The organism is Pseudomonas sp. GM25, from assembly GCF_000282255.1.
Taxonomy (GTDB): domain Bacteria; phylum Pseudomonadota; class Gammaproteobacteria; order Pseudomonadales; family Pseudomonadaceae; genus Aquipseudomonas; species Aquipseudomonas aphyarum.
This window is the reverse complement of the sequence record NZ_AKJQ01000059.1, coordinates 1-91,082: the sequence shown is the minus strand read 5'-3', so window position 1 is coordinate 91,082 and position 91,082 is coordinate 1. Positions and strand designations below refer to the sequence as shown.

The window sequence follows — 91,082 nt, the reverse complement described above, 5'->3', positions numbered from 1 at the left end:
GCGATACCAGCACCGCCAACCTCGTCCTGCAGATCCACAACAACGACGATCCGGTGATCATCAACGGCCTCGACGTGAATGGCGGTGAGCTCACCGTCTATGAAAAAAACCTCGGCGACGGCAGCAGCCCCGATGCTCCAGCGCTGACCCAAAGCGGCACCTTTACCATCACCGCACTGGACGGCGTCACCACACTGACCATTGGCGGCATCGCTGTAGTCACAAATGGCGTGGCGGCAGGCTTCCCGCAATCAACCGTTACTCCGTTGGGCAGCACACTGACCATCACCGGTTTCAACGCTGCAACCGGCGTCGTCAGCTACAGCTACACCCTGGTCGACAACGAAGCGCACCCAACCGCCAACGGTGCCAACGTACTCAACGAGCAATTCGCCGTGACCGTGGTCGATGACAACGGCACCACCGCCAATGCCACGCTGGACGTGAACATCGTCGACGACCTGCCAAAAGGCGTGGACGACAGCAACGCCGGTACTGCTTCGGAAACCAATCTCACACTGAGCGGCAACGTCCTGACCAACGACGTGCAAGGCGCCGACCGTGTACCGACCGGCCCGAATGCCGGCCCGATCACGGCGGGCACTTTCACCGGGACTTACGGGACTTTGGTGCTGAACGCCAACGGCACTTACACCTACACGCTCAACACCAACGATGCAGACTTCAAAAACCTGCACGGCGGCGGCAACGGCACTGAAACCTTCACCTACACCATCACCGATGCCGACGGCGATACCAGCACCGCCAACCTGGTGCTGAACATCCACAACAACGACGACCAGGTGTACCTCAACGGCCTCGACGTCAACGGTGGCGAGCTGACCGTCTACGAGAAAAACCTCAGCGACGGCACCAGCCCCAACACCCCGGCACTGACCCAAAGCGGCACCTTCACGGTGACAGCGCTCGACGGTCTGCAAACCCTGACCGTGGGCGGCATTGCCGTGATCACCAACGGTGTCGCGGCAGGCTTCCCGCAATCGACCGTCACTCCGCTGGGCAGCACGCTGACCATTACCGGATACGACCCGGTCACCGGTGTGGTCAGCTACAGCTACACCCTGGTGGATAACGAAACCCATCCAACCGCCAACGGTGCCAACAGCATCACCGAGAACTTCAACGTGGTGGCGACCGACACCGATGGCAGCACCGCCACCGGGCAGATCAACGTCAACATCATCGACGACCTGCCGACCGCCAAACCCGACGCGACGTCGGTGCAGGAGGGCGGCACCGTCAGCGGCAACGTGCTGGACAACGACATCGGCGGTGCCGACGGCCCGGCTGCCAGTGGCGCGGTAGTGGGGGTGCGCGCCGGCTCCGACACCTCGACTTCGGCCATCGGCGGCCTCAACAGCAACATCAACGGCACTTACGGCTACCTGACCCTCGACGCCAACGGCAACGCGGTCTATCACAGCAACCCGAATGCTGTGAGCGGCCCGGGTGCGGTGGACGTGTTCGTGTACACCGTGCGTGATTCCGACGGTGACGAAAGCACCACCACCATCACCATCGACGTGTCCAACAGCAAACTGTGCGCGGTCAGCGACACCGACGTCACCGTGTACGAAAAAGCCCTCGACCTGACCAAGGACGGGCAAGACCTGGCCCCTGGCACGGTCACCGGCAGCGATCCGACCAGCACCGGGGAAACCGCGTCCGGCACTTTGGTCGGCTCGGTCACCGGCGCGGTCGGTGCGATCAGCTATGCGCTGGTCGGCAGCGCCACCGGCAACTACGGGCAGATCGTGCTCAACCCCAACGGCACGTACACCTACACCCTGACCTCACCGGCCAGTACCACCCCGCACGCCGATGACGGCGCCAACACCCTGACCGAAACCTTCACCTACCAGGCCACCGATTCGCTGGGCAACGTCGTCACCAGCACCATCGTGGTCAGCATCGTCGATGACGTGCCGAAGGCGATCAACGACAGCAACGCCAGCACCGCGTCGGAAACCCAGTTGACCCTCAACGGCAACGTGCTGACCAACGACGTGCAAGGCGCCGACGTGGTGGCGACCGGCCCGAATGCCGGCCCGATCACCCCCGGCACCTTCACCGGTACTTACGGCACCCTGGTGCTGAACGCCAACGGCACGTACACCTACACGCTGAACACCAACGATGCAGACTTCAAAAACCTGCACGGCGGTGGCAATGGCACCGAGACCTTCACCTACACCCTGACCGATGCCGACGGCGACACCAGCACCGCCAACCTGGTGCTGAACATCCACAACAACGATGATCCGGTGGTCCTCAACGGCCTCGACGTGAATGGCGGCGAACTCACCGTCTATGAGAAAAACCTCAGCGACGGCACCAGCCCCAACACTCCGGCGCTGACCCAGAGCGGCACTTTCACCGTCACCGCGCTCGACGGTCTACAAACCCTGACCGTGGGCGGCATTGCCGTGATGACCAACGGCGTGGCGGCCGGCTTCCCGCAATCGACCGTCACCCCGCTGGGCAGTACGCTGACCATCACCGGTTACAACCCGACCACCGGCGTGGTGAGTTACAGCTACACCCTGGTGGATAACGAAACCCACCCCAACGCCAACGGCGCCAACAGCATCACCGAGAACTTCAACGTGGTGGCGACGGACACCGATGGCAGCACGGCGACCGGGCAAATCAACGTCAACATCGTCGACGACCTGCCGACCGCCAAACCCGACACTGGCTCGGTGGCAGAGGGCGGCACGGTCAACATCAGCGTGCTGGGCAATGACATCAGCGGCGCGGATGGCGCGGCGATCGTGGTCGGCGTGCGCGCCGGCAGCAACACCGCGACCTCGGCCATCGGCGGTCTCAACAGCAACATCAACGGCAACTTTGGTTACCTGACCCTTGATGCGGCCGGCAACGCGGTCTATCACAGCAACCCGAACTCGGTGAGCCCGCCGGGCGCCACCGACACCTTCACCTACACCATCCGCGACAGTGACGGCGACGAAAGCACCACCACCATCACCGTCAACGTCGCCGACAGCAAACTCGTGGCCTCGACCGATCAGGACGTGACCGTCTACGAAAAAGCCCTCGACCTGGCCAAGGACGGGCAAGACCTGGCCCCCGGCACGGTCACCGGCAGCGACCCGAGCAACACCGGCGAAACCGCGAGCGGCACGCTGGTCGGTTCGGTCAGCGGCGGCAGCGGGGCGATCACCTACACCCTGGTCGGCAGCGCTACCGGCACTTACGGCCAGATCCAGCTCAACGCCGACGGCACCTACACCTACACCCTGACCTCGGCGCCGAAAACCACGCCGAACGCCAACGACGGGCCGAACACCCTGAGCGAAAGCTTCACCTACAAAGCCACCGATGCGCTGGGCAACAGCACCACCAGCACCATCGTGGTCAACATCGTCGACGACGTGCCAAAAGCGGTGGCGTCGGATCGTTCGGTGGCGGCGGTGGAGATCGACTCCAACATCCTCATCGTCCTCGACATCTCCGGCAGCATGGCCGACGCCTCCGGCGTACCGGGCCTGTCGCGGCTGGAACTGGCCAAGCAGGCGATCAGCGCCTTGCTCGACAAGTACGACGATCTGGGTGATGTGAAAGTGCAACTCGTCACCTTCAGCAGCAACGCCACTGACCGCACTTCGGTGTGGGTCGATGTCGCCACGGCCAAGACGATACTGGCCGGCCTCAGCGCGGGCGGCGGCACCAACTACGACGCGGCCGTGGCGACCATGTACAACGCGTTCAACACCTCGGGCAAACTCACCGGGGCGCAGAACGTCGGCTACTTCTTCTCCGACGGCAAACCCAACGAGGGTGACATCGGCACCGCCGACGAAGCGACACTCAAGGCGTTCCTCGATGCCAACAACATCAAGAACTACGCGATCGGCCTGGGCAGCGGCGTGAGCAACGCCAACCTCGATCCGCTGGCGTACGACGGCATCACGCACACCAACACCAACGCGGTGGTGGTCACTGATCTCAACCAGCTCAACTCGGTGCTGTCCGGCACTGTGCAGGGCGCGCCGGTCACCGGTTCGCTGCTGGGCGAGGGCGGCACGTTCGGCGCCGATGGCGGGTTCATCAAATCCATCGTGGTCGACGGCACCACCTACACCTATGACCCGAAAGCCAACGGTGGCCAGGGCTCATTGGTCGCCAGCGGCGGCGCCAACCACGGCACGTTCAACACGGTGAACAACACCCTGAGCATCGCCACCAACAACAGCGGCACCCTGGTGGTCAACCTCGACACCGGCGACTACAGCTACACCTCGCAGAAAACCACCGCCGTAGTGATCACCGAGAACATCGGCTTCACCCTCAGCGACAACGATGGCGATCTCGCCAGCTCGACGCTGACCGTGAAAGTGATCCCCAACGCGCCTCCGGTGGCGGTGGACGACCACATCATCACCAACGTGCTGTCGGGCAACATCGTGGTGCCGGGCGAGCTGTTGCTGGCCAACGACACCGACCCGAACGGCGATACGCTTAACGCCACGCCGACCTCGTTCAACACCGGCTGGATCTCCAAGTCGGCAGACTTCACCGGCACCGGCGCGATCAGCTTCACCGGCACCAACGCCAACACCGCCGCCAACCAGAACCTGGCCAACGTGCGTAACTCGTTCAGCGCCAACGCCGCGACCATGACCGCCGTGCTGGTGGTCAGCGGCTACCTCGGCGCGGTGACCAACACCAACGCCAACGATGAAGACCGCATCACCGTCAACCTGCGCCAGGGCGAAACCCTCAACCTGGACCACAACCTGGCGGCCGGTCACATCACCATGGAGTACTCGATCAACGGCGGCGCCTACATCGCCCTCGCGGACGGCCAGACCTTGACCGCGACGTCCGACGGCGTCTACCAGATCCACATCACCAACATCACCAATACCACGGGCAGCAACGCCAACGCGGCGGAGAACTACCAACTGACCATGACCCTCAACTACGCCGGGGCCCACGACATCACCCCGGACTACCACGGCACCTACACCGCCAACGACAACCATGGCGGCAGCGACACGGCGAACGTGACCATCAGCTATCAGGACGGCCACACCCTCACCGGCACCTCGGGCGATGACGTACTGGTGGCCGGCACCGGCGACAACATCATCAACGCCGGCGACGGCAACGATGTGCTCACCGCAGGCTCCGGCAACAACGAACTGCACGGTGGCGCCGGCAACGACTTGCTCTACAGCGGCCCGGGCAACGACCTGCTCGACGGTGGCACTGGCATCGACACCGCCAGCTACGCCCACGCGACCGCCGGGGTGACGGTCAACCTCGGCCTGCTCGGTGCGCAAAACACCATTGGCGCCGGGACAGACACCCTGACCGGCATCGAAAACCTCGTCGGTTCGAACTTCAACGACACCCTCACCGGCGACAACAATAACAACGTGATCAATGGCGGCCTGGGCAACGACATCCTCAACGGCGGTGGGGGTGATGACCTGCTGATCGGCGGGATGGGCAACAACACCCTGACCGGCGGGCCGGGCGCCGACACCTTCCAGTGGCTCAAGGGCAACAGCGGTCATGACCTCGTCACCGACTTCACCCCCGGCACCGACAAGCTCGACCTGTCGCAACTGCTGCAAGGTGAAAACGGCACGTCGGCGTCACTGGATGACTACCTGCACTTCACCGTCACCGGCAGCGGCGCCTCGGTCATGACCAGCATCGACGTCAGCGCCATGGCCGGCGCCACACCGAACCAGACCATCGACCTGGCCGGCGTCAACCTGGCCAGCCACTACGGTGTAACGCCGGGCGCGGGTGGGTTGATTGCCAGCGGGCACGACACGGCGACGATCATCAACGGCATGCTCAATGATCATTCGTTGAAGGTGGACACGGTCTGATCTGAACGCTGAAACGACAAAACCCGCCGCCCCGATCAAACGGGACGGCGGGTTTTTCTTTTCGCAGGCGACAGAGGCTCGATCGTTCCCACGCTCCGCGTGGGAATGCCTCAATGGACGCTCTGCGTCCGCTCTTTGGGACGCGGAGCGTCCCGGGCTGCATTCCCACGCAGAGCGTGGGAACGATCAGGCGATCAGGCTACAGCGGGCGCCTCAGCCTTCAACTCCAGATTATCCAGCACCCGATTCACCGCCAGCTCACCCAGCATGATCAACTGCGCAATCCCCAACAACACATGCCGATGCGACCCGTCCACTAGACCGGCGAAGTCATTGGCCATGGTCTTGGCCGAAGTCAGGGTTTCGCAGGCGTCGGCCAGCAGTTCTTCACTGTCGATACCGGGAGCGATGAGGTAGCGGGTGTTGGGTTTGAGCAGCGGTTTTCGGGGGAGGAGGGGATTGAGGTAGTGATCGAGGGCGCGCTCGGCGGCTTCGTGGAATGTCTTTGAATCGAGGGTTTCGTAGGGGGAAGTCGTATCGACTTCTGGCGGGTTTGGCGTGGGTTTGATCATGGATAAAGCCTCTAGAGTTGTGGAGGCGCCACGCTTCGCTGCTAAACGAAAGAGGTGGCGGCCGTACGCGGGTTAGCAGACCAGGACTCTAGAACCCGGCGCACCGAAGTGCCCCACGCAAAGCCGCCATAACGTGAACGGACAGGCGTGAGCCTGATCACGAACGAACGGCATTGTGCGTCTAGAGTTGATCCGGGCTGCTAAACCCGATCGCTGCTTTTCAGCGACCGCCAAACAATAGAACCCGCCCCCAAGGCGCACAAGCCGGCGGATTCTGGCGGATGCGTAGGCAAAGGCGCAAGGTTGCGTGGCTTTGAGGACACAAGCTTCAACGCTATTCAACAGCGGTTTTCGAAGGTGTGGAAACGACAAAACCCGCCGTCCCGGTTGAAGGGAAGGGCGGGTTTCGGGTATGGGACGGGTCAATGAATACGTCCGCTTTTAGTACTTTTTCGCATTGAACGGAAGCGGGCAATGCGTAAAGTTGTGCTTTCACCTAATCAGGCACCACGCACCGGCGAAGTCTGCATTTGGGTCCGCACAGTAAAGGCTGCGGTATTCGTGATGAAAAAAAGCTCTACTGTTGATGCCGCAAATTTGCTGGTCGCACAGCCAATAGTGTTTATAAATTGGCATCCATTGCCCGTACATCCAGATTATATTGTTGTACGCCGCGGCAGTAACTGGCGTTCCTCTTACCTGCGACATCCAATAGACTGCTGAATTGAAAGTCTGCGGGGTGTTATTGATAGCAAGCTGTGAAACATTTCTTACGCTAACGCTGTAAGCCACTACTTTTCCGGTTTTATCTTCCGCTTCGATGCGTGTGTCGCCGTCACTATTCCCGGTTACTTTTCCATCGGCATCGACAGACGCAATGTTAGAATTGAGGGACCTATATTTAATGGGGAGTTCACCACCTGTCGCGTTTCGCTTTTCGGTATTGCCGGGAGAGTCACGCAAGAGTGGGAATACATTGGTTTTCACGGTCAGACCAGTCAGCATCATCGTCTTTTGTTCTATTGCCAACTCCTCTGTAGTGTTGATCAGGTATTCACGTATTGGGAGAACGACTCTCGACGTCGGTTGACCATCATAATTTACGCTGACGATCATTTTCACAGTAGATTTATTCTGGAGTGTCTTGAACCATTCAAGCGGTGCATCGCGCTGAAGACCCGGCCCAGCGCCGAGTGGTTGATCTATCAAGTCTTGAAACACGACCGGTACACCATTTTTGTCGAATCCTTCATACTTCAACGATCCACTCTGATCGTCCTGTTGATGTGCCCACTCCTCCACCTGAGCCTTGGTACCTTGAGGTAGTTTCGGAATGTCCAGAGCACTCCCTGTTTCCATATTGATAGTCGGTACAGGCAACGCGGGGTCATAATCGGCAATTCTTTTCACCGAAGCATCCAATACTTGCGAGTCGTACAGCTTGCCATTGCGCCGCAATATATAACGTAACTTCAAATACTTACCCATGTTCGCCGCAAGACATGCGCTGTTCAACGGAAAGTTGGCCCGGCTGGCTGTATTCAACGGTTTGAAATCGAATACCGGCGAACCAGCCCCCAGCGCTCCTTCGACAATCAGTTTTACCTCGTCGCCCCCACGGAAACCGAGCACTTCCACCTGGCCGTTTGCACCTTTCAGGTTAGAAGGATTCAACGAGTCCAGAACCCCGGCCACTGACTTCTGAAGCCGTGGTCGCAGCAGATCCGGTCCCCCTTCACCCACCACACGTGCCATGGCCGCTACCGATTGGCCGATAGACGTGCCATTGCGCAGCACCGCATACACGCTCTTCACTGTGCTGCCGGCGATCACCTTGTCATTGTCTACCCACAGGATCACGACCTTTTTCTGTCCGAACTCGTCGGCTTCCACGACTCCCCTCAACGGCACCACGATATCGGGTTTACCTTCAGCGCTTGCCGTATAGGTTCCATCGATGACATCCCCCGCAAGCAGGCGCGGGTCGTTGGTCAGCACAATCACTTGCAGTTGGTTTTTTCCCAGCAGTTCCAGATCGATAATTTCAGACGGATCGTTCGGGTCGTTGGACCGCTCACGGTAGATCATCGCTGCAAAACGCTTGCCCGCCAGGTTCTCGTCGACGGTTTGCGAGGTTGACCACACGGCGTCGGGGTCGGGTGTATTGAGGTATTGATCAGTCGCTGTGTATGAAAAGTCCAGCGTGCCGCTCGGCCTGATGGCTTTGTCGAGGAATGCGCGATCCACGGTAAAGCACACGGTGGTCGGCGCCGCCGAGCCGGGATCCGGTGGTTGCGGTGCCTCATTGGCACCCACCTTGAAAGTGGCGATCTCCCCATTGCACTTGAGCGTGATCGTGTCGTAGGCCCGGCAATAGGGATAGGTGAAGCACACCTGTGCACTGACAAACCCTGGCCCGACGCCGTTCTTGATTTCGTCAGCCAGCGTCATACCGAGTTCGGAATGACCCACGATATCGGGTCGGACGTCTTTGAGGCCGGGTCGGATCATGTTGAAGAGCGCTTCCAGCATCGGTGTGGAAGATCCGACGTTTTGGCTGTTGCGGATAATGTCGTAGTACAGCTCGTTGACTCGGGCGTGGTTCAGTCGACCCACTGGAATACGCATTTCAATCGGGGCGTTCGGGTTGCCGACAAGCTTGCTGTCCAGAGGTGCCAACTCACCCTTGAGCATCAGCACGATGGTATCGGACGGATCTACCGTGCCTGCCTGTGGCGGATCGATTCGAACTCTCGCGCCCAGGCCGTCGGGGACCAGGTTGGAAATGGCAAGCGGGATACCGATATGCGCGCCGATAACTGGGATAGTGGCGCCCTGCACGAAAGGAGGTGCCAGCGCCAATGTGGTGTTTTGCGGTGAGTTAGGTGTAGCCATGTCGATGCTCCGGCGAGGTGGGGACGCAGGAGTTATCAAACACTGGCCAATTGGGAGTGTCACCTGTCAGATCTGACAGGTGAGCGAGGTTTCAAGACGAATGGTCAGGATTTACGCAACGTCTTCTGCCGCAAGATATAAATCGTCACCAGCACCGCACTGGTCAGCATGAACCCGCGCGCCCAAGGCAGCGGCACCAGGTAGCACGAGAACAGAATGCTCGCCCACATCAGCCCGATCGCATAGACCTTGCCCTTGAGCGGAATGCCGTTGCCGTCGAGGTAGTCGCGGATCCATGGCCCGAGCCGGGGATGCTCGACCAGCCATTGATAGAAACGCGGAGAGCTGCGGGCAAAGCACGCGGCTGCCAGCAGCAGGAAGGGGGTAGTGGGGAGAACAGGCAGGAAAATCCCGATCACCCCCAATGCCACGCTGAGCCAGCCGATGGCCAGCAGGATGTAGCGCAACATCAGGGGGCGGTTGCCTATGGGGTAGTCCATAGGCCGGATCTTAGTGGTGACGTGGCTTGAGGATCGCCGGTTTTTCGTCGGGCGCCTGGCACAGCAGGTACAGCGCGGTCAGGGCTTCCGGGATCTGCACGATCATGTCGTCCATCAGGTTGGCGTCCTTGGCGATGTCTTCGAACTCAGGCTGTTCGTCGAACAGGCCCGAACCAACCATGATCGGCAGGAGCATCTCGCTGACTTCTTCTTCGGCGGTTTCGAACCAGGCCGCTTCGCGCAGGAACACGCCTTCCATGAAGCCGATGCACCAGCCGCGCAGTTCGGAATCGTCCGGGTCGTCGCCCAGGTCCAGTTCGCATGGCAGCTCGAATTCTTCATCGGAGGCCAGTTGGCGGGCGATGTGGGCTTTCAGGCCGATCAGCGTGGCTTCGATCTCTTCGCGCTGGGCTTCGCTGCTGTAATGCGGCTCTTCGGCGAACAGGGCGTCGATCCACTCACGATCCGGCACCACGTCGGCGCAGATCGACAGCGCCGTCAGGTAGCCGTGAGCGGCCACGTAGTCCAGCGCCTCTTCATGCAGCTCGTCGGCGTCGAGGAAGACTTGCAGGCGGGTTAGTTGCTCGGCGAAGGACATTAAAGGGCTACCTTGGGGGAATAAACAATGCGGGAATTCTAGGCCTTCTTGAGCCCTCAAGCCAGCCGCACGGCAGATTTGCCCGCACAAGCTTCTTATCGGCGGTGCCCTTTGCCGGGGAGGGCTCGGGTATACTGCCGCGCTTTGCGATCCCTGCCGGTGTCGCGGCTGATTGTCCAGGGCGCGATGCAATGCGCGCTTACGTTTTGTTTAAAGCAGCCTCGGCTGTCTTGAACCAGCCTGTGCAGGGATGTTTCGGTGGATTTTTGGAGTTTTTATGCTCGAACAGGCTCAACGCGTCCTCAAGGACATCTTCGGCTACGACAGTTTCCGTGGCCGTCAGGGTGCAATCATTGAGCGCGTGGCCAGTGGCGGTGATGCCCTTGTCCTGATGCCGACCGGCGGTGGTAAATCCCTGTGTTTCCAGGTGCCGGCGCTGCTGCGCGACGGTCTGGCAGTGGTGGTATCGCCGCTGATTGCGCTGATGGACGATCAGGTCGCCACCCTCGAAGAGCTGGGCGTGGCTGCTGCCGCGTTGAACTCCACCCTGAGCGCCGAACAGCAGCGCGACCTCGCCAACCGGATCAAGCGCGGTGAAGTGAAAATGCTGTATCTGGCGCCGGAGCGTCTGGTGCAGCCGCGCATGCTTTCGTTCCTGCAAGGCTTGAACATCGCGCTGTTCGCCATCGACGAAGCGCACTGCGTATCGCAATGGGGTCACGACTTCCGTCCGGAATACCTGCAACTGGGGCAGTTGGCGGAAATGTTCCCCGACGTGCCGCGCATCGCCCTGACCGCCACCGCCGACAAGCGCACCCGCGAAGAAATCGTCACTCGCCTGCATTTGCAGAACGCCGAGCGCTTCCTCTCAAGCTTCGACCGGCCGAACATCTTCTACCGCATCGTGCCCAAGGAGCAGCCGCGCAAGCAGTTGCTGGCGTTCCTCGCCGAGCGGCGCAGCGATGCCGGCATCGTCTACTGCCTGTCGCGCAAGAAGGTGGAGGAGGTGGCCGCGTTTCTCACCGAGCAGGGCTTCCCGGCGCTGCCGTATCACGCCGGTCTGCCCAATGATCTGCGCGCCTATCACCAGAAACGCTTCCTCAACGAGGAAGGCCTGATCATGGTCGCCACCGTGGCGTTCGGCATGGGCATCGACAAACCCAACGTGCGTTTCGTCGCTCACCTCGACCTGCCGAAATCCCTTGAGGCGTATTACCAGGAAACCGGGCGCGGCGGCCGTGACGGTCTGCCGGCGGACGCGTGGATGGCCTACGGTCTGCAAGACGTGGTGATGCTCAAGCAGATGCTGCAGAACTCCGAAGGCGACGAACGCCACAAGCGTCTGGAGCAGCACAAGCTCGACGCCATGCTCTCGCTCTGCGAAGAAACCCGCTGCCGCCGTCAGGCGCTGCTGGCGTACTTTGACGAAGACATGCCCGAGCCGTGCGGCCACTGCGACAACTGCACTGACGGCGTGCAGACCTGGGACGCCACCGAGCCTGCGCGTCAGGCGCTGTCGGCAATCTATCGCACCGGCCAGCGTTACGGCGTCGGCCATCTGGTGGACGTATTGCTGGGCAAGGACAACGAAAAGGTTCGCAGCTTCGGTCATCAGCACCTGTCGGTGTACGGCGTCGGCAAGGCGCTGAGCGAGAGCGAATGGCGCTCGCTGTTCCGTCAGTTGGTTGCCCGTGGTCTGGCCGATGTCGATCACGAAGGTTATGGCGGGCTGCGCCTGAGCGACACCTGCCGGCCGCTGCTCAAGGGCGAAGTGAGCCTGGAGCTGCGCCGCGACCTCAAACCGCAAGTCAGCGCCAAGAGCGGCAGCAAGAGCCCGGCCAGTCAACTGGTGCGCGGCGAAGAGCGCGAACAATGGGAAGCATTGCGTGCCCTGCGGCGCAAACTGGCGGAAGAACACGGCGTGCCGCCGTATGTCATCTTCCCCGACTCGACCCTGCTGGAAATGCTCCGCAGCCAGCCGACCTCGCTGGCGGACATGGCCCGGGTCAGCGGCGTCGGCGCGCGCAAGCTGGAGCGTTACGGCGAGGCCTTCCTCGAAGTGCTCGGCGGCGAGGCCGAGGCGCCGAAAGTGGTGGCCGACGTGCGTCACGAACTGATCACCCTGGCCCGCGCCGGTATGACGCCGTTGCAGATCTCCGGCCAATTGCAGTGCTCGGAAAAGAACGTCTACACCATGCTCGCCGAAGCCATCGGCAAGCAGCAGCTTTCGCTCGAGCAAGCGCTGGATTTGCCGGAAGACCTGATGGGGGAAGTCCAGGATGCGTTCCTCGACGGCGAAGGCGAGTTGCCGTCGGTCGCCGAAGTGGCCGAGCTGTTTGCCGGTCGCGTACCGGAGGGCGTGCTTTACTGCGTGCGGGCTGCACTGCAATCCGAGTTTGAAATGTAAGAGGGCGTTTGTGCCAACCGTTATACGGTTGTAACGATTCAGTACAGGACGCCTCTTGCCTATAGGCAAATGTCATGCTTAGCTGACTAATAATTAGTTTTTCTCTATTTGTTCAGTCTAATCATGAGTGTTTTATGCCGTTAACCGATCAACACCGTTTTGGCATGCAATTGGCCCAGATGTCCCGTGGCTGGCGTGCCGAACTGGATCGCCGGCTGGCCGGTCTGGGGTTGTCCCAGGCACGCTGGCTGGTGCTGCTGCATCTGGCGCGTTTCGAAGAGGCGCCGACCCAGCGGGAGCTGGCCCAAAGCGTCGGCGTCGAAGGGCCGACCCTGGCCCGTCTGCTCGACAGCCTGGAAAGCCAAGGACTGGTGCAACGCCAGTCCGTGATGGAAGACCGCCGGGCGAAAAAAATCGTGCTGTGCTCACCGGCCCTGCCGCTGATCGAACAGATCGAAACCATCGCTACACAACTGCGCAAGGAATTGTTCGAAGGCGTCGATGAGGCGGATCTGAAGGTGTGCATGCGGGTTCACGGGCACATTCTGGCCAATCTGGAAAAGTCTTGAGGCACAACCGCGTGCCGTTTTTTTGAGAGATCGCGCTGGGCAGACTATAAGAACTACTGGGCAATATCGTGTTCGTACCGGATGTGCGAACGCATAGAAGTCGGTTTTGCTTATTTAAGGGATGCTCATGCTCGGAAGTCGGCACGTGGTACTGCGTTGCGCCAACTCGCTGTTGGTGGCCGGTGTTCTCACCTGGTCCACCGCGTCATTGGCGCTGGGGCTCGGTGACATCACCGTGCATTCAGCCCTCAATCAACCGCTCAAGGCTGACATCGCTCTGGTGGATGTCGGGGGCGTCGGCGAAAGCGAACTGGCGGTTCGTCTGGCCTCGGCGGACGAGTTTGGCCGCGCCGGCATCGAGCGCGTGTTCTTTCTCAATGACCTCAAGTTCACCCCGATCCTGCGCGGCAATCGCAACATGATCCGGGTGACGTCCAGCAAACCGGTCAACGAACCCTTTCTGAATTTCCTCGTGCAGCTCGATCAGCCCAATGGCCACCTGCTGCGCGAATACACCGTGCTGATCGATCCGCCGGGTACTCCGGGGATTGTCCCGGCTACCGATGAGCCAACTGCGCGTGCGCAATCGTCGGAATTCCCGACCCCCGAGGCGCCGTCCGCAACCACGCCGGCCAAACCTGCTGCGCCGGTGCAGCCGCCGGCTCCGGTCGCCGACGCCCAGCAACTGGCGGCGAGCCTTGTGCAGAATCAGCAACTGCAAAAAACCATCGATGAATTGAACGTGAAGCTTCAGGCCCAGGAAGTGCTGATCGCTGACGGCAAGAAACAGCTCGGTGATTTGCAGGCCCGACTGATTGAAGTGCAACAGGCGCCGCCGGCATCTGTTGCACCCGTGGCACCTGCGCCAGCGCCGGTCATTGCCCCGGTCGAGTCTCAGGAGGATTCACTCAACTGGCCGCTGCTCGGCGGACTGCTGCTGGTACTGGGGTTGCTGGTGGCGGGACTGTACGTGCGCCGGCAACGCCAGCAGGCGCAAGGGTCTGAGTCGCCGACACCGTTCCTGCCGGTACGAAACGACCCCCCGGTCGACGACGCCGAACCGATGCAGCCGAGTGCCGTTCACAGTGCTGTCGAACATCGCGAGGAACACGCCAACGGCGATGTGCTGGAAGCGGTTGGCATTTATCTGGCCTACGGACGCTTGGGCGAGGCCGCCGGTCTGTTGCGTGATGCGTTGCAGCGGGAGCCGGAGCGCATCGACCTCGGCGTGCAGTTGCTTGAAGTGCTGGGACGGCAGGGCGACACGCCGGCCTATGACGAGCAGGAAAGCCTTCTGCGCCAGCTCGGGGTCGAGGATCAGCGCTTGCAGGAGATTCGCGCCCGCTACCCGAAACTGGTCAGCGCCGCGCCTTTGGTGGCGGCGGCCCCGGTGATTGCCGCGCTGCCGATCGAACCCCCTGTGGAGCCGGAACCCGAAGACAATTTCGAACTGAATCTGGATCAACTCTCGATGGCCTCCAGTTGGGATCTTGAAGAAACTCGCCCGGCCACCACAGCACCTGAACAGCCGCCATCAACGCTCGGCTCAGATCTGCAGGTATTGCCACAGGATTTCGAGTTGCCGGAAACCCTGCCCCACGACGCCGAAACCGCCGAGCTGGAATGGATCGTCGAACCGGAAGCACAACCGCTGGATGAGGACTTTCTCAACGAGTTTGGCGATCCGGGTTCGTCGCTCTCACTGGAGCCACTGGAACTGCAAACCCTTGACCCAGAACCCACGGACGCCGCCAACGCCGGCAAGCTCGAACAGGCCCAGACCTGCATCGACGACGGCGATATCGACAGCGCCATTGCCTTGCTCAACGAACTGCTCAAGGAAGCCGACGAACCCCTCAGGCAAACGGCGCGCACGCTGTTGGCGGGGATTCGTTGAGCGCTGTCAGAAGGTCTGCCCGAGGTTCAGGTATACCGCCTGTTCATCCGCATCGTTCAGGCCATAGCTGAAATTCAGCGGGCCCAGCGGCGTATCGAAGCCGATGAACACGCTGGCCGCGTTGATGTAGCCACTGTCGAACTCATTGTCGTTGTTCCAGGCCCGGCCGCGTTCCAGCGAGGCGCCGGCGTACAGCGGGAAGTCCAGCGGCAGGTAAGAGCGCGGCGTGAGGCGGCGGTAATACACGGCGCGCATCAGGCTGACGTTCTGCCCGGAGATCGCGTCCTCGCGGAAACCGGACAATTGCCGGGCGCCGCCGAGCAGGAAACTGGAGGTCACCACATTGGCATCGTCCAGCGTGCGGCCGTAACGGCCACCCAGAATCAGCGTGTCCGGGCCACTGCTCATGGCCTTGTCCAGTTTGAATTCCCACTGCCGGTAGCGCGTGTCGGAACCCAGGCTCGGTTCGAACTGCACCAGCGTCAGGCCAATGTCTTCGCCTTCGTGGGGGTAGTAGACGTTGTCCAGCGAGTCGAAGGAATACTTCAGCGCATAGAACCCTTCGTTGAAGTTTTCGCTCGGCAGATCCTGATCGCCGATCCGCACATCGGCCTTGCCCCAGGCTTCGCCGACGCCGAAACGGACTTCGCCGCTGTTGCCGATCTGCCGGCCAAAATTGAGGCCGAAACCGTAGCGCTCGACGCGATACTGGGCGATCGGATCGTTGTCCAGAACCGAGTCGACGTTCTGCGCGGCAAATGACGCATAAGGCGCCACAAAGTAGCGAGAGCCGACGTCGAGCGGCTGATAGAACTCGCTGTAAAGCTCCTGTTTATCGCCGATCTGCGCGCGGGTCAGCCATTCCGCACCGAGGCGGTTGATGCCGTTCATGCGGTAACTGGCGCCGAGGTTGAAAGCGCTGTCGCCGCGCATGTCGTCCGACAGGTTCAGGCCGACCCGCAGGTAATCCGTGCCAGTACGTTTGCCGCGCGCGCTGATCACCAGCGTGTGATCCGCGCCCTTGTGTACCACGCGGTATTGCACCTGCTCGAAGTAGTCGAGGCCGTACAGGGTACCCATGTCGGTTTGCAGACGTCCCAGGTCCAGCGGTTCGCCGATGTGCTGGCGGATGTAATAGCGGATCACGTCATCGCCGACTTTCGAGTCGTTCTCGACCTTGATCGCGGTGATGATCGGCGTGCGCTGGCCCGGCGCGCGGGCGGCGTTGAGTTCGGCGTCCTGCGACTGCACGGGTTTGAGGCGAGCGAGGCGCACGTTCAGGGCCTGGGTCGCGCGGTAGCCGGCGTCGATCATCTCCTGGCCACGACCGAAGTCGGTAGCGCCAAAACTGGCCAGCGGCGGCTGGATCAGCACGTCATCGGAATGCAGGGTCGCCAGTTGCTCTTCGGAGTTGCGCCGGGTCATCAGGGTGATCGACTGGTTCAGTACGTCGACCACGGTCACCAGTTGCTTGCGGTTGCGCAGCGGGGTGCCGATGTCGACCACGATGGCCACGTCGACGCCCATTTCACGGGCTACGTCGAGGGGAATGTTGTCGGTCATGCCGCCATCCACCAGCAGTCTGCCGTCGAGTTCGACCGGGGCGAACACCGCCGGGATCGACATGCTGGCGCGGATCACCTGGGGCAGGTGGCCCTTGCGGAACACCACTTTTTCGCCGTTGGCGATGTCGGTGGTCACGGCGCGGAACGGGATCGGCAGCTTGTCGAAATCCCGGGTGTCGCTGGTATGGGCCAGCAGGCTTTCCAGCAGCAGCGCGAGGTTCTGGCCCTGAATCACGCCCAATGGCAGGCCGAGGCTGCCGTCATCGCGAAAGCTCAGCTTCTGTTTCACCAGAAAGTCGCGGTCGTCCTGCTTGCGCCGGAACGGTACGTCTTCACGGGGCGGGGCGTCGGACAGCGCTTGCTGCCAGTCGATGGTCAGGGCGAGTTTTTCCAGCTCGTCGATCTTGTAGCCCGAGGCGTACAGCCCGCCGACCACCGCGCCCATGCTGGTGCCGGCAATCGCATCGATCTTGATGCCTTGTTCTTCCAGGGCCTTGAGCACACCGATGTGCGCCAGGCCACGGGCCGCGCCGCCGGACAGCACCAGGCCGACTTTCGGGCGCGTTGCCTCACTGGCATGAACGAACAGCGGTAGGAAACCAAGCAACAGGCAGATCAGAAGACGACGCATCGTGAGTCTCGGGGCGAGCGATAAAGCCGGCTATTATAGCGGCGCCCTCTGGCTCAGGAGTTTTAGCGATCATGACCGTCACAAAACCGGAAATCGTCATCACTTATTGCACGCAATGCCAGTGGCTGTTGCGCGCCGCGTGGCTGGCGCAAGAGCTGCTCAGCACCTTCGGCGACGATCTGGGCAAAGTGTCACTGGTGCCGGGCACCGGCGGGGTGTTCCACATCAGCTGCAACGACGTGCAGATCTGGGAACGCAAGGCCGACGGCGGTTTCCCCGAAGCCAAGGTGCTCAAGCAGCGGGTGCGCGACCAGATCGATCCGGACCGCGACCTCGGCCACAACGACCGCAGTCAGTGAGAGGCGGCCTCGGCCGCGACGGTTTTCTTGTCGCTGCTGCCTGACATCCGGCTCGACACCACGATGGCGACGATGATCAGCGCGCCGCCGATCAACATGCGCAAGGTCGGATCTTCATCGAACAGCAGCCAGGCCACGGTAATCCCGTACACCGGCTCCATGGCGAACACCACCGCGGCGGTACGCGCCTTGATTACCGCGAGGCTGGCGACGAACAGGCTGTGGGCGACGCCGGTGCAGAACACCCCGAGCAGACCGATCCACAACCAGTCGATGGCGCGCACTTCGCTCAATTGCGGCGCCGCCACCGGCAGCAGACACAATGCCACCACCACGTTCTGACACAGCGCCGCCTGCACCGCCGGGATGCGCCCGGAGCTGGCGCGGTTGGTCAGTGACAACAGCGAAAACAGCAGGCCGGACAGGATCGCCCAGAGCAGGCCCGTGGTCGCGCCGCTGGCCAGATCGAACGCCGGGGTCACCAGCACCAGTCCGACACTGACCAGCACCACCAGCACGATTTCGTTGATGCGGATGCGTTCGCGGAAGATCAGCCCTTCGAGGATCACCGTGAAGGCCGGGAAACTGGCGAAGCCCAGGGTCGCAATGGCGACACCCGCGACCTTGACCGCAATAAAGAAGCTCACCCAGTGCCCGGCCAGCAGCACGCCGCTCAGGGCAAGTCGCCGCCAGTCGACGGCCTGCAATTTCTGCCAGCCGCCCTGTTGGGCAAAACGGGCGAAAAACGCCAGAGCCAGCACGGCGAACGCAGCGCGTCCGAACACGATGACGGCGGGCGTAGCGGCCGCAAGTTTGCCGAAAACGCCGGTCAGGCCGAACATCAGTGCGCCGATATGCAGGGCGCCGAGGGCGGTACGGGGAGTCATTGCAGTCCTTTTTCCAAACACCATTACAGGCACACATTGAAGCGTGTCACGACGCAAAAGTCTGTCGGCAGGCTATCGACTTTTGTCGTCAGCCTCGCGTCGCAATTGTGTAGGAGAGGTGCCGAACTCACGCAGGACGGCGGCCGAGAACGCGCTTTGCGAGTTGTAGCCGACACGGCTGGCCACTTCACCGACGGGCAGCGTGGTGTTGCGCAACAGCGCCACGGCTTTGTGCAGACGGCGACTGCGAATGTAGTCCATCGGCGTCTGCCCGCATTCGGCGACAAACCGCGCATGCAGCCGGGCGCTGGATAACCCGGCGACGCGCGCCAGATCCGCCACTTGCAGCGGATAGGCCGCGTACTGCTCGATGTGTGCATCGAGTGCCGCGTAGGGCAGGCGGCGCGCCACGATCTCGGCGGGTGGCACGTGGTTCAGGCTCGCCAGCAACAACACCGCGCCTTGTTGCGCAATCAGCGGGTCGTCCACCGGACTGTTCGCCAGCCAGTTGACCAATTGACCTTGCCCGGCATCCAGCGACAACCGCGCGGCGTTGTCCAGCAGACGGCGGCTGGCATCGGCGTGATCGCCCAACGAGCGCGTCAGCCATTGTTCGTCGGGCACATCCAGCACCAGACAGCGGCTGCCCTTGGGACTGCCGCACGCGTGATGCGCGCCGGCGGGAATCACCACGAAACTCTGCTGCAATACCTGGCTGCCACGCCCTTCGACTTCGAAATCCAGCGCGCCGGACAGGCCGAACACCAGTTGCGCGTGGTCGTGGCTGTGGGCGATCAGGTCGTGGCTGTAATGGCGCAGGGTCAGGATCGGTTGCATGGCGGTCTCCGGGCGAGCCGCCAGTCTACACCGGCGCAGGGGCGGCGCGTTTGTCACACGACTGACGCATACCTGTCATGGTCGATTAACCGGGCGCGCGCAGAGTGGCGAAAACATCGCAGAGGGTTGCCCATGACCAGCGCCGAGCTCGCCAGACCCAGCCGTAAACAACGGGTTCGCACCCTGTGGATCTCCGACGTGCACCTGGGCACGCGGGATTGCCAGGCCGAGCATCTGTCGCAATTTCTCAAGGGCTACCACGCCGACAAGATTTACCTGGTCGGCGACATCATCGACGGCTGGAAACTGCGCGGCGGCATGTACTGGCCGCAGGCGCACACCAACGTGATCCGCCGTTTGTTGACCATGAGCAAGCGCGGCACCGAGGTGATCTACGTCACCGGTAACCATGACGAATTCCTGCGCCGCTATTCAAAACTGATTCTGGGCAATATCCAGCTGGTCGACGAAGCGGTGCACGTCACCGCCGATGGCCGGCATCTGCTGGTGATTCACGGCGACCAGTTCGACGTAATCACCCGCTATCACCGCTGGCTCGCGTTCCTCGGCGATTCGGCCTACGAGTTCACCCTGACCCTCAACCGCTGGCTCAATCACTGGCGGGCGAAATACGGTTACGGCTACTGGTCGTTGTCGGCCTATCTCAAGCATAAGGTGAAGACGGCGGTCAGCTTCATTAGCGACTTCGAAGAAGCCATCGCCCACGAATGCGTGAAGCGCGAGCTGCACGGGGTGGTCTGTGGGCACATCCACCACGCCGAGATCCGTAAGGTCGGCGAGGTGGATTACCTCAACTGTGGCGATTGGGTGGAGTCGTGTACGGCGCTGATCGAGCACTGGGACGGCACGATCGAGCTGTATCGCCTGGCGGATGCGCAGGCGCGGGAAGCCGAACTGAAAGCGGCGAAGGTTGCCGAACTGGCCTGAGTTCTCAAAACAACTCAGGCCGGGCTGTGCTCTTCCATCGCCGCCTTGTATATCGAGTTTTTCGGCTGGGCAAACAGCCTTTCCATCATCGGCTCGAAGAAGCTCAGCGGCAGGGTGTCGTACTCGGGGTCGAATGCTGCCGCGTCATATTTGGCGCAGAACTCCGCGGTTTCCAGAAACTGCGGGTGGTCGCTGAATTGCTCGCGCAAGTGCCGATCCATGCCCAGGTGATGGAAGAAGTAGTAGCCCTGGAAGATCCCGTGCTTTTCCACCATCCACAGATTTTCGGCGCTGACGAACGGCTTGAGAATGGCGGCGGCGATGTCCGGGTGATTGTAGGAACCGAGGGTGTCGCCGATGTCGTGGAGCAGGGCGCAGACCACGTATTCCTCGTCGCGTCCGTCGCGAAAGGCGCGGGTGGCGGTTTGCAGCGAGTGGGTCAGGCGATCCACCGGGAAACCGCCGAAATCGCCTTCGAGCAGTTTCAGGTGGGCCATGATCCGGCCCGGCAACTGACGGGCGTAGGCGCTGAAATCCGCCGCAATGATCGCCCAGTCGTCCTGTGTGCCGTCCTTCATGTGGGTGAAACGGGCAGTGGCATTCATCGGCAGTCCTCTTGGTCGGAATTTCTAGAACGGCACGCGGCCCAGGATCATGTCGCGGTACATGACGAAGTCGCCGAGCAGGCTGTAGAACGGATGCTGGAAGGTGGCCGGGCGGTTTTTCTCGAAAAAGAAATGGCCGGCCCAGGCAAAGCTGTAGCCCGCCAGTGGCAACGCAAGTAAAAGCAGCCAGGCGCCCTTGGCGATGGTCAGGGCGAGAATGAAGATCACCAGCGTCGTGCCGATGAAATGCAGGCGACGGCAGGTGCTGTTGCTGTGTTCGCTGAGGTAATACGGATAGAACTCGGCGAAGCTGTTGAAATGCTTGATGGTTTCCACGACTGCGATCTCTGTGGTTATTGTTCTGATTGCAAGTTGTTCGGCGGGTAGCTTATTTGAGTCTAGAGTGATCAATGGCGTCGGCCAGTGACAATCGGCGCCACTTTACTATCCTTGGGAAATCGGCCGTAGTATGCGGCTCACCATGTCATCCAAGAAAAAACGCCATGAGCGAACGAACGACTTCTGCAAGCTGGGCGATGGGGATTGTCAAAGCACTGGAAATGGACGGCCTGGATTGCCGGGTTTTGTTCAGACAACTGGGGCTCGACTACGCGGCGCTGGAGGATCCGGACGCACGCTTCCCGCAGGATTCCATGACCCGACTCTGGCAACGGGCGGTCGAGCTGTCCGGCAATCCGGCGATCGGCCTGAACATGGGCAAGGTGGTGCGGCCGGCTTCGTTCCATGTCGCGGGTTATGCGCTGATGTCCAGCAATACGCTGGCGGAAGGTTTTCAGCGACTGGTGCGGTATCAGCGGATCATCGCCGAAAGTGCCGACCTGAGTTTTCGGCTGCTCGACGAGGGTTATGCGCTGATTCTGACGGTGCATGGCGATCACCTGCCGCCGACCCGGCAAAGTGCCGAAGCCTCGCTGGCCTGCGCACTCGCACTGTGTGGCTGGCTGACCGGGCGCACGCTGCACCCGCGCAAAGTGCTGGTGCAGGGCGACGAACCGGATGATCTCGAACCCTACAAACAAGCCTTCCATGCACCGCTGGTGTTCAACGCGCCGTACGATGCGCTGATCTTCGAACGGGCCGACATGGAAGCGCCACTGCCCACCGCCAACGAGGCGATGGCGCTGTTGCACGACCGGTTTGCCGGGGAATATCTGGCGCGGTTTTCCGAAAGCCGCGTGACCCACAAGGCGCGTCAGGTGTTGTGCCGCCTGCTGCCGCAGGGCGAGCCCAAGCGCGACACGGTGGCGCAGACGCTGCATCTGTCGCAGCGCACCTTGCAACGACGCTTGCAGGAGGAGGGCACCAGTTTTCAGCAGTTGCTCGACGACACCCGCCGCGAACTCGCCGAGCAATACCTGGCGCAGCCGAGCATGACCTTGCTGGAGATTGCCTATCTGTTGGGGTTTGCCGACCCGAGCAATTTCTTCCGCGCCTTTCGCCGCTGGTTCGACACCACGCCCGGCGATTACCGGGCGCGGTTGCTGGAAGCGCCGAACGCGATCAGTGACGCCAGAACGCCGGAATACACAGTACAAACACCGTAATGATCTCCAGTCGGCCGAGCAGCATGCCGAACGACAGAATCCACTTGGCCGCATCCGGAAGGCTGGCGAAGTTGCCGGCCGGGCCGATGGTCTCGCCCAGGCCTGGGCCAACGCCGGACACGGTGCTGGCGGCGCCGGTTAACGCCGTCATCCAGTCCACGCCCAGCAGCGACAGCAGCAGGGCGATCACGCAAATGGTGATCGCGAAGAAGAACGAGAACGTCAGAATCGACCGGACGATCTCTTCGTCGAGGCGATGACCGTTGTACTTCTGCTTGATCACCGCGCGAGGGTGAATCAGCTGGTTAAGGTTGGCCTTGAGCAGGATGTAGGCGACCTGGAAACGGAAGATCTTGATTCCGCCCGCCGTCGAACCGGAACAGCCACCGACGAAGCCCAGATAGAAGAACAGCATCAGCGAGAAGTTGCCCCACAGGCTGTAGTCGCCCAGCGCAAATCCGGTGGTGGTGACTACCGACGTCACGTTCAGCGCCACGTGGCGAAGGGCGTCCAGCCAATGCAGGTTGGTGGTCCACCAGTACCAGGTGCCGAGCACCAGCCAGGTCGCCAGCAACATCCCGAGCAAACCCTGCACTTGTTGATCCTTGATCAGCGCCCGGCGGTTGCCGCGCAGCGTCGCCACGTACAGGGTGAACGGCAGGCTGCCAAGAATCATCACCACCACCGCCACCCAGTGCACCGCCGGTTGCGTCCATTTGGCCAGGGACTGGTCGGAGGTCGAGAACCCGCCGGTGGAAATCGCCGACATCGCGTGGTTGATCGCATCGAACGGGCTCATCCCGGCCCACCAGAACGCCAGGCTGCCGAGAATCGTGATGCCGACGTAGGCCGCCACGATCAGCCGCGCCACCATGTGCGAGCGGGGCATGACCTTTTCCGAGCGGTCCGAGGATTCGGTCTGGAACAGCCGCATGCCACCGATGCGCAGCAGCGGCAGGATCGCCACCGCCATGCCGATGAAGCCGATACCACCGATCCAGTGCAGCAGCGAGCGCCACATCAGAATGCCGGGGGACATGTCGTCCAGATGGTTAAGCACAGTCGAGCCGGTGGCCGTGATGCCGGACATGCTTTCGAAGAACGAGTCGGTGTAACTGATGTGCTGTGTCAGCAGAAACGGCAGCGCGGCAAAGATGCACACCACCAGCCAGCTGCTGACGGTCAGCAGGTACATGTCCCGGGGGCGCAGGTGAATGTGTTCCGGACGCCCCGGAATCACCAGCGCGAGGCCGGCGACGAAGGTGATCATGCTCGCCCAGAGGAACGACGGCAGATCTCCGGTGCGCTCGAAAATCACCAGGGTGGCCATGGGCACGACCATGGCGATGGCCAGGGTGATCAGGAAGATGCCGATGATGAAACCAATGATCCGTAAGGTCGGCAACGCCATGAAGTCCGCTCGGGCTGATGTGGGAAGGGCGCCATTCTACCTGCGGTGCAAGGCATGTAAACCGACGCGTCTGGATCACTTGCAGCTAGAATAGCCGGACATTTTTTTCAGGAGGTGGCCGATGCAGGCTCTCGACGCTTTGCTCAACCGTGTTTCCGTTCCACGACTGATCGATCCGGCCCCCACCGCCGAACAGCGCGAAGTGCTGTTCGCCGCCGCGACCCGCGCACCGGATCACGGCCATTTGCAGCCGTATCGCTTCCTGACCGTCGAAGGCGCGGCGCGTGAGCAGATGGGCGAGTTGCTGGCGCAAGCGGCACAAATGCAGGAAGGCGAAGTCACCGAAGCGATGATCGACAAGGCGCGCAACGGCCCGCTGCGGGCGCCGCTGGTGGTCGTGGTCATCGCCAAGTTGCAGGATCACGTCAAATACCCGAAGGCTGAGCAATTGCTGGCGGCGGGCTGTGCGGCGCACGGGATTCTGCTGGCGGCTTATGCGCAGGGGATTGGCGCGGTGTGGCGTACGGGTGATCTGGCGTACTCGAAACATGTCGCCAAGGGTTTGGGCCTGACGGATGACGAAGAGGTGATTGCGTTCCTGTACCTCGGCACGCCGCAGAAAGAACCGCGGGTGGCCGAGAAAGTTGATCTGGCGGAGTTTGTCAGCGCCTGGCCGGGTAAAGCCTGACTCCATCAGGGCTGAACAACAGCCCCCGGCTCCAGCGGTAACTCAAGACTGGCCACAAACCCGCCCTGCGGGTGATTGGCCAGCAGCAGCGTCCCGCCATGCCGCTCCGCCGCCCGCCGGGCTATCGCCAGCCCCAGGCCATGGCCCGCAGCGGTCTGCCCCGGCGCTCGATAAAACGGTTCGCCCAACTGGCTCAGATGCTCGGCCTGCACCCCCGGCCCATGGTCACGCACGCTGACCACGATCCGCTCGCCCTGACGTGACGCCTGCATTTCAATCGACTGCCCGACCGGGTTGAAGCGCTGGGCATTGCGCAGCAGGTTGTCCACGGCGCGCTCGATCATGGTCGGCCAACCCGTCAGATTGAGCGCCGGCTCGGCCTCCAGACGCACGGTCTGCTCCGGCGAACCAAGTTGCGCGTCCTTTTGCAGGGTGGCGAGCAAGGCATTCAGATCCACGTCTTCGGCGCTGGCGTTGTCGGCATCGACCCGCGCCAGCACCAGAATTTCACTGATCAACGCTTCCAGCCGGTCGCACTCGCGGGTCAGGCGTGGCCAGAGTTTTTCCCGTTCTTCGGGGCTCGCCCGTTCGGCCAGTGCCAGCGCGATGCGCAGCCGTGCCAGCGGTGAGCGCAATTCGTGGGAGACGTCGCGCAGCAACTGACGCTGACTGCCGATCAGACTTTGCAGGCGTGCGCCCATGCGGTTGAAGTCGTTGGCCAGCACGCCGAATTCATCGCGGCGGTTGGCCAGTTGCGCCAGGCTGTTCTGCTGATAGGTGGTCTGGCCGAGGTCATGCACTGCACCGCGCAGGCGACTGAGCGGGCGGGTGATGGAAAACGTCACCAGCAGGCTGAACAGGGTCAGCACCACCAGCGCGATGCCCAGCGCACTCAGCGGCCAGAGCAGGCTTTCGCGGTGCCAGGCGTCGAGTTCCGGGTGTGGGATGCGGTAGATGAAGAGGTAGGTGTCGCCGCTTTTGTCGCTGGTGAATTCGTCGGTCAGACGGCGCCAGGGCAGGCGCCGGTCATCATTGTTCTGCCGCGCTTCGAAGGCGGCCGCGCGCCGGGGGAAGGTGCCGCGCACCACCGGGTCGCCGCTTTCATTCAGCACTTGCACGTCGATGTGGTACTGGCGTTTGCGCTGTTCGAGGATGTCCTGGGCGGCGTCTTCGCCCTGGGCTTCGTAGGTCTGCGTCCACTCCGCGGCCAGGGTGTTGAGGCCCGGATGGCGGCTGAGGATCCATGCGTCCTGGTTGAGCATGTGCCCCAGCAGAATGGAAAGCCCTGCAACCAGAGCGATGGCCAGCCAGAAGCTGGCGAGGATACGCCAGAACAATGAACGCACAGAAAATCCTCAAACAAGCGCAAAACCTGTGGGAGCGAGCCTGCTCGCGATAGCGGTGTACCAGACAGGACTGAGCTGTCTGACACTACGCTATCGCGAGCAGGCTCGCTCCCACATTGGGCCGGGTGAAAAAAGACCCGACGGCGTGAACCGTCGGGTCAGAACATTATTGCGCCTTTTGCGGCTGTTGCGCTTTCCAGGCTTTGAACTCGGCCCATTCGGCGCGACGCTCGGCCTGTTTCTTCTGGATCTCGTCGAATTTCTTCTGTTGATCCGGTTTCAACACGGCGCGGACATCGGATTCGGCTTTCTTGTGGTTGGCCGCCATCTCGTCCTTCATGGCTTTCTGGTCGGCTGGCGAGAGTTTCTCCAGGTATTTTTCGACCGTCTGCTTACGCTCGTGCATCTGCTCGCCCATGATCTTGCGGATCTGCTCGCGCTGTTCGCGGGACAGGTCCAACTGGCTGTACGGGCCTTTGCCGTGCATGCCGTGCATCTGACCGCCATGGCGCGGGCCGTCCAGCGGGCCACCCATCGGGCCGCCATCCTGTGGCATGGCCATGGCGACGGTCGGCAGGGCAGCGGCGAACATCAGAGCGATAAGAGTCTTGCGCATGGTGAATCTCCTTTGTCTCGTTCCCGGTACGTTCCGGATGAGTACAGATTACGGAGATCAAGGTCAGCGGCGGTCAGCGCTGTGTAAAGCTTGGGTAAACACGTTTTCGCGCCGACCTGACAAAACTTACAGGCGGTTAGAGGCTGTAGTAGTAGCCACGGCTGCGCAGGGCAACGATGCGCGGGCGACCGTCGGGGTGCGGGCCGATCTTTTTGCGCAGGTTGCTGACGTGCATGTCCAGGCTGCGGTCGTACAGCGTCAGCTTGCGGCCGAGGGCGATCTGCGCCAGTTCCTGTTTGTCCAGCGGCTCGCCCGGTTGCTTCAGCAGGGCTTCGAGCAGGCGGCTTTCGGAGACGGTGAGGGTGAATTCCTTTTCGTCGATGCTGACCACGCCGCGCACCGGGCTGAAGCTCAGGTCGCCCAGTTCGAGCTGGGTCGACACGGCGGCCGGATGACTGCGGCGCAGCACGGCGCGCAGGCGGGCGGTCAGTTCGCGCGGATCGCAGGGTTTGGCCAGGTAATCGTCGGCGCCCAGTTCCAGGCCGAGGATCCGGTCCAGCGGCTCGCCCCGGGCCGAGAGCATCAGCACCGGCAGGTCGGCGTGATCGCTGCGCAATTGCTTGAGCAGTTCCAGACCGCTGCCGTCGGGCAGCATCACGTCCAGCACCACGGCCGCCGGCGCGGTTTCGGCCAGCGCCTTGCGGGCACTCTGGCCATCGTGGCAGGCCCGGACCTGAAAGCCTTCCTGGCTCAGCCAGCTACTCAGGAGTTCACACAACTCCTGGTCATCATCAATCAGTAACAGCTCGCTCATGACTCACTCAATTTAGCCATTGCCGACGTTTTCGGCTTGCTCCACTGGCAAAGATACCGCAGAGCAGCGCCAATAGCGCTACCCCGGCCCCGGTGACGAACCATTGCTGCTGTTCGGTCAGCAGGCGCGGCAGCGGGCTGGCCTGGGCTTCCTTGAGTTGCAGCTTCAGACGCTGGTTCTCCTGGCGCAACCGGGCGAGCTGGGCGCTTTCGCGGGTGTTGTCGGCACTTTGCAGTTGTTTGCTCAGTTCTTCCCGTTGCTGCTCGCTGGCCTTCAGGCGCTGCTGCAACTCGGTGATCTGACTGCCGGCGCTCAACGAAAGCGGTGTGGAGCTGCCGCCTTCGGTGCTTTCTTCACCATGGGCGGGCGCCACGATCGACAACGTGACCAACATCAGACACAACGGACCCTTGCGCATCGCGACTCCTGTTTCCAAATGGATATTGGGCAGGTTGTCGGCCGGCAAACGAGAATAATGAGCGATTGAGAACGCGATGAACCGACAAGGTTCATCGCGTGGGGACATTGGCGGGGGCGGTTACGGCAGGACTTGCTTGAACGGCTTGACGATCACGTTGGCGTAGACGCCGGCGGCAATGTACGGGTCGGCATCGGCCCAGGCTTGCGCCGCGCTCAGGGAATCGAATTCGGCAACGATCAGGCTGCCGCTGAAACCTGCTGCGCCCGGATCATTGCTGTCGACCGCCGGGTGCGGGCCGGCCAGCACGATGCGGCCTTCGCCCTTGAGCACTTGCAGGCGGTCAAGGTGTGCCGGGCGCGCAGCGAGGCGGGCTTCCAGGGAGTTGGCGACGTCGGTGGCAATGATGGCGTAAAGCATGTCAGTCCTCGGTTTTTGGCGTTGTGGTATCGGCGTCGTGCAGGTGACGGGACAGGTAGATGCCTTGAGCGACCAGGAACAGCACGGTCAAGCCCAGGCTGCCGAACACCTTGAAGTCCACCCAGTAGTCCTGGAAGGTGAAGGCGACGAACAGGTTGGCGGCACCGCAGAACAGGAAGAAACCGATCCAGGCGATGTTCAGTCGGGTCCAGACCGGATCCGGCAGGGTCAGCGCGTGGCCCATGATGCGTTTGATCAGCAGGCGATCACCGATGAAGTGGCTGCCGATGAAGGCCAGGGCGAACAGCCAGTTGACCACCGGGGCTTTCCATTTCAGGAAGGTTTCGCTGTGAAAGGCCAGGGTCAGGCTGCCGAACACGAGGCAGGCGACCAGCGTCAGCCACTGGCTCTTCTCCAGCTTGCGCTGCTTGATGAAGATCGCGCCGTACACCACCAGGGAGCTGATGATCAGCACGGCGGTTGCACTGTAAATGCCGCCTACCGTCAGTTCATGGCCGGCAACGTCGACGGTGCGTGGATCGAGTTTGTAGACGATGAAGAACAGCAGAAGCGGGATGAAATCGATGAATTGTTTCACAGTGAGAGCCAGAAGCTGGATGTGGCGGCATAATAACAAACATATGGGCGCGCGATAGCGCCAGCTGATTTGAGGTTACACATCCCCGTGAATGTTGATTTGCACTGCCACAGCACGGCCTCCGATGGCGCCCTGGCGCCTGCGGCACTGGTTGCGCGTGCGTTCGAGAACGGCGTGCGAGTCCTGGCCCTGACCGATCACGACACCCTCGAAGGCCTCGCCGAAGCGCGCACGGCCGCCGAGGCGCTGGGCATACAACTGGTCAACGGCGTCGAGTTGTCCTGCACCTGGGGCGGGGCGACCATTCACGTGCTCGGCTACGGTTTCGACGTCAATGCCGCACCGTTGGTCGAGGCGATTGCGCAGTTGCACGACGGTCGCTGGCTGCGGTCTGAGGAGATAAGCCGCAAGCTCGCCCTCAAGGGCATGCCGAATGCGCTCGACGGCGCGCGGCAGATCCAGCAGGAACTGGGCGACAGCGGCAACGCGCCGGCCCGCCCGCATTTCGCCGACTGGATGGTGCGTGAAGGTTTTGTAAAGGATCGCGCCGAGGCGTTTCGCAAATGGCTCGGCGCCGGCAAGCTGGGGGACGTCAAGCAACACTGGCCGACCCTCGAAGACACCGTCGGCACGCTGCGCGCCGCCGGCGCCTGGGTCAGTCTGGCGCATCCGTGGCACTACGATTTCACCCGCAGCAAGCGCCGAAAGCTGATTGCCGACTATATTCAAGCGGGCGGGCACGCGATCGAAGTGGTCAACGGTCATCAGCCTGCGGAACAGGTGGGCAGCCTGGCAATCCTTGCCCGTGAGTTCGGTCTGCTGGTCAGCGCCGGCAGTGATTTCCATGGCCCTGGTGGCTGGTCAGAGATCGGCCAGTACCGGCCGGTGCCGGAGGACCTTCCACCCCTGTGGTGTCGGTTCAAACATGACACAGTTATTGCCGCCGTCTGAACAGGTAGAGAATGTGAGTCAATTTTTCCAGATTCATCCGGAAAACCCGCAAGCGCGCCTGATCAAACAGGCGGTCGAGATCATCCGCAAGGGCGGGGTGGTGGTCTATCCCACGGACTCTTCCTACGCAATCGGCTGCCAGATTGGCGACAAGAACGGCATCGAGCGCGTTCGACGCCTGCGTCAGCTCGACGAAAAGCACAACTTCGCGCTGATCTGCAGCGATCTGTCGCAACTGGGCAACTACGCCAAGATCGACACCGGGACCTTTCGAATCCTCAAAGCCCACTTGCCGGGACCGTACACCTTCATTCTCAACGCCACGCGTGAAGTACCGCGCCTGTTGCTCCATCCGAAGAAACGCACCATCGGACTGCGGGTGCCGAGCCACCCGATCGCGCTGGCGTTGCTGGCCGAACTGGGCGAGCCGCTGATGAGCGTGACCCTGATCATGCCGGGCGAAGAAGACCCGTTGAGCGATCCGTATGAAATGCGCCAGTTGCTGGAGCATCAGGTGGACCTGATCATCGATGGCGGCTTTGGCGGTATCAAGGCCTCCACCGTGATCGACCTCACGGGCGACGATCCGGAAGTGATCCGCGTCGGTTGCGGCGATCCTGCGCCATTCATGGTCGAGGCCTGAATGTCCGCAGTGGAAACCGTTGATCCCCAGGCCGGTGCCCAGCAGGAACTGCCGTTTGCCATGGTCTATGGCCAGGCGGTTACGGAAATGCCGCTGGACCTGTACATCCCGCCCGACGCGCTGGAAGTCTTCCTCGAAGCCTTCGAAGGCCCGCTCGACCTGCTGCTGTACCTGATCCGCAAACAGAACATCAACATCCTCGACATCCCGGTGGCGGAAATCACCCGTCAGTACATGGGCTATGTCGAGCTGATGCAGTCGGTGCGCCTGGAACTGGCCGCCGAATACCTGGTGATGGCCGCGATGCTGGCCGAGATCAAGTCGCGGATGCTGCTGCCCCGGGCCGAAACCGTCGAGGACGAAGAAGACGACCCGCGCGCCGAACTGATCCGCCGACTGCAGGAGTACGAACGGTTCAAGGCCGCCGCCGAAGGCATCGATGGCCTGAGCCGGGTCGGTCGCGACGTGATCGTGCCCAAGCTCGATGCCCCGGAAGCCCGCGCGCGCAAGCTGTTGCCCGATGTGGCGCTGGAAGAAATCCTGATGTCCATGGCCGAAGTGCTGCGCCGGGGCGACATGTTCGAAAGCCATCAGGTCAGCCGCGAGGCGCTGTCCACCCGCGAGCGCATGAGTGATGTGCTGGAGCGGCTCAAGGGCGGCGGGTTTGTGCCGTTCGTCGAGCTGTTCACCGCCGAGGAGGGCAAGCTCGGGGTGGTGGTGACCTTCATGGCGATCCTTGAACTGGTCAAGGAATCCCTGATCGAGCTGGTGCAGAATGAGCCGTTCGCCGCGATCCACGTGCGAGCCCGAGCCGAATAACGAGTCCCGATATGAACCTGACTGAACCCCGCGAGCTGGCGTCCCTGCTTGAAGCCTTTCTGTTGGCCTCGGGAAAGCCGCAATCCCTCGAGCGCCTCTATGAACTCTTCGAAGAAGGCGAACGCCCGGAACCGCCGGTCTTCAAGAAAGCCCTGACCCTGCTCGGCAAGTCCTGTGAGGGCCGGGCGTTTGAGCTCAAGGAAGTTGCGTCGGGCTATCGCCTGCAAATCCGCGAGAAGTTCGCGCCGTGGGTCGGTCGTTTGTGGGAAGAGCGCCCGCAGCGCTATTCCCGGGCGCTGCTGGAAACCATGGCACTGATCGCCTATCGCCAGCCGATCACCCGGGGCGAGATCGAGGACGTGCGGGGCGTGGCGGTCAACACCAACATCGTCAAGACGCTGATGGAGCGCGAGTGGATCCGCATCGTCGGTTACCGCGACGTGCCGGGCAAACCGGCGATGTTTGCCACCACCAAGGCGTTTCTCGATCACTTCAACCTGAAGAACCTCGACGACCTGCCGCCGCTGGCCGAATTGCGCGAGATCGAGGCAGATCCGGTGCTCGACTTCGACGATGCTCCCGTGCCGCCGGGCTTGCAGGAGCTGGCCGACGCCAGCGCCGAGCCGGAAGAACCGAAGGAAGAAACCAGTTTCCACACCCTGCTGCTGGAACTGGACAGCATGGAGGAGGGGATCAAGACCGACTTCGACGACTTGCTGCGTGATGGGCTGGGCGGCGAGTCGATGCCGACCGGGGTTGAGTCCGATCCGGTCGAGCCGTCGGTCGAGGGTGAGCCAGAATCTGAATTTGAGCCTGAATTCGAGCCTGAATTTGAGTCCGAGTCAGAGTTCGAGCCCGAGCAGGAAGACGATGTACTCGGCGTGGCCGAAGCCCGGGAAAAACTGCTGGCCGCCGTCGCCCGTCTCGAACAGCCCGCGCCAGAACCCGCCGCCGAGGAAGAACTGAGCGAAGAAGAAGCCGAAGCCCGCGCCCTGGCCGAAGCCATCGAAGCCGAACGCCGCGAGTTCGAGGATTGAGCATGAGCTCGACCAAGGATCCGTGCATCAGCGTCTGCAAGTTCAGCGACGACATCTGCCTCGGCTGCGGCCGCAGCAAGCGCGAGATCCGGGCCTGGAAGAAACTCGACAAGGACGACAAGCGCACCGTACTGGCCGAAGCTGCGCTGCGTCTGATCAAGCTCGGGGCCACCGGTCGGCGGAAAAAGAAATAACCTTGCCCTGATCGACTAGTCTCTGATGCGCGCGCGGCCACATCCGCGTATGATTCGCGACCCTTCGGCGATCCCTTCGCCCGAAAACCCAGATTTCAACGCTTCAGCGGCTCATTCAACGCCGCTGAACAGACCACACCGGGAGGTGCCCAGATGAGTGACATCAATCAGAAAGACGACCAGGAAATCGGCCCAGCAGGCGAAAAGCTGCAGAAAGTCCTCGCCCGTATCGGCGTCGGCTCGCGCCGTGACGTCGAATCCTGGATTGCTGCCGGCCGGATCAAGGTCAATGGCAAAGACGCCACTTTGGGCCTGCGTGTCGACATGCACGACGCCATCACCATTGATGGCAAGGTCATCAAGCGTGAAGAAGCCGCCGAGTCGGTTCGCCGCGTGATCATGTACAACAAGCCCGACGGCGAGATCTGCACCCGTGACGACCCGGAAGGCCGTCCTACCGTGTTCGACAAGCTGCCGCGTCCGAAAGAAGGCCGCTGGATCAACATCGGTCGTCTCGACATCAACACCACCGGTCTGCTGATGTTCACCACCGACGGTGAACTGGCCAACCGTCTGATGCACCCGTCCTACGAGATGGACCGCGAGTACGCGGTGCGTGTACGTGGCGAAGTCGATGACGAAATGATCGAGCGCCTGAAGGCCGGCGTTGTGCTGGAAGACGGCCCGGCGCGTTTCACCGACATTCAACAGGCACCGGGCGGCGAAGGCTTCAACCACTGGTATCACTGCGTGGTGATGGAAGGCCGTAACCGTGAAGTACGTCGCCTGTGGGAATCCCAGGGCCTGGTGGTCAGCCGTCTGAAGCGCGTGCGTTTCGGTCCGGTGTTCCTCAACTCCGACCTGCCGATGGGCCGCTGGCGCGAAATGAGCCAGTACGAAGTCGACGTGCTGAGCGCCGAAGTCGGCCTGACTCCGGTGGCCATGCCGCAACTGAATGCCAAGAGCAAAGACAAGCTCGACCGCATGCAGCGCAAGTCGTCGCGTCCGATGGCCCGCACCGAGCGCGTGCGCACCCTGCGTCCGGCCAACGGTGCACCGATTGGCGCCGGTCCGCGTCCGGTCCGCGAGCCGCAGATCGAAGGTGAGCGTCCAGGTCGCAAGCCGGCAGCGCGTCCGGATGGCGAGCGCGGTCCACGTACTCCGCGTCCGGCCAACGGCCGTACCGAGCGGGGCGAAGGTCGCGGTACGCCGGTGGCGGATCGTCCAGTCGACACCAAGCGTCCGTCCAAGCCATCGCCGAAGCGTCCAGGCATCAAGCTGGCTGATGATGACAAGCCGTCGGGCAAGCGCCGTGGCGCACCGGCCGGTTCCGGCCAGCGTCCGGGTTTCGGTCGCAAGAAGCCGGAATAACGCGGTTGTAAGCTGCGAGCGGCAAGCTTCAAGCTGAAAACAGAAACGCCAACCTCAGGGTTGGCGTTTTTTTTTGGACTTTTTATTTCTATTTTTTGGGCATGTTTTTCTTGTTTTAAAACAAAAAACTTAACGTCTTTCAAATAGTTAGCCAGCTAACGTCAATTACCGGACGCCGCTTCGATGGGTCTGGAGTGGAAACTTTACGTTACGCACTGTCAGTGAATATTTACGAAAAAGCCGTCGCAGTCCCGTGAATCGGGTGCCTTTGTCAGGCTGTAAGGAAAATCTGCCGGAGCCAGGCCCGCCGGGCCTTGCGCAGCGCTCTGGCGCGCTTGTTTCAGCGTCGTTTGGAAGGTGAGATGCGCTGCATGCCTGTCGTGCAGGTGCATAACAAGAAGGAGGCGCAATGAACGCCGTAATCCAATTTCACTTCTCCACGTGGGGCGGATTTTCCATCGTCCACGCCGATGGCCTGCAAAGGCCTGACTCAATTTTTGCAGCCGCCCGGGCCTCCCGGGGTGGACACATGCAATCCCGGCAACCGACACGCTGATCCGGCGAGGTCTGGCAGCAGGGGGTTAGCGGTGTACAATGCGCCGCGTTTTAACTGTGACCCTCTGCGTAATCGCGCAAACCTCAAGGTTTATCCGCCTTGTTCACTCCGCCGCGTCACAAGCGTGTCGGGTTCGATTTCGTCACAGATAAAAACAAACAGGTGACGCATGACCGTTGTAAAAAAGCTGAATTCCTGGTGCCTGCGCTGGGGTTTGATCAAGGTTGGCTGAAATCGCAACCTTGCAGCAACGTCTACTGAACATCATCAAACCTTGCGTGAGACCTTTTTCATGAGTGGACAAAACTCGCAATCAGGCGAGCTGAAACGCGGCCTGAAAAATCGCCATATTCAACTGATCGCCCTCGGTGGCGCGATCGGTACCGGATTGTTCCTCGGCTCGGCCGGGGTGCTGAAATCCGCCGGCCCGTCAATGATCCTCGGCTATGCCATCTGCGGCTTCATCGCCTTCATGATCATGCGCCAGCTCGGCGAAATGATCGTCGAAGAGCCGGTGGCCGGCTCCTTCAGCCACTTTGCGCACAAGTATTGGGGCGGTTTCGCCGGTTTCCTGTCGGGCTGGAACTGCTGGATCCTGTACATCCTGGTGGGCATGTCGGAGCTGACCGCGGTCGGCAAATACATCCACTACTGGGCGCCGGAGATCCCGAGCTGGGTGACCGCCGCTGCGTTCTTCGTGCTGATCAACGCGATCAACCTGGCCAACGTCAAAGTCTTCGGTGAGGCCGAATTCTGGTTCGCGATCATCAAGGTCGTGGCGATCGTCGGCATGATCGCCCTGGGCAGCTACCTGCTGGTCAGCGGCCATGGCGGCCCGCAGGCTTCGGTCAGCAACCTGTGGTCCCACGGCGGCTTCTTCCCGAACGGCGTCAGCGGTCTGGTGATGGCAATGGCGATCATCATGTTCTCCTTCGGCGGTCTGGAAATGCTCGGTTTCACCGCAGCCGAAGCCGACAAGCCGAAAACCGTGATCCCGAAAGCGATCAACCAGGTGATCTACCGGATCCTGATTTTCTACATCGGCGCACTGGTGATCCTGCTGTCGCTGACCCCGTGGGACAGCCTGCTGGAAACCCTCAACGCTTCGGGCGATTCCTACAGCGGCAGCCCGTTCGTGCAGGTGTTCTCGATGCTCGGCAGCAACACTGCTGCGCACATCCTCAACTTCGTGGTTCTGACCGCGGCATTGTCGGTGTACAACAGCGGCACCTACTGCAACAGCCGCATGCTGCTGGGCATGGCCGAGCAGGGTGATGCGCCGAAAGCGCTGGCGAAGATCGACAAGCGCGGCGTGCCGGTGCGTTCGATCCTGGCCTCGGCGGCGGTAACTCTGGTGGCCGTGCTGCTCAACTACCTGATCCCGCAACACGCGCTGGAACTGCTGATGTCGCTGGTGGTTGCAACACTGGTGATCAACTGGGCGATGATCAGCTTCTCGCACTTCAAGTTCCGCCAACACATGAACAAGACTAACCAGACGCCGCTGTTCAAGGCGCTGTGGTACCCGTACGGCAACTACATCTGCCTGGCGTTCGTCCTGTTCATTCTCGGCGTGATGCTGCTGATCCCGGGCATTCAGATCTCGGTGTACGCGATCCCGGTGTGGGTGGTGTTCATGTGGGTCTGCTACGTGATCAAGAACAAGCGCGGTGCACAACAGGCACTGCACGCGGCGAACGCTGCCAAGTAAGCGTCGCAGCAAAAACAACAAACCCGGCCACGTGCCGGGTTTTTTGTGCTTTCGCGGTATCCTGCGGGTTCTGAATACGGACGCTTTTCCATGCTGGTGATTTCCAACAACGTGCATCTGCCGGATGCCGAGATCGAACTGACGTACATCCGCGCCCAGGGCGCCGGAGGGCAGAACGTTAACAAGGTCTCCAGCGCCGTGCATTTGCGTTTCGACATTCCGGCCTCGTCCTTGCCCGAGTTCTACAAGGAGCGACTGCTGGCGTTGCGCGACAGCCGCATCACCAGCGACGGTGTGTTGATCATCAAGGCTCAGCAATATCGTACGCAGGAACAGAATCGCGCCGATGCGCTGGAGCGTTTGACCGAGCTGATCCTCAGCGCCACCAAGGTCGAGAAGAAGCGCCGGCCGACCAAGCCGACGCTGGGCTCAAAGAAACGTCGGCTGGAATCGAAAACCAAGCGCGGCAGCATCAAGGCCGGGCGCGGCAAGGTGGATTTCTAGTCTTCGCGGTACTTCGCCGTGTGGCGGTACAGATAGACGCTCAATGCCAGACCGCTCAGCGCCGCGAGGGCGGCGAACAGGAAGATCGAGGCAAAGCCGAAGCCCGCCGCAATCGCACCCGCCAGCGGCCCGGTGATGCCCAGCGACAAGTCGATGAACAGCGAATACGCCCCGACCGCCGCACCTCGACTGGAGGCTGGCACCAGGTTTACGGCTTCCACGCCCAGCGCCGGGAACACCAGCGAGAAACCGAAACCGCTCAATGCCGCACCGGCCAATGCCCAGTGCGCGTCCGGCGCGAGCCACAGCAACAGCAGGCCCAGGGTTTCCACCGACAGGCAGGCAATCGCCACACGAAAGCCGCCGAGGCGGTTGATCAAGTTGCCGAACAGCAGCCGCGCTCCGATGAAGCTGGCGCCGAACAGGCTCAGGCACAGCACCGCGTTATCCCAGTGCTGCGTGGCGTAATACAGAGTGATGAAGGTGGCGATAGTGCCGAAACCGATCGAGCCCAGCGCCAGTCCGCAGCCGTGCGGGAAGACGCGACCGAGAACATGCATGAACGGCAGACGCTCACCAGCCACAATCGGCGCGGCGGTTTTCGGCCAGGCCAGCAACAGCCCCAGCGTGGCCAGCAACAGAATGCTCACGCCCATGCTCCACAAGCCAAAACGGCTGACCAGCCACACCCCCAGCGGCGCACCGACCGCCAGCGCACCGTAACTGGCGATGCCGTTCCACGAGATGACCTTGGCGGTGTTGGCGGCGCCGACGCGGCCGATGCCCCAGCCGATCGAGCCTGAGCCGACCAGGCTTTCAGCGCTGCCCAACACCAGGCGACCGACGAACAGGCTGATCAGGCTCAGCAGCGGCAGATTGGGCGTCCACGCCGAAATCAACATGAACACACCGCTCAAGCCACAACCGGCCAGACCAATCATCACCGCACGTTTGCTGCCCTTGTTGTCGATGATCTTGCCGGCATACGGACGGCTGAGCAGGGTGGCGAGGTATTGCACGCTGATCACCAGCCCGGCGATGACCGCGCCGAAGCCCAGGTCGCTGTGCACATAACCTGGCAGCACCGCCAGCGGAATGCCGATGTTCAGGTAGCCGATGAAGGTGAACAGGACGATGGAAACGACTTGCAGCGTGACCGCCAGGGGACGCTGGGGTTCTGGCATAGAGGACGACATGAATTACGATCCACGGGAAGAGCAGAATAGATAGGCTGCTCATGATACCGATGCGGACGCGTCTGGGGCGGGGAAAAGTAAAACTATTTGGCCGGGGCGACCAATTGCGTGGTGACCAGTGCGGCCAGCGCGTTTTCTTCGCTGCCGAAACGGGCGAGCAGGGCGGCCTGTTTCTCGGGCGAGAGACGGCTCCAGATCTCGATCATCTTCTCGGTGGCACCGATCAGGATCTCGGCCTGTTGTTCATCGAATTCTTTGGACATGGCAGCTCAGGTTTCAGGCAGTGTGGAAAGCGCATGTTAGCGCTTTCCACACGGTCTGTACGGCGGGTGTTGCTTACTCTTCGCTGTCGGCCGGACGGCTCTCGGCGGCTTCTTTCGGCTCGGGCTGTTGGGCACCGGCTTGTTGCGTGGTCGTCTGCTCAGTTTCGTGCAGGCTTGGGAAGGGGAGATTCGGAATCTCGTGCATGGTTGCGCTCCTCGCTAAGTCTGTTGATAGATCTGGTAGATCCGCGCTTTCAGAAAGCCTGCGAAGGATACAGCAGGAAAAGTGACAAACAGATTTTTAAATCCATTTGTTTCGACGGGCGGGATTGTCTAGACAAGTGCGACAGGGTGACGCAGGGAAAATGCAGGGGCGAGCCTGCTCGCGATGAGTGCGCCTGATCGTTCCCACGCTCTGCGTGGGAATGCAGCCCGGGACGCTCTGCGTCCCTGCCGAAGCGGACGCGGAGCGTCCATTGAGGCATTCCCACGCGGAGCGTGGGAACGATCAGGGCAAGGGGGAGTTATTTGCAGACGCTGGCGATCGCTTCGGCCAGCAGATCCAGACGTGTCGCATCAATCCCGGCGACGTTGGCCCGGCCCGAGCTGACCATGTACACGCTGTGATGCTCGCGCAGGTTTTTCACCTGTTCCGGCGACAGGCCGGTGTAGGAGAACATCCCGCGTTGCACGCCGATGTGCGCAAAGCGCTCGCGCAGACCGTGCGGTTCCAGCGCTTCCACCAGCCCGCTGCGCAACTGGGCGATGCGCAGACGCATGGCTTCCACTTCGTCGGCCCAGCGGCTTTTCAGCTCCGGGTCGGCGAGGATCGTGGCAACGACGGCTGCGCCGTGATCCGGTGGCGTCGACCACAGGTTACGGGCGATGTGCGCCAGCTGGCTGCGGATATCGATGAGCTTGTCAGCGGTTTTCGCGCTCACAATCAACGCACCGGTGCGATCGCGGTACAGGCCGAAGTTCTTCGAGCAGGAGCTGGTGATCAGCAGCTCGGGCAACGCGGCTGCGAACAGCCGGGTCGACCACGCATCCTGCTCCAGACCGTCGCCGAAGCCCTGGTAGGCAAAGTCGATCAGCGGCAGCAGATCGCGGCGACGGACCACGTCCAGCACTCGCTGCCAGTCGTCGTGACTCAGGTCGAAACCGGTCGGGTTGTGGCAGCACGCGTGCAGCAGCACCACATCGCCTTTCGGCACTTCATTGAGCACGGCGAGCATCGCATCGACGTCGAGGCGGTTGTCGCTACCGACGTACGGGTAATGGCTGATCTTGACCCCGGCGGCCGCGAAAATCGTTTCGTGGATCGGCCAGGTCGGATTGCTCAGCCACACGCCTTTGCCCGGCAGGCATTGCGCGATGAAATCCGCCGCCAGACGCAGTGCGCCAGTGCCGCCCGGGGTCTGGGTGGCGCCGGCGCGTTGCCCGGCGATCAGCGCCGAATCGGCACCAAGCACCAGCTCGTTGATGACCTTGCCGAACAGCGGATTGCCGTGGCCACCGATGTAGGTCTTGGTGTCCTGGCTCTCGACCAGACGCGCCTCGGCGATTTTCACCGCTTCGGGGATCGGCGTCAGGCCCTGGGCATCCTTGTAGACGCCCACGCCGAGGTCGAACTTGCGCGGGTTGGAGTCCTGCGCGTAGGCCTCCATCAGGCCGAGGATCGGGTCGCCGGGCACCCGGCCGATGGCGTCGAAGTGCATTACTTGCGTCCTTCTGCGGTCTTGGCCACTTCGTCAGTGCGCGCGGCCATGATGAAGTCGTTGCGGTGCAGGCCTTTGATCGAGTGGCTCCACCAGGTCACGGTGACTTTGCCCCACTCGGTCAGCAGGCCCGGGTGGTGACCTTCGGCCTCGGAGATCTCGCCGACGGCGTTGGTGAAGGCCAGCGCGTGCTTGAAATTCTTGAACAGGAAGACTTTTTCCAGCTGCATGATGCTGTCGCGTACTTCGATGTTCCAGTCAGGGATCTGCTTGATCAGGATCGGCAGTTCTTCATCGCTGACTTGTGGGGCATCGGCACGGCAGGCTTCGCAATGGGCTTGGTTCAAAGTGGACATGGTGGACTTCCTGAAATCTGAAGGTGTTTTTTATATTGGCGGTCAGTGTCGCCACGCTAAACCAAAGTGGCGACGACGGACAGACTCACTTGTAAGCAAAAGTCGCGGGTCACGCGGCTTTTGGTTTTGGCGGAAACTTCGGTGCGTGCAGACCCAGCTGCATGCCTTGCTTGACCATGCCCATGATGTCTTCGTGGGCCAGGTCGAACAGGCGCTTGAGGTTCGGCAGGACAAAATACAGCGGTTGCAGAATGTCGATGCGATACGGCGTGCGCATGGCTTCCAGCGGATCGAAGGCCTGATGCTCGGGCTCGTCCGACAGCGAATAAACAGTTTCTTTCGGCGAAGACAGGATGCCGCCACCGTAGATGCGTTTGCCTTGGGGGGTGTCGACCAGGCCGAACTCGATGGTCATCCAGTACAGACGCGCCAGATAAACGCGTTCTTCCTTGGTCGCTTGCAGGCCGAGCTTGCCGTAGGTGTGGGTGAATTCGGCGAACCACGGGTTGGTCAGCAGCGGGCAGTGGCCAAAGATCTCGTGGAAAATGTCCGGCTCTTGCAGGTAGTCCAGTTCTTCACGGGTACGAATGAACGTGGCCACCGGAAACTGCTTGCTGGCGAGCAATTCGAAAAATGTCTGGAAGGGGATCAGCGCCGGGACGCGGGCAACCTGCCAACCGGTGGTCTCGCCGAGCACCTTGTTGATTTCGCCCAGTTGCGGAATGCGGTCGTGGGGCAGACCGAGTTTTTCGATACCGTCCAGGTATTCCTGGCACGCACGACCCTCGATCACTTTCATCTGGCGGGTGATCAGCGTGTTCCACACCGCGTGTTCTTCGGCGGGGTAGTCGATAAAACCTTGCGCATCGGGCTCGCGGGCCACGTATTGCGTCTGCTTCATACTGCTCTCCTGCGAGGGGAATTTCGTTCTTGTTATGTCCTGCGATGGACTGAGAAATACCCCGGAACGTTCGTTGTTGCAGCAGGTTGAAGACCGGTCGAGTAGGAAAAGTCTCTTTAATTCGTAAAATTTTCGTTACGCTTCGTGCGATAAGTCGTGTTTGCGGTGACTGTCGGGTTTGAAAAGGCCGATGGCTGTCACATAATCTTGACGACTATCTTGCGCGACGCGCAGAAAATTCCGGCGTCAGATCGCCTCTTCACCTGTTTCGGGCCTTTATATGCGTATCAAAGTCCACTGCCAGAACCGCATCGGCATCCTGCGCGACATTCTCAATCTGCTGGTGGAGTACGGGATCAACGTCGCCCGTGGCGAGGTGGGCGGTGAGCATGGCAACGCGATCTACCTGCATTGCCCGAACCTGATCAACATTCAGTTCCAGGCGTTGCGACCGAAGTTCGAGGCGATTGCCGGGGTGTTTGGCGTCAAGCGGGTCGGGCTGATGCCCAGCGAGCGGCGGCACATGGAGTTGAATGCGCTGCTCGGTGCGCTGGAGTTTCCGGTGCTGTCGATCGACATGGGCGGCTCCATCGTGGCGGCCAACCGTGCGGCGGCGCAGTTGCTCGGGGTGCGGGTGGACGAGGTGCCGGGGATTCCGTTGTCGCGTTACGCCGAAGATTTTGACCTGCCGGAACTGGTGCGCGCCAACAAATCGCGAATCAACGGCATGCGGGTCAAGGTCAAGGGCGACATTTTTCTGGCCGACATCGCGCCGCTGCAATCGGAACACGACGACAGCGAGGCCATGGCCGGTGCCGTGCTCACCCTGCACCGCGCGGACCGGGTCGGCGAGCGCATCTATAACGTGCGCAAACAAGAGCTGCGTGGCTTCGACAGCATCTTCCAGAGCTCGAAAGTGATGGCGGCGGTGGTGCGCGAAGCACGACGCATGGCACCGCTGGATGCGCCGTTGTTGATTGAAGGTGAAACCGGCACCGGCAAGGAATTGCTGGCGCGGGCCTGCCATTTGGCGAGCCCGCGCGGACAGTCGCCGTTGATGGCGCTCAACTGCGCGGGGCTGCCGGAGTCGATGGCCGAGACCGAACTGTTCGGCTACGGCCCAGGTGCCTTTGAAGGCGCGCGGGCCGAAGGCAAGCTCGGGCTGCTGGAGCTGACGGCGGGCGGCACGCTGTTCCTCGATGGCGTCGGCGAAATGAGCCCGCGCTTGCAGGTGAAATTGTTGCGCTTCCTGCAGGACGGCTGCTTTCGGCGGGTGGGCAGTGATGAAGAGGTTTACCTGGACGTGCGGGTGATCTGCGCAACCCAGGTCGACCTATCGGAGTTGTGCGCGCGCGGCGAGTTTCGCCAGGACCTGTATCACCGCTTGAACGTGCTGTCGCTGCACATCCCGCCACTGCGCGAATGCCTCGATGGTTTGACGCCGCTGGTGGAACACTTCCTCGATCAGGCCAGCCGGCAGATCGGCTGCCCGTTGCCGAAACTGGCGCCGGCGGCGATGGACCGGCTCAGTCATTACCATTGGCCGGGCAATGTGCGGCAGTTGGAGAACGTGTTGTTCCAGGCGGTTTCGCTGTGCGAAGGCGGCACGGTCAAGGCCGAGCACATTCGCCTGCCGGATTACGGCGTGCGTCAGCCGCTTGGCGATTTCTCCCTCGAAGGCGGGCTGGACGAGATTGTCGGGCGCTTCGAGAAAGCGGTGCTTGAGCGACTGTATTCAGAGCATCCGAGCAGCCGGCAACTGGGCAAGCGGCTCGGGGTTTCGCACACCACGATTGCCAACAAGCTGCGTGAGTATGAAGTCGGCAAGGATGCGTCCGAGTGATCACGGCCGGATCGGGTGTTTGCCGCCAAGCGGCATGACACCGCCGGTTTTTCGACTTCGATACATTTCCCTCCTCCCCGCAAACTCCCTCAAGTCCTTTGTTTACCGGGCCCTCGGCCGCCAGAAAAAAGTTGGTCTGCAAATTGCTTATGGCTCAGCAGTACAGCGGTGGGCGGCAAACGTCCGGCATGCAGAGGAAAGAGTGTGGACAAGTACCTTTATGTGGCAATGACCGGCGCCAGCCAGAACGCACTGGCGCAAAAGGCTCATGCCAACAACCTGGCGAACATCTCCACCAACGGTTTTCAGCGCGACTTGGAACAGGCGCGTTCGATGCCGGTGTTCGGTGACAGCTTTCCGGCGCGTGCGTTTGCCATGAGCGAACGGCCCGCCACCGACTTCACGCCGGGCTCGCTGGTGCAGACCGGTCGTGACCTCGACGTGGCCGTGTCGGGCAACGGCTGGATCGCCGTGCAGAACCCTAATGGCGGTGAAAGCTACGTGCGCACCGGTAGCCTCAATATCGATGCCCTCGGCGTGTTGCGTGCCGGCAACGGCATGCCGGTCATGGGCAACGGCGGTCCGATCGCCGTGCCGCCGGAGCAGCAGGTGGAAGTCGGTGAAGACGGCACCATCAGCATCCGTGCGATGGGCGAGGGCCCGCGCGTCATGGCCGAAGTCGACCGCATCAAGCTGGTCAACCCGGACATCAAGAACATGAACAAGGGCCTGGACGGTTCGATCTACACCAAGGACGGCCAGCCTGCGCCGGCCGATGCCAATGTCAAACTGGTGTCGGGTTTCCTGGAGTCGAGCAACGTCAATGCCGTGGAAGAGATGACGTCGGTGCTGGCCCTGGCCAAGCAGTTCGAACTGCACGTCAAGATGATGAACACCGCCAAAGACGACGACCAGGCCATGGCTCGGGTCTTGCAGATCAGCTAATTATCAGAACGTCGCGCCGTAAAACAGGCGCACGAGGAGAATCGAATGCTTCCGGCTCTATGGGTTGCCAAAACCGGTCTGTCCGCCCAGGACACCAACCTGACCACCATTTCCAACAACCTGGCGAACGTGTCGACCACGGGTTTCAAACGTGACCGCGCCGAGTTCCAGGACTTGCTGTACCAGATCAAGCGTCAGCCAGGCGCCCAGTCGACCCAGGACAGCGAACTGCCGTCGGGTCTGCAAGTGGGTACCGGTGTGCGCATTGTCGGCACTCAGAAAAACTTCACCGCCGGCAGCCTGCAAACTACCGAGCAGCCGCTGGACATGGCCATCGACGGTCGCGGTTTCTTCCAGATCCTGCAGCCGGACGGCACCACGTCCTACACCCGTGACGGTACTTTCCACCTCGACTCCAACGGCCAGATCGTCAACGCCAGCGGTTTCGCCCTGGAGCCGGCCATCGTCATCCCGAACAACGCCCAGACCTTCACTGTTGGCCGTGACGGCACCGTGTCGATCACCGTGGCCGGCAACGCCGCTTCGCAAGTGATCGGCAACCTGCAAACCGCCGACTTCATCAACCCGGCCGGTCTGCAAGCGGTAGGCAACAACCTGTTCCTGGAAACCGCCGCTTCCGGTGCACCGCAAGTCGGTACTCCGGGCCTGAACGGTTTCGGCACCACCCTGCAGAACACCCTGGAAACCTCCAACGTCAGCACCGTGGAAGAGATGGTCAACATGATCACCACCCAGCGCGCGTACGAGATGAACTCCAAGGTGATCTCCACCGCCGACCAGATGCTCTCGTTCGTAACGCAGAATCTGTAATCAAGTCTATGAGGCGGCCATGAGGTCGCCTGCAACACCGTGAGGTAAGGGTCATGAAGCGCTTTGTATCTGTTGTGGCATTGAGTGGGGTCGTCTCGCTCGCGGGCTGCGTCGCTCCGACGCCCAAGCCCAATGATCCTTACTACGCCCCGGTGTTGCCGCGCACACCGTTGCCGTCGGCCTCCAACAACGGCTCGATCTATCAGGCCGGTTTCGAGCAGAACCTGTACAGCGACCGCAAGGCGTTCCGGGTCGGTGACATCATCACCATCACCCTGAACGAGAAGACCCAGGCCAGCAAGAACGCCAACTCGCAGGTGGCCAAGAACAGCAAGACCGGTATTGGTCTGACGTCGCTGTTCGGCAGCAGTGCGACCACCAACAACCCGATCGGCAGCAATGACCTGAGCCTGAGCGCCAGCTACGAAGGCGACCGTGCGACCAAAGGTGACAGCAAGGCCGCCCAGGGCAACACCCTGACCGGCTCGATCACCGTGACTGTTGCCGACGTGCTGCCCAACGGCATCATCGCCGTGCGCGGCGAGAAGTGGATGACCCTCAACACCGGCGACGAGCTGGTGCGGATCGCCGGTCTCGTGCGGGCCGATGACATCGCCACCGACAACACCGTGTCCTCGACCCGGGTCGCCGATGCGCGCATCACCTACTCGGGCACCGGTTCGTTCGCCGATGCGAGTCAGCCAGGCTGGTTCGACCGTTTCTTCCTCAGCCCGCTGTTCCCTTTCTAGGTGGCTACGTTGAATCTGAAAAGCTTTATGGTGGCTGCGCTGTTGCTGTCGGCGGCCTTCAATGCACAAGCCGAACGGTTGAAGGACATCGCCAGCATTTCCGGCGTGCGTTCCAACCAGTTGATCGGCTATGGCCTGGTGGTCGGTCTTAACGGCACCGGCGACCAGACCACGCAGACCCCGTTCACCCTGCAGACCTTCAACAACATGCTCTCGCAGTTCGGCATCAAGGTGCCGCCGGGATCGGGCAACGTGCAGCTGAAAAACGTTGCGGCGGTATCGGTGAGTGCCGATCTGCCGGCGTTCGCCAAACCGGGTCAGCAGGTCGACATCACCGTGTCGTCCATCGGTAACTCCAAGAGCCTGCGCGGCGGCACTCTGTTGCTGACCCCGCTCAAGGGTATCGACGGCAACGTTTACGCCATCGCTCAGGGCAACCTGGTGGTTGGCGGTTTCGACGCTGAAGGTCGTGACGGTTCGAAGATCACCGTCAACGTTCCGTCGGCCGGTCGCATCCCTGGTGGTGCGTCGGTGGAGCGTTCGGTGCCGAGCGGTTTCAACCAGGGCAACAGCCTGACACTGAACCTGAACCGTTCCGACTTCACCACTGCCAAGCGCATCGTCGACAAGATCAACGACATGCTCGGCCCTGGCGTCGCCCAGGCCATCGACGGCGGTTCGATCCGCGTGACCGCGCCGCTCGATCCGAGCCAGCGCGTCGACTACCTGTCGATCCTGGAAAACCTCGAAGTCGATCCGGGTCAGGCCGTGGCGAAAGTCATCATCAACTCGCGTACCGGCACCATCGTCATCGGCCAGAACGTGAAGGTATCACCGGCCGCCGTGACCCACGGCAGCCTGACCGTGACCATCACCGAAGACCCGATCGTCAGCCAGCCGGGTCCGCTGTCCAACGGCCAGACCGCCGTGGTGCCGCGCTCGCGGGTGAATGCCGAACAGGAAGCCAAGCCGATGTTCAAGTTCGGCCCGGGCACCACCCTCGACGAGATCGTCCGGGCGGTGAACCAGGTCGGCGCAGCGCCGGGTGACCTGATGGCCATTCTCGAAGCTCTGAAGCAGGCCGGCGCGTTGCAAGCCGACCTGATCGTGATCTGAGGACGGCGACCATGGATATGCGCAAAAGCGGTCTGGTCAGCAGCAGTGATTCGGGTTCGTACTCCGACCTCAATCGTCTGAATCAGCTGAAGGTCGGCGACAAGAACAGCGACGCAAACATGCGCAAGGTCGCGCAGGAATTCGAATCGCTGTTCCTCGGTGAAATGCTCAAGTCGATGCGTTCGGCCACCGAAGCGCTGGGCCAGGACAACCCGCTCAACACGCCGGCCGCCAAGCAGTATCAGGAAATGTACGACCAGCAACTGGCGGTCTCCATGTCCCGCGAGGGCGGGGGTATCGGCCTGGCCGACGTGCTGATGCGCCAGATGTCGAAGAACAAACCGATGGCGCCGGGCGAGGCTGCGGCCGCATCCGCCGCCAAGCAGGAAGAAGCCAAGGCCAAGGCCGCTGCCGTGGCCACGCCGATTGCCGCCGGCACCGTGGCCACCAATGGCCCGTTGTCGCGACTCAATGGCGAGCGTCCGTTGTGGGCGTCGCGCTCGGTGCATGCGCCGAACACCGAGCTGACCCATCGCAATGACATGGAAATGATCAACCAGCGTCGTCTGGCGTTGCCGCCGAAACTGGCGGATCGCTTGCTCGCAGGTCTGGTGCCGTCGGCCACGCCGGCCGCGGCCACTCAACTGCCGCAACGCGCCACGACCGCCGCTGTCACCGGTTCCGGCCCGCTGTACAACGGCGACTGGCTGGACCGCGCCGAGGCGGACAAGGCTTCCGGCGGACAGATGCAGATTTACGGCCGTGCCATGGCGCAGATTCCTCTGGCACCGGCCAAGCGCGCGTTCAGCAACGCCGACCAGTTCGTCAACACCATGTTGCCGATGGCCCAGGAAGCCGCCGCACGCATTGGCGTCGATCCGCGTTATCTGGTGGCTCAGGCGGCGCTGGAAACCGGCTGGGGCAAATCGGTCATGCGCGCCCAGGACGGCAGCAGCAGTCACAACCTGTTCGGCATCAAGGCCAGCAGCAACTGGAAGGGCGATTCGGCCCGGGCGATCACCAGCGAATTCCGCAACGGGCAGATGGTCAAGGAGACGGCCGAGTTCCGTTCCTACGCCTCGTACAAGGACAGCTTCCACGATCTGGTGACTTTGCTGCAGAGCAATAATCGCTATCAAGATGTGCTGAAGTCGGCCGATAACCCAGAACAGTTTGTACGCGAATTGCAGAAGGCCGGTTACGCGACCGACCCGAACTACGCGACGAAGATTTCGCAGATTGCCAAGCAGATGACGGTCAATCAGAACTACGCTGCGGCCGGCGTTTCAACAACGCCCTTATAAACACAAGGTAAGGTTTGAATCATGAGTTTGCTCAATATCGGGATGTCGGGGTTGGCCGCGAGTTCGTCCTCTCTGGCTGTGACAGGTAACAACATTGCCAACGTCGACACCGCCGGTTATTCACGCCAGCAAACCGTGCAGGGCACCAAGTCCTCGATTCAGTACGGTAACGTGTTCATCGGTACCGGTACGACCCTCGCCGACGTGCGCCGGGTGTACAACTCCTACCTCGAATCGCAGCTGCACACCGCCACCTCGCTGAGCAGCGAAGCCGCCGCCTATGGCGCACAGGCGACCGCACTGGACGGCTCGCTGTCCGACACCAACACCGGCCTGACCGGCGTGCTGCAGAAGTTTTTTACATCGATGCAAGGCGTATCGACCTCGGCCACCGACGACACTTCCCGTCAATCGGTGCTGACCGGTGCGCAAGCCCTGACCAGCCGCTTCAACGCACTGGCCAAGCAGCTCAACGACCAGAACACCACGCTCAACGGCAACCTCGGCGACATGGCGGCCCAGGTCAACAAACTGGCCACCTCGATTGCCAATCTCAACCAGAAGATCGGCGAGATTTCCACCAGCGGCGGCCAGCCGAACGATCTGCTCGACACCCGCAACGAAGCCGTGCGCCAGCTCTCCCAACTGGTCGGCGCGCAGGTCGTCGAGCGCGGCACCAGCTTCGACGTCTACGTCGGCAGCGGTCAGCCGCTGGTTGTCGGTAACACCACCAACACCCTGAGCACCGTGCCGAGCAAGGATGACCCGTCGCGCATGGGCATCCAGATGGATCGCGGTTCGAGCACCATCGACATCACTTCGGTGATCAGCGGTGGCGAAATCGGCGGTCTGCTGAGCTATCGCAAGGAAGTGCTCGACCCGTCGCTCAACGAGCTGGGCCGTGTAGCGCTGGTGATCGCTGACCAGGTCAACCGTCAGCAAGCTCAGGGCATCGACAAGAACGGTGACTTCGGCGCCGCGATTTTCAACAACATCAACAGTGCCGCGCTGATCAGTCAGCGCAGCATTGCCCAGGCGGGCAACAGTGCGGGTTCGGGCAACCTTGACGTCACCATCAAGGACACCGGCCAGCTGACCACCAACGATTACCAGGTCACCTTCACCAGCGCGACCAACTACACGGTCAAGCGCTCGGACGGCACCGACATGGGTTCGTTCAGCACCACGACCACGCCGCCTCCGGTGATCGACGGCTTCACCCTGGCCCTCAATGGCGGTGCCCTGAGCGCCGGTGACACCTTCAAGGTGACCCCGACCCGTGGCGCAGCCTCGAGCATCCAGACCGTGCTCACCGACCCGAAGAAAATCGCGGCGGCGGCACCGTTGACCGGCGTGGCCAGCACCAATAACTCCGGCACCTACACCCAGCCGACGCTGACCGACACCATCGACATCTACAACCCGACCTCCCAGGCCGAGTTGCAGAACGCGCTCAAGTATTCGACCCCGGTCAAACTGGTATTCGGCGCGGTCGCCAGCGGCAGCCAGTCGTACAACATGGTCGACGCCAAGGGCAACACCATCGGCAGCGGAACCATCGTGCCGGGGCAGGCCAACACCCTGAACCTGAAGATCGGCATGGTCGACTCCACCGGCGCTCCGGTGATGGACACCAGCGTTACGCCGAACGTGCAGAAAACCTTCACCGTGCAGACCACCGTGGGCGCGACGCCGAAAGCCGGCGAAACCTTCACCATGAGCCTGACCGGCGCGGCGTCTTCGGACAACCGCAACGCCCAGGCGCTGGTCGGCCTGCAGACCAAGCAGACAGTGGACACCGGCTCGGGCAGCAAGGGCATCAGCCTGACCGACGCCTACAACAAGCTGGTGACCAACGTCGGTACCAAGGCTGCTCAAAGCAAGTCCGACATTGAAGCCACCACGGCCATTCTGGATCAGGCGCAAGGCGCGCGTGATTCGCTGTCTCAGGTCAACCTGGACGAAGAGACCGGCAACCTGGTCAAGTATCAGCAGTACTACACAGCGTCTTCGCAGATCATCAAAGCTGCGCAGGAAACCTTCGCCACGCTGATCAACAGTCTTTAAGGAGTCGTAATTCATGCGCATTTCCACCGCTCAGTATTACGCGACGCAAGCTGCTCAATATCAGCGCAACTACAGCAAGGCTGTCGCGACCGCGAACGAAGCCAGCAGCCTGCAGCGCATCAACACCGCTGCCGACGATCCGATCGGTGCCGGTCGCTTGCTCAAGCTCGGCCAGCAGGCCGCGATGCTCGATCAGTACAAAGGCAACATCGATACCACCAAGAGCTCGCTGACTGTTCAGGAATCCACGCTGACGGCTATCACCGATGCCTTGCAGCGCGCCAAGGAAATCGGACTGGCGGCCAACAACGGCATCGCCACCGATAAGGACCGTCAGGCTTACGCCGCCGAACTGAGCCAGATTCAGCAACAAGTGCTGGGCCTGATGAACTCCAAGGATGCCAACGGCAATTACCTGTTCTCCGGCTCGAAGACCGATACCGCGCCGTACTCGCAGAACGCCGATGGCACTTACACCTACAACGGTGACCAGACCCAGATCAACCTGGGCATTGGCGACGGTATGTCGGTAGCCACCAACACCACCGGTTGGGATGCGTTCCAGCAGACCATCAACACCAGTCGTACCCAGACCACAATGACGGCTCCGCTCGTCGATGACGGTCGCGTGGTGCTGACCAACGGTACGGTCGGCACCGCCGCCACCTACAACGCCAAGTTTACGGCCGGTCAGCCTTACACCGTGGACTTCATCAGCAGCACTCAGCTGAAGATCACCGATGCCCTGGGCAACGACGTGACTTCCGAGGCCAGCCAGAACGGTCTGATCAGCAACAGCAACGGCGCGAACCAGACCGTCAGCTTCCGTGGCGTCGACATGAAGTTGAACATCAACCTCAAGACCGGCGACACCAACCCGGACGCAGTCATTGCCGGCCACAGCTTCCAGCTGTCGGCTTCGCCGGACTCGTTCACCACCGCGCGCAGCCCGGGCAACCCGTCGACCGCGGTCATCACCGGTTCCAGCGTGACCAACCAGGCGGCCTACACAGCGGCCTTCCCGTCGGGCGGCGGCGCGGTCCTGAAGTTCACCAGCGCCACCGCGTTCGACCTTTACGCTGCGCCTGTCACTGCCGACAGCAAGCCGATCTCGTCGGGTACCGTGGCTGGCGGCAACGCCACGGCAGCGGGTGTGACCTTCGCCCTCGGTGGCACACCGGCGGCCGGTGACCAGTTCTCGATCCAGTCCAACAACCACCAGACCCAGAACGTGCTCGACACCCTGGGCCAGATGGTCACGGCGCTGAACACCCCGATCGACGGTGATCCGGTGGCCAAGCAGAAATTCCAGGGTGCCATGGAAGCCGGTCTCGGCAACATCGACAGCGCCGCCAACCAGATCGGCAGCGCGGTGACCTCCATCGGTGCCCGCGGGCAGTCGCTGGACGACCAGAGCACCACCAACCAGAGCCTGCAGCTGGCAAACGCCACCACCCAGGGCACGATCCGTGATTCGGATCCGGCCGAAGTGATGACCCGCCTGACCTTGCAGCAGACCATGCTGCAGGCCTCGCAACTGGCGTTCAGCAAAATCTCCCAGCTGGGCCTGTTCAACAAGATCTGAAGCCTGAGCGGGCGCGCAAGCGCCCGCTTGCTCTGATCGCTCTGTATCATTTGTCTTTTTTTGCGGTTTCAAAGGGCTCGCTGTTCCGGGCGGGTTCCCGCCGCTTGCGAGTCCGCCGTGAATTCACTCCCCCTTGTCAGCCTCGTCATTCCTGCCTTCAATCCGCGCTTCTTCGAGCGGACATTGAACAGTGCTGTCAGCCAGACTTACAGCGCTCTGGAAATCATCGTCTGCGATGACAGTCGGGGTTCCGAGATCGAACGCATCGTCGCGTCGGTCATCGAGCAGTCCGGCGTCGAGGTGCGCTACGTGCGCAATCCGCGCACCCTGGGAATGATCGGCAACTTCAAGGCGTGCTTGAGTCAGGCGCAGGGCGAGTTCATCAAGTTCCTGTGCGACGACGATCACTTGTATGCCGACTGCATCCGGCAGCAGGCCCACGAGATGATGCGTGAAGAGGTCAGTCTGGTACTGGCCCAGCGACTGTTCTGGGATGCGCAGGACATCATCCTGCCCGCGCGCCTGGAAAACACCTCGTTGTCGCCGCACAGCGGTCTGTTCAAGGGCGACGATCTGCTGGGCATCTTCGAGAAGTTTCCGGTCAATGTCCTCGGTGGATTCACTAATGCATTGTTCCGGCGTGCCGACGTTGAAGAGCTGCTGCCGGCGCTGACTCAGGAAGGTCACTGCTTCGTCGCGTCGCTGGATTTTGCCCTGTATGTCTGCCTGCTGCGGCGCGGCAATCTGGCGGTGTCCAACAACGTGCTCAGCGCCGAGCGGCTCTACCCGGAACGCCTGAGTGCGCAACAGCCGATGAAAGACGCGCTTGAGGTCGAGCGTGAGTGGATGACGCAAATGCTCAAGGCGCGCAGCGGCGAGTCGGCGCCTGCACCGGGCTGGGTTCGTTACATTCCGCTGGCCAAGGCCGATGAGCTGCCTCGGGTCTGGGAGGAGTTGCCGCTGAGTCGCACCCTCGGCACCAAGCAGAGCCGCCAGGAGTGGAGTGTCGGCATCGACAGCTGGAGTTTTGCCGAACTCTACGCTCAGTGGCTCAATTGCCGGGTACTGACTGAAGGTCAGCGCACGTTGCTGCCGGAAACCCTGGCCGGCTGGTCGCATCAACCACGGATCGTGCCGATCGTCATCGACGGGCAGGGCAGTCGTGACAGTGTCGAACGCACACTGGCATCGCTTGCCGCTCAGGATTATCCGCCGGAGCTGATCCTTGTCCTGTCCGCCTCGTGTACCGAAACCGAGCTGGACGGGCGGGTGTTCCGCATGCCTTTGCAAGACGACGGCATGGAGCAGATCAATGCCTTGCTGCCGCAACTGGCGGGAGCCGACTGGTTCTACCTGCTGCAGGCGGGTGATCGGCTGGTGGCGCCGGCGTTGCTGGTCATGGCCGAGCGCATCGTGCATTCCCCGTCACTGAAATGTCTGTACAGCGACGAGGGCAGCTTGCGTAACGGGGAGTCGGCAGAACCTGCGTTCAAGCCGGATTTCAACCTCGACCTGATGCGCAGCTACCCTTATGTCGGCCGGGCACTGGCGTTCGAGCGTGAACGTTTTCTGGCGCTCGGTGGTTTTGCGCCTGACTTCGCTCAGCTCGCGCCGCACGATGTGTTGTGGCGTCTGGTCGAGAACGATGGCACGCAGGTTGTCGGCCACATTGCCGAGGTCATGCTGGAGTCGCCTTTCGACCTGTCCAGGTGGCTCGTGGCCCCGGGCGTCCTCGAACAGAATCCGCGCGTGCTCGAAGCGCATCTGCAGCGTCTGGGTCTGGCCCACGACATTCGCCGTGGCAGCTGCGAGCTGCTCAATCGTGTCGACTATCATCACGCACGGCGTGCGCTGGTGTCGGTCATCATCGTGACCCGGGACCAGACTGCTGCCTTGCAGCGCTGCGTCGAGACGCTGCTGGAAAAAACCGCCTACACCGAATACGAGCTGCTGCTGGTCGATAACGGCAGCACCAGTGCCGAAGCGCTGGCCTGGCTGGACGGCATGGCGCAACTGGGCAGCGACCGGGTTCGCGTACTGAACTTCGCGCAACAGGGCAATGCAGCGGCCACGCTCAACTTTGCGGTAGGGCAGGCCCGCGGCGAATACGTGTTGATGCTCAATTCCTTTGCGGTGATCACCCAGCCCGACTGGCTGGACGAACTGCTCAATCATGCGCAGCGCCCGGAAGTCGGGGTGGTCGGTGCCAAGGTCTACAACCCGGACGGTTGCGTACTGCATGCCGGCCTGATTCTGGGCATGCAAGGCGCCGTGGGATTGCCCTTCTATGGTCAGTCGCTGCAGGCGGACGGGTACATGTTCCGTTTGCAGGCGGTGCATGACCTGAGTGCGGTCGGCGGCGATTGCCTGATGATTCGCAAGGCTGTCTTTGAGGCTGTCGACGGGCTCGACGAACAGGATCTGGCGCAGGCCCTCAATGTGGCGGATCTTTGTCTGCGCGTGGGCCGCGAAGGTTATCTGGTGGTCTGGACGCCTTACGCCAAACTGGCGCTGGGTGCGCGGCCGACGACCGAGGCCACGGCAGAAGAAGAGCAACTGCAGATTCAGGAGCACGAGACCTTCTACAAGCGCTGGTTGTCACTCATCGCACGGGATCCTGCGTTCAACGTCAATCTGGCGGTACAGGGCGTCGGCGCGACCAGTTTCAGTCTGGAGCCAGGCCTGCGTACCGGCTGGAGTCCGTTTTCGCGCAGCCAGTTGCCGAATGTGCTGGCGGTGCCCATCAACGCATCCGCCATCGGTCACTACCGCATCAGCCAGCCGATGATCGAGCTCGAGGCGGCCAATCGCGTCGAAGGGCGGATCTGCTACGGCCTGCCTTCGATCATCGACATCGAGCGCCAGTCGCCCGACGTGATCGTGTTGCAAGGGCGCTACTCGGAAGGCGCCATCGATGAAATTCCACCGTTGAAAAACTTTTTCAACGCCCGGCGAATCTACGAGCTCGATGACTATGTCATTGATGTGCCTCATCGCAACGCGCATATCCGCAACATGCCGAACAAACAGGAAATGGAGCGGCTGGTGCGGCGGGCGATCGGTCTTTGCGATCGTGTGGTGGTGTCTACCCAGCCGCTGGCCAATGTCCTGTCGGACATGCATCACGACATCCGGGTCGTACCGAACATGTTGTCGCAGCATTTGTGGACCGACTTGCGCAGTCGGCGTCGCACCTCGAAAAAACCTCGGGTTGGCTGGGGCGGCGGCACCAGCCACCACGGTGATCTGGCGGTGATTGCCGATGTGGTCCGTGAACTGGCAAACGAAGTCGACTGGGTATTTTTCGGCATGTGCCCGGATGACTTGCGTCCGTACATGCATGAGTTCCACGGTGTGATCCCGCTGGATGTGTATCCGGCGAAACTGGCCAGCCTCAACCTCGACCTGGCCCTGGCACCGCTGGAGTTCCACATCTTCAACGACTGCAAGAGCAACCTGCGCCTGCTGGAGTACGGCGCGTGCGGCTACCCGGTGGTCTGCACCGATACCGAGGCCTATCAAGGCTACTTGCCGTGCACCCGGGTCAAGACCAACTCCACCGAGGAGTGGCTGCAAGCGATCCGCATGCACCTGGCCGACCCGGATGCGAGCTATCGCATGGGTGATCAGCTGCGTGAAGTCGTACTGCGCGATTACGTGCTGCGCGGCGACAACCTGCGGTACTGGGAAAACGGCTGGCTGGCGGACTGATCGGCACTGCTGAAAAAAAGGCGACTTTCGAGTCGCCTTTTTTGCGTCTTCAACATTCAGTTTGTATCAGTATCGATACTTTTTTCACCGCAGAGCCTCAAGAATCTGGATTTTCCTGTCGATACTTCTCTATTCGCTGACCTCGGACGGTTGCTGCTGGCGTGATCGGCTTGTGCCCGGGAGGCAGGTTTCCGGTTTCAACAACAACGCAAGGAAGACGCAAATGTCAGTAGTGAATGGAACGAGTGATGCGGATGGCCTGTGGGGTACCGATGGCAATGACGAACTCTATGGACTGGAGTCGGATGATCTGCTGTTCGCCACTGCGGGATCAGACGTGCTGGATGGCGGTGAGGGTTTTGATACGGCGAACTATTTCGCCATGGGGGCGGGAATCAGCGTCGAGTCTGGCGCTGGCGCGACAACGGTCACCGGGCCTGATGGCAAAGTCGATACGTTGCTGTCGGTGGAAAAGGTATTCGGTACTTATCACAACGACACATTCTCCGCTTCCGTGGCAGGTGTGACGCTGGAAGGCAGTGGTGGCGATGATGTGTACATCGTCGACGCCGAAGGTGTGACCATCATCGAAGAAAGCGGCCTCGGCTACGACGAACTGCGCACCAGCCTCAACACCATCAAGATGGATCCGTTCCTCGAGAAGCTGACTTTCACCGGCACCGGCGATTTCAAGGCTTACGGCAATGCGAGTGACAACGAAATCATCGGTGGTGCCGGCAACGACTGGCTGTGGGGCGGCGCGGGTGCCGACCACTTCGTGGGTGGCGACGGCTTCGATACCGTGAGCTACAGCGACAGTCTGGAAGGTGTGAAAGTTTCTGACTGGTCCAACGATGGAATGACCATTGCCTTGGGAGATACCTTCACCGGCATCGAGGCGATCCAGGGTTCGGCCTTCGATGACACGGTGTATCTGCTCGATAACACCATGATCGTGGATGGTGGCGACGGTTACGACACCGTGGGCTATCGCCAGTCCTGGGATGGCGTCAGCATCGACATCGGCCCGCGTGCCGGTGCGTCGGGTGTCACGCTGCTGAATGTCGAGCACGTCATCGGGTCATTCTTCGGCGATCATCTCACTGCCAACGTCAGTGGCGTGACGCTGCAAGGCGAGTGGGGAAATGATGTGTACACCATCAACAGCACCGGTGTGTCCATCAAAGAGGTCGAGGGTTACCAGGGCGGTACCGATCAGGTGAATACCAGTCTGTCGACGATGCATCTGGACTCTTTCGTTGAAAACCTGACCTATACCGGCAGTGCAGACTTCATCGGTTACGGTAACGACGAAGCCAACACCATCATCTCGGGGGCCGGCAATGACGTGCTGTACGGTGGCGCCGGTGGCGACCGCTTTGAAGGCGGTGCCGGGATCGACATCGTCAGTTACGACGACAGTCCTGAAGGCGTGAATGTTTCCCTCGACTGGGGTTCGCCGAGTGGTATCGCGGCCTCTGACACCTTTTTCGATATCGAAGGGCTGTACGGCAGCCGCTTCAACGATGCCCTGTATGGAAACTCGGGCGACAACATCCTGGTGGGTGGTGCCGGTAACGACGATATCTATGGGGGAGAGGGTAACGACCACCTTTACGGTGGGCTGGTATCCGGTCTGGATGAAAACGGCTTTAACACCGACAGTCTGTACGGCGGGGCTGGCGATGATGTCATCGTCAGTGACGCCAATGATGCGTTCAGTTATGCCAGGGGCGATGAGGGCAACGATACCATCACGATGGTTGGCGGTAATGCCTTCGGCGGCGAGGGTAACGATATTCTGACGGCTACCGGGAGCAACTTCAGATTGTATGGTGATGAGGGTAATGACCGATTGATCCTCAATCTCGCCGGCCAGTCGCATTCCGGTGGCAGTGCCTTCGGTGACCAGGGGGATGATACCTATGTGGTCAACACCAGCGGCCTGGTCACCATCAAGGATGAAGGGTTGGATCTCAACGACACCCTGATCCTCAACACCATCGCCAACGCCAGTCAGTTGAGCGTCACCCGCATTGGCAACGACGCCTACCTGCACAGTGCCAACGATGGCAGTGTCGGGGTGCCAGCCAGCGGCGTGAAACTGATGGACTGGTACGCAGGCTTCAACACCATCGAACACCTCCAGACCGCGGATGGTCAGACGTACGATCTGCCGACCTCCGGCGACGCGTTCGCGATGTTCGGCTGACCCTGAATCAAGCACCTGCAATCGCGCAACGCGGTTGCAGGTGTGTGTTTGACGCCTGAAAGGCGAGCGCTGTTATCAACCACGCAAGGAAGACGCAAATGGCAGTAGTGAATGGAACGAGTGATGCGGATGTCCTGTTAGGCACCGACGGTGATGACCAACTCTATGGACTGGAGTCGGATGATGTGTTGCTGGCAAGCGCCGGCAATGATCTGCTGGACGGCGGGGAAGGGTTCGATACGGCGACCTATTACGCCTTGTCCTCGGGCGTGAACGTCGAGTTCAACAGTGCTTCGACGACCGTCACTGCCGCTGACGGCAAGGTCGATACGCTGATCGGCGTGGAGAAGGTCTTCGGCACTTTTCAAAATGACACCTTCACCAGCAATGTGGCCGGCGTGACGCTGCAAGGCAGTGTCGGTGACGATGTGTATATCGTCGGCAGCGAGGGTGTGACGATCATCGAGGAAAACCATCTCGGCTACGACGAGCTGCGCACCAGTCTCAACACCATCAAGATGGACCCGTTCATCGAGAAGCTGACCTTTACCGGCACGGGCGACTTCAAGGGGTACGGCAATGCCAGCGACAACGAGATCATCGGTGGCACCGGCAATGACTGGCTGTGGGGCGGTGCTGGCGCTGATCACTTCGTGGGTGGCGAAGGCTTCGATACCGTCAGCTATTCCGACAGCCTCGAAGGTGTGAGAGTCCTGGACTTCGAGAACTTCGACGCATTGACCATCGCCTATGGCGACACCTTCACCGGCATCGAGGCGATTCAGGGATCGAATTTCGATGACGTGGTGTATCTGCTCGATAACGCCATGATCGTCGATGGAGCCGATGGCTACGACACCGTGAGCTACCGTCACTCCTGGGATGGCGTCAGTATCGGCATTGGTCAGCATGCAGGTCCGGATGTCACGTTGCTGAACGTCGAGAAAGTCATCGGTACGCCGTTCGCTGACCGATTCACCGCCAACGTCGCGGGCGTGACACTGGAAGGTGGAAGGGGCGACGATGTGTACATCATCAACAGCGCCGGTGTGAGCATCGTCGAGACGGACCTCTTTGGTGGTACCGACCACGTGTACACCAGCCTGTCGTCGATGCACATGGATCCGTTCATTGAAAACATGACCTACACCGGCACGGCGGACTTCACCGGCTACGGCAATGACGGTGACAACGTCATCGTTTCGGGCGCCGGCAATGACGTCCTGTTCGGCGGCGCGGGTGCCGATCGCTTCGAAGGCGGAGCCGGTGTCGACACCGTCAGCTACGAAGACAGCACTGAGGGTTTGAGCGTTTCCCTCGGCTGGGGCCCGCAGAGCGGTATCGCCCTCTACGACACGTACATCGACATCGAAAACCTGCGTGGCAGCCATTTCAATGATGTGCTGCAAGGTGATTGGGGCGACAACATTCTGGAAGGCGGTGCTGGCGACGATTTCATTCACGGTGGCGCAGGTGCGGACATTCTTTACGGTGGCCTGGCCTCCGGTCTGGATGGCGAGGCGCCGCAGAACGATACGCTGATTGGTGGCGATGGCGATGACACCTATGTGGTGAATGCCCCCGGCCTGGTATCCATTCAGGATATGGCCAGCAGCTACAACGACACCCTGATCATGAACACCGTTGCCAACCTCAGTCAGTTGAGCGTCACGCGTGTCGGCGACGATGCCTACCTGCACGGCGCCAATGACGGCAGCAGCGGTGTGCCGGCCAATGGCGTGAAACTGGTGGACTGGTATGTGGGTGGGTACAACAACATCGAGCATCTGCAGACCGCTGACGGCCAGGTCTATGACCTGCCGGCCACGATCGATGGGTTCGCGATGTTTGGCTGATCCGCCCGATTGATTGAAGTAGCTTGATGAAGGGATGAGTCCGGCAACGGATTCATCCCTTTTTTCATGCCTGCATTTCCTCGCCGACGCGGTGCTGGCGGAGCTGGCGCGTTTCCTGCAAGTCCCCCTCAAATCGCCATAAAACGAGCGCTCGCGGTCATTCACCTGCGCCCGGACTGGCAAAGGTTCAGCCGCAAAGGCCTGCAACAGCGAGGCCGAGCCCTGTGACGTAGAAGAGGGGAGACGATGAAGGCAGTTATTTTGGCGGGTGGCCTCGGCACGCGCATCAGTGAAGAGTCGCACCTCAAGCCCAAGCCGATGATCGAGATCGGCGGCAAGCCAATTCTCTGGCACATCATGAAGCAGTATTCCGCCCACGGAATACACGACTTCGTGATTTGCCTTGGCTACAAGGGCTACGCGATCAAGGACTTCTTCGCCAACTACTTCCTGCACACCTCCGACGTCACGTTCGACATGCGCAACAACCGCATGGACGTGCACCAGAACTACAGCGAGCCGTGGAGCGTCACCCTGATCGACACCGGCGAGGAAACCATGACCGGTGGCCGTCTGCTGCGTGCCGGCCGTTACCTCAAGGATGAAGAGGCGTTCTGCTTCACCTACGGCGACGGTGTCTCCGACATCAACATTGCGCAACTGGTCGACTACCACAAGGGCCACGGCCGTCTGGCGACCGTCACCGCCGTGCAGCCGCCGGGCCGCTACGGCGCCCTTGAGCGCCATGGCGATCAGGTCCTCGGCTTCACCGAAAAACCGCGCGGCGACGGCGGCTGGATCAATGGCGGCTTCTTCGTGCTGTCGCCAAAAGTGCTGTCGTACATCGCCGGTGACGAAACCACCTGGGAAGCGGAGCCCCTGGCTCGCCTGGCCCAGGACGAACAACTGAAAGCCTTCGAACACGAAGGTTTCTGGCATCCGATGGACACCCTGCGCGACAAGAACCATCTCGAAGCACTGTGGCAGAGCGGGGAGGCCCCATGGAAGCAATGGGCCTGAGTCCTGAGTTCTGGCGCGGCAAGCGGGTTCTGGTCACCGGTCACACCGGTTTCAAGGGCAGCTGGCTGACCCTGTGGCTGCAAAGCCTCGGCGCGCAAGTCAGCGGTTTTTCCCTCGATCCGTCGACCGAGCCGAGCCTGTTCGAACTGGCGCGCGTGAGCGAAGGCATCAACGATCAGCGCGGCGACCTGCGTGACCTCGGCGCCTTGCTCGAAATCATCGCTGACACCGAGCCCGAGATCGTTCTGCACCTGGCGGCCCAGCCGCTGGTGCGCGAAGGCTATCGCGATCCGCTCGGCACTTATTCGAGCAACGTCATGGGCACCCTTAACCTGCTCGAAGCGATTCGTCAGGTCGGTTGCGTGCGTTCCTGCGTGCTGGTGACCACCGACAAGGTCTACGCCAACAAGGAATGGCTGTGGCCGTATCGCGAGGACGAAGCCCTCGGTGGACACGACCCTTACAGCAGCAGCAAGGCCTGCTGTGAATTGCTGGCGCAGTCTTATGCCGCGTCGTTCTTCCCGGCCGACAAGTACGCCGAGCATGGTCTGGCCCTGGCCACTGCGCGCGCCGGCAACGTGTTGGGCGGCGGTGATTTCGCCCCTGAACGGCTGATTCCCGATGTCCTGAAAGCCTGGTCGGCCGACGAGCCGGTGACCCTGCGTTACCCGCAAGCCGTGCGCCCGTGGCAGCACGCGCTGGAGCCGCTGGCCGGCTACCTGCAACTGGCCGCCGGGCTCTATGAAGAAGGCCCGGAATACGCTGGTGCGTGGAACTTCGGCCCGGGTGAAGCGGACATGTGCAGCGTTGGTGAGGTGGTCGAACTGCTCGCCAACCGCTGGCCACAGGCCCGTGGTCTGCGCCTCGAAAAGAGTGACCTGCACGAAGCCGGTCTGCTGCGCCTGGACAGCAGCCGCGCCCGTCAGGTGCTGGGCTGGCAACCGCGCTGGACGTTGCAGCAATGCCTGACCCAGACCCTCGACTGGCACCTGGCGTGGCAGAACGGCGACGACATGCGCACCGTGACTCTCGGCCAACTGAACCTGTACCGGGGCGCGCTGTGAGCGAGTTTTCCTTGAAACCGTTGCCGCTGGCCGGGTTGTTCAGCGTCCAGCACAAACGCTTCGAAGATCAGCGCGGGCACTTCGCCCGGCTGTTCTGCGAGGGCAGTTTGAAGGCGTTCGGCAGTGAATTTCACATCCGCCAGATCAACCATTCCTGCACCCGCGAGAAGGGCAGTGTGCGCGGTCTGCATTACCAGAACGCCAATGCGCCGGAAGCCAAACTGATCACCTGCCTGCGCGGTGAAGTGTGGGACGTGGCGGTAGACCTGCGCCCGGATTCCGAAACCTTCCTGCACTGGCACGCCGAGCACTTGAAGGCCGGCGACGGTCGCAGCCTGCTGATTCCGGCCGGCTTCGCCCACGGTTTCCAGACCCTCACCGAGGATGCCGAGCTGCTTTACCTGCACAGCGCCGATTACGCGCCCGAGCACGAGGGCGGACTGTCGGTGAACGATCCACGGCTGGCGATCGCCTGGCCGTTGCCTGTCAATAATTTGTCAGCGCGTGATTCCAGCCATCCCGCGCTCGATCAACACTTTGCTGGAGTGCGTCTATGAACTGCCGTGGGTGCGCCGCACCGCTGAGCCTGCCGCTGATCGACCTCGGCACCTCGCCACCGTCCAACGCCTATGTGCATGCCGATCGGCTGGAGCAGGCCGAACAATGGGTGCCGCTGAAGGTCGCCGTGTGCCAGGAGTGCTGGCTGGTGCAGACCGAGGATTACACCTCTGCCGACAGCCTGTTCGATGCCGAATACGCCTACTTCAGTTCGTTCTCCAGCACCTGGCTGGCCCACGCCGAGCGTTATGTGGCCGAGATGGTCGAGCGCTTTGGCCTGACCGCCGACAGCCGCGTGGTGGAAGTCGCGGCCAACGACGGTTACCTGCTGCAATACGTGGCCGGTCGCGGCATCCAATGCCTGGGCGTCGAGCCGACCCGCAGCACCGCGCAGGCGGCACGGGAAAAAGGCCTGGAGATCCGTGAACTGTTCTTCGGTCGCGACACCGCCGCTCAGCTGAAAAGCGAAGGCTGGGCCGCCGACCTGATGGCCGCCAACAACGTGCTCGCTCACGTGCCGGACATCAACGATTTCCTTGGCGGTTTCGCCACGCTGCTCAAACCGACCGGCGTCGCCACCTTCGAATTCCCGCAACTGCTGACGCTGATGGCCGGCGCGCAGTTCGACACGCTGTATCACGAACATTATTCGTACCTGTCGTTGACCGCCGTACAAACGCTGTGCGAGCGCAACGGTCTGGAAGTGTTCGACGTCAGCCAGTTGACCACCCATGGCGGATCGCTGCGGGTGTTCGTCCAGCGCAAGGACGGCGAACGCCGCGTCGTGCAGCCGGCCGTGCAACAGCAGTTGCAGGCCGAGCTCGACGCCGGGGTGAAAACCACCGAGTACTACGCGACGCTGGCGCCGGCTGCCGAGCGCATCAAGCACGATCTGCTGCGTTTCCTGTTGCAGGCCAAGGCCGACGGCAAACGTGTGGTGGGCTACGGCGCCGCTGCCAAAGGCAACACCTTGCTCAACTACGCCGGGGTCAAACCCGATCTGTTGGCCTGGGTCGCCGATGCCAACCCGCACAAGCAGGGCAAGTATTTGCCGGGCAGCCGCATTCCGATTGTCGCGCCGGCGCAGATCGATATCGAGAAACCGGACTACGTACTGGTACTGCCATGGAACCTGTTGCACGAAGTCAGTCAGCAACTGGCCCAGGTGCGTCAGTGGGACGGTCGCTTCGTGATCGCCGTGCCTGAGTTGAGCGTGCTGTGAAGGTTCTGGTCACCGGGGCCACGGGCTTCGTCGGTCGGCATCTGGTCGCAGCGTTGCTGGCGCGTGGCTGCACGGTGCGGGCGGTTGCGCGCGACGCGCAGAAAGCCGCGGACATGCCGTGGATCAATGACGTCGAGTTCGTGAGCGCGGATATTCACGCGACGGATCTGAATGTCGCGGCGCTGACCAAGTGCGTCGATGCACTCGCGCACCTAGCCTGGCCGGGGTTGCCGAACTATCGGGCGCTGTTCCATTTCGAGCACAACCTGATGGCCGACTATCGCTTCATCAAAGGCGCGGTAGAGGCGGGCGTGAAGCAGGTGCTGGTGACCGGCACCTGCTTCGAATACGGCATGCAGAGCGGCCCGCTGAGCGAACAGAACGACGCGCAGCCAGCCAATCCTTACGGTCTGGCCAAACACACCCTGCACCTGTTTTTGCAGAATCTGCAGCAGGAGCATTCGTTCACCCTGCAATGGGCACGGCTGTTCTACCTGCACGGCGCCGGGCAGAACCCCAACAGTCTGTTGGCGGCGCTGGACCGGGCAATCGATGCCGGCGATGCGACGTTCAACATGTCCGCCGGTGAACAGCTGCGGGACTTCCTGGCGATTGAAACGGCCACCGAGTACCTCGCCGCGATCCTGCATAAACGCGATTTCGACGGCACGATCAACTGCGCCAGCGGCCAGCCGGTTTCGGTGCGGGCGCTGGTCGAACAGCGCGTGCGTGAGCGCGGCGCGACCATCGGCCTGAACCTCGGCCATTACCCGTATCCGACCCACGAACCGCTGGCGTTCTGGGCGGTGACCGAGCGCTTGCAACAGTTATTGGGAGAGCCGCAATGAGGCACGAGTTGTATCGGGTCACCGACCTGCCGGTGCTGCAGAACCGCACCTTTGCCGATCCCGAATCGGCGAAGGCATCGGCCAGCGCCGACATGTTGCTGGTGCAGGATGAGCGCAGCGGTCTGATCTTCAATGCGGCGTTCGACGCCGACAAGCTCAGCTACGACGCCGACTACCAGAACGAACAGGCGCATTCCGGCCAGTTCCAGAAGCACCTGAGCGATGTCGAAGGCATCATTGCGCGGCACTTCAAGGGGCAGGAACTGATCGAAGTCGGCTGCGGCAAAGGCTATTTCCTGGAGCTGCTCAAAGGCCTGGGCTACCAGATCACCGGCATCGACCCGGCCTACGAAGGCGAGAACGCCGACGTGATCAAGGCCCCGTTCACCCGAGGTCTGGGCCTTGAGGCGGACGCCATCGTGCTGCGTCATGTGCTGGAACATATTCAGGATCCGCTGAGCTTTCTGGCGGTGATCGCCGAAGCCAATCAGGGCGGCGGGCAGATCTACATCGAAGTGCCGTGCTTCGACTGGATCCTCGAGCACCGCGCCTGGTTCGACCTGTTCTACGAGCACGTCAATTACTTCCGCCTCGATGACCTGCGCCGGATGTTCGGCACCGTGCACGAGGCCGGTCACCTGTTCGGCGGCCAGTACCTGTACATCGTCGCTGACCTCGCCACGTTGCGCCTGACCCCGAAACAACCGGTGCCGCGTCTGGCCTTGCCGGACGATTTCACCGCCAGCCTCGAGCGCGCGGTGCAAATCATCCAGGGCGCGCCCGAGCAGGGTTCGGCGATCTGGGGCGCCTCGTCCAAAGGCGTGATCTATTCGCTGTTCCTGCAACGCGCCGGCGTGGCGGTGGATCGCGTGGTCGATATCAACCCGGCCAAGCAGGGGCGTTACCTGCCCCTGAGCGGCGCCCGGGTGTCCTCGCCGCAAGAGGCGATGGACGCCTTGCCCGAGGGCGCCAACCTGTTTGTGATGAATTCCAATTACCTCGAAGAGATCAAGCGGATGACCGGTGGACGTTACGTCTATCACGCCGTCGACAGCGCTTCGTTCCAGTGACCCTTGAGATTTTGAAAATGACCGACAACAGCATCAACAAAGCTTTCGAAGCCGAATGCCGCGAGCAGATCGCCCAGCAGGGTGACGACCAGAAACTCACCGGCCTGGCCCGCGATTTCTTCAACGAATCGGCTAAGCACAAATACAGCTACCACTTCTCGTGGATGGGCCGTCCGATCATCCAGCTGCCGCAAGACATGATGGCCATGCAGGAAATCATCTGGCAGGTGAAGCCGGATCTGGTCATCGAGTGCGGCATCGCCCACGGCGGTTCGATCATCTACTACGCCTCCCTGCTGGAGCTGCAAGGTCACGGCGAAGTGCTGGGCATCGATCTTGACATCCGTCCACACAACCGCGAAGCCATCGAAAGCCACCCGATGAGCAAGCGCATCAAGATGATCGAAGGTTCGAGCATCGACCCGGCCATCGCTGCCCAGGTCCGCGCGGCTGCCGAAGGCAAGAAAGTCATTCTGGTGCTCGATTCCAACCACACCCACGACCACGTGCTCGAAGAGCTGCGCCTCTACGCGCCACTGGTGTCGGTCGACAGCTACTGCGTGGTGATGGACACCGTGGTTGAAGACATGCCGGCCGATTTCTTCCCGGATCGTCCATGGGGCCCGGGCGACAACCCGAAGACCGCCGTGTGGAAATACCTGGAAGAGAACAAGGATTTCGAGATCGATGTTCAGCTGCAGAACAAGCTGCTGATCACCGTGGCGCCGGACGGCTATCTGCGCCGCGTTCGTTAATTCGCAACATCACCAAAGCGTTGTCTCGGCGAGTCGCCGGTTGTGGAGAGAAGTTATGCAAGGCAAGTACAGTTCTGAACTGACGCTACCGCTCAACGAGCTGTTGACCGTAGTGCTGATTACGCACAATCGTCCGGCGTTCCTGCGTCGGGCGGTGAAGTATTACAGCAGCCTGCCCTGCAGAATCATGGTGCTGGACTCCACGGCCGAGCGGCCGGAAGGCGACTTCTCCGCAGTCGATTACCACCACGTGCCGCAGTTCGCCTACTGGGGCATGCAGGCCAAGCTGGCCTATGGCGTTGAGCAACTGACCACGCCGTACATGGTGCTGGCAGCCGACGACGACTTCATCCTGCACGATTCGCTGGCCGAGTCGGTGGGCTTCCTGCAGGCGAATCCGGATTACGGCATGTGCCACGGTTACTGCATGATGTACCTGACGCTGGGCGGTGGCGTGAGCTACTACCGCCGCGACAAGAAAGTGCAGGAAGACTATGCGTCCGAACGGGCGCAGGACCGCGTCGTCGACTACATGAGTCAGTACATCCCGCCGTTCTACGCGGTCACCCGTACCGACCTGATGAAAACCTGGCACTCGGCATTGCCGCCGGGCACCAGTTTCCAGTGGCAGGAAATCGGCCATGTGTATTTCCTGCTGGCGAGTGCCAAGGCGCGAATCCTGCCGATCCCGTATGTGGTACGCGAGATCAACTATGGCAACTCCGAGCACAGCACAGAGGTCTACCACTCGCTGACCTATATCGATGCGAAATCCGTGGCCGAACGCGAAGCCTTTGCCGTGTTCCTGGCGGGTCTGCCGACCGGCATCAAGGACTTGAATGCAGAGCAGGGCAAGGCGTTTGCCCTGCAAAGTTTCGAGGCGATGGTCGACAGTCTGCAAAGCGGCCGCGCCCTGACGGCGGAGCTGATTATCCAGTCGACCTGGAACCAGGAACTCAAGCGGCCGGACCGCCGCTTCGGCCCCCTGCAGTACGTCGAAATGCCGTTCTACAACCAGGCATTCTTCGATCGTCTGGAGCAGTTCGAATTCATGCTGCACGCGATGCCGGCCGGGCGCATTCAACTGGAAAAACTCGAGGGTGTGTGGACGCGTCAGGCGCACCTGATCCAATCGCGCAACAACGACACCCCGGCCAGCGTGCTCGACCGCCTGTGGCAGGCCCATGACCTCAATGCGTTCAACCGCACCGTTGCCAAGCGCCTGGCCGAGCAACTGGAGCTGTCCGGCGAAGGTGAGGAAGCGCTGAAGATGCGCGACTGGATCGCACGTATGGAAACGCTGACCGTCGCCGATCACCATCAGGTGTTCGACCAGATGCAGTCCGGTCGTCTGCTCAAGTGGCTGGAGTCGCGTCAAGCCGATGCGGGGCAGATCGAATCGATTGCCGAGCATCTGGCCGTGAACGGTGGTGGCCCGCAGTTCGGCATCTTCCTGCTGGATATGGATGACGACATCGACAAGTTGCAGGTCAGCCTCGACAGCCTGCTCGAAGGTCAATGCAAGGCGTTCCGCATTGTCGTGTTCACCACCGGTGAAGCACCGGCGGCGACCACTGCGCAGAACACTCTGCACTTTGTCCGCGTGACCCCCGACAATCTCGTCGACAAGCTCAACCAGAGTGCTCGTCAGTCGCCTTGCGACTGGTTGCTTCTGGCTGAGGCGGGCGATGAGTTCACTGCCGGCGGCCTGTTGCGCGCCAGCCTGGAACTGATGAATGCCGGCGGTATCAGCGCCGTTTCCACGGACGAGATTCAGCGCCGGGAAAGCGGTGCGCTGATGGATGTGTTCCGTCCGGGCTTCAATCTCGACCTGTTGTTGAGCCTGCCGGGCCTGATGGCGCGGCACTGGTTGATCCGGCGTGAAGTGTTGCTGGAAGTTGACGGCTACCGCGCCGATTTCAGCAAGGCGCTGGAGTTCGATCTGCTGCTGCGCATCATTGAACAGGGTGGCCTGAACAGCCTGGCGCACCTCGATGAGCCGTTGCTGATCACTCAGGCGCCGGAGCTGGAAGAGAATCCGCATGAGCGTCTGGCATTGCTGCGTCATCTGGGCAATCGCGGTTACAAGGCCAAGGTCACGTCGGCGGTGCCGGGGCTCTACCAGATCGATTATCACCATAGCGATCGCCCTCTGGTTTCGATCGTTATTCCGGCCGGGGACGATCTGTCCGCTTTGCAACGGTGCCTGGAAGGCGTGCTGTTGCGCACCCGCTATCACAAGTACGAAATCCTGATTGCAACCACCGCTTCGCAATCGGCCGAGGTCAATGACTGGCTCGGGACTTATCAGCATCCGAAAGTCAGCGTACTGCGCGCCGATCAATCGCTCAGCACGGCTGCGCTGTGCAACGCGGCCAGCCAGCAAGCTCAAGGCGAGTTTCTGGTGCTGTTGGCGGCGGATGCGGAGGTGGTCAATCCGAACTGGCTCGACTCGCTGCTCAACCATGCGCTGCGTCCGGAAATCGGCGTGGTCGGTCCGAAGCTGGTCGATCGCGACGGCAAGGTCAGCCAGGCCGGCCTGATCCTGGGCATGAACGGTGGTGTCGGCTCGGCATTCATCGGCGAGAAACACGACGCCGAAGGCTATCTGTACCGGTTGTCCGTGGACCAGAACTACTCGGCGGTCTCCAGCGTTTGCCTGATGGTGCGCAAAGAACTGTTCGAGGCTCTGGGTGGTCTGGACGACAGCACGTTCGCTGCCGGCTTCAGCGATGTCGACCTGTGCCTGAAAGCCGGTCAGGCCGGCTACCTGACTGTCTGGACGCCATCGGTGCAAGTCATCCATCAGGGCGATATCGCCCAGGCTGATCAGGCACTGGCTGCGTTGCAGGAAAAATGGGCGGCGGCGTTCGCCCGGGATCAGGCGTACAACGCCAACCTGAGCCTGACTGGTAAAGGCTTTGTGCTGAACGACAGTGCTTCGCTGGACTGGGCGCAATTGATCGCCTAGGTCTGGCGCACAAGGAACAGGATTCAAGACATGTTCAACGGTAAATCGATTTTCATCTCCGGTGGCACCGGCTCGTTCGGGCGCAAGTTCATCGCGCGCCTGCTCGAGCAATACCAGCCCAAGCGCGTGGTGGTGTTCTCCCGGGATGAACTCAAGCAATACGAAATGCAGCAGACGTTCAACGCGCCGTGCATGCGTTACTTCCTCGGTGACGTGCGCGATGCCGATCGTCTGCGTCAGGCCATGCGCGGCATCGATTACGTGGTGCACGCCGCGGCGTTGAAGCAGGTGCCGGCGGCGGAATACAACCCGACTGAATGCATCCGCACCAACGTCAACGGCGCGGAAAACATCATCGCCGCCGCCATCGACAACGGGGTGAAGAAAGTCGTTGCGCTGTCCACCGACAAGGCCGCAAGCCCGATCAACCTGTACGGCGCCACCAAGTTGCTGTCGGACAAATTGTTCGTCGCGGCCAACAACATTGCCGGCGAACAGCAGACGCGTTTCGCGGTGGTGCGCTATGGCAACGTCGCCGGTTCACGCGGTTCGGTGGTGCCGTTCTTCAGCAAACTGATCGCCGATGGCGCGACGGAGCTACCGATCACTGACGAGCGCATGACCCGCTTCTGGATCACCCTCGATCACGGCGTGCAGTTCGTGCTCGACAGCTTTGCGCGGATGCACGGCGGCGAAGTGTTCGTGCCGAAGATCCCGTCGATCCGCGTGGTCGATCTCGCGCGCGGCATGGCCGAACATCTGCCGCACAAGAACGTCGGCATTCGTCCGGGCGAGAAGCTGCACGAGCTGATGGTGCCGTTGGACGATGCGCGGATGACCCTGGAATTTGCCGATCACTACACGATCCAGCCGTCGATTCGTTTTACCAGCGTCGACGTGGACTTTGCCGAGGACAAACTCGGCGAACGTGGTGTGCCGGTCGGCGAAGATTTCGAGTACCGCTCCGACACCAACCCGCACTTCCTCTCGGTGGGGCAGATCGCCGAGCTGCACGCGAAGCTGTCGGTATGATTCCTTACGGTCGGCAGAGCCTCGACCAGACGGACATCGACGCGGTCGTCGAGGTGTTGCAGTCCGACTGGTTGACCCAGGGCCCGACCATCGAACGCTTCGAGCAGGCGATGGCCGAGCGTTGCCAGGCCGACTTCGCCGTGGCGGTGTGCAACGCCACGGCGGCGCTGCACATTGCCTGTCTGGCGGCAGGGCTGGGCGCGGGCGACCGCTTGTGGACCACGCCGAACACCTTTCTCGCGTCGGCCAACTGCGGGCGCTATTGCGGTGCCGACGTCGATTTCGTCGACATCGATCCGCTGACCTGGAACCTCGATGCCGAAGTTCTGGCGAGCAAACTCGATGCTGCCGAACGCGACGGCACGCTGCCCAAAGTGCTGGTGGCGGTGGCGTTCTCCGGGCAGAGCTGCGACATGCGGCGAATTGCCGAACTGGCCGAGCGCTACAACTTCACGGTGATCGAAGACGCTTCCCACGCGGTCGGCGCAAGCTATGCCGGGCGTCCGGTGGGCTGCGGTGCATTTGCCGCGATGACCGTGTTCAGCTTCCATCCGGTGAAAATCATCACCAGCGGCGAAGGCGGCATGGTGCTGACCAATCGCCCGGAACTGGCCGAGCGTCTGCAACGCTTGCGCAGCCACGGCATGACCCGCGACCCGCAGCAGATGACCGAGCCCAGTCACGGCCCCTGGTACTACCAGCAGGTCGAGCTGGGGTTCAATTACCGGATCACCGATCTGCAAGCCGCACTGGGCCTTTCGCAGCTGGGCAAACTGGACGATTTCATTGCCCGTCGCCGGGAGCTGGTCGCGCGTTACGACCGTCTGCTGGCGTACTTGCCGGTGACTGTGCCGAGCACCCAGCCGGAGGCCGAATCGGCCTGGCATCTTTACGTGGTGCGTCTGCAGACCGAGCGCATCAGCCTCAGCCATCGTCAGGTGTTCGAAGGCTTGCGTGCCGCCGGCGTCGGCGTGAACCTTCACTACATTCCGGTGCATTTGCAGCCGTACTATCGTGACCTGGGTTTCGCCGAGGGTGACTTCCCCGAAGCCGAGCGTTATTACGCCGAAGCGATCAGTCTGCCGCTGTTCCCGTTGCTGAGCGATCAGCAGCAGGACTACGTGGTCGAGCAATTGCGTCGGTTGACTGAATGAGTGCCGCTGCGGCGGGGTATGGAAAACGGTAATGCGCGATCTGAGCGAGCAGGAACAATTCTGGCAGGGCGAATTCGGCAACCAGTACGTTGAACGCAACGTCGGCCAGCCACTGGTGGCGGCCAATCTGGCGTTGTTCGCCAAGGCGCTGACCCGGACCGGGCGGATCGACTGCCTGCTGGAACTGGGCACCAACGCCGGCAACAACCTGCAGGCGCTGCGTCAGCTGCTGCCGCGCTGCGAGCTGTTCGGGGTCGAGATCAATGCCAGTGCCTGCGCCCAGGCCCGAGCGCTGGAGATTGCGAACATCTGGCACGGCTCGCTGTTCGACTTTCCCCGTGAACGCCAATACGACCTGACCCTGAGCAAAGGCGTGCTCATCCATCTGGCACCGGAGCTGTTGCCGACGGCGTATGCGCAGTTGTATGAGCTGAGTTCGCGCTACATCCTGATCGCCGAGTACTACAATCCCTCGCCGGTGGAAGTGTCCTATCGCGGCAACAGCGGCAAGCTGTTCAAGCGTGATTTTGCCGGGGAAATGCTTGACCGTTATCCTGATCTGCAACTGCTGGACTACGGCTTCGGTTATCACCGCGATCCGCAGTTTCCGGTCGACGACATCACCTGGTTCCTGCTGGAAAAACGTCCTTGAACAACGTCGCAATCATCCCGGCCCGCGGGGGCAGCAAACGCATCCCGTGCAAGAATCTCAAGCCGTTCGACGGTGTGCCGATGATTGTCCGTTCGATTCGCACGGCCCTCGATTCAGGGTTGTTCGAGCAAGTGGTGGTCAGCACCGACGACGCAGAGATCGCAGACGTGGCGCGGGCCAGCGGTGCTCACGTGCCGTTCATGCGTCCGGCGGAACTGGCCGATGATTTCACCGGCACTGCGGCGGTGATCGCGCATGCCTTGCAGCAACTGCCAGCCTTCGATTACGCCTGCTGTGTGTACGCCACGGCGCCGCTGTTGCAGGCGCGGTTTCTGCGTCAGGGCTTTGAGTTGCTGGCGCAGCATCCGGACAAGTCCTTTGCTTTTTCGGTCACCGATTTCGGCTTCCCGGTGCAGCGCGCCCTGACCCTCGACGGGCAGGGCGCGCTGACGGCGTTGTACCCCGAATTTCGCAATACCCGTTCGCAGGATCTGCCGGCTGCCTTTCAGGATGCCGGTCAGTTCTATTGGGGGCGCCGCGAGGCCTGGGTGGGTGGCGAGGTGCTGTATTCGTCGGCCAGTCTGCCGGTGATCCTGCCCCGGTATCTGGTGCAGGACATCGATACCGTCGAAGACTGGAAGCGCGCCGAATACCTTTACGCCGCCCTCAAGGCTGGTGGAGAGCTGCAATGAGAGTGCTGATCCGCGCCGACGCCTCGCCGACCATCGGCAGCGGCCACATCGCCCGTTGCCTGACGCTGGCGCGGGTGTTGCGCTCGCAAGGCAGCCATGTCGCGTTCGCCTGCCGTCGTTTGCCGGGGCATCGGCTTGATGCGTTGCAGAGCGAAGGCTTCGAGACCTTCGCGTTGCCGGATCGCTATGCCGGTGAAGACCCGGAGCAGGCCATCGAATCGATGCTGCCGTGGCAGGCGGATATCGATGCGCTGGCGGCGCAGCTGGAAGGGCAGCCCGGATTTGACTGGGTGATCGCCGACCATTACGGCCTCGATCATCATTGGCAGACTGCTGCCCGTCGCTTCGCACCACGGATTGCCGCCGTCGACGATCTGGCGACCCGGCGCTACAGCGTGAATCTGCTGCTCAATCAGAACCTTTCCGGGCTCAGCGAAAACTATCAGCCGCTGTTGCCGGCCGGGTGCCGAACGCTGCTCGGCCCGCGCTTCGCCATGCTGCGCGAAGAATTCAGTGGCCCGGCCATCGAGATCAAACCGGTGGCGCGCCGGGTGCTGGTGAATTTCGGCGGCTTCGATGCGGCGCGCCAGACTCATCACGCGATGCTGGCGCTGGCGGATTTTTCCGGGCTTGAAGTGGATTTTGTCGCCGGTGCCGACAACCCGGCCTGGACAGAGATGCAGGCGCTGGCCGAAACGCGGCCGCACTGGCGGCTGCACAGTTTTGTCAGCGATTTTCATCGGCGCATGACCGAGGCCGACCTGTTTATCGGCGCCGGCGGCGGCACCAGTTGGGAACGCGCGGCCCTGGGCCTGCCGACGATCTGCATCGCGGTGTCGAACAACCAGCAGGCCAACGGCGAGGTGATGGCGGCGGCCGGCGCGCATGTGTTCATGGGCGCGCGGGAGCAGGTCAGCGTCGAGCAACTGCGCGATGCCATCGGCTTTGTCGTGGGCAATTTTTATCTGCGCCAGAGCCTGGCCGAGCGTTCGCGGCAACTGGTCGACGGACGCGGTGCGCTGCGGGTAGCGGCGGCACTGGCCGGCGCGGTGCTCACGTTGCGTCTGGCGACGCCGGATGACGCGCAGTTGCTGTTCGACGGACGCAATGCCGAGGCGGTGCGCCGCTGGTCGCTGGACAGCGCTGAGATTGATTGGGCGCAGCACGTGAACTGGCTGGACGCGAGCCTGCGCAATCCTCAGCGGCTGCTGCTGGTGGCCGAAGCGGATGACGGCCCGGTCGGCGTCCTGCGCTACGACCTGCGCGGCTTTGAGGCAGAGGTTTCGTTGTATCTGCTCGAGGGGCGCTTCGGCCTGGGTTGGGGCAGGGCGCTGCTGGCGCAAGGTGAAGCCTTCGTGGCTGGGCACTGGCCGCAGATGACCGCCATCACCGCCCAGGTGTTGCCGGCCAATCAGCCCTCGATGAATGTTTTTCGTGACGCCGGGTTCACCCAGAGTGCCTGCGCGTTCACCAAGGTTTTGAAGGAATCCCGTCAATGAGCAGTTTCAAGATCGGCAACCGCCGGATCGGTGCCGATGCGCCGCCGTTCATCATCGCTGAAATGAGCGGCAACCATAACCAGTCGCTGGACGTCGCCTTGCAGATTGTCGAAGCGGCGGCCAGGGCCGGCGCGCATGCCTTGAAACTGCAAACCTACACCGCCGAAACCATGACCCTGGATCTGGCGCAAGGCGAGTTCTTCATCAAGGATCCGAACAGTCTGTGGGCCGGTACCTCGCTCTACGACCTGTATGAAAGGGCCCACACGCCCTGGGAATGGCATGCGCCGATCTTCGCCCGGGCCAGGGAATTGGGCATGCTCGCGTTTTCGACACCGTTCGACGACAGCGCCGTGGACTTCCTTGAAAGCCTCGATGTGCCGGCCTACAAGATCGCCAGTTTCGAGAACACCGATCTGCCGTTGATCCGCCGTGTCGCGGCGACCGGCAAACCGTTGATCATTTCCACCGGCATGGCCAGCATCGCCGAACTCGACGAAACCGTGCGCGCCGCCCGTGAAGCGGGGTGCAAGGATCTGGTGCTGCTCAAGTGCACCAGCACCTACCCGGCGACCCCGATCAACAGCAACGTGCGCACGATCCCGCATCTGCGGGAGTTGTTTGGCTGCGAGGTCGGTCTGTCCGATCATTCGATGGGCGTCGGCGTATCGGTGGCGGCGGTGGCGCTGGGTGCGACGGTGGTGGAAAAACACTTCACCCTCGACCGTGCGGCCGGTGGGGTGGACGCCAGTTTCTCGCTGGAACCTGCGGAACTGGCCAGCCTGGTGGTCGAGACCGAACGCGCCTGGCAGGCCATGGGCCAGGTCCATTACGGCGTGACCGAGGCTGAGAAAAAGTCGCTGGTCTACCGCCGGTCGCTGTACGTCACGGCCGATATGGCGGCCGGTGAACCCTTCACGGCGGCCAATCTGCGCGCCATTCGTCCCGGTCTCGGTCTGCCGCCCAAGCACACAGATGCCGTCCTCGGGCGCCGCGCGCGCCAGCCGATCAAACGCGGTACACCGCTGGACTGGTCATTGGTCGAATGACCCGATCTGTCACCGATTCGGCAAAATAGCGTGACCTGCGAGTCATAACGCGCATCTTCACTGTATTGTAATGACCGGGGAGATGGCGCCTGGCCCGTTTTCGGTTCCAGTGATAGCCCTTTGCGCTCCCCGTGGCTGCCCGTTGTGGCGGCCGTTTTCTGTTTGTCGGCGCCCCTCGAATCCTTGCGAGCGGTGGTATTGGGCTGTTTATTATTGGGAAGCCGTAATGATTGGCATAAAAAGCATTGCGAGCTACGTTCCTGTAGCCGGCGTGGACAATTACGCACAAGGTGCAAAATTCGAGAAGGATGAAGAATTCATCCTCGGCAAGATCGGTTCGGCCTTCCTCCCACGCAAAGACGCGGAACAGGAAACCTCCGATCTGTGCGTTGAAGCGGCCAATGCGCTGTTTGCCAACAACCCTGAACTGAAACGTGAATCCATCGATGCGCTGATCGTCGTCACCCAGAACGGTGACGAGGAAGGCCTGCCACACACCGCAGCCATCGTCCAGGACAAGCTCGGGCTGCCGACCAATGTCGCGGCGTTCGATATTTCCCTGGGCTGCTCCGGTTACGTCTACGGCATCTACGCGATCAAGGGCTTCATGGAAGCTGCCGGTTTGAAGAACGGCCTGCTGATCACCGCTGACCCGTATTCAAAAATCGTTGATCCGGAAGATCGCAACACCACCATGCTGTTCGGCGACGCCGCTACCGCCACCTGGATGGGCGAAGACCCGGTCTGGGCACTGGGTAAGGCCAAGTTCGGCACCGACGGTTCCGGCGCACCGCACTTGAAAGTCACCGATGGCGTGTTCTTCATGAACGGCCGCCAAGTGTTCAACTTTGCGCTGCTCAAGGTGCCGGCGCACCTGCACGAACTGCTCGACGATTCCGGCCTGAAGGCCGATGACATCGATGCCTTCTGCATCCACCAGGGCAGTGCGGCGATTGTCGACGCCGTGGCGCGGCGCTTCGAAGGCGAGCCGGAGAAGTTCATCAAGGACATGGTCGAGACCGGCAATACCGTGTCGTCCAGTGTGCCGCTGCTGCTGGAAAAACACGTGATGGATTCCGACTGGAGTCGCATCGCGATCAGTGGTTTCGGCGTCGGTTTGTCATGGGGTTCGGCGATTATTTATCGTCCTTGAGTCCGGTACGAACGACGAATACAAAAACAGCGTTCAAGGGGTAACCTTGAACGCTGTTTTTTTGCCTGAAGGGAGCGCAAGGCACTATGAGTGAGTTTTTCCAGGCCAATGCCGACGTCATCGAGCGACGCTGGCCGGTACTGTTCGCCAGACTGATGAATGAAGACACTACGCTGATCGGGGCCGAGCTGACGAAGGGACTGGCATCGACGCTGAGCATTGGCGGGATTCAGCTCACCAGTCGCCATGACCGCCTTCACGAAGCCCGGATCCAGGCGGCCAGCCTGCCGGCCGACAAGCCGCAGTTGCACGTGTATGGCACCGGTCTCGGTGATCTGCCAGCCGTGTTGCTGGAGCGCGCCGGGCTCGAACGTCTTTATGTGCACATTCTCAATGGCGCTTTGTTTGTCCTGGTCCTGCAACTGCTCGATCAGCGGCAATGGCTGGAAGATCCGCGAATAGAGCTCCTGTATGCCGGTGATCTGCCGGATATGTGCACGCCGTTCTTCGCGTTGCCTGCCGAGATGCTGCTGGCCGATGACTTCAACGCAAAGATTCGCGATCGGCTGGTCAGCGAAGTGCATCTGAGCTTCAACAACCGTGAATTCGATCCGCAGTCGCCTTTCATCCGGCAACGTCTCCAGGACTGCCTTCCCGTGTTGCTCGCTGACGATGATGTGGCGACGCTGTTCGGCACCTGTGCCGGTCGGGAAATCTATGTGATCGGCACCGGACCGACGCTTGAGCAGCATTTCGAGCGGCTGGCTGCGATCCGCGCGCGGGTCGAGCGTCCGCTGTTCATTTGTGTCGACACCGCCTACCGACCGCTGCGTGAGCACGGCATCGTGCCTGATTATGTGGTGAGCATCGATCAGCGCATCAGCTTCCGGCATTTGCCCTTCGAGGAATCCGACGGCATCCCGCTGGTGTATCTGCCCATGAGTGACCCTGAGGTGCTGAGGGCCTGGAAGGGCAAGCGTTATGGCGGTTACTCGGCCAGTCCGGTCTATGCGGCATTGCGTGAGCAGCACCCCAGGGCACTGCTGCATGTGGGCGGCAGCGTGATTCACCCGGCCGTGGACCTGGCGGTGAAGATGGGCGCTGCGCGCATCACGCTGTTCGGCGCCGATTTTGCTTTCCCGATGAACAAGACCCATGCCGGCTGGAGTGATGGTGACCTGGGGCCGTCGGTGAATCAGGCGCGACACTGGGTGCGTGACGGGTATGGCGAACGCGTCAGTACTCAGCTCAATTTCCGCGGTTATTTGTGTGTGCTGGAGCGATACATCGCGAGTCAGCCGCAGGTGGCGTTTTTCAACAGCAGCCGCGCGGGGGCGCATATTGCCGGAACAGCGTTCAACCAGGAGTTCGTGCAATGACTGCGCTGCAAGAGTGGGTTGGGGGCTGTCGCCAGTGTGCCGGGCTGTTCCGGTTGGGACGTGATGTCGAGGCGGCGTTGGCGATGGTCGATGTGTTCGAAGTTGCGCAGCAGTCGTTGCTGTCGGCCGGTGCGCAGAAGCAACTGGCCTGGGCGCAGTTGCTCACACAAATGCTCGAGTGTCAGGAGCGTCAGGACTGGCTGGGCCTTGCCGATTTCATGGAGTACGAGTTGATTCAATTGCTGGAAGATCCGTCCGCCTGACGAGGGGCGAAGGCGCTGGCCCGCAGCTTTGCGCCACGGACGGTTTTATGACGTCATTTTTTCGAAGGTAAAGTGCTGCTAAGTCTTTGTTTTCTAGGGGGTGGCAGGGTGATGGCAAATTTTTTCAAAAAAGCCCTCAAGCAACCTGCAAACCCGACGATAACTATTACGAAGGTTCTCTAGGCCATACCCGGCGGTTGCCAGGGCCGGAAGCCGCAGTACCCAACCAACGAGGAATTCGTCATGGCTTTAACAGTAAACACCAACACCACGTCGTTGAACGTTCAGAAAAACCTGAACCGCGCTTCCGACGCTCTGTCGACTTCGATGCAGCGCCTGTCTTCCGGCCTGAAAATCAACAGCGCTAAAGACGACGCCGCTGGCCTGCAGATCTCCAACCGTATGTCTTCCCAGATCCGCGGTAACACCCAGGCAATCCAGAACGCCAACGACGGTATCTCCGTTGCCCAGACCGCTGAAGGCGCTCTGCAAGCTTCGACCGACATTCTGCAGCGTATGCGTGAACTGGCTGTTAAAGCACGTAACGGTACCAACGGCACTGCTGACCAGACCGCTACCAACGCTGAATTCGCTCAGATGTCCGACGAGATCACCCGTATCTCGGCTGCTACCAACCTGAACGGCAAAAACCTGCTGGACGGTTCGGCTGGTACTGTGACTCTGCAAGTTGGTGCAAACACCGGTTCGGCTAACCACATCGACCTGGTATTGAGCTCCAAGTTCGACGCCGTCAGCCTGTCCGTAGGCAGCGGTACTGTAGTTCTGACCGGTACTACCGGTACTGGCGCTGGTTCTGCTTCGCAGAACATCGACAACGCGATCACTGCAATCGACGCCGCTATCGCTGCAATCGGTGCAACTCGTGCCAGCCTGGGTGCTTCGCAAAACCGTCTGACCAGCACCATCCAGAACTTGCAGAACATCACCGAGAACACCACTGCTGCACAGGGTCGCGTACAAGATACCGACTTCGCCGCAGAGACTGCTAACCTGACCAAGCAGCAAACCCTGCAACAGGCTTCGACCTCTGTTCTGGCTCAAGCCAACCAACTGCCTTCCGCTGTACTGAAGCTGCTTCAGTAATTTCGGAATGAGTTTTGGCGGGGGAGTGCGCTTGTCGCGCTCTCTCGCTTTTTTACGTTAAGAGGTGATGGGCAATGGACATGAGCGTAAAGCTTAACGTGTCGTATCCGGCTCCCAAGCCAGTCGTAACCGTCGCAGACAAGCCGTCGGAAACGAAGCCTCAGACCGTTGAAGCTGTTCCTGCCTCGAAAAAGAGCCAGGAAGCGGATGAAACCAAGCTGAAGCTGGCGGTGCAGGAAATCGAGAAGTTCGTTCAGTCGATCAAGCGCAATCTGGAGTTCTCGATCGACGAGCATTCCGGGAAGGTCATCGTCAAGGTGATCGCAAGCGAGACGGGCGAGGTCGTACGACAGATTCCTTCCGCAGAAGCCCTCAAGCTGGCAGACAGCCTCGCCAACGCGAGCCACGTGTTGTTTGACGCCAAAGTCTGATAGCTGGCATGAATAATGTCTGTCATTTTGCATGACGCCTGGAAGGGTCAAAAGACTGGCAGCACTTTGAAGGGAGAAGCACATGGCAAGTCCAATTTTACCGGGTTCGGGCCTGGGTTCCGGCCTGGACATCGGTGCGATCGTTACTGCGCTGGTCAATGCCGACAAGTCGCCGAAGCAGACGCAGATCGACAATGCGACGAAAACCAACACGCTGAAGATTTCCGGTGTAGGTACGCTGAAGAGTGCGCTGACGGCATTCCAGACCGCGATGACCAACCTGGGCAGCAAGACCAACCCAGCGTTTGCCGGTTACACGGCGACTTCGGGTAATCCAACTGTTCTGGGCGCTACTTCGGATAACACCGCGGTATCGGGTACTTACAGTGTTGTTGTGAATAATCTGGCCACCGGCTCGAAAGTAGCCAGTGCATCCTTTGCCGGCGGTGCTGCCAGTGCCATTCCGAGTGGTACCCTGAAAATCAGTCAGAATGGCACTGATTACAATGTCACGATCCCGGCCAATGCGACCCTGCAGAGCACTCGTGATGCCATCAACACGGCTCAGGGTGTCAATGGTATTTCTGCCAACATTGTGACGGACAGCACCGGTGCTTCGCGCCTGGTGATCAGTTCGAGCAAGACTGGCGCAGGCTCTGACTTGAGCGTGAGCGGCATTGCCGGTCTGGAAATCGATGGCACCAAAACGATGGGTGCCACTCCGGCTGCGGGTGATTCCGGAGCGGTCAACGGGCTCGCCAAAGATGCATCGCTGACCATCGATGGGCTGACAGTGACCAGCAAGAGCAACACGGTGACCGGCGCCATCAGTGGTTTGTCGTTGAACCTGCTGACTGTCCCGAATCCGCAAGGCACGCCTGTTGTGGTGAGCGTCGACACCAACACCAAAGGTCTGCAGACGTCTGTCCAGGCTTTCGTTGATGCCTACAACACGCTGAAGACCACCATCGACACCCTGTCCAAGGCGACGCCGGATGAAGATGGCAAGCTGACTGTTCAGGCGGCTTTTACCGGTGACTCCCTGCCGCGTTCGCTGATTGCCGATATCCGTAGCCAGTTGACCATGCCGAGCGGGACCAGCACCGGTCCGATGGCCTACCTGTCGCAATTGGGCGTGATGACCGACAAGCTCACCGGTAACCTGACATTCGACACCGTTGCATTCAACAAGACCATGTCCACGCCGGGCATGACCGGTCAGGTCCAGCAGATGTTTACGGGTACCAACGACACCAACGGTCTGTTGGCGCGCATGAGCAAGGCTGTGGACCCGTATCTGAAGCCGCCTGCCGGTAGTCTCCCTACCGCTACAGGTTTGCTTGATCAGCGCATGTCCATCCTGAACAACAACACCAAGAGCCTGACCAGTCAGCAACTGGCGCTCGATCTGCGTGTTGCCAACCTGACCAAGACGTTGACTGCAAAATACAACGCCATGGACTTGCTGGTAGGTCAGATGAAGTCTACGGCGAGCAACATCACGTCGTTCTTCGCCTCGCTGAACGCTCAGCAATCCGCGAAGTAACATGCAGAAACGACAAAAACCCGGCTACGCTTTCAAGCGTGCGCCGGGTTTTTGTCTTGTGGTCTAAAGTTTTTCGACTCGCTGGCGATACACTGTTCATACGAGTCATTGTGGCAAATGAGGTAGAACATGAATCCGATGTTAGCCCTTCGGCAATACCAGAAAGTAGGTGCGCACGCTCAGACGTCTGAAGCGAGCCCTCATCGTCTGGTGCAAATGCTGATGGAAGGCGGCCTGGACCGTATCGCCCAGGCCAAAGGTGCGATCGAGCGCAAGGATATTCCTGCCAAGTGCACGTCGATCAGCAAGGCCATCGGCATCGTCAGTGGACTGCGCGAAGGTCTGGATCTGGAAAATTCCGCGGATACGCTGGCTGATCTGGACGGTCTTTATATCTACATGATGAAGCGTCTCGCGGAGGCGAACATCAGTAGCGATCCGCGCATTCTTGATGAGGTTGCCGGCTTGCTGAGCACCGTCAAGGAAGGCTGGGACGCAATCGCGCCTGCGCCCGCTCCGCAGTTCTGAGGAGATCACCATGAGTCTTGTATTGCAGCGAATCGAAGAAACCCGAGCAGCGTTGGTCGGCGCCCTGGCCGAGCGCAACTGGGAGGCGATCGGTCAACTGGATCTCGATTGCCGTTCCTGCATGGAAGATGTCTTGAGTGAAGCTTCGGTGGACGAGGTCGCGTTGCGCGATAACCTTGAGGAGTTGCTGCATGTCTACAAGCAGCTGCTTGAAGTCGCCATGGGGGAGCGTCAGGCGATAGTCGACGAGATGTCGCAGATCACCCAAGCGCAGAACGCGGCAAAGGTTTACCATCTGTTTGGTTAATTAACCCTCAGTTAATCCAGACATGTGCGCCATAAATTTGACTGTGCACGGTTTTTTGACTTAACTAGTGGCTGTTTTCAGATTTCAGGCGTCTACAGGCACAAGGTGTCCTGCAAGCGTCTCGCTTGCCCCTCATTTTGGGCATTGAGTTGACTAGGGAAGTTGCTATTGCATGTGGCGTGAAACCAAAATTCTGCTGATCGATGACGATAGCGTCCGCCGCCGCGACCTGGCGGTGATTTTAAATTTTCTTGGCGAAGAAAATTTACCCTGCGGAAGCCATGACTGGCAGCAGGCAGTCGGCTCTTTGTCGTCTAGTCGTGAGGTCATTTGCGTACTGATCGGGACGGTCAATGCTCCTGGTGCGCTTTTGGGCCTGTTAAAGACACTCTCAACCTGGGATGAGTTCCTTCCGGTTTTGCTGATGGGCGATAATTCTTCGGTGGATCTGCCCGAAGACCAACGCCGCCGGGTACTTTCGACCCTCGAAATGCCGCCGAGCTACAGCAAACTGCTCGACTCCCTGCACCGTGCCCAGGTCTATCGCGAAATGTACGACCAGGCCCGCGAGCGCGGCCGTCATCGCGAACCCAACCTGTTCCGCAGTCTCGTCGGCACCAGCCGTGCGATCCAGCACGTGCGTCAGATGATGCAGCAAGTGGCCGACACCGACGCCAGCGTGCTGATCCTCGGCGAGTCCGGGACCGGCAAGGAAGTGGTTGCGCGGAACCTGCATTACCATTCCAAGCGTCGCGACGCGCCGTTCGTACCGGTCAACTGTGGGGCGATCCCGGCCGAGTTGCTGGAAAGCGAACTGTTCGGCCACGAGAAGGGTGCCTTCACCGGTGCGATCACCAGCCGTGCCGGCCGCTTCGAGCTGGCCAACGGCGGTACGCTGTTCCTCGACGAAATCGGCGACATGCCGCTGCCTATGCAGGTCAAGCTGCTGCGCGTGCTGCAGGAACGTACCTTCGAGCGCGTGGGCAGCAACAAGACCCAGAGCGTCGACGTGCGCATCATCGCCGCGACCCACAAGAATCTCGAAAGCATGATCGAGATCGGCACCTTCCGCGAAGACCTCTACTATCGCCTGAACGTGTTCCCGATCGAGATGGCGCCGCTGCGTGAGCGCGTCGAAGACATTCCGCTGCTGATGAACGAGCTGATCTCGCGCATGGAGCACGAGAAGCGCGGTTCGATCCGCTTCAACTCCGCCGCGATCATGTCCCTGTGCCGCCACGGCTGGCCGGGCAACGTCCGCGAGCTGGCCAACCTGGTGGAGCGCATGGCGATCATGCACCCGTACGGGGTGATCGGCGTGGTCGAGCTGCCGAAGAAATTCCGCTACGTCGACGACGAAGACGAGCAAATGGTCGACAGCCTGCGCAGCGATCTGGAAGAGCGCGTGGCAATCAACGGCCACACGCCGGACTTCACCGCCAACGCCATGCTGCCGCCGGAAGGTCTTGACCTGAAGGACTACCTCGGTGGTCTGGAGCAGGGCTTGATCCAGCAGGCGCTGGACGACGCCAACGGCATCGTCGCCCGTGCCGCCGAGCGCCTGCGCATTCGCCGCACCACGCTGGTGGAGAAGATGCGCAAGTACGGCATGAGCCGTCGTGAAGGTGATGAACAGGCGGATGATTGACGCCTGTTTTTCAACTGCTTCATTTATAAGCGGTTTTTTTTAGGCACGGGTATTGCTACATCCCTCGCAACGTTCCGTTTAACTGACGGTCAGCCAAGCGAGAGAGCACAATGCCCCAAGCCTCCCAGATGTCTTCTGTTCCCGAGTCCTCGGGGCAACTGCCGTCCGTAGAGCAGGCGAGCCGCCAGGGGCTTGAGCAGGCATTCGCCCTGTTCAACCAGATGTCGAGCCAGTTGACCGACTCCTACAGCATGCTCGAAGCCCGGGTCACCGAGCTCAAGGGCGAGCTGGCTGTAGTCAGCGCCCAGCGCATGCAGGAACTGGCGGAAAAAGAACGCCTGGCCAACCGTCTGCAAAACCTCCTTGATCTGTTGCCCGGCGGCGTCATCGTCATCGACGGTCACGGTATTGTGTGCGAGGCCAATCCGGCCGCCATCGATCTGCTGGGCCTGCCTCTGGAAGGCGAGCTGTGGCGCCATGTCATCGCCCGTTGCTTCGCACCCCGTGAAGACGACGGCCACGAAATTTCCTTGAAGAACGGTCGACGCCTGTCGATTGCCACCCGCTCGCTGGATGCCGAGCCGGGGCAGTTGGTGCTGCTCAACGACCTGACTGAAACCCGTCACTTGCAGGATCAACTGGCGCGCCACGAGCGACTGTCGTCCCTGGGTCGGATGGTCGCGTCGCTGGCGCATCAGATCCGCACGCCATTGTCCGCCGCCTTGTTGTACGCCAGTCATTTGACCGAGCAGGAATTGCCGGTCGCCACCCAGCAGCGTTTCGCCGGTCGCCTCAAGGAGCGCCTGCACGAGCTCGAGCATCAGGTGCGCGACATGCTGGTGTTCGCCCGTGGCGAGCTGCCGCTGACCGACCGTGTCACGCCGAATGCCTTGATGCAGTCATTGCAGGCCGCGGCGCTGACCCATGTGCAGGATCTGCCGATCCGCTGGCAGTGCGACAGCCATGTCGGCGAGTTGCTGTGCAATCGCGACACGCTGGTCGGGGCGCTGCTCAATCTGATTGAAAACGCCATTCAGGCGAGTACCGGTGAGGTGCGTCTGAAGGTGCATTGCTATACCCGCGACAACACCCTGCGTTTGTGTGTCAGTGACAGCGGCAGCGGTATTGATGCGGCAGTGCTGGCACGGTTGGGCGAGCCGTTTTTCACCACCAAGGTTACCGGGACCGGCCTGGGCCTGACCGTGGTCAAGGCCGTGGCGCGTGCGCATCAGGGAGAATTGCAGCTGCGTTCGCGGGTCGGGCGCGGTACGTGCGCGCAGGTCATCCTGCCGTTGTTTTCTGCTGTACAGGGAGCTGAGTGAAGGTCATGGGCATCAAGGTTCTGCTGGTCGAGGATGACCGCTCGTTGCGCGAAGCGCTGGCCGATACGCTGTTGCTGGCCGGTCACGACTATCACGCGGTGGGTTCGGCCGAAGAGGCGCTGAACGCCGTCGAGCGCGAAGCATTCAGTCTGGTGGTCAGCGACGTCAACATGCCTGGCATGGACGGCCATCAATTGCTCGGCCTGCTGCGCGCGCGGCAACCGCAATTGCCGGTGTTGCTGATGACCGCCCATGGCGCGGTCGAGCGCGCGGTCGATGCCATGCGCCAGGGCGCGGCGGATTATCTGGTCAAGCCGTTCGAGCCCAAGGCTCTGCTGGATCTGGTGGCGCGTCACGCCTTGGGCAGCCTTGGCGCCAGTGACGCCGAAGGGCCGGTCGCGGTCGAGCCTGCCAGTGCTCAATTGCTGGATCTGGCGGCGCGGGTCGCGCGCAGCGATTCCACCGTGCTGATTTCCGGCGAGTCCGGCACCGGCAAGGAAGTGCTGGCGCGCTACATCCACCAGCAATCCCATCGCGCCAGTCAGCCGTTCATTGCGATCAACTGTGCGGCGATCCCGGACAACATGCTCGAAGCCACCCTGTTCGGTCACGAAAAAGGCTCGTTCACCGGCGCCATCGCGGCCCAGGCCGGCAAGTTCGAACAGGCGGACGGCGGCACCATTCTGCTCGACGAAATTTCCGAAATGCCTCTGGGCCTGCAAGCCAAGTTGCTGCGGGTGTTGCAGGAGCGGGAAGTGGAGCGGGTCGGCGCACGCAAGCCGATCACTCTCGATATTCGCGTGGTGGCGACCACCAACCGCGACCTGGCCGGTGAAGTGGCGGCGGGGCGGTTCCGTGAAGACCTCTATTATCGTCTGTCGGTCTTTCCGCTGGCCTGGCGTCCGTTGCGCGAGCGCACCGCCGATATCCTGCCGCTGGCCGAGCGTCTGTTGGCCAAACACGTCAATAAAATGAAGCATGCGATGGCGAAGTTTTCGCCCGAGGCGCAAGCGTGCCTGATCGGTTATCCGTGGCCGGGCAACGTGCGCGAGCTGGATAACGCGGTCCAGCGGGCCTTGATTCTGCAGCAGGGCGGGTTGATCCAGCCGCAGGATTTCTGTCTCTCCGGGCCTGCGCTGTTTGCGCCATTGCCGGCGGTGGTGCCGGTTGCGCCAGTCATTCGTGAAGTGGAAATCGAGGCGGATTCGGCCGGTGCGCTGGGCGATGACCTGCGTCGCCGCGAGTTCCAGATGATCATCGACACCCTGCGTACCGAGCGCGGCCGGCGCAAGGAAGCCGCCGAAAAACTCGGCATCAGCCCACGCACCCTGCGGTACAAACTGGCGCAAATGCGCGATGCGGGCATGGATGTCGAAGGCTACCTGTTCGCCACCTGACGGGTGGCGCAAACGTTTGAAACGGCTTTTCTGAAAGCGGTGCCCACGAGCTGGCACCGTTGTTGCTAACACCTGAGTACCCGCCGAGTGAGTGTCAAAAAATTGCGGGCCGCCCAAGAGAGTAGACCATGAGCCAAGGTATTGAATTTAATCGGTTGATGATGGACATGAAGGCCATGCAAATGGACGCCATGTCGAAGCCGAAATCGATTGCCGCTGCCCCTGAAGTGGCAGGCAGCAGCTTTTCCGACATGCTCGGTCAGGCCATCAACAAAGTCAGTGATACCCAGCAGGCGTCGACTCAGTTGGCCAACGCATTTGAAATCGGCAAGAGCGGCGTCGATCTGACGGACGTGATGATTGCCTCGCAAAAAGCCAGCGTGTCGTTCCAGGCCTTGACCCAGGTGCGCAACAAGCTGGTTCAGGCTTATCAAGACATCATGCAGATGCCGGTTTAAGGACGAGATTGAGTCATGGCAGAAGCAGTCGCCGATAACGTTCCGGCCAAGGCCACCCCGATAGACGGCAAACCGCCGCTGTTCGGCCTGTCCTTCCTGGAAAACCTCTCCGAGATGACCGTGCTGCGTCAGGTGGGCCTGTTGGTCGGCCTGGCCGCGAGCGTGGCGATTGGCTTTGCCGTGGTGCTGTGGTCGCAGCAACCGGACTACCGGCCTCTGTACGGCAGCCTTGCCGGCATGGACGCCAAGCAGGTCATGGACACCCTGGCCTCCGCCGACATTCCCTACACCGTCGAACCGAATTCCGGCGCCTTGCTGGTCAAGGCCGATGACCTGTCCCGTGCGCGGCTCAAGCTCGCGGCCGCTGGTGTCACTCCCAGCGACGGCAACATCGGTTTTGAAATCCTCGACAAGGAACAGGGTCTGGGCACCAGCCAGTTCATGGAAGCGACCCGTTATCGTCGCGGCCTCGAAGGCGAACTGGCCCGCACCATCTCCAGCCTGAACAACGTCAAGGGTGCGCGCGTTCACCTGGCGATCCCGAAAAGTTCGGTGTTCGTGCGTGACGAACGCAAGCCAAGCGCTTCGGTACTGGTCGAGCTGTACTCCGGTCGTTCGCTGGAGCCAGGCCAGGTCGTTGCCATTATCAATCTGGTGGCAACCTCCGTTCCCGAGCTGAGCAAATCGCAGATCACCGTCGTCGACCAGAAGGGCAACCTGCTGTCGGATCAGGCGGAAAACTCCGAAATGACCATGGCCGGCAAGCAGTTCGACTACAGCCGACGCATGGAAAGCATGCTGACCCAGCGCGTGCACAACATTCTGCAACCGGTACTGGGCAACGATCGCTACAAGGCTGAAGTCTCGGCCGACGTCGATTTCAGTGCCGTCGAATCGACTGCCGAGCAGTTCAACCCGGATCAACCGGCCCTGCGCAGCGAACAGTCGGTCAACGAACAACGCACCGCCAGCAATGGCCCGCAAGGTGTGCCGGGTGCCCTGAGCAACCAGCCGCCGTCGCCGGCCTCGGCACCGCAGACCACCGGTGGCGCAGCCGCGCCGGCGAGCATGGTGCAGCCTGGTCAGCCGCTGGTTGATGCCAACGGTCAGCAGATCATGGACCCGGCCACCGGCCAGCCGATGCTCGCGCCGTACCCGGCGGACAAGCGTCAACAATCCACCAAGAACTTCGAACTCGACCGTTCCATCAGCCACACCAAACAGCAGCAGGGTCGCCTGAATCGCCTGTCGGTGTCGGTGGTGGTGGACGATCAGGTCAAGATCAACCCGGCCAACGGCGAAACCACCCGTGCACCGTGGAGCGCCGACGAATTGGCGCGCTTCACCCGACTGGTACAGGACGCCGTCGGCTTCGACGCCAGCCGTGGCGACAGCGTCAGCGTGATCAACATGCCGTTCTCCGCAGAGCGCGGCGAAGTGATCGCCGACATTCCGTTCTACTCCCAGCCATGGTTCTGGGACATCGTCAAACAAGTGCTGGGTGTGTTGTTCATCCTGGTGCTGGTGTTCGGCGTGCTGCGTCCGGTGCTCAACAACATCACCGGTGGCGGCAAAAGCAAGGAGCTGGCCGGTCTGGGCGGCGACATGGAACTCGGTGGCATGGGCGGTCTGGATGGTGAACTGTCCAACGATCGCGTCAGCCTCGGCGGCCCGACCAGCATCCTGCTGCCGAGCCCGAGCGAGGGTTATGACGCTCAGTTGAACGCAATCAAGAGTCTGGTGGCAGAAGACCCGGGTCGTGTGGCCCAGGTCGTGAAAGAGTGGATTAACGCAGATGAGTGATAACCGAGCCGCCGTCGCCAAACTGTCCCGGGTCGATAAAGCCGCGATTCTGCTGCTGTCCCTGGGTTCGACCGATGCCGCACAAGTGCTGCGCCACATGGGCCCCAAAGAGGTCCAGCGTGTAGGTGTGGCCATGGCCCAGATGGGCAACGTCCACCGTGAGCAGGTCGAGCAGGTCATGAGCGAGTTCGTCGACATCGTCGGCGATCAGACCAGCCTGGGCGTCGGCTCCGACGACTACGTGCGCAAAATGCTCACCCAGGCCCTGGGTGAAGACAAGGCCAACGGCCTGATCGACCGCATTCTGCTGGGCGGCAACACCAGTGGCCTCGACAGCCTGAAATGGATGGAGCCGCGCGCCGTTGCCGACGTGATCCGTTACGAGCACCCGCAGATCCAGGCGATCGTGGTCGCGTACCTCGATCCGGATCAGGCCGGTGAAGTGCTGGGCAACTTCGACCACAAGGTGCGTCTGGACATCATCCTGCGCGTCTCGTCGTTGAACACCGTGCAGCCGGCCGCGCTGAAAGAATTGAACCAGATCCTCGAGAAGCAGTTCTCCGGCAACTCGAACGCCTCGCGCACCACCCTGGGTGGTATCAAGCGGGCGGCGGACATCATGAACTTCCTCGACAGCTCGATCGAAGGCCAGCTCATGGACTCGATCCGCGAAGTCGACGAAGACCTGTCCGGTCAGATCGAGGACCTCATGTTCGTGTTCAACAACCTGGCCGATGTCGACGACCGCGGGATCCAGGCGCTGTTGCGCGAAGTGTCCTCCGATGTGTTGGTGCTGGCCCTCAAGGGTTCGGACGAAGGCGTCAAGGAAAAGATCTTCAAGAACATGTCCAAGCGTGCCGCCGAACTGCTGCGCGACGACCTCGAGGCCAAGGGTCCGGTGCGCGTCAGCGACGTGGAGACCGCGCAGAAGGAAATCCTCACCATCGCCCGCCGTATGGCCGAAGCCGGAGAAATCGTGCTCGGTGGCAAGGGCGGCGAGGAAATGATCTAAGCCCATGGACAAGCATGACGACGATGTGACGGACCTGATCCGTGCCCGGGACGTCCGCGGTTTCGAAACCTGGGCAATCCCGAGCTTCGATCCGCCGGCACCGGAACCTGAGCCGGAACCAGAGCCTGAACCGCCGGAAATGGAAGAAGTGCCGCTGGAAGAAGTCCAGCCACTGACTCTGGAAGAACTCGAAAGCATCCGTCAGGAGGCCTACAACGAGGGCTTCGCCATCGGCGAAAAGGAAGGCTTCCACAGCGCCACCCTCAAGGTGCGCCAGGAAGCCGAAGTGGTCCTGACGGCCAAGGTCAACAGCCTTGAGCAACTGATGGGCCACCTGTTCGAGCCCATCGCCGAGCAAGACACCCAGATCGAAAAGTCGCTGGTCGACCTTGTGCAGCACATCGCCAAACAGGTGATTCAGCGCGAGCTGGCCATCGACTCGACGCAAATCGAACACGTCATGCGCGACGCCCTCAAGCTATTGCCGCTGGGCGTGGGCAATGTGCGGCTGTACGTCAATCCGCAGGATTTCGAACAGGTCAAAGCCCTGCGCGAACGTCATGAGGAAACCTGGCGCATCGTCGAAGACGAAACCCTGCTGCCGGGCGGATGCCGGGTCGAGACCGACCACAGCCGGATCGACGCCAGCATCGAAACCCGCGTCAGCCAGGTCATGGCCAAGCTGTTCGACCAGTTGCACGAACAGGCCCTGCACCCGGCCGCGCCGGACCTGAGCCTGGACCTGCCGGAGTCGCCAAAACCGGCCCCGGTCGCAGAAGAGCCGCTCGCGGACGCCCCCGATGCGCCTTGAACGCACCAGCTTCGCCAAGCGCCTGAGCACCTACGCCGAGGCCACCGAAATCGCCGGTGCGCCGATCCTCGAAGGGCGCCTGCTGCGCATGGTCGGCCTGACGCTCGAAGCCGAAGGTCTGCGCGCCGCCATGGGCACCCGCTGCATGGTGATCAACGACGACACCTATCACCCGTCCCAGGTTGAAGCCGAAGTCATGGGCTTCTCCGGCAGCAAAGTGTTCCTGATGCCGGTCGGCAGCGTGGCCGGCATTGCCCCGGGCGCCCGCGTGGTGCCGCTGGCCGACACCGGTCGCCTGCCGATGGGCATGAGCATGCTTGGTCGCGTGCTGGACGGCGCCGGACGTGCGCTGGACGGCAAGGGCGGCATGAAAGCCGAAGACTGGGTGCCGATGGATGGCCCGACGATCAACCCGCTCAACCGTGACCCGATCAGCGAACCGCTGGACGTCGGCATCCGTTGCATCAACGGTTTGTTGACGGTCGGACGTGGTCAGCGTCTGGGTCTGTTCGCCGGTACCGGTGTCGGTAAGTCGGTGTTGCTCGGCATGATGACCCGCTTCACGGAGGCCGACATCATTGTCGTTGGCCTGATCGGTGAGCGGGGTCGAGAAGTTAAGGAATTCATCGAGCACATCCTCGGTGAAGAAGGCCTCAAGCGTTCCGTGGTGGTGGCGTCGCCTGCGGACGATGCGCCGCTGATGCGTCTGCGCGCGGCGATGTACTGCACGCGGATCGCCGAGTATTTCCGCGACAAGGGCAAGAACGTCCTGTTGCTGATGGATTCGCTGACCCGTTTCGCCCAGGCCCAGCGGGAAATCGCCCTGGCCATCGGCGAAAAAAAAAAAAAAAAAAAAAA

The 91,082-nt window shown here is 61.4% G+C and carries 78 protein-coding genes and 1 pseudogene; 57 read left to right on the top strand and 22 right to left on the bottom strand.

Annotated elements, in window-relative coordinates:
- A partial coding sequence (locus tag PMI24_RS23545; protein WP_007958424.1) for an Ig-like domain-containing protein occupies positions 1-5,891 on the top strand: 5,891 nt, incomplete at its 5' end.
- Between the two features lie 194 nt (positions 5,892-6,085).
- On the opposite strand, the gene PMI24_RS23540 is transcribed toward PMI24_RS23545, so the two are convergent.
- From PMI24_RS23540 to PMI24_RS23525, 4 genes are all read right to left on the bottom strand, one after another.
- Entirely contained in the window at positions 6,086-6,463 is a 378-nt protein-coding gene (locus tag PMI24_RS23540) for a DUF6124 family protein (protein WP_007958422.1), read from the bottom strand.
- A gap of 492 nt (positions 6,464-6,955) precedes the next feature.
- Positions 6,956-9,358 carry an Ig-like domain-containing protein gene (locus PMI24_RS28600; protein ID WP_007958415.1) on the bottom strand — a complete coding sequence of 801 codons (2,403 nt, stop codon included), beginning with the start codon at positions 9,356-9,358 and terminating at the stop codon, positions 6,956-6,958.
- Positions 9,359-9,462: 104 nt separating this feature from the next.
- Positions 9,463-9,858, bottom strand: coding sequence for a YbaN family protein (locus PMI24_RS23530; protein WP_007958403.1), 396 nt, complete (start codon positions 9,856-9,858; stop codon positions 9,463-9,465).
- A gap of 10 nt (positions 9,859-9,868) precedes the next feature.
- Positions 9,869-10,456, bottom strand: a complete 588-nt coding sequence (locus tag PMI24_RS23525; RefSeq protein ID WP_007958400.1) for a UPF0149 family protein — start codon at positions 10,454-10,456, stop codon at positions 9,869-9,871.
- Between the two features lie 277 nt (positions 10,457-10,733).
- Between PMI24_RS23525 and recQ the strand changes: the two genes are divergently transcribed.
- The 3 genes from recQ (at position 10,734) to PMI24_RS23510 (ending at position 15,329) form a co-directional block, all read left to right on the top strand.
- A complete protein-coding gene (recQ, locus tag PMI24_RS23520; RefSeq protein WP_007958398.1) occupies positions 10,734-12,863 on the top strand; it encodes a DNA helicase RecQ in 2,130 nt (709 codons plus the stop codon).
- A 134-nt stretch (positions 12,864-12,997) separates the two neighbouring features.
- A complete protein-coding gene (locus PMI24_RS23515) occupies positions 12,998-13,432 on the top strand; it encodes a MarR family transcriptional regulator (RefSeq protein ID WP_007958397.1) in 435 nt (144 codons plus the stop codon).
- A gap of 127 nt (positions 13,433-13,559) precedes the next feature.
- Positions 13,560-15,329, top strand: a complete 1,770-nt coding sequence (locus PMI24_RS23510; protein ID WP_007958396.1) for a FimV/HubP family polar landmark protein — start codon at positions 13,560-13,562, stop codon at positions 15,327-15,329.
- A 6-nt stretch (positions 15,330-15,335) separates the two neighbouring features.
- Here PMI24_RS23510 and PMI24_RS23505 read toward each other — a convergent pair whose 3' ends face one another.
- A complete protein-coding gene (locus PMI24_RS23505; protein WP_007958393.1) occupies positions 15,336-17,525 on the bottom strand; it encodes a patatin-like phospholipase family protein in 2,190 nt (729 codons plus the stop codon).
- 71 nt (positions 17,526-17,596) lie between these two features.
- On the opposite strand from PMI24_RS23505, the gene PMI24_RS23500 reads away from it, so the two are divergent.
- The gene (locus tag PMI24_RS23500; RefSeq protein WP_007958391.1) at positions 17,597-17,884 is read left to right on the top strand and encodes a SelT/SelW/SelH family protein; all 288 of its coding nucleotides are present in this window, start codon (positions 17,597-17,599) and stop codon (positions 17,882-17,884) included.
- Here PMI24_RS23500 and PMI24_RS23495 read toward each other — a convergent pair.
- Both PMI24_RS23495 and PMI24_RS23490 read right to left on the bottom strand, forming a co-directional pair.
- On the bottom strand, positions 17,878-18,771 hold the full coding sequence (locus tag PMI24_RS23495) for a DMT family transporter (protein WP_007958389.1): 894 nt from the start codon (positions 18,769-18,771) through the stop codon (positions 17,878-17,880). The two genes, PMI24_RS23500 and PMI24_RS23495, sit on opposite strands and share 7 nt — an antisense overlap.
- A 72-nt stretch (positions 18,772-18,843) precedes the next feature.
- Positions 18,844-19,608, bottom strand: a complete 765-nt coding sequence (locus PMI24_RS23490; protein WP_007958387.1) for an AraC family transcriptional regulator — start codon at positions 19,606-19,608, stop codon at positions 18,844-18,846.
- Between the two features lie 132 nt (positions 19,609-19,740).
- Between PMI24_RS23490 and PMI24_RS23485 the strand changes: the two genes are divergently transcribed.
- The gene (locus PMI24_RS23485; RefSeq protein ID WP_007958385.1) at positions 19,741-20,556 is read left to right on the top strand and encodes a UDP-2,3-diacylglucosamine diphosphatase; all 816 of its coding nucleotides are present in this window, start codon (positions 19,741-19,743) and stop codon (positions 20,554-20,556) included.
- Positions 20,557-20,570: 14 nt separating this feature from the next.
- Here the strand turns inward: PMI24_RS23485 and PMI24_RS23480 are convergent, their stop codons facing one another.
- A complete protein-coding gene (locus PMI24_RS23480; protein ID WP_007958383.1) occupies positions 20,571-21,161 on the bottom strand; it encodes an HD domain-containing protein in 591 nt (196 codons plus the stop codon).
- 24 nt (positions 21,162-21,185) lie between these two features.
- Positions 21,186-21,497: a DUF962 domain-containing protein gene (locus PMI24_RS23475; protein WP_007958381.1), complete on the bottom strand. Its 312-nt coding sequence runs from the start codon at positions 21,495-21,497 to the stop codon at positions 21,186-21,188.
- Positions 21,498-21,664: 167 nt separating this feature from the next.
- Between PMI24_RS23475 and PMI24_RS23470 the strand changes: the two genes are divergently transcribed.
- Positions 21,665-22,726 carry an AraC family transcriptional regulator gene (locus tag PMI24_RS23470; protein ID WP_202949245.1) on the top strand — a complete coding sequence of 354 codons (1,062 nt, stop codon included), beginning with the start codon at positions 21,665-21,667 and terminating at the stop codon, positions 22,724-22,726.
- Here PMI24_RS23470 and PMI24_RS23465 read toward each other — a convergent pair.
- Positions 22,683-24,137 (bottom strand): TrkH family potassium uptake protein, encoded by a 1,455-nt coding sequence (locus PMI24_RS23465; RefSeq protein WP_007958377.1) that lies wholly within the window; start codon positions 24,135-24,137, stop codon positions 22,683-22,685. The genes PMI24_RS23470 and PMI24_RS23465 overlap by 44 nt on opposite strands.
- A gap of 121 nt (positions 24,138-24,258) precedes the next feature.
- On the opposite strand from PMI24_RS23465, the gene PMI24_RS23460 reads away from it, so the two are divergent.
- On the top strand, positions 24,259-24,825 hold the full coding sequence (locus PMI24_RS23460) for a nitroreductase family protein (protein ID WP_007958375.1): 567 nt from the start codon (positions 24,259-24,261) through the stop codon (positions 24,823-24,825).
- Positions 24,826-24,830: 5 nt separating this feature from the next.
- On the opposite strand, the gene PMI24_RS23455 is transcribed toward PMI24_RS23460, so the two are convergent.
- From PMI24_RS23455 to PMI24_RS23430, 6 genes are all read right to left on the bottom strand, one after another.
- The gene (locus PMI24_RS23455; protein WP_007958373.1) at positions 24,831-26,171 is read right to left on the bottom strand and encodes a sensor histidine kinase; all 1,341 of its coding nucleotides are present in this window, start codon (positions 26,169-26,171) and stop codon (positions 24,831-24,833) included.
- Between the two features lie 166 nt (positions 26,172-26,337).
- Positions 26,338-26,787, bottom strand: coding sequence for a Spy/CpxP family protein refolding chaperone (locus PMI24_RS23450; RefSeq protein WP_007958371.1), 450 nt, complete (start codon positions 26,785-26,787; stop codon positions 26,338-26,340).
- Positions 26,788-26,923: 136 nt separating this feature from the next.
- Positions 26,924-27,601, bottom strand: a complete 678-nt coding sequence (locus PMI24_RS23445) for a response regulator transcription factor (protein ID WP_007958370.1) — start codon at positions 27,599-27,601, stop codon at positions 26,924-26,926.
- 7 nt (positions 27,602-27,608) lie between these two features.
- Positions 27,609-28,019: a hypothetical protein gene (locus tag PMI24_RS23440; protein WP_007958369.1), complete on the bottom strand. Its 411-nt coding sequence runs from the start codon at positions 28,017-28,019 to the stop codon at positions 27,609-27,611.
- A gap of 120 nt (positions 28,020-28,139) precedes the next feature.
- Positions 28,140-28,439: a YciI family protein gene (locus PMI24_RS23435; RefSeq protein WP_007958368.1), complete on the bottom strand. Its 300-nt coding sequence runs from the start codon at positions 28,437-28,439 to the stop codon at positions 28,140-28,142.
- A gap of 1 nt (position 28,440) precedes the next feature.
- A complete protein-coding gene (locus tag PMI24_RS23430) occupies positions 28,441-29,037 on the bottom strand; it encodes a septation protein A (RefSeq protein WP_007958367.1) in 597 nt (198 codons plus the stop codon).
- 87 nt (positions 29,038-29,124) lie between these two features.
- On the opposite strand from PMI24_RS23430, the gene PMI24_RS23425 reads away from it, so the two are divergent.
- The 8 genes from PMI24_RS23425 (at position 29,125) to arfB (ending at position 36,823) form a co-directional block, all read left to right on the top strand.
- Positions 29,125-29,988, top strand: coding sequence for a PHP domain-containing protein (locus PMI24_RS23425; protein ID WP_007958366.1), 864 nt, complete (start codon positions 29,125-29,127; stop codon positions 29,986-29,988).
- A gap of 13 nt (positions 29,989-30,001) precedes the next feature.
- Positions 30,002-30,631 (top strand): L-threonylcarbamoyladenylate synthase, encoded by a 630-nt coding sequence (locus tag PMI24_RS23420; protein ID WP_045121866.1) that lies wholly within the window; start codon positions 30,002-30,004, stop codon positions 30,629-30,631.
- Positions 30,632-30,751: 120 nt separating this feature from the next.
- Positions 30,752-31,450, top strand: coding sequence for a segregation and condensation protein A (locus PMI24_RS23415; RefSeq protein WP_170844946.1), 699 nt, complete (start codon positions 30,752-30,754; stop codon positions 31,448-31,450).
- A gap of 11 nt (positions 31,451-31,461) precedes the next feature.
- Complete coding sequence (gene scpB / locus PMI24_RS23410; protein WP_007958361.1) at positions 31,462-32,487, top strand: SMC-Scp complex subunit ScpB; 1,026 nt, start codon at positions 31,462-31,464, stop codon at positions 32,485-32,487.
- Positions 32,488-32,489: 2 nt separating this feature from the next.
- Positions 32,490-32,681: a DUF1289 domain-containing protein gene (locus tag PMI24_RS23405; RefSeq protein WP_007958358.1), complete on the top strand. Its 192-nt coding sequence runs from the start codon at positions 32,490-32,492 to the stop codon at positions 32,679-32,681.
- A gap of 153 nt (positions 32,682-32,834) precedes the next feature.
- Entirely contained in the window at positions 32,835-34,052 is a 1,218-nt protein-coding gene (gene rluB, locus PMI24_RS23400; RefSeq protein WP_007958356.1) for a 23S rRNA pseudouridine(2605) synthase RluB, read from the top strand.
- A gap of 848 nt (positions 34,053-34,900) precedes the next feature.
- A complete protein-coding gene (locus PMI24_RS23395; RefSeq protein WP_007958354.1) occupies positions 34,901-36,319 on the top strand; it encodes an amino acid permease in 1,419 nt (472 codons plus the stop codon).
- Between the two features lie 90 nt (positions 36,320-36,409).
- On the top strand, positions 36,410-36,823 hold the full coding sequence (gene arfB, locus PMI24_RS23390; RefSeq protein ID WP_007958352.1) for an alternative ribosome rescue aminoacyl-tRNA hydrolase ArfB: 414 nt from the start codon (positions 36,410-36,412) through the stop codon (positions 36,821-36,823).
- On the opposite strand, the gene PMI24_RS23385 is transcribed toward arfB, so the two are convergent.
- The 6 genes from PMI24_RS23385 to phhA all read right to left on the bottom strand — a co-directional run bounded on the left by PMI24_RS23385 (position 36,820) and on the right by phhA (position 41,257).
- Positions 36,820-38,007 carry an MFS transporter gene (locus tag PMI24_RS23385; RefSeq protein WP_162831796.1) on the bottom strand — a complete coding sequence of 396 codons (1,188 nt, stop codon included), beginning with the start codon at positions 38,005-38,007 and terminating at the stop codon, positions 36,820-36,822. The two genes, arfB and PMI24_RS23385, sit on opposite strands and share 4 nt — an antisense overlap.
- 95 nt (positions 38,008-38,102) lie before the next feature.
- Positions 38,103-38,282: a hypothetical protein gene (locus PMI24_RS23380; protein ID WP_007958348.1), complete on the bottom strand. Its 180-nt coding sequence runs from the start codon at positions 38,280-38,282 to the stop codon at positions 38,103-38,105.
- A gap of 73 nt (positions 38,283-38,355) precedes the next feature.
- Positions 38,356-38,487: a hypothetical protein gene (locus PMI24_RS29615; RefSeq protein ID WP_007958347.1), complete on the bottom strand. Its 132-nt coding sequence runs from the start codon at positions 38,485-38,487 to the stop codon at positions 38,356-38,358.
- 319 nt (positions 38,488-38,806) lie between these two features.
- Entirely contained in the window at positions 38,807-40,000 is a 1,194-nt protein-coding gene (locus tag PMI24_RS23375; RefSeq protein WP_007958346.1) for an amino acid aminotransferase, read from the bottom strand.
- Positions 40,000-40,356 (bottom strand): 4a-hydroxytetrahydrobiopterin dehydratase, encoded by a 357-nt coding sequence (locus PMI24_RS23370; protein WP_003222798.1) that lies wholly within the window; start codon positions 40,354-40,356, stop codon positions 40,000-40,002. The genes PMI24_RS23375 and PMI24_RS23370 overlap by 1 nt, the downstream gene beginning before the upstream one ends.
- A 109-nt stretch (positions 40,357-40,465) precedes the next feature.
- Complete coding sequence (gene phhA, locus PMI24_RS23365; RefSeq protein ID WP_007958345.1) at positions 40,466-41,257, bottom strand: phenylalanine 4-monooxygenase; 792 nt, start codon at positions 41,255-41,257, stop codon at positions 40,466-40,468.
- Between the two features lie 280 nt (positions 41,258-41,537).
- On the opposite strand from phhA, the gene PMI24_RS23360 reads away from it, so the two are divergent.
- From PMI24_RS23360 to fliI, 41 genes and pseudogenes are all read left to right on the top strand, one after another.
- Positions 41,538-43,100, top strand: a complete 1,563-nt coding sequence (locus PMI24_RS23360) for a sigma-54-dependent phenylalanine hydroxylase transcriptional regulator PhhR (protein WP_007958344.1) — start codon at positions 41,538-41,540, stop codon at positions 43,098-43,100.
- 204 nt (positions 43,101-43,304) lie between these two features.
- Complete coding sequence (locus PMI24_RS23355; RefSeq protein ID WP_007958343.1) at positions 43,305-44,045, top strand: flagellar basal body rod protein FlgF; 741 nt, start codon at positions 43,305-43,307, stop codon at positions 44,043-44,045.
- A gap of 45 nt (positions 44,046-44,090) precedes the next feature.
- Positions 44,091-44,876 (top strand): flagellar basal-body rod protein FlgG, encoded by a 786-nt coding sequence (gene flgG, locus PMI24_RS23350; RefSeq protein ID WP_007958342.1) that lies wholly within the window; start codon positions 44,091-44,093, stop codon positions 44,874-44,876.
- Positions 44,877-44,929: 53 nt separating this feature from the next.
- Positions 44,930-45,625: a flagellar basal body L-ring protein FlgH gene (flgH, locus tag PMI24_RS23345; protein WP_007958341.1), complete on the top strand. Its 696-nt coding sequence runs from the start codon at positions 44,930-44,932 to the stop codon at positions 45,623-45,625.
- A 27-nt stretch (positions 45,626-45,652) separates the two neighbouring features.
- Positions 45,653-46,741, top strand: coding sequence for a flagellar basal body P-ring protein FlgI (locus PMI24_RS23340; RefSeq protein ID WP_045121865.1), 1,089 nt, complete (start codon positions 45,653-45,655; stop codon positions 46,739-46,741).
- An 11-nt stretch (positions 46,742-46,752) separates the two neighbouring features.
- Entirely contained in the window at positions 46,753-48,045 is a 1,293-nt protein-coding gene (flgJ, locus tag PMI24_RS23335) for a flagellar assembly peptidoglycan hydrolase FlgJ (RefSeq protein ID WP_007958338.1), read from the top strand.
- A 21-nt stretch (positions 48,046-48,066) separates the two neighbouring features.
- Positions 48,067-50,112 carry a flagellar hook-associated protein FlgK gene (flgK, locus tag PMI24_RS23330; protein ID WP_007958337.1) on the top strand — a complete coding sequence of 682 codons (2,046 nt, stop codon included), beginning with the start codon at positions 48,067-48,069 and terminating at the stop codon, positions 50,110-50,112.
- Positions 50,113-50,125: 13 nt separating this feature from the next.
- Entirely contained in the window at positions 50,126-51,697 is a 1,572-nt protein-coding gene (locus tag PMI24_RS23325; RefSeq protein WP_007958336.1) for a flagellar hook-associated protein 3, read from the top strand.
- A 117-nt stretch (positions 51,698-51,814) separates the two neighbouring features.
- On the top strand, positions 51,815-55,408 hold the full coding sequence (locus tag PMI24_RS23320) for a glycosyltransferase (protein WP_007958335.1): 3,594 nt from the start codon (positions 51,815-51,817) through the stop codon (positions 55,406-55,408).
- Between the two features lie 223 nt (positions 55,409-55,631).
- Positions 55,632-57,620 carry a calcium-binding protein gene (locus PMI24_RS23315; protein WP_007958334.1) on the top strand — a complete coding sequence of 663 codons (1,989 nt, stop codon included), beginning with the start codon at positions 55,632-55,634 and terminating at the stop codon, positions 57,618-57,620.
- Positions 57,621-57,718: 98 nt separating this feature from the next.
- A complete protein-coding gene (locus PMI24_RS23310; RefSeq protein WP_007958333.1) occupies positions 57,719-59,476 on the top strand; it encodes a calcium-binding protein in 1,758 nt (585 codons plus the stop codon).
- Between the two features lie 246 nt (positions 59,477-59,722).
- The gene (gene rfbF / locus PMI24_RS23305) at positions 59,723-60,496 is read left to right on the top strand and encodes a glucose-1-phosphate cytidylyltransferase (RefSeq protein WP_007958332.1); all 774 of its coding nucleotides are present in this window, start codon (positions 59,723-59,725) and stop codon (positions 60,494-60,496) included.
- Positions 60,478-61,560, top strand: a complete 1,083-nt coding sequence (gene rfbG, locus PMI24_RS23300) for a CDP-glucose 4,6-dehydratase (RefSeq protein WP_007958331.1) — start codon at positions 60,478-60,480, stop codon at positions 61,558-61,560. Before rfbF ends, rfbG begins: the two co-directional genes overlap by 19 nt.
- Positions 61,557-62,117: a dTDP-4-dehydrorhamnose 3,5-epimerase gene (gene rfbC / locus PMI24_RS23295; protein ID WP_007958330.1), complete on the top strand. Its 561-nt coding sequence runs from the start codon at positions 61,557-61,559 to the stop codon at positions 62,115-62,117. The genes rfbG and rfbC overlap by 4 nt, the downstream gene beginning before the upstream one ends.
- Complete coding sequence (locus PMI24_RS23290; RefSeq protein ID WP_007958329.1) at positions 62,114-63,340, top strand: class I SAM-dependent methyltransferase; 1,227 nt, start codon at positions 62,114-62,116, stop codon at positions 63,338-63,340. Before rfbC ends, PMI24_RS23290 begins: the two co-directional genes overlap by 4 nt.
- Positions 63,337-64,188, top strand: coding sequence for an NAD-dependent epimerase/dehydratase family protein (locus PMI24_RS23285; protein WP_007958327.1), 852 nt, complete (start codon positions 63,337-63,339; stop codon positions 64,186-64,188). Before PMI24_RS23290 ends, PMI24_RS23285 begins: the two co-directional genes overlap by 4 nt.
- A complete protein-coding gene (locus PMI24_RS23280; RefSeq protein WP_007958326.1) occupies positions 64,185-65,258 on the top strand; it encodes a class I SAM-dependent methyltransferase in 1,074 nt (357 codons plus the stop codon). Before PMI24_RS23285 ends, PMI24_RS23280 begins: the two co-directional genes overlap by 4 nt.
- Before the next feature lie 17 nt (positions 65,259-65,275).
- Positions 65,276-66,013, top strand: a complete 738-nt coding sequence (locus PMI24_RS23275) for a cephalosporin hydroxylase family protein (RefSeq protein WP_007958324.1) — start codon at positions 65,276-65,278, stop codon at positions 66,011-66,013.
- Positions 66,014-66,068: 55 nt separating this feature from the next.
- Positions 66,069-68,984, top strand: coding sequence for a TIGR00180 family glycosyltransferase (locus PMI24_RS23270; protein ID WP_007958322.1), 2,916 nt, complete (start codon positions 66,069-66,071; stop codon positions 68,982-68,984).
- A 30-nt stretch (positions 68,985-69,014) separates the two neighbouring features.
- Positions 69,015-70,016, top strand: coding sequence for a UDP-N-acetylglucosamine 4,6-dehydratase (inverting) (gene pseB / locus PMI24_RS23265; RefSeq protein WP_007958320.1), 1,002 nt, complete (start codon positions 69,015-69,017; stop codon positions 70,014-70,016).
- Complete coding sequence (pseC, locus tag PMI24_RS23260; protein ID WP_007958318.1) at positions 70,013-71,170, top strand: UDP-4-amino-4,6-dideoxy-N-acetyl-beta-L-altrosamine transaminase; 1,158 nt, start codon at positions 70,013-70,015, stop codon at positions 71,168-71,170. Before pseB ends, pseC begins: the two co-directional genes overlap by 4 nt.
- Positions 71,171-71,201: 31 nt before the next feature.
- Positions 71,202-71,822 (top strand): pseudaminic acid biosynthesis-associated methylase, encoded by a 621-nt coding sequence (locus tag PMI24_RS23255; protein WP_007958316.1) that lies wholly within the window; start codon positions 71,202-71,204, stop codon positions 71,820-71,822.
- The gene (pseF, locus tag PMI24_RS23250) at positions 71,819-72,514 is read left to right on the top strand and encodes a pseudaminic acid cytidylyltransferase (protein ID WP_007958315.1); all 696 of its coding nucleotides are present in this window, start codon (positions 71,819-71,821) and stop codon (positions 72,512-72,514) included. Before PMI24_RS23255 ends, pseF begins: the two co-directional genes overlap by 4 nt.
- A complete protein-coding gene (pseG, locus tag PMI24_RS23245) occupies positions 72,511-74,013 on the top strand; it encodes a UDP-2,4-diacetamido-2,4,6-trideoxy-beta-L-altropyranose hydrolase (protein ID WP_007958313.1) in 1,503 nt (500 codons plus the stop codon). The genes pseF and pseG overlap by 4 nt, the downstream gene beginning before the upstream one ends.
- Positions 74,010-75,062, top strand: coding sequence for a pseudaminic acid synthase (pseI, locus tag PMI24_RS23240; RefSeq protein ID WP_007958311.1), 1,053 nt, complete (start codon positions 74,010-74,012; stop codon positions 75,060-75,062). Before pseG ends, pseI begins: the two co-directional genes overlap by 4 nt.
- A 226-nt stretch (positions 75,063-75,288) precedes the next feature.
- The gene (locus PMI24_RS23235; RefSeq protein ID WP_007958310.1) at positions 75,289-76,215 is read left to right on the top strand and encodes a ketoacyl-ACP synthase III; all 927 of its coding nucleotides are present in this window, start codon (positions 75,289-75,291) and stop codon (positions 76,213-76,215) included.
- An 86-nt stretch (positions 76,216-76,301) separates the two neighbouring features.
- The gene (locus PMI24_RS23230) at positions 76,302-77,594 is read left to right on the top strand and encodes a motility associated factor glycosyltransferase family protein (RefSeq protein WP_007958309.1); all 1,293 of its coding nucleotides are present in this window, start codon (positions 76,302-76,304) and stop codon (positions 77,592-77,594) included.
- A complete protein-coding gene (locus PMI24_RS23225) occupies positions 77,591-77,857 on the top strand; it encodes a hypothetical protein (RefSeq protein WP_007958308.1) in 267 nt (88 codons plus the stop codon). Before PMI24_RS23230 ends, PMI24_RS23225 begins: the two co-directional genes overlap by 4 nt.
- 243 nt (positions 77,858-78,100) lie before the next feature.
- The gene (locus tag PMI24_RS23220) at positions 78,101-78,961 is read left to right on the top strand and encodes a flagellin domain-containing protein (RefSeq protein ID WP_007958307.1); all 861 of its coding nucleotides are present in this window, start codon (positions 78,101-78,103) and stop codon (positions 78,959-78,961) included.
- A 74-nt stretch (positions 78,962-79,035) separates the two neighbouring features.
- Positions 79,036-79,392, top strand: coding sequence for a flagellar protein FlaG (locus tag PMI24_RS23215; protein WP_007958306.1), 357 nt, complete (start codon positions 79,036-79,038; stop codon positions 79,390-79,392).
- A gap of 82 nt (positions 79,393-79,474) precedes the next feature.
- Positions 79,475-80,938: a flagellar filament capping protein FliD gene (fliD, locus tag PMI24_RS23210; protein ID WP_007958304.1), complete on the top strand. Its 1,464-nt coding sequence runs from the start codon at positions 79,475-79,477 to the stop codon at positions 80,936-80,938.
- A 129-nt stretch (positions 80,939-81,067) separates the two neighbouring features.
- The gene (gene fliS, locus PMI24_RS23205; protein ID WP_007958302.1) at positions 81,068-81,466 is read left to right on the top strand and encodes a flagellar export chaperone FliS; all 399 of its coding nucleotides are present in this window, start codon (positions 81,068-81,070) and stop codon (positions 81,464-81,466) included.
- 10 nt (positions 81,467-81,476) lie between these two features.
- Complete coding sequence (locus tag PMI24_RS23200; RefSeq protein ID WP_007958300.1) at positions 81,477-81,773, top strand: hypothetical protein; 297 nt, start codon at positions 81,477-81,479, stop codon at positions 81,771-81,773.
- A gap of 172 nt (positions 81,774-81,945) precedes the next feature.
- Entirely contained in the window at positions 81,946-83,421 is a 1,476-nt protein-coding gene (locus PMI24_RS23195) for a sigma-54 dependent transcriptional regulator (protein ID WP_003222863.1), read from the top strand.
- Between the two features lie 110 nt (positions 83,422-83,531).
- Positions 83,532-84,743, top strand: coding sequence for a sensor histidine kinase (locus PMI24_RS23190; protein ID WP_007958296.1), 1,212 nt, complete (start codon positions 83,532-83,534; stop codon positions 84,741-84,743).
- Between the two features lie 5 nt (positions 84,744-84,748).
- On the top strand, positions 84,749-86,140 hold the full coding sequence (locus tag PMI24_RS23185; protein ID WP_007958294.1) for a sigma-54-dependent transcriptional regulator: 1,392 nt from the start codon (positions 84,749-84,751) through the stop codon (positions 86,138-86,140).
- Between the two features lie 128 nt (positions 86,141-86,268).
- Positions 86,269-86,598, top strand: a complete 330-nt coding sequence (gene fliE, locus PMI24_RS23180; RefSeq protein ID WP_007958292.1) for a flagellar hook-basal body complex protein FliE — start codon at positions 86,269-86,271, stop codon at positions 86,596-86,598.
- Between the two features lie 15 nt (positions 86,599-86,613).
- Entirely contained in the window at positions 86,614-88,401 is a 1,788-nt protein-coding gene (fliF, locus tag PMI24_RS23175) for a flagellar basal-body MS-ring/collar protein FliF (protein WP_007958290.1), read from the top strand.
- Positions 88,394-89,413 carry a flagellar motor switch protein FliG gene (gene fliG / locus PMI24_RS23170; protein WP_007958288.1) on the top strand — a complete coding sequence of 340 codons (1,020 nt, stop codon included), beginning with the start codon at positions 88,394-88,396 and terminating at the stop codon, positions 89,411-89,413. Before fliF ends, fliG begins: the two co-directional genes overlap by 8 nt.
- 4 nt (positions 89,414-89,417) lie before the next feature.
- A complete protein-coding gene (gene fliH / locus PMI24_RS23165; protein WP_007958287.1) occupies positions 89,418-90,224 on the top strand; it encodes a flagellar assembly protein FliH in 807 nt (268 codons plus the stop codon).
- Positions 90,214-91,082, top strand: a pseudogene (fliI, locus tag PMI24_RS23160) (flagellum-specific ATP synthase FliI); the annotation flags it as partial. The gene fliH and the pseudogene fliI, both read left to right, overlap by 11 nt.

Excerpts from the sequence above, each read along its gene's own strand:
- PMI24_RS23540 (WP_007958422.1), bottom strand. The coding sequence starts at position 6,463 with ATGATCAAACCCACGCCAAACCCGCCAGAAGTCGATACGACTTCCCCC.
- PMI24_RS28600 (WP_007958415.1), bottom strand. The coding sequence starts at position 9,358 with ATGGCTACACCTAACTCACCGCAAAACACCACATTGGCGCTGGCACCT.
- PMI24_RS23530 (WP_007958403.1), bottom strand. The coding sequence starts at position 9,858 with ATGGACTACCCCATAGGCAACCGCCCCCTGATGTTGCGCTACATCCTG.
- PMI24_RS23525 (WP_007958400.1), bottom strand. The coding sequence starts at position 10,456 with ATGTCCTTCGCCGAGCAACTAACCCGCCTGCAAGTCTTCCTCGACGCC.
- recQ (WP_007958398.1), top strand. The coding sequence starts at position 10,734 with ATGCTCGAACAGGCTCAACGCGTCCTCAAGGACATCTTCGGCTACGAC.
- PMI24_RS23515 (WP_007958397.1), top strand. The coding sequence starts at position 12,998 with ATGCCGTTAACCGATCAACACCGTTTTGGCATGCAATTGGCCCAGATG.
- PMI24_RS23510 (WP_007958396.1), top strand. The coding sequence starts at position 13,560 with ATGCTCGGAAGTCGGCACGTGGTACTGCGTTGCGCCAACTCGCTGTTG.
- PMI24_RS23505 (WP_007958393.1), bottom strand. The coding sequence starts at position 17,525 with ATGCGTCGTCTTCTGATCTGCCTGTTGCTTGGTTTCCTACCGCTGTTC.
- PMI24_RS23500 (WP_007958391.1), top strand. The coding sequence starts at position 17,597 with ATGACCGTCACAAAACCGGAAATCGTCATCACTTATTGCACGCAATGC.
- PMI24_RS23495 (WP_007958389.1), bottom strand. The coding sequence starts at position 18,771 with ATGACTCCCCGTACCGCCCTCGGCGCCCTGCATATCGGCGCACTGATG.
- PMI24_RS23490 (WP_007958387.1), bottom strand. The coding sequence starts at position 19,608 with ATGCAACCGATCCTGACCCTGCGCCATTACAGCCACGACCTGATCGCC.
- PMI24_RS23485 (WP_007958385.1), top strand. The coding sequence starts at position 19,741 with ATGACCAGCGCCGAGCTCGCCAGACCCAGCCGTAAACAACGGGTTCGC.
- PMI24_RS23480 (WP_007958383.1), bottom strand. The coding sequence starts at position 21,161 with ATGAATGCCACTGCCCGTTTCACCCACATGAAGGACGGCACACAGGAC.
- PMI24_RS23470 (WP_202949245.1), top strand. The coding sequence starts at position 21,665 with ATGAGCGAACGAACGACTTCTGCAAGCTGGGCGATGGGGATTGTCAAA.
- PMI24_RS23465 (WP_007958377.1), bottom strand. The coding sequence starts at position 24,137 with ATGGCGTTGCCGACCTTACGGATCATTGGTTTCATCATCGGCATCTTC.
- PMI24_RS23460 (WP_007958375.1), top strand. The coding sequence starts at position 24,259 with ATGCAGGCTCTCGACGCTTTGCTCAACCGTGTTTCCGTTCCACGACTG.
- PMI24_RS23450 (WP_007958371.1), bottom strand. The coding sequence starts at position 26,787 with ATGCGCAAGACTCTTATCGCTCTGATGTTCGCCGCTGCCCTGCCGACC.
- PMI24_RS23445 (WP_007958370.1), bottom strand. The coding sequence starts at position 27,601 with ATGAGCGAGCTGTTACTGATTGATGATGACCAGGAGTTGTGTGAACTC.
- PMI24_RS23440 (WP_007958369.1), bottom strand. The coding sequence starts at position 28,019 with ATGCGCAAGGGTCCGTTGTGTCTGATGTTGGTCACGTTGTCGATCGTG.
- PMI24_RS23435 (WP_007958368.1), bottom strand. The coding sequence starts at position 28,439 with ATGCTTTACGCCATCATTGCCACCGACGTCGCCAACTCCCTGGAAGCC.
- scpB (WP_007958361.1), top strand. The coding sequence starts at position 31,462 with ATGAACCTGACTGAACCCCGCGAGCTGGCGTCCCTGCTTGAAGCCTTT.
- PMI24_RS23405 (WP_007958358.1), top strand. The coding sequence starts at position 32,490 with ATGAGCTCGACCAAGGATCCGTGCATCAGCGTCTGCAAGTTCAGCGAC.
- rluB (WP_007958356.1), top strand. The coding sequence starts at position 32,835 with ATGAGTGACATCAATCAGAAAGACGACCAGGAAATCGGCCCAGCAGGC.
- PMI24_RS23395 (WP_007958354.1), top strand. The coding sequence starts at position 34,901 with ATGAGTGGACAAAACTCGCAATCAGGCGAGCTGAAACGCGGCCTGAAA.
- arfB (WP_007958352.1), top strand. The coding sequence starts at position 36,410 with ATGCTGGTGATTTCCAACAACGTGCATCTGCCGGATGCCGAGATCGAA.
- PMI24_RS23385 (WP_162831796.1), bottom strand. The coding sequence starts at position 38,007 with ATGCCAGAACCCCAGCGTCCCCTGGCGGTCACGCTGCAAGTCGTTTCC.
- PMI24_RS23380 (WP_007958348.1), bottom strand. The coding sequence starts at position 38,282 with ATGTCCAAAGAATTCGATGAACAACAGGCCGAGATCCTGATCGGTGCC.
- PMI24_RS29615 (WP_007958347.1), bottom strand. The coding sequence starts at position 38,487 with ATGCACGAGATTCCGAATCTCCCCTTCCCAAGCCTGCACGAAACTGAG.
- PMI24_RS23375 (WP_007958346.1), bottom strand. The coding sequence starts at position 40,000 with ATGCACTTCGACGCCATCGGCCGGGTGCCCGGCGACCCGATCCTCGGC.
- PMI24_RS23370 (WP_003222798.1), bottom strand. The coding sequence starts at position 40,356 with ATGTCCACTTTGAACCAAGCCCATTGCGAAGCCTGCCGTGCCGATGCC.
- phhA (WP_007958345.1), bottom strand. The coding sequence starts at position 41,257 with ATGAAGCAGACGCAATACGTGGCCCGCGAGCCCGATGCGCAAGGTTTT.
- PMI24_RS23360 (WP_007958344.1), top strand. The coding sequence starts at position 41,538 with ATGCGTATCAAAGTCCACTGCCAGAACCGCATCGGCATCCTGCGCGAC.
- flgG (WP_007958342.1), top strand. The coding sequence starts at position 44,091 with ATGCTTCCGGCTCTATGGGTTGCCAAAACCGGTCTGTCCGCCCAGGAC.
- flgH (WP_007958341.1), top strand. The coding sequence starts at position 44,930 with ATGAAGCGCTTTGTATCTGTTGTGGCATTGAGTGGGGTCGTCTCGCTC.
- PMI24_RS23340 (WP_045121865.1), top strand. The coding sequence starts at position 45,653 with ATGGTGGCTGCGCTGTTGCTGTCGGCGGCCTTCAATGCACAAGCCGAA.
- flgJ (WP_007958338.1), top strand. The coding sequence starts at position 46,753 with ATGGATATGCGCAAAAGCGGTCTGGTCAGCAGCAGTGATTCGGGTTCG.
- flgK (WP_007958337.1), top strand. The coding sequence starts at position 48,067 with ATGAGTTTGCTCAATATCGGGATGTCGGGGTTGGCCGCGAGTTCGTCC.
- PMI24_RS23325 (WP_007958336.1), top strand. The coding sequence starts at position 50,126 with ATGCGCATTTCCACCGCTCAGTATTACGCGACGCAAGCTGCTCAATAT.
- PMI24_RS23315 (WP_007958334.1), top strand. The coding sequence starts at position 55,632 with ATGTCAGTAGTGAATGGAACGAGTGATGCGGATGGCCTGTGGGGTACC.
- PMI24_RS23310 (WP_007958333.1), top strand. The coding sequence starts at position 57,719 with ATGGCAGTAGTGAATGGAACGAGTGATGCGGATGTCCTGTTAGGCACC.
- rfbF (WP_007958332.1), top strand. The coding sequence starts at position 59,723 with ATGAAGGCAGTTATTTTGGCGGGTGGCCTCGGCACGCGCATCAGTGAA.
- rfbG (WP_007958331.1), top strand. The coding sequence starts at position 60,478 with ATGGAAGCAATGGGCCTGAGTCCTGAGTTCTGGCGCGGCAAGCGGGTT.
- PMI24_RS23290 (WP_007958329.1), top strand. The coding sequence starts at position 62,114 with ATGAACTGCCGTGGGTGCGCCGCACCGCTGAGCCTGCCGCTGATCGAC.
- PMI24_RS23280 (WP_007958326.1), top strand. The coding sequence starts at position 64,185 with ATGAGGCACGAGTTGTATCGGGTCACCGACCTGCCGGTGCTGCAGAAC.
- PMI24_RS23275 (WP_007958324.1), top strand. The coding sequence starts at position 65,276 with ATGACCGACAACAGCATCAACAAAGCTTTCGAAGCCGAATGCCGCGAG.
- PMI24_RS23270 (WP_007958322.1), top strand. The coding sequence starts at position 66,069 with ATGCAAGGCAAGTACAGTTCTGAACTGACGCTACCGCTCAACGAGCTG.
- pseB (WP_007958320.1), top strand. The coding sequence starts at position 69,015 with ATGTTCAACGGTAAATCGATTTTCATCTCCGGTGGCACCGGCTCGTTC.
- pseC (WP_007958318.1), top strand. The coding sequence starts at position 70,013 with ATGATTCCTTACGGTCGGCAGAGCCTCGACCAGACGGACATCGACGCG.
- PMI24_RS23255 (WP_007958316.1), top strand. The coding sequence starts at position 71,202 with ATGCGCGATCTGAGCGAGCAGGAACAATTCTGGCAGGGCGAATTCGGC.
- pseG (WP_007958313.1), top strand. The coding sequence starts at position 72,511 with ATGAGAGTGCTGATCCGCGCCGACGCCTCGCCGACCATCGGCAGCGGC.
- pseI (WP_007958311.1), top strand. The coding sequence starts at position 74,010 with ATGAGCAGTTTCAAGATCGGCAACCGCCGGATCGGTGCCGATGCGCCG.
- PMI24_RS23235 (WP_007958310.1), top strand. The coding sequence starts at position 75,289 with ATGATTGGCATAAAAAGCATTGCGAGCTACGTTCCTGTAGCCGGCGTG.
- PMI24_RS23230 (WP_007958309.1), top strand. The coding sequence starts at position 76,302 with ATGAGTGAGTTTTTCCAGGCCAATGCCGACGTCATCGAGCGACGCTGG.
- PMI24_RS23225 (WP_007958308.1), top strand. The coding sequence starts at position 77,591 with ATGACTGCGCTGCAAGAGTGGGTTGGGGGCTGTCGCCAGTGTGCCGGG.
- PMI24_RS23220 (WP_007958307.1), top strand. The coding sequence starts at position 78,101 with ATGGCTTTAACAGTAAACACCAACACCACGTCGTTGAACGTTCAGAAA.
- PMI24_RS23215 (WP_007958306.1), top strand. The coding sequence starts at position 79,036 with ATGGACATGAGCGTAAAGCTTAACGTGTCGTATCCGGCTCCCAAGCCA.
- fliD (WP_007958304.1), top strand. The coding sequence starts at position 79,475 with ATGGCAAGTCCAATTTTACCGGGTTCGGGCCTGGGTTCCGGCCTGGAC.
- fliS (WP_007958302.1), top strand. The coding sequence starts at position 81,068 with ATGAATCCGATGTTAGCCCTTCGGCAATACCAGAAAGTAGGTGCGCAC.
- PMI24_RS23200 (WP_007958300.1), top strand. The coding sequence starts at position 81,477 with ATGAGTCTTGTATTGCAGCGAATCGAAGAAACCCGAGCAGCGTTGGTC.
- PMI24_RS23195 (WP_003222863.1), top strand. The coding sequence starts at position 81,946 with ATGTGGCGTGAAACCAAAATTCTGCTGATCGATGACGATAGCGTCCGC.
- PMI24_RS23190 (WP_007958296.1), top strand. The coding sequence starts at position 83,532 with ATGCCCCAAGCCTCCCAGATGTCTTCTGTTCCCGAGTCCTCGGGGCAA.
- PMI24_RS23185 (WP_007958294.1), top strand. The coding sequence starts at position 84,749 with ATGGGCATCAAGGTTCTGCTGGTCGAGGATGACCGCTCGTTGCGCGAA.
- fliE (WP_007958292.1), top strand. The coding sequence starts at position 86,269 with ATGAGCCAAGGTATTGAATTTAATCGGTTGATGATGGACATGAAGGCC.
- fliF (WP_007958290.1), top strand. The coding sequence starts at position 86,614 with ATGGCAGAAGCAGTCGCCGATAACGTTCCGGCCAAGGCCACCCCGATA.
- fliG (WP_007958288.1), top strand. The coding sequence starts at position 88,394 with ATGAGTGATAACCGAGCCGCCGTCGCCAAACTGTCCCGGGTCGATAAA.
- fliH (WP_007958287.1), top strand. The coding sequence starts at position 89,418 with ATGGACAAGCATGACGACGATGTGACGGACCTGATCCGTGCCCGGGAC.